This window comes from Bradyrhizobium sp. SZCCHNS1050 (assembly GCF_032484785.1).
Lineage (GTDB): Bacteria > Pseudomonadota > Alphaproteobacteria > Rhizobiales > Xanthobacteraceae > Bradyrhizobium.
Window position 1 is genome coordinate 4867903 of sequence record NZ_JAUETR010000001.1, and the last position, 111176, is coordinate 4979078.

At 65.6% G+C, this 111176-nt stretch carries 112 protein-coding genes and 2 pseudogenes (2 of these 114 only partly in view); 62 read left to right on the top strand and 52 right to left on the bottom strand.

Annotated elements, in window-relative coordinates:
* The 11 genes from QX094_RS22000 to QX094_RS22050 form a co-directional block, all read left to right on the top strand.
* On the top strand, positions 1-494 hold the 3' portion of the coding sequence (locus QX094_RS22000) for a 4Fe-4S dicluster domain-containing protein (protein ID WP_315828036.1). It extends 250 nt beyond the left edge of the window; 494 of the gene's 744 nt are visible here — the last part of the coding sequence; the start codon falls outside the window, past its left edge; it ends in the stop codon at positions 492-494.
* A gap of 62 nt (positions 495-556) precedes the next feature.
* Complete coding sequence (locus QX094_RS22005) at positions 557-1930, top strand: heterodisulfide reductase-related iron-sulfur binding cluster (RefSeq protein WP_315828037.1); 1374 nt, start codon at positions 557-559, stop codon at positions 1928-1930.
* Positions 1927-2979 (top strand): FAD-dependent oxidoreductase, encoded by a 1053-nt coding sequence (locus tag QX094_RS22010; protein WP_316185965.1) that lies wholly within the window; start codon positions 1927-1929, stop codon positions 2977-2979. Before QX094_RS22005 ends, QX094_RS22010 begins: the two co-directional genes overlap by 4 nt.
* Positions 2976-3851 carry a hypothetical protein gene (locus QX094_RS22015; protein WP_316185966.1) on the top strand — a complete coding sequence of 292 codons (876 nt, stop codon included), beginning with the start codon at positions 2976-2978 and terminating at the stop codon, positions 3849-3851. The genes QX094_RS22010 and QX094_RS22015 overlap by 4 nt, the downstream gene beginning before the upstream one ends.
* A gap of 10 nt (positions 3852-3861) precedes the next feature.
* Positions 3862-4608 (top strand): 4Fe-4S dicluster domain-containing protein, encoded by a 747-nt coding sequence (locus QX094_RS22020; RefSeq protein ID WP_315828040.1) that lies wholly within the window; start codon positions 3862-3864, stop codon positions 4606-4608.
* On the top strand, positions 4608-5531 hold the full coding sequence (locus QX094_RS22025) for a CoB--CoM heterodisulfide reductase iron-sulfur subunit B family protein (RefSeq protein ID WP_315828041.1): 924 nt from the start codon (positions 4608-4610) through the stop codon (positions 5529-5531). Before QX094_RS22020 ends, QX094_RS22025 begins: the two co-directional genes overlap by 1 nt.
* 38 nt (positions 5532-5569) lie before the next feature.
* On the top strand, positions 5570-6004 hold the full coding sequence (locus tag QX094_RS22030) for a hypothetical protein (RefSeq protein WP_316159604.1): 435 nt from the start codon (positions 5570-5572) through the stop codon (positions 6002-6004).
* Positions 6005-6019: 15 nt separating this feature from the next.
* Positions 6020-6460: a glycine cleavage system protein H gene (locus QX094_RS22035; RefSeq protein ID WP_315715458.1), complete on the top strand. Its 441-nt coding sequence runs from the start codon at positions 6020-6022 to the stop codon at positions 6458-6460.
* 45 nt (positions 6461-6505) lie between these two features.
* On the top strand, positions 6506-7513 hold the full coding sequence (locus QX094_RS22040) for a YeiH family protein (RefSeq protein WP_315828124.1): 1008 nt from the start codon (positions 6506-6508) through the stop codon (positions 7511-7513).
* A 9-nt stretch (positions 7514-7522) separates the two neighbouring features.
* Complete coding sequence (gene dsrE2, locus QX094_RS22045) at positions 7523-8050, top strand: sulfur carrier protein DsrE2 (protein ID WP_315828043.1); 528 nt, start codon at positions 7523-7525, stop codon at positions 8048-8050.
* A gap of 41 nt (positions 8051-8091) precedes the next feature.
* Positions 8092-8319, top strand: a complete 228-nt coding sequence (locus QX094_RS22050) for a sulfurtransferase TusA family protein (protein WP_315715462.1) — start codon at positions 8092-8094, stop codon at positions 8317-8319.
* A 150-nt stretch (positions 8320-8469) separates the two neighbouring features.
* Here the strand turns inward: QX094_RS22050 and QX094_RS22055 are convergent, their stop codons facing one another.
* The 7 genes and pseudogenes from QX094_RS22055 to QX094_RS22080 all read right to left on the bottom strand — a co-directional run bounded on the left by QX094_RS22055 (position 8470) and on the right by QX094_RS22080 (position 14086).
* The gene (locus tag QX094_RS22055; RefSeq protein WP_316164214.1) at positions 8470-9423 is read right to left on the bottom strand and encodes a (Fe-S)-binding protein; all 954 of its coding nucleotides are present in this window, start codon (positions 9421-9423) and stop codon (positions 8470-8472) included.
* Positions 9424-9735 (bottom strand): annotated as a pseudogene (locus QX094_RS34605) (4Fe-4S dicluster domain-containing protein); the annotation flags it as partial.
* A gap of 4 nt (positions 9736-9739) precedes the next feature.
* Positions 9740-11467 carry a nickel-dependent hydrogenase large subunit gene (locus QX094_RS22060; protein WP_316185967.1) on the bottom strand — a complete coding sequence of 576 codons (1728 nt, stop codon included), beginning with the start codon at positions 11465-11467 and terminating at the stop codon, positions 9740-9742.
* Positions 11464-12123: a hypothetical protein gene (locus tag QX094_RS22065; RefSeq protein WP_315828046.1), complete on the bottom strand. Its 660-nt coding sequence runs from the start codon at positions 12121-12123 to the stop codon at positions 11464-11466. The genes QX094_RS22060 and QX094_RS22065 overlap by 4 nt, the downstream gene beginning before the upstream one ends.
* Complete coding sequence (locus tag QX094_RS22070) at positions 12120-13184, bottom strand: hydrogenase small subunit (protein ID WP_316185968.1); 1065 nt, start codon at positions 13182-13184, stop codon at positions 12120-12122. Before QX094_RS22070 ends, QX094_RS22065 begins: the two co-directional genes overlap by 4 nt.
* On the bottom strand, positions 13177-13596 hold the full coding sequence (locus QX094_RS22075) for a hydrogenase expression/formation C-terminal domain-containing protein (RefSeq protein WP_316174786.1): 420 nt from the start codon (positions 13594-13596) through the stop codon (positions 13177-13179). The genes QX094_RS22070 and QX094_RS22075 overlap by 8 nt, the downstream gene beginning before the upstream one ends.
* Positions 13586-14086 (bottom strand): HyaD/HybD family hydrogenase maturation endopeptidase, encoded by a 501-nt coding sequence (locus tag QX094_RS22080; protein ID WP_316171955.1) that lies wholly within the window; start codon positions 14084-14086, stop codon positions 13586-13588. The genes QX094_RS22075 and QX094_RS22080 overlap by 11 nt, the downstream gene beginning before the upstream one ends.
* Positions 14087-14217: 131 nt before the next feature.
* Here QX094_RS22080 and QX094_RS22085 point away from each other — a divergent pair, with 131 nt between their 5' ends.
* The 7 genes and pseudogenes from QX094_RS22085 (at position 14218) to QX094_RS22115 (ending at position 18995) form a co-directional block, all read left to right on the top strand.
* The gene (locus QX094_RS22085; RefSeq protein ID WP_316185969.1) at positions 14218-14463 is read left to right on the top strand and encodes a HypC/HybG/HupF family hydrogenase formation chaperone; all 246 of its coding nucleotides are present in this window, start codon (positions 14218-14220) and stop codon (positions 14461-14463) included.
* Between the two features lie 180 nt (positions 14464-14643).
* Positions 14644-14709 (top strand): annotated as a pseudogene (locus QX094_RS22090) (adenosine-specific kinase); the annotation flags it as partial.
* A 235-nt stretch (positions 14710-14944) separates the two neighbouring features.
* A complete protein-coding gene (locus tag QX094_RS22095) occupies positions 14945-15439 on the top strand; it encodes a MarR family winged helix-turn-helix transcriptional regulator (RefSeq protein WP_316185970.1) in 495 nt (164 codons plus the stop codon).
* A gap of 61 nt (positions 15440-15500) precedes the next feature.
* Complete coding sequence (locus tag QX094_RS22100) at positions 15501-17174, top strand: FAD-dependent oxidoreductase (RefSeq protein ID WP_316185971.1); 1674 nt, start codon at positions 15501-15503, stop codon at positions 17172-17174.
* A gap of 198 nt (positions 17175-17372) precedes the next feature.
* On the top strand, positions 17373-17903 hold the full coding sequence (locus QX094_RS22105; protein WP_410052232.1) for a DUF4142 domain-containing protein: 531 nt from the start codon (positions 17373-17375) through the stop codon (positions 17901-17903).
* A 287-nt stretch (positions 17904-18190) separates the two neighbouring features.
* Positions 18191-18463: a hypothetical protein gene (locus QX094_RS22110; protein WP_316186026.1), complete on the top strand. Its 273-nt coding sequence runs from the start codon at positions 18191-18193 to the stop codon at positions 18461-18463.
* Positions 18464-18518: 55 nt separating this feature from the next.
* Entirely contained in the window at positions 18519-18995 is a 477-nt protein-coding gene (locus QX094_RS22115) for a GNAT family N-acetyltransferase (RefSeq protein WP_316186027.1), read from the top strand.
* 84 nt (positions 18996-19079) lie between these two features.
* Here the strand turns inward: QX094_RS22115 and QX094_RS22120 are convergent, their stop codons facing one another.
* Both QX094_RS22120 and QX094_RS22125 read right to left on the bottom strand, forming a co-directional pair.
* Positions 19080-19970, bottom strand: coding sequence for a hypothetical protein (locus tag QX094_RS22120; protein WP_316185972.1), 891 nt, complete (start codon positions 19968-19970; stop codon positions 19080-19082).
* Positions 19971-20386: 416 nt separating this feature from the next.
* Positions 20387-20632, bottom strand: a complete 246-nt coding sequence (locus QX094_RS22125) for a DUF3551 domain-containing protein (RefSeq protein ID WP_315715474.1) — start codon at positions 20630-20632, stop codon at positions 20387-20389.
* Between the two features lie 360 nt (positions 20633-20992).
* Here QX094_RS22125 and QX094_RS22130 point away from each other — a divergent pair, with 360 nt between their 5' ends.
* The 3 genes from QX094_RS22130 (at position 20993) to QX094_RS22140 (ending at position 25468) form a co-directional block, all read left to right on the top strand.
* Positions 20993-22027 carry a YihY/virulence factor BrkB family protein gene (locus QX094_RS22130; RefSeq protein ID WP_316185973.1) on the top strand — a complete coding sequence of 345 codons (1035 nt, stop codon included), beginning with the start codon at positions 20993-20995 and terminating at the stop codon, positions 22025-22027.
* A gap of 227 nt (positions 22028-22254) precedes the next feature.
* Complete coding sequence (locus QX094_RS22135; protein WP_315752100.1) at positions 22255-23781, top strand: ATPase domain-containing protein; 1527 nt, start codon at positions 22255-22257, stop codon at positions 23779-23781.
* Complete coding sequence (locus QX094_RS22140) at positions 23771-25468, top strand: response regulator (RefSeq protein WP_315828054.1); 1698 nt, start codon at positions 23771-23773, stop codon at positions 25466-25468. The genes QX094_RS22135 and QX094_RS22140 overlap by 11 nt, the downstream gene beginning before the upstream one ends.
* Positions 25469-25531: 63 nt before the next feature.
* Here the strand turns inward: QX094_RS22140 and QX094_RS22145 are convergent, their stop codons facing one another.
* Positions 25532-25744 carry a hypothetical protein gene (locus tag QX094_RS22145; protein ID WP_316164226.1) on the bottom strand — a complete coding sequence of 71 codons (213 nt, stop codon included), beginning with the start codon at positions 25742-25744 and terminating at the stop codon, positions 25532-25534.
* A gap of 945 nt (positions 25745-26689) precedes the next feature.
* Here QX094_RS22145 and QX094_RS22150 point away from each other — a divergent pair.
* The 5 genes from QX094_RS22150 to QX094_RS22170 all read left to right on the top strand — a co-directional run bounded on the left by QX094_RS22150 (position 26690) and on the right by QX094_RS22170 (position 31051).
* Entirely contained in the window at positions 26690-27424 is a 735-nt protein-coding gene (locus QX094_RS22150; protein WP_316188124.1) for a thioredoxin family protein, read from the top strand.
* 149 nt (positions 27425-27573) lie between these two features.
* Positions 27574-27966 (top strand): EF-hand domain-containing protein, encoded by a 393-nt coding sequence (locus QX094_RS22155; protein WP_315715481.1) that lies wholly within the window; start codon positions 27574-27576, stop codon positions 27964-27966.
* A 183-nt stretch (positions 27967-28149) separates the two neighbouring features.
* Positions 28150-28533 carry a DUF302 domain-containing protein gene (locus QX094_RS22160; protein ID WP_315715482.1) on the top strand — a complete coding sequence of 128 codons (384 nt, stop codon included), beginning with the start codon at positions 28150-28152 and terminating at the stop codon, positions 28531-28533.
* 505 nt (positions 28534-29038) lie between these two features.
* Positions 29039-30661: a PAS domain-containing methyl-accepting chemotaxis protein gene (locus QX094_RS22165; protein WP_316188125.1), complete on the top strand. Its 1623-nt coding sequence runs from the start codon at positions 29039-29041 to the stop codon at positions 30659-30661.
* Positions 30662-30796: 135 nt separating this feature from the next.
* The gene (locus QX094_RS22170; protein WP_316188126.1) at positions 30797-31051 is read left to right on the top strand and encodes a hypothetical protein; all 255 of its coding nucleotides are present in this window, start codon (positions 30797-30799) and stop codon (positions 31049-31051) included.
* A 34-nt stretch (positions 31052-31085) separates the two neighbouring features.
* Here QX094_RS22170 and QX094_RS22175 read toward each other — a convergent pair whose 3' ends face one another.
* Together QX094_RS22175 and QX094_RS22180 are read right to left on the bottom strand one after the other, a co-directional pair.
* Positions 31086-31850: a serine O-acetyltransferase gene (locus QX094_RS22175; protein ID WP_316188127.1), complete on the bottom strand. Its 765-nt coding sequence runs from the start codon at positions 31848-31850 to the stop codon at positions 31086-31088.
* A gap of 134 nt (positions 31851-31984) precedes the next feature.
* A complete protein-coding gene (locus tag QX094_RS22180) occupies positions 31985-32611 on the bottom strand; it encodes a LysE family translocator (RefSeq protein WP_316188128.1) in 627 nt (208 codons plus the stop codon).
* An 827-nt stretch (positions 32612-33438) separates the two neighbouring features.
* Between QX094_RS22180 and QX094_RS22185 the strand changes: the two genes are divergently transcribed.
* Both QX094_RS22185 and QX094_RS22190 read left to right on the top strand, forming a co-directional pair.
* A complete protein-coding gene (locus QX094_RS22185) occupies positions 33439-34989 on the top strand; it encodes an aldehyde dehydrogenase family protein (RefSeq protein ID WP_315752091.1) in 1551 nt (516 codons plus the stop codon).
* Between the two features lie 76 nt (positions 34990-35065).
* Entirely contained in the window at positions 35066-35266 is a 201-nt protein-coding gene (locus tag QX094_RS22190) for a DUF3606 domain-containing protein (protein ID WP_315715488.1), read from the top strand.
* A gap of 2 nt (positions 35267-35268) precedes the next feature.
* On the opposite strand, the gene QX094_RS22195 is transcribed toward QX094_RS22190, so the two are convergent.
* Together QX094_RS22195 and QX094_RS22200 are read right to left on the bottom strand one after the other, a co-directional pair.
* On the bottom strand, positions 35269-35469 hold the full coding sequence (locus tag QX094_RS22195) for a hypothetical protein (protein ID WP_315715489.1): 201 nt from the start codon (positions 35467-35469) through the stop codon (positions 35269-35271).
* A gap of 68 nt (positions 35470-35537) precedes the next feature.
* Positions 35538-35822, bottom strand: a complete 285-nt coding sequence (locus QX094_RS22200; RefSeq protein WP_315715490.1) for a hypothetical protein — start codon at positions 35820-35822, stop codon at positions 35538-35540.
* A 182-nt stretch (positions 35823-36004) separates the two neighbouring features.
* On the opposite strand from QX094_RS22200, the gene pncA reads away from it, so the two are divergent.
* Entirely contained in the window at positions 36005-36628 is a 624-nt protein-coding gene (gene pncA / locus QX094_RS22205) for a bifunctional nicotinamidase/pyrazinamidase (protein WP_316188129.1), read from the top strand.
* Between the two features lie 10 nt (positions 36629-36638).
* Here the strand turns inward: pncA and QX094_RS22210 are convergent, their stop codons facing one another.
* From QX094_RS22210 to QX094_RS22250, 9 genes are all read right to left on the bottom strand, one after another.
* The gene (locus tag QX094_RS22210; RefSeq protein WP_316188130.1) at positions 36639-38192 is read right to left on the bottom strand and encodes a hydantoinase/oxoprolinase family protein; all 1554 of its coding nucleotides are present in this window, start codon (positions 38190-38192) and stop codon (positions 36639-36641) included.
* Between the two features lie 2 nt (positions 38193-38194).
* Positions 38195-39298 carry a DUF917 domain-containing protein gene (locus QX094_RS22215; RefSeq protein WP_316188131.1) on the bottom strand — a complete coding sequence of 368 codons (1104 nt, stop codon included), beginning with the start codon at positions 39296-39298 and terminating at the stop codon, positions 38195-38197.
* A gap of 78 nt (positions 39299-39376) precedes the next feature.
* Complete coding sequence (locus tag QX094_RS22220; protein ID WP_315715493.1) at positions 39377-40465, bottom strand: ABC transporter ATP-binding protein; 1089 nt, start codon at positions 40463-40465, stop codon at positions 39377-39379.
* Positions 40462-41526: an extracellular solute-binding protein gene (locus QX094_RS22225; protein WP_315828062.1), complete on the bottom strand. Its 1065-nt coding sequence runs from the start codon at positions 41524-41526 to the stop codon at positions 40462-40464. Before QX094_RS22225 ends, QX094_RS22220 begins: the two co-directional genes overlap by 4 nt.
* A 14-nt stretch (positions 41527-41540) precedes the next feature.
* Positions 41541-42419, bottom strand: coding sequence for an ABC transporter permease (locus QX094_RS22230; RefSeq protein WP_315715496.1), 879 nt, complete (start codon positions 42417-42419; stop codon positions 41541-41543).
* A gap of 8 nt (positions 42420-42427) precedes the next feature.
* Positions 42428-43303, bottom strand: a complete 876-nt coding sequence (locus QX094_RS22235; protein ID WP_315715497.1) for an ABC transporter permease — start codon at positions 43301-43303, stop codon at positions 42428-42430.
* A complete protein-coding gene (locus tag QX094_RS22240; protein WP_315715498.1) occupies positions 43303-44085 on the bottom strand; it encodes an IclR family transcriptional regulator in 783 nt (260 codons plus the stop codon). Before QX094_RS22240 ends, QX094_RS22235 begins: the two co-directional genes overlap by 1 nt.
* Before the next feature lie 153 nt (positions 44086-44238).
* Positions 44239-47784, bottom strand: coding sequence for a molybdopterin cofactor-binding domain-containing protein (locus QX094_RS22245; protein WP_315715499.1), 3546 nt, complete (start codon positions 47782-47784; stop codon positions 44239-44241).
* Entirely contained in the window at positions 47784-48266 is a 483-nt protein-coding gene (locus tag QX094_RS22250) for a (2Fe-2S)-binding protein (RefSeq protein ID WP_315715500.1), read from the bottom strand. Before QX094_RS22250 ends, QX094_RS22245 begins: the two co-directional genes overlap by 1 nt.
* A 285-nt stretch (positions 48267-48551) precedes the next feature.
* Here QX094_RS22250 and QX094_RS22255 point away from each other — a divergent pair, with 285 nt between their 5' ends.
* From QX094_RS22255 to QX094_RS22290, 8 genes are all read left to right on the top strand, one after another.
* Complete coding sequence (locus tag QX094_RS22255; RefSeq protein WP_315715501.1) at positions 48552-50003, top strand: 6-hydroxynicotinate reductase; 1452 nt, start codon at positions 48552-48554, stop codon at positions 50001-50003.
* Positions 50000-50887 (top strand): UPF0280 family protein, encoded by an 888-nt coding sequence (locus QX094_RS22260; RefSeq protein WP_315715502.1) that lies wholly within the window; start codon positions 50000-50002, stop codon positions 50885-50887. Before QX094_RS22255 ends, QX094_RS22260 begins: the two co-directional genes overlap by 4 nt.
* Before the next feature lie 39 nt (positions 50888-50926).
* Positions 50927-51511 (top strand): amino acid synthesis family protein, encoded by a 585-nt coding sequence (locus QX094_RS22265; protein ID WP_315715503.1) that lies wholly within the window; start codon positions 50927-50929, stop codon positions 51509-51511.
* Positions 51512-51537: 26 nt separating this feature from the next.
* Positions 51538-52740 carry an ABC transporter substrate-binding protein gene (locus tag QX094_RS22270; protein WP_315715504.1) on the top strand — a complete coding sequence of 401 codons (1203 nt, stop codon included), beginning with the start codon at positions 51538-51540 and terminating at the stop codon, positions 52738-52740.
* Positions 52741-52922: 182 nt separating this feature from the next.
* Positions 52923-54806: an ABC transporter permease gene (locus QX094_RS22275; protein WP_315715505.1), complete on the top strand. Its 1884-nt coding sequence runs from the start codon at positions 52923-52925 to the stop codon at positions 54804-54806.
* Positions 54806-55597 carry an ABC transporter ATP-binding protein gene (locus QX094_RS22280; RefSeq protein WP_316185978.1) on the top strand — a complete coding sequence of 264 codons (792 nt, stop codon included), beginning with the start codon at positions 54806-54808 and terminating at the stop codon, positions 55595-55597. The genes QX094_RS22275 and QX094_RS22280 overlap by 1 nt, the downstream gene beginning before the upstream one ends.
* Positions 55594-56298 (top strand): ABC transporter ATP-binding protein, encoded by a 705-nt coding sequence (locus QX094_RS22285; protein WP_315715507.1) that lies wholly within the window; start codon positions 55594-55596, stop codon positions 56296-56298. Before QX094_RS22280 ends, QX094_RS22285 begins: the two co-directional genes overlap by 4 nt.
* Positions 56299-56311: 13 nt before the next feature.
* Positions 56312-56827, top strand: a complete 516-nt coding sequence (locus tag QX094_RS22290) for a MarR family winged helix-turn-helix transcriptional regulator (RefSeq protein WP_315715508.1) — start codon at positions 56312-56314, stop codon at positions 56825-56827.
* Between the two features lie 147 nt (positions 56828-56974).
* Here the strand turns inward: QX094_RS22290 and QX094_RS22295 are convergent, their stop codons facing one another.
* A complete protein-coding gene (locus QX094_RS22295) occupies positions 56975-58171 on the bottom strand; it encodes an amidohydrolase family protein (protein WP_315715509.1) in 1197 nt (398 codons plus the stop codon).
* Positions 58172-58502: 331 nt separating this feature from the next.
* Between QX094_RS22295 and QX094_RS22300 the strand changes: the two genes are divergently transcribed.
* The 3 genes from QX094_RS22300 to QX094_RS22310 all read left to right on the top strand — a co-directional run bounded on the left by QX094_RS22300 (position 58503) and on the right by QX094_RS22310 (position 61136).
* Complete coding sequence (locus QX094_RS22300; protein ID WP_316171890.1) at positions 58503-59384, top strand: aldose 1-epimerase family protein; 882 nt, start codon at positions 58503-58505, stop codon at positions 59382-59384.
* A gap of 317 nt (positions 59385-59701) precedes the next feature.
* Complete coding sequence (locus tag QX094_RS22305; RefSeq protein WP_315715798.1) at positions 59702-60121, top strand: hypothetical protein; 420 nt, start codon at positions 59702-59704, stop codon at positions 60119-60121.
* Positions 60122-60314: 193 nt separating this feature from the next.
* Positions 60315-61136: an aldo/keto reductase gene (locus tag QX094_RS22310; RefSeq protein WP_315715511.1), complete on the top strand. Its 822-nt coding sequence runs from the start codon at positions 60315-60317 to the stop codon at positions 61134-61136.
* A 91-nt stretch (positions 61137-61227) separates the two neighbouring features.
* Here the strand turns inward: QX094_RS22310 and QX094_RS22315 are convergent, their stop codons facing one another.
* Both QX094_RS22315 and QX094_RS22320 read right to left on the bottom strand, forming a co-directional pair.
* A complete protein-coding gene (locus QX094_RS22315; protein ID WP_315715512.1) occupies positions 61228-61455 on the bottom strand; it encodes a hypothetical protein in 228 nt (75 codons plus the stop codon).
* Between the two features lie 144 nt (positions 61456-61599).
* On the bottom strand, positions 61600-62046 hold the full coding sequence (locus QX094_RS22320) for a hypothetical protein (protein WP_315715513.1): 447 nt from the start codon (positions 62044-62046) through the stop codon (positions 61600-61602).
* Between the two features lie 175 nt (positions 62047-62221).
* Here QX094_RS22320 and QX094_RS22325 point away from each other — a divergent pair, with 175 nt between their 5' ends.
* Positions 62222-63502 carry an amidohydrolase/deacetylase family metallohydrolase gene (locus QX094_RS22325; RefSeq protein ID WP_315715514.1) on the top strand — a complete coding sequence of 427 codons (1281 nt, stop codon included), beginning with the start codon at positions 62222-62224 and terminating at the stop codon, positions 63500-63502.
* 11 nt (positions 63503-63513) lie between these two features.
* Here the strand turns inward: QX094_RS22325 and QX094_RS22330 are convergent, their stop codons facing one another.
* Positions 63514-64752, bottom strand: coding sequence for a PLP-dependent aminotransferase family protein (locus QX094_RS22330; protein WP_315715515.1), 1239 nt, complete (start codon positions 64750-64752; stop codon positions 63514-63516).
* Between the two features lie 175 nt (positions 64753-64927).
* Here QX094_RS22330 and ribB point away from each other — a divergent pair, with 175 nt between their 5' ends.
* The 3 genes from ribB to QX094_RS22345 all read left to right on the top strand — a co-directional run bounded on the left by ribB (position 64928) and on the right by QX094_RS22345 (position 68412).
* The gene (ribB, locus tag QX094_RS22335) at positions 64928-66004 is read left to right on the top strand and encodes a 3,4-dihydroxy-2-butanone-4-phosphate synthase (protein WP_315715516.1); all 1077 of its coding nucleotides are present in this window, start codon (positions 64928-64930) and stop codon (positions 66002-66004) included.
* Positions 66005-66068: 64 nt separating this feature from the next.
* Complete coding sequence (locus QX094_RS22340) at positions 66069-67283, top strand: acyl-CoA dehydrogenase (protein ID WP_315715517.1); 1215 nt, start codon at positions 66069-66071, stop codon at positions 67281-67283.
* 211 nt (positions 67284-67494) lie between these two features.
* Complete coding sequence (locus QX094_RS22345) at positions 67495-68412, top strand: MBL fold metallo-hydrolase (protein WP_316171894.1); 918 nt, start codon at positions 67495-67497, stop codon at positions 68410-68412.
* A gap of 80 nt (positions 68413-68492) precedes the next feature.
* On the opposite strand, the gene QX094_RS22350 is transcribed toward QX094_RS22345, so the two are convergent.
* The 4 genes from QX094_RS22350 to QX094_RS22365 all read right to left on the bottom strand — a co-directional run bounded on the left by QX094_RS22350 (position 68493) and on the right by QX094_RS22365 (position 73830).
* Positions 68493-69353: a DUF1499 domain-containing protein gene (locus QX094_RS22350; RefSeq protein ID WP_316185979.1), complete on the bottom strand. Its 861-nt coding sequence runs from the start codon at positions 69351-69353 to the stop codon at positions 68493-68495.
* 132 nt (positions 69354-69485) lie between these two features.
* The gene (locus tag QX094_RS22355) at positions 69486-70703 is read right to left on the bottom strand and encodes an MFS transporter (RefSeq protein ID WP_316185980.1); all 1218 of its coding nucleotides are present in this window, start codon (positions 70701-70703) and stop codon (positions 69486-69488) included.
* Between the two features lie 127 nt (positions 70704-70830).
* Positions 70831-72036: an ABC transporter substrate-binding protein gene (locus tag QX094_RS22360; RefSeq protein ID WP_316185981.1), complete on the bottom strand. Its 1206-nt coding sequence runs from the start codon at positions 72034-72036 to the stop codon at positions 70831-70833.
* A 165-nt stretch (positions 72037-72201) separates the two neighbouring features.
* Positions 72202-73830 carry a fatty-acid--CoA ligase gene (locus tag QX094_RS22365; protein WP_315715522.1) on the bottom strand — a complete coding sequence of 543 codons (1629 nt, stop codon included), beginning with the start codon at positions 73828-73830 and terminating at the stop codon, positions 72202-72204.
* Positions 73831-73950: 120 nt separating this feature from the next.
* Here QX094_RS22365 and QX094_RS22370 point away from each other — a divergent pair, with 120 nt between their 5' ends.
* Complete coding sequence (locus tag QX094_RS22370; RefSeq protein ID WP_316185982.1) at positions 73951-75048, top strand: extensin family protein; 1098 nt, start codon at positions 73951-73953, stop codon at positions 75046-75048.
* A gap of 117 nt (positions 75049-75165) precedes the next feature.
* Positions 75166-76155, top strand: coding sequence for a DUF4424 family protein (locus QX094_RS22375; protein ID WP_316174749.1), 990 nt, complete (start codon positions 75166-75168; stop codon positions 76153-76155).
* A gap of 183 nt (positions 76156-76338) precedes the next feature.
* On the opposite strand, the gene QX094_RS22380 is transcribed toward QX094_RS22375, so the two are convergent.
* The gene (locus QX094_RS22380; RefSeq protein WP_011925214.1) at positions 76339-77019 is read right to left on the bottom strand and encodes a L,D-transpeptidase; all 681 of its coding nucleotides are present in this window, start codon (positions 77017-77019) and stop codon (positions 76339-76341) included.
* Positions 77020-77362: 343 nt separating this feature from the next.
* On the opposite strand from QX094_RS22380, the gene QX094_RS22385 reads away from it, so the two are divergent.
* Both QX094_RS22385 and QX094_RS22390 read left to right on the top strand, forming a co-directional pair.
* Positions 77363-78340 (top strand): magnesium transporter CorA family protein, encoded by a 978-nt coding sequence (locus QX094_RS22385; RefSeq protein WP_316174747.1) that lies wholly within the window; start codon positions 77363-77365, stop codon positions 78338-78340.
* 391 nt (positions 78341-78731) lie between these two features.
* The gene (locus QX094_RS22390) at positions 78732-78950 is read left to right on the top strand and encodes a hypothetical protein (protein WP_409998659.1); all 219 of its coding nucleotides are present in this window, start codon (positions 78732-78734) and stop codon (positions 78948-78950) included.
* 256 nt (positions 78951-79206) lie between these two features.
* Here the strand turns inward: QX094_RS22390 and QX094_RS22395 are convergent, their stop codons facing one another.
* Positions 79207-79959: an SDR family oxidoreductase gene (locus QX094_RS22395; RefSeq protein ID WP_316164250.1), complete on the bottom strand. Its 753-nt coding sequence runs from the start codon at positions 79957-79959 to the stop codon at positions 79207-79209.
* A 139-nt stretch (positions 79960-80098) separates the two neighbouring features.
* Positions 80099-80749 carry a pyridoxamine 5'-phosphate oxidase gene (gene pdxH, locus QX094_RS22400; protein WP_316185983.1) on the bottom strand — a complete coding sequence of 217 codons (651 nt, stop codon included), beginning with the start codon at positions 80747-80749 and terminating at the stop codon, positions 80099-80101.
* Between the two features lie 125 nt (positions 80750-80874).
* Here pdxH and QX094_RS22405 point away from each other — a divergent pair, with 125 nt between their 5' ends.
* Both QX094_RS22405 and QX094_RS22410 read left to right on the top strand, forming a co-directional pair.
* Positions 80875-81279, top strand: coding sequence for an RT0821/Lpp0805 family surface protein (locus tag QX094_RS22405; protein WP_316185984.1), 405 nt, complete (start codon positions 80875-80877; stop codon positions 81277-81279).
* Between the two features lie 112 nt (positions 81280-81391).
* A complete protein-coding gene (locus QX094_RS22410) occupies positions 81392-82354 on the top strand; it encodes a DnaJ C-terminal domain-containing protein (protein ID WP_315715529.1) in 963 nt (320 codons plus the stop codon).
* Between the two features lie 369 nt (positions 82355-82723).
* On the opposite strand, the gene QX094_RS22415 is transcribed toward QX094_RS22410, so the two are convergent.
* Positions 82724-83497, bottom strand: coding sequence for an anti-sigma factor (locus QX094_RS22415; RefSeq protein WP_316171900.1), 774 nt, complete (start codon positions 83495-83497; stop codon positions 82724-82726).
* 91 nt (positions 83498-83588) lie between these two features.
* A complete protein-coding gene (locus tag QX094_RS22420) occupies positions 83589-84077 on the bottom strand; it encodes a sigma-70 family RNA polymerase sigma factor (RefSeq protein ID WP_315802311.1) in 489 nt (162 codons plus the stop codon).
* 206 nt (positions 84078-84283) lie between these two features.
* Between QX094_RS22420 and fabI the strand changes: the two genes are divergently transcribed.
* From fabI to QX094_RS22440, 4 genes are all read left to right on the top strand, one after another.
* Positions 84284-85117 carry an enoyl-ACP reductase FabI gene (gene fabI / locus QX094_RS22425; protein WP_315752061.1) on the top strand — a complete coding sequence of 278 codons (834 nt, stop codon included), beginning with the start codon at positions 84284-84286 and terminating at the stop codon, positions 85115-85117.
* A gap of 12 nt (positions 85118-85129) precedes the next feature.
* Complete coding sequence (locus tag QX094_RS22430) at positions 85130-85729, top strand: histidine phosphatase family protein (protein WP_315715533.1); 600 nt, start codon at positions 85130-85132, stop codon at positions 85727-85729.
* 114 nt (positions 85730-85843) lie between these two features.
* Positions 85844-86929 carry a chorismate synthase gene (gene aroC / locus QX094_RS22435; RefSeq protein ID WP_315715534.1) on the top strand — a complete coding sequence of 362 codons (1086 nt, stop codon included), beginning with the start codon at positions 85844-85846 and terminating at the stop codon, positions 86927-86929.
* Positions 86930-86987: 58 nt separating this feature from the next.
* Positions 86988-88163, top strand: coding sequence for an adenylate/guanylate cyclase domain-containing protein (locus QX094_RS22440; RefSeq protein WP_316164254.1), 1176 nt, complete (start codon positions 86988-86990; stop codon positions 88161-88163).
* Between the two features lie 59 nt (positions 88164-88222).
* Here QX094_RS22440 and clpS read toward each other — a convergent pair whose 3' ends face one another.
* Positions 88223-88528 (bottom strand): ATP-dependent Clp protease adapter ClpS, encoded by a 306-nt coding sequence (gene clpS / locus QX094_RS22445; protein ID WP_315740885.1) that lies wholly within the window; start codon positions 88526-88528, stop codon positions 88223-88225.
* Positions 88529-88754: 226 nt separating this feature from the next.
* On the opposite strand from clpS, the gene QX094_RS22450 reads away from it, so the two are divergent.
* The gene (locus QX094_RS22450) at positions 88755-89609 is read left to right on the top strand and encodes a DUF1194 domain-containing protein (RefSeq protein ID WP_316187448.1); all 855 of its coding nucleotides are present in this window, start codon (positions 88755-88757) and stop codon (positions 89607-89609) included.
* A 64-nt stretch (positions 89610-89673) separates the two neighbouring features.
* Here QX094_RS22450 and QX094_RS22455 read toward each other — a convergent pair whose 3' ends face one another.
* Entirely contained in the window at positions 89674-90516 is an 843-nt protein-coding gene (locus QX094_RS22455; RefSeq protein WP_316187446.1) for a nucleotidyltransferase domain-containing protein, read from the bottom strand.
* Positions 90517-90714: 198 nt separating this feature from the next.
* On the opposite strand from QX094_RS22455, the gene QX094_RS22460 reads away from it, so the two are divergent.
* Positions 90715-91287 (top strand): septal ring lytic transglycosylase RlpA family protein, encoded by a 573-nt coding sequence (locus tag QX094_RS22460; protein WP_316187444.1) that lies wholly within the window; start codon positions 90715-90717, stop codon positions 91285-91287.
* Positions 91288-91486: 199 nt separating this feature from the next.
* Here QX094_RS22460 and QX094_RS22465 read toward each other — a convergent pair whose 3' ends face one another.
* The 7 genes from QX094_RS22465 to QX094_RS22495 form a co-directional block, all read right to left on the bottom strand.
* The gene (locus QX094_RS22465) at positions 91487-92722 is read right to left on the bottom strand and encodes a class I SAM-dependent RNA methyltransferase (RefSeq protein WP_316188132.1); all 1236 of its coding nucleotides are present in this window, start codon (positions 92720-92722) and stop codon (positions 91487-91489) included.
* Positions 92715-93452, bottom strand: a complete 738-nt coding sequence (locus QX094_RS22470; RefSeq protein WP_316188133.1) for a TlyA family RNA methyltransferase — start codon at positions 93450-93452, stop codon at positions 92715-92717. Before QX094_RS22470 ends, QX094_RS22465 begins: the two co-directional genes overlap by 8 nt.
* A gap of 183 nt (positions 93453-93635) precedes the next feature.
* Positions 93636-94196 (bottom strand): nucleoside 2-deoxyribosyltransferase, encoded by a 561-nt coding sequence (locus tag QX094_RS22475; protein ID WP_315715542.1) that lies wholly within the window; start codon positions 94194-94196, stop codon positions 93636-93638.
* A 29-nt stretch (positions 94197-94225) separates the two neighbouring features.
* On the bottom strand, positions 94226-96151 hold the full coding sequence (dxs, locus tag QX094_RS22480) for a 1-deoxy-D-xylulose-5-phosphate synthase (RefSeq protein WP_315715543.1): 1926 nt from the start codon (positions 96149-96151) through the stop codon (positions 94226-94228).
* Between the two features lie 963 nt (positions 96152-97114).
* Positions 97115-97366 (bottom strand): exodeoxyribonuclease VII small subunit, encoded by a 252-nt coding sequence (locus tag QX094_RS22485; RefSeq protein ID WP_315715544.1) that lies wholly within the window; start codon positions 97364-97366, stop codon positions 97115-97117.
* Between the two features lie 100 nt (positions 97367-97466).
* Entirely contained in the window at positions 97467-98396 is a 930-nt protein-coding gene (locus QX094_RS22490; protein ID WP_315715545.1) for a histone deacetylase family protein, read from the bottom strand.
* Positions 98397-98507: 111 nt separating this feature from the next.
* On the bottom strand, positions 98508-100184 hold the full coding sequence (locus tag QX094_RS22495; RefSeq protein ID WP_316185989.1) for a bifunctional metallophosphatase/5'-nucleotidase: 1677 nt from the start codon (positions 100182-100184) through the stop codon (positions 98508-98510).
* Between the two features lie 107 nt (positions 100185-100291).
* Here QX094_RS22495 and bla point away from each other — a divergent pair, with 107 nt between their 5' ends.
* Entirely contained in the window at positions 100292-101179 is an 888-nt protein-coding gene (gene bla / locus QX094_RS22500) for a subclass B3 metallo-beta-lactamase (RefSeq protein WP_315715547.1), read from the top strand.
* A 12-nt stretch (positions 101180-101191) separates the two neighbouring features.
* On the opposite strand, the gene solA is transcribed toward bla, so the two are convergent.
* Both solA and QX094_RS22510 read right to left on the bottom strand, forming a co-directional pair.
* Complete coding sequence (solA, locus tag QX094_RS22505) at positions 101192-102385, bottom strand: N-methyl-L-tryptophan oxidase (RefSeq protein WP_315715548.1); 1194 nt, start codon at positions 102383-102385, stop codon at positions 101192-101194.
* Between the two features lie 21 nt (positions 102386-102406).
* On the bottom strand, positions 102407-103171 hold the full coding sequence (locus QX094_RS22510) for an enoyl-CoA hydratase-related protein (RefSeq protein WP_315715549.1): 765 nt from the start codon (positions 103169-103171) through the stop codon (positions 102407-102409).
* A 246-nt stretch (positions 103172-103417) separates the two neighbouring features.
* Between QX094_RS22510 and QX094_RS22515 the strand changes: the two genes are divergently transcribed.
* Positions 103418-104230 carry a hypothetical protein gene (locus QX094_RS22515; protein ID WP_315752050.1) on the top strand — a complete coding sequence of 271 codons (813 nt, stop codon included), beginning with the start codon at positions 103418-103420 and terminating at the stop codon, positions 104228-104230.
* A 26-nt stretch (positions 104231-104256) separates the two neighbouring features.
* On the opposite strand, the gene QX094_RS22520 is transcribed toward QX094_RS22515, so the two are convergent.
* Positions 104257-104631 (bottom strand): hypothetical protein, encoded by a 375-nt coding sequence (locus QX094_RS22520; RefSeq protein ID WP_315828092.1) that lies wholly within the window; start codon positions 104629-104631, stop codon positions 104257-104259.
* A 1-nt stretch (position 104632) separates the two neighbouring features.
* The gene (locus QX094_RS22525) at positions 104633-105133 is read right to left on the bottom strand and encodes a hypothetical protein (RefSeq protein WP_316185990.1); all 501 of its coding nucleotides are present in this window, start codon (positions 105131-105133) and stop codon (positions 104633-104635) included.
* Positions 105134-105529: 396 nt separating this feature from the next.
* Here QX094_RS22525 and QX094_RS22530 point away from each other — a divergent pair, with 396 nt between their 5' ends.
* Positions 105530-106798 (top strand): DUF892 family protein, encoded by a 1269-nt coding sequence (locus tag QX094_RS22530; protein ID WP_316185991.1) that lies wholly within the window; start codon positions 105530-105532, stop codon positions 106796-106798.
* 336 nt (positions 106799-107134) lie between these two features.
* Here the strand turns inward: QX094_RS22530 and QX094_RS22535 are convergent, their stop codons facing one another.
* Together QX094_RS22535 and QX094_RS22540 are read right to left on the bottom strand one after the other, a co-directional pair.
* Positions 107135-107392: a hypothetical protein gene (locus tag QX094_RS22535; protein ID WP_315715554.1), complete on the bottom strand. Its 258-nt coding sequence runs from the start codon at positions 107390-107392 to the stop codon at positions 107135-107137.
* Positions 107393-107664: 272 nt separating this feature from the next.
* Complete coding sequence (locus QX094_RS22540) at positions 107665-107787, bottom strand: hypothetical protein (protein WP_316185992.1); 123 nt, start codon at positions 107785-107787, stop codon at positions 107665-107667.
* Between QX094_RS22540 and QX094_RS22545 the strand changes: the two genes are divergently transcribed.
* Both QX094_RS22545 and QX094_RS22550 read left to right on the top strand, forming a co-directional pair.
* Entirely contained in the window at positions 107780-107950 is a 171-nt protein-coding gene (locus QX094_RS22545) for a hypothetical protein (protein WP_316185993.1), read from the top strand. The two genes, QX094_RS22540 and QX094_RS22545, sit on opposite strands and share 8 nt — an antisense overlap.
* Before the next feature lie 353 nt (positions 107951-108303).
* Positions 108304-108996, top strand: coding sequence for a phytanoyl-CoA dioxygenase family protein (locus QX094_RS22550; RefSeq protein ID WP_315715556.1), 693 nt, complete (start codon positions 108304-108306; stop codon positions 108994-108996).
* Positions 108997-109111: 115 nt separating this feature from the next.
* Here the strand turns inward: QX094_RS22550 and QX094_RS22555 are convergent, their stop codons facing one another.
* Positions 109112-109405, bottom strand: a complete 294-nt coding sequence (locus QX094_RS22555; protein ID WP_316185995.1) for an HdeA/HdeB family chaperone — start codon at positions 109403-109405, stop codon at positions 109112-109114.
* A 628-nt stretch (positions 109406-110033) separates the two neighbouring features.
* Here QX094_RS22555 and QX094_RS22560 point away from each other — a divergent pair.
* On the top strand, positions 110034-111176 hold the 5' portion of the coding sequence (locus QX094_RS22560; protein WP_315715219.1) for an IS30 family transposase. 234 nt of this gene lie beyond the right edge of the window; 1143 of the gene's 1377 nt are visible here — the first part of the coding sequence; it begins with the start codon at positions 110034-110036; its stop codon lies beyond the right edge, outside the window.

The following is a 111176-nucleotide window of genomic DNA, read 5'->3' on the forward strand; positions in this document are numbered from 1 at the left end:
ACGCGATGCAGGAGAAGATCTGGTCCTGCGCGCAGTGCTACACCTGTGCGGCCCGCTGTCCGTTCGAAAATTCGCCGGGCGGGCTCGTCATGATCATGCGTGAGGTCGCGATCAAGCACGGCATGCAGTCGGCGAAGGATGTACTGCGACCGTTCTCGCGGGTGCTTCTGAAGGTCATTTCCACGGGAAACCAGCTCGCGCCGAACATGATCACGCGCGATGCGTTTCCCGACTGGGGCCCGAACGTCGCCAAGGTCGACGCCCCGCTCAATATCCTGCGTAAGGCCATTCCGGTCCCGACCATGCACACCATGGACACGGCCTGGGAGGTCAACCTGAAGACGTCCGTCGAACTCTACACCATTTGGGAGGCGACCGGCGTGCTCGATCAGCTCGAGACGATCGACGAGAATTTGTTCGATGTCGTCAGTGACGTGATGGATGAGAAGCGCGAGGAGTACAACGAGTGGCTAGAAGAGCATCAGGAAGAATAGGCCGCTGAGATGACCACAACAGACGGCGAGATCAATCGCTGCGGTGGACGACGGAGGAAACGATGGACGAAAAGCGCAGTGACAGTCAGTCGGCTTACGCCGGCTTTGGCGCGGAGTGGCGCCCTTCCAATCTGACGCCGGGCGAGGCGCAGACAGCGACGGCCTGGGTGGAAACCCGGATCGACCGTCGCTCGATGCTGACCAACAAGGAGCGTGTCCACGACATCCGCGACGCGATGTGGGAGTTGGAGAAGGACGGCGAAATCGTCGTCCATCGGATCGACGAGCGCCACGAGCCGGTGGTGGCGCGCACGCTGTACGGCTGGGACAAGCGCATTCCCACCACCAACCTCTGGCAGCACAAGTCCTGCGGACAGTGCGGCAATATCCCCGGCTATCCGTCGAGCGTGATGTGGCTGATGAACCAGCTCGGCGTGCGCTATCTCGACGAGACCGATCAAACCTCTTGCACCGCCTGGAATTATCACGGCTCCGGGGTCGGCAATGTCGTCAGTCTGGCCGCCGTCTTCCTGCGCAACTTCCACCAGGCATACATGTCGGCCAAGGCGCAGGGGCTGCCGGTCGGAACCTACTTCCCGCTGGTCCACTGTGGCACGTCGTTCGGCAATTACAAGGAGATGCGCATCTTCTTGATGCATTCGGCTGAACTGCGCGAGCAGGTGAAGAAGATTCTCGGCAAGCTGGGCCGCTTGGTCGACGGCAAGCTGCTGATCCCCGAGGAGATCGTGCACTATTCCGAATGGCTGCACGTCATGCGTCATCGCATCCGGGAGCGGCAGGTCATAGACGTGAGCAGCCTTCGCGCCACCGTTCATCCGGCTTGTCACGTCTACAAGATGGTTCCGGAAGACGTGATCTATGACGACACCGTCATGGACGGCAATCGCGTCGCGGTATCGACCGGCCTGATGCAGGCGCTGGGTGCACAGGTGATCGACTACTCCACCTGGTACGACTGCTGCGGCTTCGGTTTTCGTCATATCATTGGCGAGCGTGAGTTCACCCGCTCCTTCGCCATCGACCGCAAGATCAGGGTCGCGGTCGAGGAGGCGCGGGCGGACGTCATGATCGGCCACGACACGGGTTGCATCACCACGCTCGACAAGAACCAGTGGATCGGCAAAGCCGTCGACAAGGTCTACGCGCTGCCAGTCATGGCCGATTGCCAGTTCGCGGCGCTCGCCCTCGGTGCGCATCCATACAAGCTCGCGCAGCTTCATTGGCACGCCTCGCCGTTCGAGGGGCTGCTCGAGAAGCTCGGCATCGACTGGCAGAAAGCCAAAGCCGAATTCGAGGCCTACCTCGATGAAGTGAAGGCCGGCCGCATCGAGACGCTCTACGACCCCAAACGCGCGATTACGTCGGGCCCAGGCTATGTCAAGCCGACGGCGACCTTGTCAGGAGCCGCATCATGACCCGTCCCGTTCTCATCGTTGGCGGTGGGCCGTCGGGGCTTTCCGCCGCACATGCGCTGGCCGCGGCCGGCCAGCGCGTCGTTCTCGTCGAGAAGGCGGAGCAGCTCGGCGGCGCGCCGATCCAGTCGGGCTATGCCAAGCTGGTGCCGTCCGGCGAATGGGCCAAGGACGCCATCGGTGGCATGGTGCGCTGGGTCGAAACCGACAGCCGTATCGAGATCCGAAGGCGCGTCACGGTGAAGGCCTTCTCGGGCAGCCCAGGCGACTTTCGCGTGACGCTGTCGGATGGCACGGTGCTGGAGGCGGGGGCGGCGATCCTGTGCACCGGCTTCACGCATTTCGATTCCGTCAACAAGCCGGAATGGGGTTTCGGTACCTACCCTGATGTGGTCACGACGACCCAGGTCGAGCAGATGCTCTCCTCCGGCAGGGGCGTGCGCTGTCCGTCCGATGGACGCGAGCCGGAGCGGGTCGCGATCCTGCTATGTGTCGGCTCGCGCGACCGCCAGATCGGTCGCGAGTGGTGCTCTAAGATCTGCTGCACGGTCTCCGCCAACATTGCCATGGAGATCCGCGAGGCGATGCCACGGTGCAACGTGTATATCTACTACATGGATATCCGCACCTTCGGCCTCTACGAGGATCTCTACTACTGGGAAAGCCAGGAGAAGCACCGGGTCAAATACATCAAGGCGCGGATCGCCGAAGTGACATCGGACGGCAGGCGGTTGATCGTCAAGGGCGAGGACACGCTGGTGAAGCGGCCGATCTCGATTCCGTTCGACATGGTGGTGCACGCCATTGGCATGGATCCCAATGTCGACAACATGACGTTGTCGGCGGTGTTCGACGTCAAACTGCAGAAGCACGGCCATATCCAGAAGGCGTCGGTCTATTCCAACACATCGGCGACCTCGCGGCCCGGCGTCTTCGTCGCCGGCGCGGCGACCGGGCCCGAGACCATCGACGATTCCATCGCGCAGGGCCAATCGGCGGCGATGGCCGCGCTGACCCTGGTCCGCGGCGCCATGATGGAAGCGGCCGAGTGATGTGGCCGATCGCCAGCCATAGAGGCAAGGCGGTGGCCGAGCCGACGCGGCCGGTGCTTGATCTGTCCGGCCCCAGGCTGCGGCGGGCGTTCGAGAACCTCGTGGAATCCGCCGACGACACCGGTGGCGTCGAGCGTTATGTCGGAGCGCTCGCGCTCAAGGCCTCGCTGTTCGAGGAGGTGCTGGGCAAGGGGCGGGTCAGCGAGCTGACGGAGGCCGAATTCTGCGACCTCGCCACGTTCATCACGCCGGTGCGCCGGCGTGTGGGTGCGTGGCTCGGCCGCAACGGATTCGCGGTGATGCGCAGCAGGCTCGAGGCCCTGCTGCGCGGATGGTCCGACCTCGGCACCACCGACCAGCGCGTCGCCGCGTTCGTCACGAGCTTTCCAGCCGATCGCGAGCACCGCTGGTCGCGCGATCTTGCCGCCGAGCTCCTTCATTTCACCGCGCCCGACCGCTATCCGCTGATGACGCGCTGGATGTGGGACGCCAGGGTCAATACCGGCGTGTTGCGCGAGATATGGTACGACGAGGATGCCGAGGCCGGTACGATCGCCGTCGGCGACGGCCTCGCCACTTTCACGGTGCTACGCGAGGAGCTCGAAGGTTTCCTGCAGGCGAACGGTGTCTTCCGCGATCTGGCCTTCTACGTCGATCTGCTCTGCGCCCACACCTATGCAAATTATATCAACGACAAGGGCGGCCAGTTCCTGCACGCGGACTTCTGCGGCGGCTTCAAGGCAGACGCGATGGCACATACTCGGCGTCTCCTGGGACTCGATGCGGTCGATACCGAGTCGGGGCGCACCCGCCTGAAGCTGATCGATGGCAGGGCCTATGTGCTCGGGCAGCCCCGCCTGCTGAGCGAATGAGGGAACATCCATGCCGATTCACGAAAAATCGCTGATCCGGCCCGAGAATCTCGTCACGCATGAGCACCTGGAAATCGATGGCGTCGATGTCTCCGGGCACTGGAGCACGTTCATCACCTCGCGCGCCATCACCGACTACAACGAGCAGATGCAGGAGGAGATCGCGGCGCTCCCGGGGGGCGAGTTCATCCACCGCTGCTGGCAATGCGGCTCATGCACCAACGCCTGCACGATCAACGCCGTGAATCCCGACTTCAACCCGCGCTATTGGATCTACCTGATCCGCATGGGCTTCGAAAGCGAGCTGCTGCGTGACAAGGACATCATCTGGCAGTGCGTCTCCTGCAACAAGTGCACCTATGCCTGTCCGCGCGACGTCAGTCCCGAAGGCGTGATGAAGGCCACGGCACATTGGCTGGAGCTGAAGGGCTATACGGAGAAGAAGCCGTCCACCGCGTTCGATGAGGTCTTCTCCGAGCAGGTCTTCGCCACCGGCAAGATCGAGGAAGGCCGCGTGTTGCGCCAGTTCTTCGCGCGGACCGGGCAGTCCCTGTCGCAGGGCTGGCTTGTCGAACTGATACGCAGTCTCGCCAGCCGATTGCCGGTCGGCCTCCTGGTGAAGTTGGGACTTGCCAGCGTGATCCGTCCCCGCACGCGCGGATGGCGGGGCGCCAGCCTCGCGATCGACGAGTATGTCCGTGAGTGCGAAGCAGCTGCCCGCAAGGCGCTTCGACTGGACGTTCAGGGAGCTGAGTGATGAGCGACAAACACAAGCAGGTCGCCTACTATCCGGGCTGCGCGCTCGAAGGAACCGGGCACGCCTACAACCGCTCGACCAAGGAGGTCGGCAAGGCACTCGGCCTCGATCTGGTCGAGCTCAAGAACTGGAACTGCTGCGGCGCCATGGAGGTCAAGAACATCGATCCCAAGCTGCAGACCTATCTGTCGGCCCGCAACCTCTCGATCGCCGATGCGATGGGGTTCGATACCGTGATGGCGCCGTGCAATGGCTGCTATCACAATCTCAAGAAGGCCGAATACGACCTCGCCAAGGATCCCCCGTCGCGCGAGGTGACGGACCGACTGTCGCGCAAGGCCGGCCACGCGACCTACGAAGCCGGCAAGGTCACGACCATTCACGCGCTCGACTGGATCAAGGAATCGGTCGGCGAACAAGGCCTCAAGGCACGCGTGAAGAACTCGCTCAAGGGCCTGAAGGTCGCCAACTACTATGGCTGCATGTACACGCGGCCGCGTCACATCTTTCCGGAAAAGGACAAGGGGCCCGGCTCGGAATCGACCTCCAAGCCCCATTTCATGGACGACCTGCTGGCCGCGGCGGGGGCCGAAAATGTCGAGTACCCCCTCAAGACGGCATGCTGTGGCGGCGCTCACACGCTGTCCGACAGTGACACCTCGACCAAGCTCGTTCTCAACCTGCTCACGACGGCCGAGGCCTGCGGCGCGGACGTGATCGCCACCGAATGCCCGACCTGCCACACCGGGCTCGAAATGCATCAGGTGCGCGCCGAAAAGGTCTTCGGCCGCAAGACGAGCGTCAAGATCCTGTACTTCACCCAGCTCCTCGGCATGGCGCTCGGGCTGTCGGCGCGCAGGGTCGGCGTGCAGGAGAACTTCTCGGATTCGACCGGTCTGTTGCGTGCACGGGGGCTCGGCTGATGGCGGATATCGGTATCACGAGCCTCGACAACGTCGCGATGCGGCTCGACGGCATGTTGGCCGCGTCCGATGCCGCACTCTCGGCGGCCGCCGCGCCGCTTGCCGAGGAGTTGCTGCAGCTCGGCGAAACGATTCTCGAAACATGGCTCGCTGCGCACGGCGAGATCGCGACCGATCGCAAGGTCGAAACCTTCCGCTTGCTGGCGCTGCATCGGCAGGGTGCGCGCGGCGATGCAAGCTTCAATGCTTGCCGCGAGACATGCCGCGAGCTCGTCTATCACTATAATCTGGTGCGCCTCGAGCCAGGCCACGCGGAGGTCGCCCGGCGGCTGCGGCTGGGCGCCATGGTCGCGCGGCACCTTATGCTGTTCATCGGAGGCAAGCTGGAGGTGGCCGGGCTCGGCGACTTCTGCTGCGCGTCCCGGCCGCTACGTCAACTCGATGCATCGATGCAGACCAACGAAACTGTTTGAGACAAGGAGAAGACGATGCCCATCGTCCGCGGCTGCAACCTTCCCGACGACCTCCTCTACGACGTCGAAAACAACATCTGGTATCGCGAGAACGCCGACGGCACCGTGACGCTCGGGATGACCGCCGTGGCAGCGGCCATGGCCGGTCAGCTTGTCGCCTTCACACCAAAGAAGGCCGGCCGGTCGGTCGATGCGGGCAAGTCCTGCGCCACGATCGAATCCGGCAAGTGGGTCGGCCCGGCAAAGGTCGCCTTCAATGCGGAAATCGTCGAGGTCAACGATGCAATGAGCGCAGCGCCCAAGCTCGCCAACACCGACCCATATGGCGAGGGATGGATGGTCAAGGTGCGCCCGAAGGACTGGGCTGCTGCCAAGGCCGGCCTCGTGCCGGGCACGGCGGCCGCCGCCCCTTACGAAGCGAAGATGGCTGCCGAGAATTTCGCTGGCTGCGCGTAAGGAAGTGGATAGGCCGTGACTGAGACCGTCGCAATCAGGACATCGATGATAAGTCGCGGCCTCGCGGCCTTCATGTCGCTGCCGACCTATTTCCCGGGTGTCCTGGCCAGTCTGATCATCGCGATCGCTGCAACCTTCCTGTCCGAGCACTATGGCGGGCCGGTCATGCTGTTCGCCTTGCTGCTTGGGATGGCCTTCTATTTCCTGTCGCAGGAGGGGCGCTGTGTTGCCGGCATCGAACTCGCCTCGAAGCACATCCTGCGCGTCGCCGTCGGCCTGCTCGGGGCGCAGATCACGATTGCCGAGATCATGAAGCTCGGTCCGACGCCCGTGATCACGGTCGTCGGCGCGGTGATCCTGACCATCCTGTTCGGCGCGCTGGCCTCCCGTGCCATGGGTTTGAGCCGGCGGTTCGGAATCCTCACCTCCGGGGCTGTGGCGATTTGCGGAGCGTCGGCGGCGCTCGCGATCTCGTCGGTGTTGCCCAAGGGGGAGCAGCACGAACGCGACACGGTCTTTACCGTGATCGGCGTGACCGCGCTCAGCACGATCGCGATGATCGTCTATCCGCTGGTGATCGCAGGATTCCATCTCGATCACGCTGCAGTCGGCATGTTTCTTGGCGGCACCATTCACGACGTTGCGCAAGTGGTTGGCGCCGGCTTCAGCGTGTCGGAGGAGACCGGAAACGTCGCGACCTTCACCAAGCTGCTCCGGGTTGCCATGCTGCTGCCTGTCGTGGTGATGCTGTCCTACGTGTTCCGCGCCCATCACGTCGGTAAGGCCGGGCGACAATTGCCGGGGTTCCTGGTGGTGTTCGCCGTTCTGGTGATGCTCAACAGCGCCGGCGTCATTCCCGCATTCCTGCTTGCCCTCATCAAGGACGTTTCAAGGTGGTGCCTGGTGACGGCGATCGCAGCGCTCGGGATGAAGACGTCGCTCAAGGCGATGGCCGATGTCGGCGGCCGGGCGATCGCGCTGATCGTCGCCGAGACGTTGTTCCTCGCAGTCCTCGTGCTGATGGTCGTGCGTTGGAAAGCAGGAATCCAGTAATGCGCGCGGTTGCGCCTGCGAGAGACCGAACGGAGAGATGCAATGGCCGATGATAACAATACCAAGCGCATGTCGATGATTGTCACCAAGGGCACGCTGGATTGGGCCTATCCGCCCTTTATCCTGGCCACGACAGCGGCGGCCATGGGCCTCGAAGTGACCATGTTCTTCACCTTCTACGGCTTGACGCTGCTCAAGAAGAATCTCGACCTGAAGATTTCGACGCTCGGCAATCCGGCCATGGAGATGCCGATGTTTGGAATGCACATCGGCATGCCGAATCTCGTATCGGCCATCCCCGGCGTCGACGCGGCGGCGACGACAATGATGAAGAACCTGATCAAGAAAAAGGGGGTCGCATCGATAGAGGAGTTGCGCACGATGGCCATCGAAGCCGAAGTCAAGATGATCGCCTGCCAGATGACCATGGATCTATTCGAGTACACCAAGGACGACATGATCGAGGGGCCGGTGCTCGGCGGCGCTGCGACCTACATCGAGACGGCGACCAAGAGCGACATCAACCTGTTCATTTGAATGTATCACGAAGCCAGCACCAGAAATTACGGAGAGACAGGATGGCTGACCAGGTTCTCGATGCCAAGGGACTGAACTGCCCGCTGCCGATCTTGCGCGCGAAGAAGGCACTCAAGGACGTGCCGATCGGTGGCACGCTTCAAGTGCTCGCCACCGATCCCGGCGCTGTGAAGGACTTCGAGGCGTTTTGTCGCACGACCGGAAATGATCTCTTGGAATCCAAGTCGGAAGGCAAGCAGTTCGAGTTCCTGATCAGGCGAACGTCCTGACGCTACGCAATCTCTGCTACGCCGGAGTGCCTTTCGGTTTGACCGAGAGCGGAACCGCAACCAACGGAGGGGACCGGTGCAGTCTGCACGCTCCGCCGCCGGCGTTTCGCCGCCGTTTGCCCACGCTGCAAGGCGTACGACTGTGAAACGTCACCCTTGCGTCTTCGCTGGGGCGTCCTCGATCAGGTGGTCCGCAATGATCTCCACCAGGCTCGCGAGCCCGCCTTCCCATTTCCAGTGGGCCTTGCTCTCGTCCATGGTCAGCCGGCAGTTCGAGCATGCCGAGACCATCGTCTTTGCACCGGTCTTCTCGACCTGATCCATTTTGATCTTGAATACCTTGTGGCGAAGATCGGCAGCGCGCGCGATCGCCTGCACGCCGCCCCCGCCACCGCAGCACCAGTTGAGATTTCCGGTCGGGGTCATCTCGCGGAAGTCCTTCGCGAAATCCTGCAGGAGGAATCGCGCATCTTCGGTCGCGCCGCCACGACGGGAGATCTGACAGGGATCGTGATAGGTGATCGACTCCTCGATCGGCTTCAGCCTCAGCCTGCCGTCCCGCTTGAGTTGCGCCATGAATTCCGAAATGTGCACGACTGCGAAGGGCAGGGGGCGGCCGAGAATGTTGGCGCCCGACCAGCGCAGCGCACCGAACGCGTGGCCGCACTCCGGAATCACCACCGTCTTGGCTCCCACCGCCTCGGCGGCCTCGGTGATCCGCTGAACCATGATCCTGGCGACGTCCGCCTTGCCGGCCAGATAGCCAAAATTCGTGGCTTCATAGCCCTTCGTGCTCAGCGTCCAGTCAACGCCCGCGTGGTTGAGCAGCTTGGCCATGGCCACCACGGAATCGGGGTATTTCATCGTCTCGACGGACGAGAGCGTCAGCAGAATGTCGGCCTTGTCCTTGTCGAGCGCGATGGGCACGTCGTGCTCATCTTCGAGCCATTCGATACGATCGCGCAGCTTTTCGGCCGTCACGCCCAGCGGGCTTCCATGATCGCGCGAATTGTCGGCGGCCTGCAGAAGGTCTTTCGGTCCAAGTCCCGCCTTGACGAAGGCCTGCCGTGCGCCGCCCACGATGGAAGCGATGTCGATCCCCATCGGACAGATCGTGGTGCAGCGACCGCACATGGTGCAGGTATCGAACAGCAGTTCCTCCCATTCCCTGAGGTCCTCTTCCGTGACGCGGGGGGCGAAGAGCGAGAGCGGGAATTTCTGCCGGCGATAGGCCTTGGCAATCGGAAACAGCTTGTAGGCGGGCGTGTGCCGCGGATCTCCGGAGGCCTGATAGAAGTGGCAGGCTTCGGCACAGTTCCCGCAATGGACGCAGGCCTCGAGATAGCTGACCAGATGTCCCTCGGTTCGCGCCAGGAACGCTCTGCTGGCTGCTTCGACGTCGATTTCGCCGCCCATCGCCTTACCTCACCCGCAATTGTATCAGCTCTTCGCCTTCCGGATCGATCACATGCACCGCGCACGCAATGCACGGATCGAAGCTGTGTATCGTGCGCTGGATCTCGAGCGGCTGCCGAGGATCGTGGAGGGTGTGGCGATCCATCAATGCCGCTTCGTAAGGTCCGGGCTGGCCCTTGGAATCGCGCGGTCCCGCGTTCCAGGTCGAGGGCACCACGGCCTGATAATTATCGATACGCTTGTTCTTGATCACCACCCAATGCGCCAGCGCCCCACGCGGCGCTTCCATGAAGCCGACACCCTTGGCTTCGGCGGGCCAGGTTGAGGGATCCCACTTGTTCGAATTGTGGACGTTCAGATCACCCGCGCGGATGTTGGAAAGAAGACGGTCGTACCAGGTCGACATCTGGTCGACGACGATCTTGCTTTCCAGGGCGCGCGCCGCAGTGCGTCCCATGGTCGAGAACATCGCCGTCAGCGGCAGTTCGAGCTTGCCCAGCGCGTAGCCGGCCAGTTCGCGCGTCGGCTCGTGACCTTTGGCATGGAGCATCAGCACGCGCGCGAGCGGGCCGACCTCCATGACATGGCCCTTCCAGCGAGGCGCCTTCAGCCAGGAATAGCTCGCACCGACATCGAGCTGCTCGAAGGGAGGCTTGGGACCGGTGTAATGCAGATTGGTCTCGCCCTCGTAGGGATGCAGGCCTTTGTCCTTGCCGGTTGCATAGTCGTACCAGGAATGGGAGACGAACTCCTGGATTTCCTCCGAATTGTTCATGTCGACGGGATGGATCGTGGTCAGGTCGCGATTGAGGATGGCGCCCGCCGGGATCAGCCAACTGGCCGGGTCGTCCATGCCCTTTTCGGGAAAGTCGCCGTAGGTCAGGAAGTTGCCCACGCCTTCGCCGCGCGCGAACCAGTCCTTGTAGAAGGATGCGATGGCCAGCGTGTCCGGCAGATAGACCTGCTCGACAAAATCCTTCATTCGGCCGATCACAGTCTTCACCGTCTGCAGGCCGTCGATGCCGATGGCGGTGCCGCCGGTGTTCAGGCTGATCGCCGACGGGGCGCCGCCGACCAGGAAATTCGGATGCGGATTCTTGCCGCCGAAGACGGTATGGAGCTGCACCACCTCGCGCTGCCAGGCGAGCGCTTCCAAATAGTGCGCGACCGCCATCAGGTTTGCTTCGGCCGGCAGCTTGAATCCGGGATGTCCCCAGAATCCGCCTGCAAAGATGCCGAGCTGGCCGCCGTCGACGAAGGCTTTCAGTCTCTTCTGCGTATCTGCGAAATAGCCCGGGCTCGACTTCGGAAAGCTCGAGATCGATTGCGCCAGTTGCGACGTCGCCGCCGGATCGGCCTTCAACGCCGACACCACGTCGACCCAGTCGAGCGCGTGCAGATGATAGAAGTGCATGACATGGTCGTGCACATATTGTGCGGCAATCATCAGGTTGCGCATGAGTTGCGCGTTCGGCGGAATGGCGTATCCCAGTGCATTCTCCACGGCACGGACGCTGGCGATGCCGTGGACCAGCGTGCACACGCCGCATATGCGCTGCGCGAAAGCCCAGGCCTCGCGCGGATCGCGTCCTTTGAGGATCAGTTCGATGCCGCGCACCATCGTGCCGGAACTGTACGCACCGGTGATGGCGCCCTGGGGATCTGTTTCCGCCTCGATCCGCAGGTGCCCTTCGATGCGCGTGATGGGATCGACCACGATGCGCTGGTTCATATCTCGACTCCCCGGCGGCTGTAGAAGATCCCGGTCTCGCTTCTGGTCAGGAAGACGAGGAAGGCATGCATGAGCTTTCCGAACGGGAACCAGATCAGGAACAGGCACACGGTCAGGATGTGCACGGACAGGAGCGTTTCATACGGCGCCCACAGGTGGCTCACCGCGATCAGCCCTGTCACGACCGGAAGGAACGTCACCAGCCAGCTGAAGTAGTCGTCAAGCGTCGAAAGCAGTCTCAAGACGGGATTCGTCATCCGTCGCGCCAGCGCAGCCAGGAGCGACGCCAGCGTGAGCACCGACGCGGCCGAGATCACGCCGGTGGGCAAATTCGGCCATGAAAAGCCGAACAATCCGCGCAGGAATAGAATGTGCTGCGCCAGTCCGAACACGACGATGGCAAGGCCGACGTGAAAGACATAGCCGTTCACCGTGCTGAACAGCGACGCGCGCAGATGGGTGTTCGCGGGCCATAGGTGACGCACGAAGCCCCGGAACGCGCCAACCACCGCATGCGGTGCACCGGCTCGCTTCGCCGATCTGTCGTTGGTCCAGGGCAGGAGCAACAGTGACGCGAGCCGCCACACCACGCCGCCCACGAATATCGCGATTGCGATCTCGATCGCGGGCCCGCGCACGAAATCCAGCAGGCTCATGGCTGGGTCTCCCTCTCCGCTCGTTGTTTGCGCCGGCGCGCCAACCATGCGCTGGCAATCCCGACCGCCGCGCCCGCAGCTGCGGCGCCGCCGATGATCTCCGGATCATTCAACGTGTTTGAGGAAAGCGGCTGGTAGAAGCTGCCGCGATCCCAGAAATTCGGTTCGGAACACCCCAGACAGCCGTGTCCGGACTGGATCGGGAAGGAGACGCCACCATTCCATTTCACGGTCGCGCACGCATTGTAAGTCACGGGCCCCTTGCAACCGACTTCATAGAGGCACCAGCCCTTGCGTGCTCCCTCATCGTCGAACTGCTTGGCGAACTGCCCCTTGTCGTAGAACGGTCGGCGATAGCAGCGGTCATGAATCGTATCGCCGAAAAACGCTTTCGGCCTGCCCTTGTCGTCGAGCTCGGGAAGCTTGTTGAACGTCACGAAATACGCAACCGTGCCCGCGATGGCTTCCGGAATGGGCGGGCAACCGGAGACATTGATCACCGGTTTGTCGGTGATGATGTCGCTGACGGCAACTGCGCCGGTGGGGTTGGGATTTGCGTGCGGGATGCCGCCAAAGGCCGCGCAGGTCCCGACTGAGATCACGGCGGCTGCATCTGCGGCCGTCTCCTTCAGCACCTCGAGGTTGGTCTTGCCGGCGTTGGTGGAGTAGACCCCGCCATCTCTCGTCGAGACTGAGCCGTCGACTACGACGACATATTTGCCCTTGTTCTCCTGCATGGCAGCGAGGCGGGCCGCTTCCGCGGCAGCACCCGACACCGCCATGAGCGTTTCGTGATAGTCGAGCGAGATGAGATTGAAGATCATGTCCTCGATGGTCGGACCGAAAGAACGCGTCAGCGATTCCGTACAGCCCGTGCATTCCTGAAATGAGAGCCAGATCACGGATTGGCGCCGCGTATTTGCCAACGCCTCCGCCATGCCCTTCGCGGCCATCGGGGGCAACGCCAGAAGGCTGGCAAGATAGGTCGTATATTTCAGCAGGGCGCGGCGGGAGACGCCCCGGCGCGTCAAGAGCTCGCCGATTGTCTCGGTTTCATGCATCTTCGGCATCCTCTGAAGAGACGCGGTCGATCAGATCTTCAGACAGTTTGTTGCTGGCCGCAGCGATGTCGGCCGCATGGCTTGTCAGGATCTCCGGGGACGCCGTGATTTCGATGCGTTCGGCGGCGAGCTTGTCCCCGGCGCCCAGGTGGCGAACCCACCACACGCCGGCATAGCGCGTCTCCCAGATTTCGCTGATGCCGGCTGCGGTCAAAACGGCCTCCAGGTCACCGTGGCCCAACCGCTCCTCCAATTCGCTGCGGTCCGCAACCGTGAGAGGCAGGCTGCACAGATCGATCGCCGCGCAAGCGCCGGTATTGGCAAGCACATCGAGGTGATGGGCGATCTCGCGGAGCAGGCTGTCGATCATCCCGGTGCGGAACCCCGCTGCGGCATCCGCTTCAACTGTCATGGTGCCACCTGCTGAGGAGCGCTTTGATCTGCTGACATGCGGTGGGAATGGCCGCGCCAACCGCGGGCGTCAGCGACAGGCCCCATTGCGTGGATTCGGGTTGAACCGCGACGAGCGCCCGACGCGCCGGCTCGCAGCCGGTCAGCCGCGCCGCCGACATCAGGTCGGCAAGCGCGACCTCATGAGCCGTCCGCTTCTTTCCCGTCAGCTGCCGGTCCATCTCCGGACCTTGAAAGATCCTTACGGTGCCGGGCTTCGCGCCCAGTTCCACAGCGTCGACGGCGATGAGCGAGCCGAAATCTTCGATCTCCGAAAACAGGGACAGCCCGAGCGTCCCGCCATCCCGCAGAGCAACACGATGAGGTATCTCGCCCGCACATTCCAGTGCATCGAGGGCCCGAATGACGTGCACGCCAATGCCGTCATCGCTCAGCAGGATATTGCCGATTCCGAGCACCAGCGTGTGGGTCGCCGCGACATGCGTCCGCATAGGAGAACTCCTGCGAGATCAGGCGCCTCATATTCTATGCAGCGAATATGATGCTCTTATCTTGATCCACGTCAAATCGCGTTCATCGATCGGGCTATGATCTAGCACCCAAGTAATTGCGTGGAACCGACATGTGCCTTGGCATCCCGATGCGGGTCGTGGAGTGTGACGGAGTCATGGCGCGATGCGAGGCCAAAGGCATCGAGCGCATGGTGAGTCTGTTTTTGCTTCAGCATGAAACGATCGATCCCGGCGATCACGTCGTGGTTCATGTCGGTTACGCCATCCGGAAGATGTCAGAAGCCGAAGCGTCGAGTGCATGGGATCTCTTCGACGAAATGCTTGCGGCGGAAGACGCGATGCGCGGCAATGCATGAATGCGCCGTGCGGGCCGCCTGCGTCAGCCGGCCCGACGCAAGGGTACGCCGTCAGCGATCGAAGCCGCGCTGCTCGATCGGGCGTTCCATGCCGCGCGCATGGTCGCTCCGAAGCACGACGACGTGCATTTGCATGCCACGATGGCATGGACTCTGCGGACCGTTGGCCTCGATCGTCGCGGCGCGGTTCAGGGCATCCGCTTCGGGCTGGCTTTCTGCGAGGCCTCAGGCAAGCGGCTGGTGCGCTGATGAGGTAATGACGAAGCATCGATCGATTTCAGAAGCAGACAGCCAGGCCGGCCATCTCGAACGACTTTGTTCTCAGGGTGGCTTCGCGAGCGTATGCCCTCAAGCCGAGATCATCGGAAAGTTAGAGCTGCTCTTACCGAAACGCCGCAACGAATCGCCACGAATCGGGTGAAACGAGCGTGCGCTTGCTACCCTGGCCCAGCGTAGCCGGATTCGACGAGGTGTTTTCCATATGACAGCGCGATCTCCACGCGAGGCGCCGCTTGCGCGACCAACCGGAACAGCATGGCGGCACGCCAATGTCGGCCGGCTGCTCAACAATGCGGTGCGCCGGTTCGAATCCCGGGTTCTCCAATTGATGGCCGAGGGCGGCCACGGCGGGACGCGGATCGCCCATGTCAGCCTCACCCGCAATCTCGATGTCGAGGGCACCCGGCTTACCGAGCTCGCGCGGCGGGCCTCGATGAGCAAGCAGGCGATGGGCGAGCTGGTCGATCAATGCGTCGAGCTGGGTCTGGTGTCGCGCGAGGCCGATCCGAGCGACCGGCGCGCCCGACTGGTCCGCTTCACGCCGGCCGGACTGAAATGGCTGGAGGCGTTTGGCGATGCCGTCGATGTGGCCGAAGCCGAGATGCGCAAGGAGCTCGGCAAGGCCGTGATGGACGCGATCCTGCAAGGACTGTCGGCCTATGGCGCCCGCTTCGATACGCTCGACGACACTACATAGTCAGGTTGCTTGACTATTTTGCCGGGCGCGGTAGCATTCCTCCGTTGCGAGGAGAAGCGCCGTGATCGAACGTCTGAGCGCCTCGGTGCTGATCGTGGGCGGCGGTCCGTGCGGGCTGATGCTGGCCAACGAGCTTGGCCGCCGCGGCGTGTCCGCAATCCTGGTCGACGAGAGGCCGGGAACGGCCTTCAACCCGCAGGCCAACGCGACGCAGGCGCGGACGATGGAGCATTTCCGCCGGCTCGGCTTCGCCGACGAGGTCCGGCGCGCGGGCCTGCCCGCGGACTACCCGACCGACGTCGCCTATTTCACGCGCTACACGGCGCATGAGCTGGCACGTTTTCAATTGCCGTCCGCAGCACGCGCGACGGAACTGGTGAAGGGTCTGTCCGGCTCGTGGAGCGCAGCAGAGCTGCCGCACCGGGTGTCGCAGAAATTCGTCGAGGCGATCCTGCGTAGGCACGCGGCGCAGCTTGCGGGCATTCAGTTGCGCTACGGACATCGGTTGATCGGCTACGTCGCGGATGACGGCGGCATTGCCGCCGACGTCGAGCGTGTCAGCGACGGCGCGCGCTGCGAGGTCGCGGCCGATTTCCTGATCGGCGCCGACGGTCCGCGCTCCCCGGTGCGACAATCGCTCGGGATCTCCTACGGCGGAACGACGGGAATACGGCGCGATTTCATGGGCGGCCGCATGCTCGCGGTCTATCTCCGCTCGCCGGAGTTCTACGCCAGTGTCCCGCATGCGCGGGCCTGGATGTATGTCTGCTTCAATCGAGACCGCCGCGCCTTCATGGCCGCAGTGAACGGACGCGACGAGTTTGCCTTCCACACCCAGCTGCGGCCCGGCGAGGACGAAAGCGCGATCACTGCCGATGATGCAAGGGCAGCGTTCCAGCGCGCCTGCGGTGCGCCCATTCCCTGCGAGGTGCTTTCGCACCTCACCTGGACTGCGGGTCATGCGCTGGTCGCCGAGCGCCTGCAGCGCGGCCGGGTCTTCCTTGGCGGCGATGCGGCGCATCTGTTCACGCCGACCGGCGGACTCGGCTACAACACTGCGATCGAGGACGCGGTCAATCTGGGCTGGAAGCTCGCGAGCGTCGTCAAGGGAACGAGCCCCGTCTCGCTGCTCGACAGCTATGAGGCCGAGCGCCGTCCGGTGGCGCTGCGCAACACCGACTACGCGCGCGGCTTTGCGGATTCGCTCGGCCTGTTTGCCGCGGCGCCCGAGATCGAGGACGCGACCGCGGCCGGCGACGAGGCACGGCGCATCGCCAGCGCCTATCTCGATCAGCATGCGCGCGCCGAGTTCAACATCCCCGGCGTCACCTTCGGCGGCCGCTATGATGGCTCACCGATCATCGTCCCCGATGGCACCCGGCCGCCGCCGGATGCGGCCAACGCCTACGTGCCGAGCGCCTGTCCCGGCGGCCGCGCGCCGCACGCCTGGCTGGAGCAAGGTATCTCGCTGTACGACCGCTTCGGCTTCGAATGGACGCTGCTGCGGTGTGAGGGCAGCGGCCTCGATGAGGATCAACTACGTGAGGCCATGGGGCCGCTGCGTGCCGACGTCGAGATCGTCACCTTGCCGCGGGCCCTGCGCGATCTCTACGAGGCCGACCTCGCGTTGATCCGTCCCGATCAGATCGTGGCCTGGCGCGGGAGCGCGGCGCAGGCCGGCCTGCTTCGACGCGTGCTGGCTCGGGCGCTCGGAGGGGATGCAGGTCCTCACTGAGCGCTGCCTGGCGCGGGTCCGATACCGAGAAGTCATCGACGTCGTGCTGCAGGGGCGGTTGTGCCGCAGCATTTGGAACCCGCCGCGTAGTTGCGCGCGGAAGCATTCTGCAGGGCCGCCACGCGGGGCTTAGGAACGATCGTCGGGCGAGGCTCTTGCCGTCGGGACGATCAAGAGCCAACCCCTCGGAGATCAACGATGAGCAGGATGATCCACAACCATCAGACGAAAGCGATCCGAATTGCCATGGCCGCCTCTGCCGTGACCGTGTTGGTGGCCGGCGGCGCGGTCGCCGCTCCGAAAGGTCAGTCGCCCGCCAAGGATCAGCATTTCATGACCGAGGCGATCGAGGGCGACATGTCCGAGGTGAACATGGGCAAGCTGGCGCAGCAGAAGGGGCAGAGCGATCAGGTCAAGCAGTTCGGGCAGGCCTTGCAGCAGGACCATAGCGAGCATCTGCAGAAGGCGCAGCAGCTTGCGAGCCAGAACGGGATGAAGGTGCCGTCCGAGCCGAGCAAGAAGCAGAAGGCCATCTACAGCCGGTTGGAAGGCATGTCCGGCGGTCGGTTCGACCAGGCGTTCGCGCAGGCGATGGTTCGCGATCACCAGGAGGATATCAAGAAGTATCAGAAGCAGGCCGCGGCAAACTCACCGCTGTCGGACTTCGCCCAGCAGACCGTGCCGGTGCTGCAGAAGCACCTCGACATGGCGAAATCATTGGCGAAATGACATGGGCCAGAGCGACCACGATGCCTCAGCCTTGTCCGGGCGTCGTGATCGCCAATGATAGCGCCATCTGAAGAACAAGTTTGCCGACCACGAGGCCAATGCAACGCTGGCTGAGACGCTGGCGAAGCAGCCTCGCAAGATGGCCGAGCCGGGACCGGCGGAAATCGCACGTCGGCACTGCGTGTTCGGCATCGGAGTGTCGTCCGCCCCAGCATTGCCCGACCTTCGTCCGGCTGCTAGCGTTCTCCCATGAGGCACGGGCAAGCGATAAGACGATGACCGACGTGATGACCGAATCGGAAAAGGCGCAGCAGATCGTGGCTGCGCTGAGGGCGGCGGAGGCGAGCCCGCCGGAAGCGGCACTGCAGACGTTGAACGGCCTGATGGGCCTCGTCCGCAGCCCGAGCGCGGAGCAGTCGCTCGAGGTGGAGGAGGCGCGCTCCGCGGCCTTCATGTCGATCTGCGAGGTCGGCAAGGCACTGCATCGCGGGCAGCCGACGGAGGCGCTGTGGCCGACGGCGCTGTCGGCCAGCGAACGCTGGCTGGCGCTTGCCAAGTGAGCAAGGGCGAGTGAGGACGAGCCAGACCGGTGCGGACCGCATGAGTTGGCGTGCCATGGCGCCAAGCGATCTTGCTGACGTCGATGGAATCGCAGCCCGCGTGCACCCGGACTATCCCGAGGACAAGAGTGTTTTCGCGGAGCGTCTGCGTCTCCACCCTGATGGATGCCGCGTGCTGCGTGGGACCGGCGCCGGCATCGCCGGCTATGTGCTCAGCCATCCCTGGCATCTCGGCCGGCCGCCGGCCTTGAACCGGCTGATCGGAAGCATTCCGTCGGCTGCATCGACCTACTACATCCACGATCTCGCTTTGCTGCCCGCGGTTCGCGGCAGCGGCTCGGCGACCGTGATCGTCGAGGAACTGATCCGACACGCGCGTGCGCTCGGCCTGGAGTCGCTGTCGCTGATCGCCGTCAACGGCTCGACGCCATTCTGGGAGAGGCAAGGATTTGCGGTCGACAAGGCGGCCGCCGCGGATCCGACCGGCAGCTATGGCAGCGACGCGAACCTGATGATCCTGCGGCTCGCCTGAATTGCGCGAGCGTCTTTCGCGGCGGGGGTACAAATGCGTAGCGGCCCGGCGATGGGCCGGGCCGCTCGCTGTTCTTGACGTGCTCTATTCCGGCATCGACATCGGCCGCCGCCACATGTCGCGCCGCCGGCTGAAGCGGTTGGCGTGCAGCATCCATCCGGTGACAGGCTTGCCGTCGCGGTGACGGCCACCGCTCTCCGCAGCCGCCCAGGCGGCGACGGCGCCGAGCAGCAGCGCGGTGGCCACCGAGAACGCCAGGATGACGGTGCCGGCGCGCGTGCGCGAGATGGCGGTCTTGGCTTCCGCGATCACGCTGTCCACCCGCCGCTCGGCATCGGGAGCAGCGAGACCGGTCGTGCCGCCGACGAGCTGCACGAGATAGCTGCGATCCTCCGGGCTGACGCCATTGTGGCTCGACGCCGTGAGCAGGATGCGGCCGGCCTCGCTGCGTGCGGGGGCGAGATCCGGGCTGGGTGCTCGCCGGGGCGCGCGGAACAGATGGTCGAGCTCATAGCTCAGGATCGACGGTTCATTGGCCGTCGCGGGCGCAGTCAGCGGATTGGTCCGCGTCGCCGCGGACGCGCCGAGCACGGCCAGGGTAGCGCCGAGCACGACGGCCAGCGCCCAGGCTGAGATGCCATGCAGGCCGTCGCGCTTTTCGATCTCTTCGCTTTCGGCAAGCCCGTGCGTTGCGCGCAAGCGGCCCGCCATGTAGCCGCCGCAGCCGAAGCTGATCAGCGCCTGCAGCACCAGATAGAGGCCGGACAGGAGCCAGAGCGCCACCGAGGCGTCGCGCCATGTCGGCGCGCTGGAGCTGACACCGAGGCCGACCGACATGGCAAAGCTGATCAGGATCGAAGAGACCGCGGCGGCGGTCAGGGCTCCTGCAACGACCGGCGTCCATTGCAGGGTCCAGCTATCGGCCGTCGCGCTTGAAAGGGGTGATGTGACGACCGGCGCAGTTTCCATGGCCATGATGTCGTCTCAGCGCAGACCGAAGAACGACAGAACGGCCATGATGACCACGATCAACCCCACGAGATAAATCAGTCCGTCCATGATGGTCCTCCTCCGGTTCGACATTGGTCGCCGTATAAGCAACAGCGAGGCGCAATGTTCCGTGCACGTATCAGCGGAGGAGGAGGAGGAGGAGGAGGAGGAGGAGGAGGAGGAGGAGAGAACGCGTGGCCGCCGGCCTCAGATGGGACTTGCCGCAACAGCTAACGGATCATGAGCCAGAGGATCATGGTGCCGTTGCGCGATGCAATAGAGCAGGGCCAGGGGGGCGTGGCGGCCAGAGATGTCGCCGCCAGCCATGTTTCAATTGTTGCCAGGTTTGGATGGATCGCGCGGCTCATTCCTCGCGCGAGGGCTGACGCAATGACCCGCGGTCAATAGCGTGGGTCGTAGCCGCGCTGCCGGGCATAGGCGTAAGCGGGGTTGATGCCGCAGCCCGCATCGGTACCCGAGGCCGCCGCCTGGCACTGACGATAGGTGGAGAACTGACAGTTGCCCGGATAGCCCCACATCCTGCCCTGCAGGCAGAAGCGGTCTTGCGCGGCGGAAGCCGGTGAGATCGCGGCGAAGCTCGCGAGGACGGCGGTGGCAGACAGCGAGGCAAATAACAGGCGGCGCATGCGTTTATCCTTGCGTTGAAAAGTACCGTTGCAACGCAAGGGGGCGCAGGCCCGTTCCTCGCGCGCAACATCAACTGTTTTGTGTCGGCGGCGCTGCGACGCGTTCACAGGCCGACGAAATTGTCGGCATGTTGGCGCTTGCCCGAGTTGGCCTTTTGAAGATCGGAGGAGCCCACCATTGCGGAGCTCGGCAACGCGCGTCATGGCGTGATGCCGGAACATTCGTCCACCGCTCCGGTTGCTTTTGGCCGCTGGTGATGGACCGATCCCATGTTTCGCCGATCCAAGACGTCAGACGCCGCACATCGCGACTCTTCGAGCGTTTTCGCGAGCCGCCCGCGCACACCTGGCACCGGCGGGATGCTGGCTCTGCTCGGGTTCGCGTTCCTGATCCACTATTTCGATCAGCGGCCCGAACAGACGGAAGGCTCGGGAGGCGCGAGCCGGTCCGGCGCTGGACACGGCCGGCTGGCGCGTTCGCCCGCGGAGCTTCCCGCGCGCGGCTGGAAGGACGTCCTGTTCCGGGTCTATGAAAACGTCACCGAGCACAGGATCGTTGCGCTCGCCGCAGGCATGACGTTCTACACTCTGCTGGCGATCTTTCCGGCGCTGGCCGCGTTGGTGGCGATCTACGGCCTGTTCTCCGATCCGGCCAAAATCACCGGACATCTGGAACAGTTGCAGGGCGTGATGCCCGGCGGCGCCATCGACATCGCGCGCGACCAGTTGACGCGCGTCTCTGCCAACGGCCGTCAGGCGCTCGGCATCACCTTCCTCGTCAGCCTGGCGATCTCGCTGTGGAGCGCCAATGCGGCGATGAAGTCGCTGTTCGACACACTCAACATCGTCTATCGCGAGCCCGAGAGGCGCGGCTTCATCAAGCTGAACGCGATTTCGCTGCTGTTCACCGGCGGCGCGATCCTGTTCGCGCTGCTTGCGATCGGCGCCGTCGTCGTGCTCCCGGTGCTGCTGAACTATCTCGGCATGTCCGGGGCCGGCGACCTGGTGCTGCGGATCGGCCGCTGGCCGGCGATCTTCATCTGCGTCGCGCTCGGACTGGCCCTGATCTATCGCTACGGGCCGGACCGCGAGGAGCCTAGATGGCGCTGGATCAGTTGGGGCAGCGCGCTGGCGGCGGCGCTGTGGCTCGCGGGCTCGGCGCTGTTTTCCTGGTATGCGGCGAATTTCGGCAGCTTCAACGCGACCTACGGCTCGCTCGGCGCCGCCATCGGCTTCATGACCTGGATCTGGATCTCCGCCATCGTGATCCTGATCGGTGCTGAGCTCGATGCCGAATTGGAGCATCAGACCCTGCGCGATACCACCACCGGCGCCGCACAGCCACTTGGCACCCGCGGCGCCACGATGGCTGACACGGTGGGCCGTGGGAGCTGATCTGCCGTCGGCTGAGAATGCAGGTGCGATCGGCTCGGCCATGCGAGATGCCGCACGGGGATCGCAACGCACGGGGCCCGCGCCACGGCGATCTCGTGGAACCGCCCGCCTGAGACGGAACCCGGGAACCCGAGGCGGATCCGCTGTGTTCCTATCGGGTCGTCGCGAAGCCCCGAATTGTCGGGTTCGCTGCGGCGTCGTCTCGATTGTCACGACGGAGCTTATGCATGACGGAGCAGCCTGTTCGCGGAAGCGACGAGGGTGGGCCCAGGGATCTGCCGCGCATTTCCACCGGAAGTGAAGGCCTCGACGACATTCTCGGCGGCGGCTTCGATCCCAATCGCCTGTATCTGTATGAAGGCCGTCCCGGCACCGGGAAGACCACCATAGCGCTGCAGTTCCTGCTCAAGGGCGCAAGTTGTGGCGAGCGCGTGCTGTACATCACGCTGTCGGAAACCCGGCGCGAGCTGGAGGTCGTGGCGCGGCGCCATGGCTGGTCGCTCGCCGGCGTCGACATGTTCGAGCTGGTGCCGCCGGAAACGACGCTCGACCCGGAGCGCGAGCTCACCGTGTTCCATCCGGCGGAGGTGGAGCTCAGCGAGACCACCGGTCTGATGTTCAACGAGGTCGAGCGCATCAATCCCAGCCGTGTTGTGATCGACAGCCTGTCGGAGCTCCGGCTGCTGGCCCAGAGCCCGCTGCGCTATCGCCGCCAGGTGCTCGCGCTGAAGCACTTCTTCACCAAGCGCAACTGCACCGTCGTCCTGCTCGACGACCTGTCATCCTCGCAGGACGACCTGCAGCTCCACTCGGTCGCGCATGGTGTCGTGATGCTGGAGCAGCTCGCGATCGAATATGGCGCGGAGCGCCGCCGGCTGCGCGTGATCAAGATGCGCGGCATCTCGTTCCGGGGCGGCTTCCATGATTTCACGATCGCCTCGGGCGGGCTCAGGATCTTTCCGCGCCTGGTCGCCGCGGAGCATCACCGATCCTTCGCCGGCGATTTCACCTCGAGCGGCAACGCCGAGCTCGATCAGCTCCTGGGCGGCGGGCTGGAGCGCGGCACCAATGCGCTTCTCATCGGTGGGGCCGGTGTCGGCAAATCCTCGGTGGCGCTGATCTACGCCATCGCGGCGGCCCAGCGCGGCGAGCACGCGGTCTTCTTCGCATTCGACGAGGGCCGCGGCACCGTGGAAGCCCGTGCCCGGACGCTCGGCCTGCCGCTCGAACGCCATATCGAATCCGGGCGCATCCATTTCCAGCAGGTCGACCCGGCCGAGCTGTCGCCGGGCGAATTCGGCGCCATCGTTCGGCAGAGCGTCGAGCAGGACGGCGCCCGCCTGATCGTCATCGACAGTCTCAACGGCTATCTCAACGCGATGCCCGACGAGCGCTTTCTCATCCTGCAGATGCATGAGCTGCTGACCTATCTCGGCCAGCAGGGTGTGCTGACCATCCTCGTGCTCGCGCAGCACGGTCTGGTCGGGCCGATGGATACGCCGCTGGACATCAGCTATCTCAGCGATGCCGTGCTGATGCTGCGCTATTTCGAGGTGGGAGGGGCGGTGCGACGCGCATTGTCGGTGGTCAAGAAGCGCAGCGGTCACCACGAGCACAGCATCCGCGAGTTTCGCCTGAGCAGCTCCGGCATCACCCTCGGCCCGCCGCTCAGGGAATTCAGCGGAATATTTTCCGGCAATCCGCGCTTCACCGGAACGGATATCCCCGACATGGACGTGCGGGATGGGCATTGAGCGAGATCACCGCGTCCTCGTCTTCGCGCCGATCGGGCGGGACGGGCCGGCATCGGCAGAGCTGCTCCGCAGTGCAAGAATCGAGACGACCGTCTGCTCTGACCTCACGCAGCTGCTCGGTGAGTTGAGCGCGGGCGTGGGCACGGTCTTCGTTGCCGAGGAAGGGTTGTTCGCAAAGGACACCGCCGCCCTCACGCAATGGGTCGAGCGGCAGCCGGCCTGGTCCGATTTGCCCTTCATCGTGCTCACGAGTCACCGCGAGCAGAGTGCCGTCGTCACGTGGCGGCGCAATCTGGTAAGCGCGCTGCGCAATGTCTCGCTGCTCGAACGGCCGATCCAGCCGATCACGCTCACCAGCGCCGTTCAGTCCGCGCTGCGGGCGCGACGTCGTCAATACCAGATTCGCGCTCTCATCCAGGCGCGCGAGCAGGCGGCGCAGCAGCTCGAGCAACTCGTCGTCGAGCGGACGCGGGCGCTCGCGGAATCGAACGAGCATCTTCGCATCGAGATGGCCGAGCGCGCGCGGGTCGAGGAGACCCTGCGCCAGACGCAGAAGATCGAGGCCATCGGCCGGCTGACCGGCGGCGTCGCGCACGACTTCAACAATCTGCTGATGGTGATCTCCGGCGGGCTCGACATGCTCGACCGCCAGAGCGATCCGGCGCGGCGTCGCCGCCTGATGGACGGCATGATCCAGGCGGCGCAGCGCGGCGCCAGCCTGACCCGTCAGTTGCTCGCGTTCTCGCGCCGGCAGGAGCTGCGGCCCGAGCCGGTCGACATCGCCCGCCAGATCGGCGGCATGCGCGAGCTGCTTGACCGCAGCCTGCGCGGCGACGTGCACGTCGAGTTCGATTTCCCCGAGGCGCTCTGGCCAGTCGAGGTCGACCCCGGCGAGCTCGAGCTCGTCGTGCTGAATCTCGCCGTCAACGCTCGCGACGCGATGCCGACCGGCGGCACGATCGTGGTTCGGGCCGAGAACCTCCGCAATGTGCAAGACGATCAGATCGCCGGCGACTACGTCCGCCTGTCGGTGATCGACACCGGCACCGGCATGACGGAGGAGGTTCGCGTCCGGGTGTTCGAGCCGTTCTTCACGACCAAGGACGTCGGCAAAGGGTCCGGCCTCGGGCTGGCCCAGGTCTATGGATTCGTCACCCAGTCACGCGGCACCGTCCGCATCGACTCGGAGCCGGGCAAGGGGACGACGATTGCGCTCTACCTTCCGAGGTCCGAGCACGCGGCGTCCAGGGAGCCGCACCATCTGATCGATCTGCAGCGGCCCCAGGCCCGCCAGCGCAACGAAGGCCGCGTGCTGCTGGTCGAGGATGACGATGAGGTCGCTGCGCTCGTCGGCGAGATGCTCCGCCAGCTCGGCTATGAGGTGACCCGCGCCTCCAGCGCGGCCGCGGCGCTCGGTGCGCTGGCCGACGGACGAGCCGTCGATCTCGTGTTCTCCGACGTCATGATGCCGGGGGGCATGAACGGTGTCGAGCTGGCGCGCGAGATTCAGAAACGGCGCGGCGACATGCCGATCCTGTTGACCAGCGGCTATTCGGGCGCTGCCGTTCACGCCGCCAAGGAGGCGGGCGTCCGCATCCTGTCGAAGCCATATCGCATCGACGAACTGGCGACCGCACTCGATGCGGTGAAGATGGACCACGTCTGGTCGCAGGCGCGCATCTCGTGATGCGGGGGGCTGATGGTGAGCTGCTGATAGCGAGCTGCGGTCTCGGACCTCTCCGGTTCGCGATCAACCGCGCTCGATCAGCACCGAAACCGTGACATGCCCGACCTCGCCGTCATCGGAGCTGACCTTGAGGCTGACGTTCGTGGAGGAGGGATCGAGCCGGTCGCGTGCGATTGCAAGCGCGGTGTCCGCCGTCTGCATCAGCACCGTCTCGACATCATCGAAATCGACGCCATCGCCGCGCATTTCGCCAGGACTTGTCACATAGAAGCGCATCTCGTTCGTCCTGATCTGCCGTCACCCGAAGGCGGGAGCCGTCGATCTGGTGGAGATATGCGGGATCGAACCCTCCAGCAGCCACGACCATCTCAAAATCGAACATTGTGACAAGGTTCCTGCGGATGTCCGGAACACCCTGAACGCGGAACTCCTGAAGCACCCGCTTCACATGCACCGTGCTGAGACGGAGGGCTTCGGCGAGCGCAGGCTCGTAATCGGGAACTGATACTCGTTGTCGGCGACAAGACCGACCTCCGCCAGGCGTTGTCGCAGCTCAGCGACGAGATGCGCCACGCGTGCCGCTGCCGAGCCAAAGCCGAGGTGCCGCGGTGTCGATGGTGTTCAGCTCGTGCCGTCGCAACCGGCGGGTCAGGATCGTCATGGGATGCCTGACCCGCTCGCGATGGCGAAGCTCAAGACCATCGGCTTGAGGCAGGGTCTGCAGGACCGGAGGCGATCATCGAAAACGGCCGAATGCGAGGTCTGTTCCTCGCGGATCAGTTTTTTGCCGGCAGCCAGCCGCGACCGAACCGGTGCTCACCGCCGGTCGTCCATCCAATTGACAGATCCGCAGGCGGTACAATTGAACAGACGCGCCGCTTCGCCGGTTCGTGGGTTCAGGATGCTCTGAACCGCGCGCGCCGGTTGTCCGCAGCCGCGGCAGCGCGCCGGCTCGGTCCGACCGCTGTGGGAGTCACTGCTCTGATCCGACACGTCTGCCATGGCTGCCCCGAAACGGACGAGAGCGGGCGGTGGATCAGGTCGACCGCGCACGCCGGTCTGAGATGGGAGTGGGGGCGCCCGACGCTGGCCTTTTCTGGTCGATCCGCGGTTCCCCGCACCCGGCCGCGCTGCGATGACCCGCCGAGAAAATAGATGGCGTCGGTGTCGGGCCGCCGAGCCTTGCATCGTCCTCTGCGAAGGACACGGAGGACTCCAGACATGACCCCCAGAATAGTCACCGCGGACGAATGGACCGAAGCGCATCGCGCCCACCTCGCCCAGGAGAAGGCCTTCATCAGGCAGCGCGATGCGCTGGCTGCCGCCCGCCGGGCGCTGCCGTGGGTCCGGGTCGAGAAGGACTATGTCTTCCAGGCGGCGGACGGACCCGTCAGCCTGGGCGATCTGTTTCAGGGACGGAGCCAGCTGATCGTCTATCATTTCATGATGGCGCCGGGCGATCCGCACCGCTGTCCCGGCTGCTCGTTTCTGTGCGACCACATCGACGGCTCCAACCAGCACCTCCGCCACCACGACGTCAGCCTGGTCGTCGTGTCGCGTGCGCCGCTCGCCGAGATCGCGCCGTTCAAGGCGCGCATGGGCTGGGCGTTCGACTGGGTGTCATCCGAGGGCAGTGATTTCAACTTCGACTTTCAGGTCTCGTTCTCGGACGAGCAGATCGCGACGGGCAAGGCCGCCTACAATTTCGCACCCTTGACGAGCAGGTCGCCCGAGCTCCCGGGCCTGACCGTGTTCACCAAGGACGACGCCGGTAACATCTTCTGCACGTTCCAGGTCCGCTCCCGCGGCGGCGATCCCCTGATCGGCGCCTATCACTATCTCGATCTCACGCCCAAGGGCCGCAACGAGACCGGCCGCGGCAACCTCTCCGATTGGGTGCGCCTGCACGATGAATATGAGGAAAGCGGCGCGCGAGACTGTCATTGCGGCCGGTAGATCGAAACGAGTAGGGCGGATCAGCGCAGCGTGATCCGCGGCGCCGTCAGTGCCGCCATGCGGACACAGGAAATCGTGAAGGGTCCTCATAGGATCGATGCCCGGTCGGCGGACTTGTCGCGCGTGATGACGCATTCGAGGAGGCTTCCATGCGCCGAGCCATGTTGCGACTGACGATATCAGCCCTGGTTTTTGCCTGCGGCACCGCCGCCGCTCTGGCGCAAAGCCAGACCACGCCGGATCAGCAGAAGATGCCGCCTGCGATGGCCCCGGGAACCGGCTCGCCGATTGGCGGCATGATGGGCGGCGGCATGATGGGGCATATGCCCGGCCCGATGGGACGCGGCGGGATGGGCGGCGGCGTCATGGGCCCGGCATTGATGCGCATGGTGTTCGCACTTGTCGACACCGACGGCGACGGCACGATCTCGCTGCAGGAATTCCAGGCGGCGCATGAGCGCATCTTCAAGGCCATGGACAGCAACAAGGACGGCAAGTTGACCCCGGAAGAGATGCAGGCGTTCATGCACGGGCCGCAATGACCGGCGTCAAACCGGCGTGATGGTCGGGCCTGCGCTGGCGCGAGTCCGGCAAGTGCGGCCATTTCGCTGATCTCGATCAAGTGCCCGCCGCACGGACGCGCAACAGTGCCGCCGTCAGATCCGATCGCCGCGTGCGACGAACTGCGTCGACGCGGCGGCAGACCAGCCGGAAAAGAGGCGAGCATGACCTACTATTTTGCCAAAGCGGTCAATCTATCGTTCGACGCGGCGATCGAGCGGGTGACGGCCGAGCTGAAGGCACGCGGCTTTGGCGTTCTGACCCGCATCGATGTGCAGGCGACGCTGCGCGAGAAGATCGGCGCCGACTTTCGGCCCTACACCATCCTGGGCGCCTGCAATCCGAAGCTGGCGCATGAGGCATTGCAGGCGGAGAGCCGGATCGGCACCATGCTTCCCTGCAACGTCATCGTCCAGGAGATCGGCGGGAAGGTCGAGGTCGCCGCCGTGAATCCCGTCGCCTCGATGCAGGCCATCGAGAATGCGGCGCTCGCGACGCTCGCCACAAAGGTCTCTGACGCTTTGAAGGCGGTGGTCGAGGCGGTGTAGCTCTGCCGTCCAACGGGACCACCGCTGATCGGAGGATCGCCGGCCCAGGTCCATGACGACACCAGGGATGATGGACCGCGGTGATCGCCCGCGCGCATCAGGCGTTCTTGCAGTGGCGGTTGCTCCCGGCGCCGAGGTCCTGCGAGCTGGTGCGGCTGTTCGGAGAGGAGCTGCACGCCAACAAGGCGACGCCCCACGATCTCCGCGCCACGCGCCCGATTGTCGACGATCCTGGGGCCGCAGCGCAGCTTCCGCGCGACGTCATTGTATGTCGGACGTCATGTCACAGCGGTAGAACTACGGAAAAGCCGGAATTCTCAACGCGCTTTAACGAGAGTGGAACAAGTTGCATCAATTTTTGCGCAGACATGTCGCCGGGCGCGCGGGACGATCGTCACCGCCGCCGACCATCTGCAAACGAACTATTCATCTGGAGGTTACCTTGTTGTTTCGATCGAACAGCCGCTCGGACGCGGAAGCACAGCTTGCAGCAATCAGTCGCGCGATGGCCGTGATCGAATTCCAGCTCGACGGCACGATCATCACCGCGAACAAGAACTTCCTGAACGCACTCGGCTATCAGCTAGAGGAAATCCAGGGCAGGCATCACAGCATGTTCGTGGAGCCTTCCGAACGCGACGGTGCCGCCTACCGCGAGTTCTGGGCGGCGCTGAGCCGCGGCGAGCTCAAGGCCGCCGAGTTCAAGCGCATCGGCAAGGGCGGTCGCGAAATCTGGATCGAAGCGTCCTATAATCCCGTCCTCGACAGCGCCGGCAAGCCGGTGAAGGTCGTCAAGTTCGCGACCGACATCACCGAGAAGAAGCTGCGCAGCATGGCCGACGGCTCCAAGCTTGCCGCCATCGATCGCGCGCAGGCCATGATCGAATTCAAGCTCGACGGCACCATCGTCAGTGCCAACAAGAATTTCCTGGATGCGCTGGGCTATCGCCTCGACGAGATCCAGGGCAAGCATCACAGCATGTTCGTCGAACCCGCGCTGCGCGACAGCGCGGCCTACCGCGAGTTCTGGGCAGCTCTCAATCGCGGCGAATATCAGGGCGGCGAATACAAGCGCATCGGCAAGGGCGGCAAGGAAGTGTGGATCCTCGCCACCTACAATCCGGTGCTCGATGCGACGGGCAGGCCGATCGGAGTCGTCAAGTTCGCAACCGATGTCACCGCGCAGAAGCTGAAGAACGCCGACCTCGCCGGCCAGATCGAGGCCATCGGCAAGTCCCAGGCCGTGATCGAGTTCAACATGGACGGCACGGTCATCACCGCGAACGACAATTTCCTGCACGCGCTCGGCTACACGCTGGCCGAGATCCGGGGCAAGCATCACAGCATGTTCGTCGAACCGTCCGAGCGGGAGAGCGCCGCCTACCGCGACTTCTGGGCCAGCCTGAACCGTGGTCAGTACCAGTCGGCCGAATACAAGCGCATCGGCAAGGGCGGCCGGGAGGTCTATATCCAGGCCTCCTACAATCCGATCCTCGACCTCAACGGCAAGCCGTTCAAGGTGGTCAAATACGCGACCGACGTCACCCGGCAGGTCTTCGTTCGCATGGGCAACGAGCGCGTGCGCGCCATGATGGAATCGGTGGCGGCGGGCGCGGAGGAGCTCAACGCGTCCGTGCGCGAGATTTCCGAAGCCATGACGAAGTCGCGCGAGACCGCCATGGGCGCGGTGGACCGTGTCACCTCAGCCGATGCGCAGGCGCAGCGGCTCTCGGATGCCGCTCAGTCGATGAGCGGCATCGTCGAGATGATCCACAACATCACCGGCCAGATCAATCTGCTGGCGCTGAATGCCACCATCGAGTCCGCCAGGGCCGGCGAAGCTGGCAGAGGCTTTGCCGTGGTTGCCTCCGAGGTCAAGAACCTTGCCACCCAGGCAAAGACCGCCACCGACAAGATCGCGACCGAGATCGACAGTCTCAACAATATTTCCGGGGGCGTCGTCACGTCTCTCGGCTCGATCAAGCAGGCGATCCAGAACGTCAGCGAGTATGTGACGTCGACGGCCGCCGCCGTCGAGGAGCAGAGCACCGTCACGAGCGAGATGTCGTCCAGCATGGCGCGCGCCGCGGCCGAGGCTCAGGCTCTGGCCGAGCGCGCCGCGGCTTGAGGTCGGATCGGAAAGCACCGATCGCGCGGCGGCCTGTCAATCCAGGCCGCCGCGCCGTTGCAGGCAATGCCGCCGCCCCGCACGTCATGCGCCTGTCGTCTTCGCCGAATTCCACCTTTCCCATCGGGGCGATCCGTGGCAGATATCCTCGCATTTCCCGCCCGGGCCCCGTTGCGTATCATCGACGCGAGAGCAGAACGGCGGCGCGATGCGGTGGTCACCAGCGAGATCGGACGGCTGCGGCGCGAATTGGAGGCTTGGCGAAGCGCGGTCGACAATCTGGAGCGATGCATCAGGTCGGATCCGGCCCTCGCATCGCTTGCTGCCGAGTGCGACAAGATCCGCGACCTGATCTCCGTCACCGCGGGCAAGCTTGAAACATTGCTGTAAAACCGGCCGCCCCAGGGGGCGCGAGGAGTCGTGGTCAGGCTGGGACCGGCTGCTCCGGGCAGTTCGTCAGGCGCGCCGGCGTGCCCACGGCGGTGCAGCCCGACGGCATATCGGTGGTGACGACGGCACCGGCGCCGATCTTGGCAAAATCACCGATCGCGACGTCGCCCAGCACGGTCGCGCCCGAGGCGAGCAGCACGCCGCGGCCGATCCGCGGGGCGCGGCCGGGCAGCGCGTCGGGTCGTCCGATCGTAACGTTCTGCAGAATGGTGACGTCGTGGCCAATGCTGCTGTGGGCGCCAATGACGATGCCGGTAGCATGATCGAGAAACACCGCGGTCCCGAGCCGCGCCGAGGGATGGATGCTCACCTGCAGGGATGTTGACGAGTCCGCCTGCATCAGGAGCGCCAGGTCGGGTTGCCCGTTGCTCCAGAGCCAGTGCGCGACGCGATGCGCCTGCAGCGCGACGTAGCCTTTGTAGTTCAGCAGCGGCGGCAGCAGCGCCGTCGTCGCTGGATCCTGCGCCGCGATCGCCCCGAGGTCGCGACCCGCCGCCTCGACGAGCTCAGGCGCGGCGGCATACGCCTCGCGCGCGACCGCGGCAAATCGGGCGCGCGCGGCATCGCCACTGCCGAGGCGGATGCCAATCTGCTGCGCGACGGCGCTGCCGAGATCAGAATGATCGAGGATTGCAGCCGACAGGGCGCGGCCGAACACGGGATCGGCCGCGGCGATGCGCCGGGCCTCGTGCTGGATCGACGGCCAGAGCTCGGGACTGGATGTGTGTGTGTCGGCCATGGCATAGCCTGCTCGATAACAGGTGACGGCGACAATATAGCCTGACCTGCGCGTTGCAGAAACCTGGACGACGCCTCGCGGGCGTCGTCATCCGATGTGGTCGGCGACAATCCCGGCCGAAGGTCGCAGCCCGTTCAGTTCTGCGCCGTCCGCGCCGCCGCGGCGGCGACGCCCGCACCGATCAGAAGGGTGCCGCCCGCCTTGTTGAAGATGCTGATCACCTTCGCGCTCCGTACGAGCGCGCGGGCGCGCGAGGCGATCAGCGCATAGCCGACGGCGTTGGCGAAGGCGAGCACGACGAAGGTCGATTCGAACACCACCATCTGCGTGAGGAAGCTGCCGTTCGGACTGAGGAACTGCGGCAAGAACGCGACGAAGAAGGTGATGCTCTTCGGGTTCAGCGCCGTGACGATCCAGGCGTGACCGAGCATCTTCAGCGCCGAGGTCCTGTCGGTCCGCGGCACGGCGTTCAGCGCGCCGCCGGCCTGCCACAGCTTGATCCCAAGCCAGACGAGATAGGCCGCGCCGATCCATTTCAGCACGGTGAACAGCAGCGCCGAGGTCGCCAGCAACGCACCGACGCCCAGTATGGACAAGGTCATGGCGGTGAAGTCGCCCAGCGCGACGCCGACGGCCGTCGGCAGCGCGGTTCGCCACCCCTGGCCCAGCGCATAGGAGACCACCAGCAGAACCGTCGGCCCCGGGATCACCAGGAGGATGATGGACGTTCCCGCAAACGCGAACCAAGTCTCGATCGTCATGCCGATCGTCTCTCGCGAGGACATATGCGACGTTGGTATATCGAGGCGGATAGGGCCGCAATGATCTTTGTTGCGAGGGCCGCTTTGCTGTTTTCCTCGACGATCACAATCCGTCTGCCAACGCAAGACGTGTCATGAACGACCTTCGGTCGCTGCGGCGCTCCAAAAAAAAAGCGCTTTCGCTTTTCCAGAAAATGTGCTCTACTGCATCCATCCTGCTTCGCCACGAGGGGCGTATCGCGATCGTCACGACACGTGAGGCGGGGAGGCGATGGCCGCTTATCTGCCGCAGCGTGCTTGCACGCGGACGAACGGCAGCTGGCGGACGTGAAGTCGTGTGGTCCTGGCGCCGCGACGCTGGCGCTAAGCTTTCGGGCGATGAGTCCGAGGGCGACGGTGGCTAAGAGCCGTACACCGGGGAGATCACGGTATAAGCGTGAAGACCATCGCGCGGGGAATGCCGGGATGTCTCGGCTGAACCTGTGGTTCCTGCCGCCTGCATTTTTTTCGCAGGCGGGCCATGGGGGCGGCCAGCTCCCGGCATTCCCTGCGCCCTCGTGTTTCACGAGGGATCGTCGATCCCATCAGCCCGGGCGCGTTGCGTCGCGGGATCTCGCCGATGCGCGCCAGAAGGCTGAGCCGGCGCGCGCGAAACAGAACGAGCGGGAGGACGCCTCCGTGCGCCGACGAGCGACCTGCCCAGTGGCCGTTTGCCCAGCGCGCGGGTGCTCGCGCCGCAGCCGGATTTGATCTACACGGGGGCGTTTACGATGGACCATTCATGACGTCTCGCGTGCACCGGTGCGTGGGACAATCCGGAGTTGCATATGTCGCCCAGCCAAGCATCGCCCCTGACACTCGTTGTCGAAACGGCCGAGATCCTGACCTCGCTCGGCGTCGCGCCGGAGCGGCTGCGCGGTGGGACGCGCGCCGCCCGTTCGCCGGTGACCGGCGAGGTGTTGGCCCATGTGCATGACGACAGCAGAGCGGATGCGACCGCGGTGATCGCGCGCGCGCATGCCGCGTTCTTGCAGTGGCGGCTCAAGCCGGCACCGAAGCGCGGCGAACTGGTGCGGCTGTTCGGCGAGGAGCTGCGCGCCCACAAGGCCGCGCTCGGCCGCCTGGTCTCGATCGAGGCCGGCAAGATCGTCTCCGAGGGGCTCGGCGAGGTCCAGGAGATGATCGACATCTGCGACTTCGCCGTCGGCCTGTCACGCCAGCTCTATGGCCTGACCATCGCCACCGAGCGCGCCGAGCACCGGATGATGGAGACCTGGCATCCCCTGGGGGTCACCGGCGTGATCTCCGCCTTCAACTTCCCCGTGGCGGTGTGGGCCTGGAATGCAGCGCTGGCGCTGGTGTGCGGCAACAGCGTCGTCTGGAAGCCGTCGGAGAAGACGCCGCTCACCGCGCTCGCGACCGACGCGCTGCTGGCGCGTGCGCTGCAGCGTTATCGCCGCGAGGGCGGCGAGGCGCCGGAGGGGCTCGCCGGCCTGCTGCTCGGCGGCCGCGCGGTCGGCGAGATGCTGGTCGACGATGCCAGGGTGCCGCTGGTGTCGGCGACCGGATCGACCGCCATGGGGCGCGTCGTCGGCGCCTGTCTTGCCGGCCGCTTTGCCCGCGCGATCCTCGAGCTCGGCGGCAACAATGCCGCGATCGTCACGCCCACCGCCGATCTCGATCTCACCCTGCGCGCCGTGGCGTTCGCGGCGATGGGCACCGCGGGCCAGCGCTGCACCAGCCTGCGCCGCCTGTTCGTGCATGCCGACGTCTACACCCAGCTCGTGCCGCGGCTGAAGCAGGCCTACGCCTCGGTGGCGATCGGCAATCCGCTGGAGCAGGGCACCTTGATCGGCCCGCTGATCGATCGCGGCGCCTACGACGCCATGCAGGACGCGCTGAGCGCCGCGCGGGATCACGGCGGCCGCGTGTTCGGCGGCGAGCGCGTCGCGGTCGGCGGCTTTGCGGAGGCGTACTACGTGCGGCCGGCCCTGGTCGAGATCGAATCGCAATCCGGTCCGGTCGAGCGCGAGACGTTCGCGCCGATTCTCTACGTGATGCCGTATCGCGATCTCGATGCCGCGATCGAGCTGCACAATGCGGTGCCGCAGGGGCTGTCGTCGTCGATCTTCACCAATGATCTGCGCGAGGCCGAACTGTTCGTGTCGTCGCGCGGCTCCGATTGCGGCATCGCCAACGTCAATATCGGCCCCTCGGGCGCCGAGATCGGCGGCGCGTTCGGCGGCGAGAAGGAGACCGGCGGCGGCCGTGAGTCCGGCTCGGATTCATGGAAGGCCTATATGCGCCGGGCCACCAACACCGTGAACTACGGCCGCAGCCTGCCGCTGGCGCAGGGCGTCAAGTTCGACCTCGGCTGATCGATGCGATGGGGCTCTCTCATCGGCGGAACCGCTTCGCTGCGTCGTGCGTTGCGCGCTGATAAGGAGATGCACCATGGCAACGAAGAAGAAAGCCTCGACCGCAAAGTCAGCGCGCGGACGCAACCAGGATCGCGCCCGCGTCGCGGGTGGACAGGACCACGAAGTCCGCTACGAAGCCAAGAAGAGCGGCCGCTCGGCGTCCGCGGTGAAGAAGGCGGTCAAGAAGGTCGGCAACAGCCGCAAGAAAGTCGAGCGCAAGCTGACGCGCCAGTGACGTCAATGCTGCTTCGGCCGCTCCGGCGGCCGAAGCGATCCCCTCGCCCAGCGGAGCGCCTTGGGCGAGTGCAGCGGATCGGGCCCATCGCAGGTCGGACAAGCAAGCTCGCGGCGCCCGCCCTTGCCCTCGCGAACCGCGAGCGCACGGCCGCAGGTCGGGCATGGCTTGCGCAGCAGCCACGGGACCGGATGATTCGGCATGATTGCGTCTCCCGGTGGAGGCCTCAGGCTAGGGCATCTCGGGGTAGCTACGGAATCACTTATTTGAATCACGGCGGATATTCCGGCTCTCCGTGCCGTGAACAATCAGGGCAGGTGTCGCCGGTCGCGGCCAGGACGGCCTCGATCGCCGCGAGCGCGTCCGAACTACACAAGCCGCGTGGCGGATCGTCGCGTGCGATGCGAAGCGCCCGCGCCAGCGCATGCGGGTCGCCGCGCTCGCGCATCCAGCCGTGCTGTTCGCATTCGACGATCGCGCCGGCCTCGCGCAGGGTGGCGACCGCCCAGCGCTCGAGACGCTGGCTCGCGGAATGGTGTGTGACGGCAGTCTGCATCGGCCACGCTCTCCCGCCGGGAGAATCCATGAATCGGCGGGCGTATCCAGGCCCGTCCTGCAGGGCAGGGATTCCAAAATGGAGGGGCTGGCTTGCCGCGGATTATTCGGCGGCCCGGCTTGAGATCGCCGCGGCCTGGGGCCATCCTTGATGGAGTTTGAGTGAAACGGATGCAGACAGGAATGCAGATCAGGGCCAACGAGGATTTGCTGCTCATCATCGATGTGCAGAACGATTTTTGTCCCGGCGGCGCGCTCGCCGTGGCCGACGGCGATGCCGTGGTGCCGGCGATCAACCGGCTGAGCGGGATGTTCGATCACGTCGTCCTGACCCAGGACTGGCACCCGGCGGGACACAGCTCGTTCGCCTCGAGCCACCCCGGCAAGGCGCCGTTCGAGAGCGTCACGATGCCCTACGGGCCGCAGACCTTGTGGCCGGACCACTGCATCCAGGGCACGCCGGGCGCCGCCTTCCATGCCGAGCTTGCGACCGACAAGGCGCAGCTCATCATCCGCAAGGGCTTTCGTGCCGCGATCGATTCCTACTCGGCGTTCTTCGAGAACGACAAGACCACGCCCACGGGCCTCGCCGGCTATCTGCGCGAGCGCGGCCTGAAGCGGGTTTTCCTGGTCGGTCTCGCCACCGATTTCTGCGTGCACTATTCGGCGGTCGATGCGCGGCGGCTCGGCTTCGCGGCCATCGTCATCGACAACGCCTGCCGCGGCATCGACCTCGGCGGCTCGATGGCGGCGGCCAAGGCGCAGGGCGCGGAGGCCGGGGTCGAGCGGATCGCCGAGCTGGCGTAGCGACGATGGACTACGCCGCCGCGCCGATGGTCGGCTCGGCGATGGCGCCGGCGACGCGGACGCGGACGCGCAGCGCGTTGCCGGGGAGGTAGGCGATCGGCATGTCCTCGACATCGACCGTCTTGAGCGTGTCGCGGTCGGCGCCGGCCTGCATCGCGCGCTCCTCGGCGATGGCCCGCGCCGCCGCGATGGCCTCGTCGCGGGTCAGGTCGCGGAAGACCTGGTCGGCCTCGCCGGAGACCTGGGCGATGGCGGCGCCGACCGCATTGGCGCAGTCGCCATGGTCGACGCGCACGATGGTGGAGATGCCGGCAAGGCGCTCCGGCACCAGGAAGGCGCCGCCGCCGACCGCGAGCAGCGGCACGTCGCCGGCCTCGGTCTTCATGCGGTCGATGTCGCCCTCGAGCTTGCGGTGGGCGTCGGCGAGCGCGGCGTCGATCAGGCTTTTCGGCAGATGCGCGACGCGCGATCTGTCGCCGATGTCGATCAGCCCCACCGCGACCGCGATGTCGGTCGCGGTCAGGCGGTCGCCGCCAAACACCAGCGCGTCGGATGTCAGCCGGTATCCGACGCTGAGCGGGCCGACGCGGACCGGATCCTGCTCGACATGGCTGCCGCCGCCGAGCCCGATCGAGAGCAAATCGGGCATGCGGAACAGGGTGCGGACGCCACCGACCTCGACGACGGTGTTGGCCTCGCGCGGAAAGCCGTGGCGCAACTGGCCGATGTCGCTGGTGGTGCCGCCGACGTCGACGACCATGGCGTCGTCGAGGCCGGAGAGATACGCGGCGCCGCGCATCGAGTTGGTGGCGCCGGAGGCGAAGCTCATGACCGGGAAGGCGGTCGCGATCTCCGCCTGCATCACGGTGCCGTCGTTCTGCGTCAGGAACAGCGGCGCATCGATGCCGGACTCCGCGATCGCCTTGCGGAAGGCGGCGACCGTCGTGACCGCGAGGTCGTGGAGCGCGGCATTGAGCAGGGCGGCGTTCTCGCGCTCCAGCAGTCCGATGCGGCCGAGGTCGTGCGAGAGCGTGACGGCCACATCAGGGCAGATCTCGGCGAGGATTTCCCGCGCCGCGATCTCACAGCTCGGGTCGAGCGGCGAGAACGACGAGGCGACCGCGACCGCGCGCAGGCCCTTGGCCTTGATCGCGCGCGCGGCGGCTTTCAGGCCGCCGATGTCGAGCGGCATGAATGGGCGGCCATCATAATCGTGGCCGCCCTCGAGCATGAACGTCTCGCCGCTGACCAGCGCGGCGAGATCGCCCGGCCAGTCGCAGAACGGCGGCAGCGAGGCGGAGGCGGGCATGCCGATGCGGATGGCGCCGATCTTCTGCAGGTGCCGCCGCTGCACCACCGCATTGATGAAATGCGTGGTGCCGATCACGACCGCGTCGACCGGCGCGGCCGCCGCGGGATTTTCTCGCAGCGCCTTCAGCGCCGCGAGGATGCCGGAGGTGACGTCGGCGGTGGTCGCAGCCTTGACGGAGTGGACGACATGGTCGTCGGCAATCAGGACGGCGTCGGTGTTGGTGCCACCGACGTCAATGCCAATCCGCTTCATTCTCAGGGAGCTCCAGGGGTCGCAAACAGCGACCGGAAATCGAGGTCGTAACCGAAGGCGCGGGGGCCGACGAATTCGAGCCCGCGCGGGCTGGTCAATACGGCGGGCGCGGGCAGCGCGATCACGGTGACGCGCTGGCCGTAGCGCGCCGTCTCGGTGCCGATGCCGTGGCCGTTGACGCTGTCGAGCACGCAGATCAGGTCTGGCGACATCGCGATGGCTTCGCCATCGCGCCAAGCCACGATCCATTCGTTCTGGAACGACAGCTTGAGCCGGGTGCCGCGATCGTCGTCGCTGCCCTCCACGACGGCGCTGCCGCGCAGAAAGCCCTCGGTGGTGCGGCGCTCGACGTCGACGATCTTGCCGCTGAACAGCCGCTGGCCGCCCTCGCAATCGAGGATCGCCGCGATCGGATCCTGGTGGCTCCGGTTCGCTGCCTCGACCGCACGGCCGATCGCGATCGCCTTGGTGGTCGTGAAATGGATGCCCCAGTCCTTGACCTCGCGGCCCGTGCGCGGCGCCTTGCTGGTCGAGGCGATCGAGCCCATCTCGACGCAGATCTTGCGGCTGGCGCGCTCCATCCACTTCCAGCTCGGCACCTTGGTCACGACGGCCTCGATGCCGCGCGGATCGTAGAGCGTGCAGGGATAGGGCTTGAGGTCGCCGATCGCGACCGACGTCATCTGTGCCTCGGGAAAGGCACGGCCCATGCAGTCGGCGTCGACCACGGGGATGTTCAGATGCGCCGCCGCCATCAGCGCCTGCATGCCGTTGCCGCCGCCGATCTCGACCGACATCACGGCGCGAAATGTGATGCCGTTGATCTCCTCCTGCATGCGCACCGCACGCGCGATGCTGCGGCTGTCGGCCAGCCGTTCCTGCCCGACCAAGGGGGCGCCCATGTTGGAGACCACCGCGACCCAGTCGTCGTCGGCGAGGTCGAGCGGCGATATCATCTGCGCGCGATGCCCCTCCGCATAGAGCCGGCGCAGGTTGAGCAGGCCGAGATAGGGACTGCCGCCGCCGCCGGTGCCGAGGATCCAGGCGCCGACCGCGAGCGCCTCGATGTCGTCGAGGCTGATCGTCTTCATGCCGGCTGCGCTCACGGCACAAGCTCTTCGACGTCGCTCTGTGACTGCGGCGCACGGTACTGCTGCGGGAATAGGAATATAACGCTCACAATATCAATCCTCGAGGATGACGAGATCGGCCGGACGCCAGTCGAGCGTGACCGTTTGACCCGGCGCATGGAGAGGACCAGCTCCGGAATTCGGCTGTTGCGCCAGCACGTGCTGTCCGCTCTCCAGGGCGATGCGGTACAGCACCGCGCCGCCGAGGAAATTGGTGCTCTCGACGGTGCCGCGCGCGGACATGCCTGTCCGCTTGGCATCGGCCACCTCGGCTGGCGATACCGAGATCTTCTCCGGCCGCAGCGCGACCGACAGAACCTCGGCCTCGGCTGCTGCAACTGTGTCCGCCAGGGACAGTACCAGACCGTTGCCGACGGCTATCCCGACGCCCTTGTCCAAGGTCACGCGCTGACCACGAAAAATGTTGGTGTCGCCGATGAAATCGGCAACGAAACGCGTCCGCGGCTGATCGTAGATCTCGAGCGGGGTGCCGATCTGCTCGACGCGGCCGGCGTTCATGACCGCGATGCGGTCCGACATGGCCAGCGCCTCCTCCTGGTCGTGGGTGACGAACACGAGGGTGAGGCCAAGCGTCTTCTGCAGCCGCTTGAGTTCGAACTGCATCTGCTGGCGCAATTTCTTGTCGAGCGCGCCGAGCGGCTCGTCGCAGAGCAGCACGCGGGGCGAGATGACGATGGCGCGGGCGAGCGCGACGCGCTGCTGCTGGCCGCCGGACAGTTGCGCCGGCCTGCGGTTCTCCAGGCCTCCGAGTTCAACCATCGCCAGCGCTGCCTTCACCTTCGCGGCAATCGTCGCCTTGTCGATCTTGCGCATGCGCAGGCCGAAGGCGACGTTCTCGGCCACGGTCCGGTGCGGGAACAGGGCGTAGTTCTGGAACACCATCGCCATGTCGCGCTTGTGCGCCGGCACGTGGGTGATGTCGGCGCCGTCGAGGCGGATCTCGCCGGCGCTTGGGCTGTCGAAGCCGGCGATCATGCGCAGGGTGGTGGTCTTGCCGCAGCCGGACGGGCCGAGCAGCGAAAAGAACTCGCCAGGCCTGATGTTCACGGCAACCGCGTCGACTGCGCGTACGCCGCCGTCATAGATCTTGCTGACCGCGGCGATCTCGATGGCAGCGCTCATGCGCGGAATATCCGGTTGACCCGGCTGTCGATCTCGTCCTTCCGTGCGTTGTACCACTTCCAGTCGACCTGGATCAGCTTGCCGACCTTCTCCGGCGTCGTCAGCAGCTTGGCGTCATACTTGGAGTCGAGCTTGACCTTCTTGTTGGCCGGCGAATACCAGACGGTCTCAGCGAGGCGCTTTTGAACCTCGGGGCGCAGCATGTAGTTGATATAGGCGTTGGCGAGATCCTTCACCTTGCTGCCAGGCGTGATGCTCAGCACTTGCTCGAGCGACAGCACGCCCTCGTTTGGCGTGACGAAGTCGACCGGCTGGTTCTGGCCGTCGTAACGATAGATGCCGGAATCATGCAGGATGCCGAGGCCGACCTCACCGGACAGGATCAGCTTCTCCATCGCGCCGGTGAAGTCGACCAGCTTGATCGGCTTCAGCTTCTCCAGCGCTGCATAGGCGGCGTCGAGGTCGGTCTGGCCCTTGCCATACAGGGCGCCGCACATCATCACGAACGCCTGTCCAAGGCTATTGGCAGGGATCACATAGCCGCCGCGCGCGCCGTTGAATTTCGCATCCCAGTAGTCTTTCCACGACGTGACGCTCCCATAGCCCTTGTCGGTGCGCATGCCGAGCCCGATGGCGCTGGTGAAGATGCAGACGCCGACGATCTTGTCGCTGACGGCGTAAGGGTAGACGTCGGCAATGTTCGGAACCAGCTTGGGGTCGACCTTGGGCTCGACGAGACCCATCTCCACGGCCGCCCACTGCTCGTTGGAGTTGGTGTGCAGCACGTCGTAGATGGGAGCCGAGCGCGAACTCGCCTGCAGCTTCGGCAGGAATGGCAGCGCGGTGTCGGTCTTGAGCTTGCACTTGAACTCGCTTTCGAAGGCCGGGCCGATCTCGGCCTTCATCACGTCACCCCATTTGCCGCCCCAGCCGGTGACGTTGAGAACGGGCTCGTCCGCACGCGCGACAAAGGGAGCAGCGACAACGCCGGCGCCGAGCGACGCAGCCGCGGTCAGCAGGCGGCGGCGGCTCAGGGGAAAACGACGCGATGAGGCGGTCATGTCCGGGATCTCCCTTAGAGTTTGACGTAGGAGCGAAGACCTACGGTGCGGTCGAGCGCGATGACGACGATGAAGGCGAGCAGGATCGAGACCACCGAGGCCGCGCCGATGGTGCCGTCGAGATCGAACTTCAGATAGTTGAACAGCGTGATCGGCAAGGTCTCGCTGCCCGGCGCGACCAGGAACAGCGACACCGGAAACTGGTCGAACGAGACGATGAAAGCAAAGATCGCGCCTGCCAGAACGCCGGGCTTCACCAGCGGCAGCGTGATCTCGAAGAAGGTCCGGGTGGGGCTGGCGCCGAGATTCTGCGCGGCTTCCTCCAACCTGACATCGAAATTGTGCAGCACGGCGAGCGTGGTCCGCACCACGTAGGGAATCGTCACCAGCGTGTGACCAGCCACCAGCCCCCACACCGGGCGTCCGACGTCGAGCAGTACGTAGGACTGGAACAGCGCAAGACCGGTCAGGATCGCCGGCAGCATGAGCGGCGACAGCATGGTCGCCACGATCAGCCGGGAGCCTGGCAGGTTGCCGCGGGCGATCGCCAGCGCGGCCGAGGCGCCCAGCACGGTGGCCGCGACCGTGGTCATGGCCGCGACTTCGATGCTGAACAGCAGCGCGTGCATGAAGTCGCCCGAGGCGAAGAATTTCTCGAACCAGCGAAAGGAGATGCCGACTGGTGGAAACTGGATGAAAGGCGTCGGGTTGAGCGCGAACACGATCACGATCGCAATCGGCGCCAGCAGGAAGACGAGGATGGCGGTGTTGGCGGCGAGATAGAGCCTGCGGCCCCACCGGAGCGGCCGCGCCTTGCTGCGAAGGGCAGGTGTGGCCGCCAGACCGATTGGCGCAGCGAGCGGCGGCCGCGATCCCGGAGCAAGGCTCGTCATCTGCGCCCTCATTGCAGCTCGCGCTGGCCCGAAACGAGGCCGAGCACGTGATTATACGCGATGACGAGCGAGAGCGAAATGATGAGCAGCACCATGCCGAGCGCAGCCGCGAAGCCGACGTTGAAGTTGGCGGAGATCTGCTGGTAGATCAGGATCGGCAAGGTCATGACCTGGAAGCCGCCGAGCAGGATCGGGGTGACATAGGCGCTGATCGCGAGCGCGAAGACGAGCAGCGAGCCGGCGAGGATGCCGGGCAGGCTGAGCGGCAGGGTGACCTCGAGAAATGCGCGCCATGGGCTGGCGCCGAGATTCTCCGCCGCCTGCTCCAGCCGCTCGTCGATGCGGCCGATCACGCCGGTGAGCGTCAGCACCATGAAAGGCACATAGATGTGGACCAGGCCGATGATGATGCCGGTCTCATTGTACATCAGCTGCAACGGCCTTGTGACCAGCCCGAGCGACGCCAGGATCTGGTTGATGACACCCTTGTCGGACAGCAGCGTCATCCAGGCGAAGGTACGCACCACGATGCCGGTCAGCATCGGCGCCAGCACGGCCATCAGCAGCAGCGCATGGCCGGTGCGGCTCTTGATACGCGCCATCCAATGCGCGAGCGGGTAGCCGATCACGAGCGCGGCGAGCGTCGTCCAGAGGCCGATCCGGATCGTGGTCCAGATCACCTCGAGATAGTAGCCGTCATCGCCCATGCGGGCATAGTGCCTGGCTGTGAGGGCGACGTTCGGCATGACCACGGGGTTGCCGGTCAGGACGCTCATCACCGCCATCAATCCGATCGGCAGAAAGAAGAACAACGCAAACAGCAGCGCGCTCGGCAGGATCAACAGCGCCAGGCTGTTGACGCGCGGCGCGCTGCTGCTCGTCATCAGGAGGCCAGTCCGGCCAATTGCTCGATGGTCTGGCCGAGCGGATCGCCGGTCATGCGCCGCAGCTTTGCGGCCATGCTGCCGAGCTCGCGGCGGACATTGGCACGCTCGATCTCGGTGGTGGCCTGGACCGAGTAGGAGACGGCGATGCCGATCAGCTCACCGCTCTCGCCGCTCGTCAGCGCAAAGCCCTGCGAGCCGACGCCCTCGATGGCCTCGTCGGCGGCGTCCGAGATGCCGGTCCGGCGGATCTCGTTCAGCCGCGCCATCAGCTCGGTGAAGTTCTGCGGCGAGTTGGCCGGGACCTTCGGGTAGTCGAGCGGCACGCGCGTCCGGATCTCCTGGTCTGTCAGACGCGCCAGCATGGCGCGGCCGTTCGAGGTGATGATGGCCGGCGTGCGCTGGCCCGGCGGGTTGACGACGCGCAGCGGGTTGGAGCCGGGCACGATGCGCAGCACCACCTGCTGATAGCCGTCGAGCACGGCGATGTAGCCGGTGTGGCCGGTGCGCGCGCAGACATCGCGCAGCTCGCGCTCGGCGGTGGCGATCAGGTCGTCATGGGCCCGGTGCAGCCGCCCGAGCTCGAAGGTGAGCAGGCCCGGCCGGTAGCGGCGGCTGTGCGGATCCTGCTCGAGCAGGCCGCAATCGCGCAGCGAGCGGAGCAGGCGGGAGGTCGAGCTTTTCGGTTTGCCGGTCAGGACCTGGACGTCGGCAAAGGAGAGGTCGGGCCGCGCGGTCGAGAAGCAGCGCAGGATGTCGATGGCGTTGGTCAGAGCGCTCATGATGATACCGTTTGTTCCATTTTTTGGAACGTAGTCCCAAATTCTAGAAGCGGCAGACCGTCTGCCGCAAGGCGAAATTACTGGCAACGAGGTGCCCGAATGCGCGTCAGGGTGGTGGTCGGGGCGCCGGGCGCAGACGGAGCATGCTCAGCCTCACTGCGCCACGGTGGACCTGATGCGACCGACGGCGGCGTCTACGCCCGTCCAGGCCGGCTTGTCCGGAGCAAACTGCTGACGAAGATAGGCGACGAGTTCGGCGATCTGGACGTCACTGAGATGGTCCTTGAACGCCGGCATGTAGCCGAGATCGGACGAGACCGGCTTCATGATCCCGTGCAGGATCACCTGGATCAGATTGTCGGGTGTGGCGCTGTGCAGGTTGCTGTTCAGCGCCAGCGAGGGCCGACTGCCGAACAGCGGCAGGCCGCCCACCTCGTGACAGACCGCGCAGGCGCCGAGATAGAGCCGTGCCGCCGGAGACGCCGTCGAGGTCGCCTTGGTGCGCGCTTCCAACTCCGCGGCCATCGCCTCCAGCTTCGCTGCCTCGGGCGAGGGCGTCTGGAACGAGGCGAGATAGATCGCCATGGCCCGAACGTCCGCGTCGGGCAGCGTCGCGAGATCCTTCACGATCGGCGCCATCGGACCGGCCGCGACACCATGGAAGCGCGATTGCCCCGAGCGCAGATAAGTGTAGAGCTCGTCCTCGGTCCACGGGATCGGGGCAGTCGAGAGCGCGGTCAGCGCAGGGGCTTCCCAGCCATCGGCGAAGCCGCCAGCCAGATGTGCGTTGCGCTGCTCGGCGCCGAGCGCGTTGCGCGGCGAGTGACAGGCGCTGCAATGGCCGAGGCTTTCGACGAGATAGAAGCCGCGATTCCACTGCTCCGATTGTGTCGGATCGGGCCGGAACGGCTGCGTGTCGTGAAACAGAGCGTTCCATCCGGCGACCAGCGGCCGCAGGTTGAATGGGAAGCGCAGCGCGTTGTCAGGCGCCTGCTGTCTCACTGGCGCCTGTGCCATCAGGTAGGCGTAGAGCGCCTGCAGGTCGGCATCATCGGTTCGCGCGAAATGCGTGTAGGGAAACGCCGGATAGAGCTGCCGGCCGTCGCGATGCACGCCCTCGCGCATCGCGCGCTCGAAGGCGGGATAGGACCAGGCGCCGATGCCGGTCTCGACGTCGGGCGTGATGTTGGTGCTGAACAGCGTGCCGAACGGCGTCTCCAGTGCGCGGCCGCCGGCATTGATCAGGCCGCCATCCGCGGTATGGCAGACAGCGCAATTGCCGAGCGCCGCGAGCGCCTCGCCGCGCGCGATCGTCGCTGCGGAATAGACCGAGGGATCGGGGCGCGTGATCGGCGCGATGGCGCGCCAGGGCAACACGGCGGTGGCGACGCCGATCGCCGCGGCGCAGGCCGCGACGGCGGTGGCGATCACGCCGCCCCGCTTGGCAAAGGGCTTGGGCCACGTGGTCGCCGGTCTTTCGGGGGCGGGCAGCGACTGCGGCGCCGGCGTCTCCGCCCGTTCGCCGCGCAGGCCTTTCAGGATGCGCTCCGGCGTGAATGGCGGCTCGCGGAAGCGGACGCCGGTGGCGTCGTAGATCGCATTGGCGATCGCGGCGGCGCTGGGCACGGACGCGGACTCGCCGACGCCGAGCGGCGGCTGATCCGGCCGCGGCAGCATCAGCACGTCGATCTCAGGCACGTCGGGGAAGGTGATGATCGGATAGGCGCCCCATTCCCGTGCCGCGACCTTGCCGCGCGTGAAGGGAATCTCCTCCATCAGCGCACGGCTGGTGGATTGGATGACGTTGCCTTCGATCTGGTGGCGTACCCCGTCGGGATTGATCATCAGGCCGGAGTCCTGGCCTGCAATGACCCGCGTGACGCTGACATCGCCGGTGGTCGTATTCACGGCGACATCGGCGATCCACGCCGACCATGCCGCGCCGTAGCCGGGAAACTTGCTGTGGACGTAGAGCGCGTAGGCGAAGCCGCGGCCATGGACGACGCCGTTCTCGGGCGTCTTCTCCTCCCGCACGGGGCGCGGCGTCCAGCCGGCGCGCTCGGCCACGGCGTTCACGAGATCACGTGCGCGCTCGTCCTTCAGATAGCGCAGCCGGTATTCGATCGGGTCGACGCCGGCCTCGGCGGCGAGCTCGTCGATGTAGGACTCGTGCGCGAAGGTGTTGGGCAGCGCCGAGACACCGCGGATCCAGGACGCACGCACGATCGGCGGCATGTCATGCGCCGTGACGCGCATGTGCTCATAGTCGTAAGGCGGGATCGCGGTGCGGTCGCCCATCTCGAACACCGCAGGCTCCGGCCCGATGCGCCCGGTCAGCAGCAGCGCCAGCGTCGGTGCGCCGTTCGAGGGATAGCGCGTGGCGAACTCATAGGCCGCGACCGAGCCGTCGGCATTGAGGCCGCCATTGACGTCCATCAGCTGCGCGGTGCCCTTGGGCTCCCACAGATGCTCTTGCTCGCGCGACAATTGCACCCGCACCGGGCGGCCGACCGCACGCGACAGCAGCAGCGCATCGGCCGTGACGTCGTCGGCGCAGTTGCGGCCGTAGCAGCCGGCGGCCTCGAGGCGGATCAGCTCGATCTGGTGCTCGGGACGGTCGATCAGCTTGGCGAGATCGCCGCGCAGGAGATGAGGATTCTGCGTGCCGGAATAAATGCGGATCTGCCCGTCGCGATAGTCGGCCACCGCGCAGGACGGTCCGATCGAGCCGTGCATCTGGTAGGGCCAGAGATAGGTCCTCCGCATCGGCTTGGCGGCGCCGGCGATGGCGGCATCGACATCGCCCTTGTCGAGCAGCCGTCGCGGAGCGGACGGATTGGCGCGCAGCGCGTTCTCGACATCATCGAGGTCGCGCAGGGTCGGCACCGGCTTCCAATTCACCTCGAGGCGCTCGGCGGCACGGATCGCATTCTCCTCGCGCTCGGCGACGACGCCGATGAAGTCGCCGATGACGACGACGTCGACTAGGCCAGGGACATCGCGCACTGACTCCCTGTCGACGCCAAGAAGGCTGGTTCCGATGAAGGGGCCGGCATCGACGCCGGCATAGGGCGGACGCACGACGCGGCCGTGCAGCATGCCGGGGACGCGAACGTCATGCACGTAAGTGAGCTCACCGGTCGCCTTCGCCGGCAGGTCGACGCGCGGCACCGAGCGGCCGACGACCTGATAGTCGTTCACCGACTTGACGAGGATATCGTCGGCGAGCTCGAGGCGGATCGTCTCATCGCCGATCAGCTCGCCATAGCTGAGGACGCGGTTGTTGGGCCCGCGGACCAGTCCATCCTCGACCATCAAGTCCTGAACGTCGAGGTCGAGCTGCGTCGCCGCCCGCGCCAAGAGGAAGGCGCGCGCCTGCGCCGCCGCCTTGCGCAGGGGCACGGCGGTGATCTGGATTGTCTCGCTGGCGATGGTCGCGCCCTGGTTCGGCACGACCGCGGTGTCCCCGAGCACGACCACGACCCGAGCGAAGGAGACGTCGAGCTCTTCTGCGACGATCTGTCCCAGCGCGGTGCGGATGCCGGTGCCGAGATCGACATGGCCGTTGAAGGCGGAGACCTCGCCTGCCGCCGTGATCCGGATGAAGGTTTCGAACTGGCCATCGTTGCCGGCGATGGGACGTTCGACGACCAGCCGGCCGCGAGGCATGTCGGCGTCCTTGGTGAGGCGATCGTTCATCAGTCCAGCGCCTCGAGCGTGTGGCCGGCCGCGCGCATCGCCGCGCGGAGGATTTCGACATGCGCGCCGCAGCGGCAGAGATTGTAGCGCAGCGCTTGCTTGATCTCGTCGGGTGACGGATCGGGCTTGATCGCCAGCAGCGCCTTGGTCGTCATGATCATGCCGTTGAGGCAGTAGCCGCATTGCGCGGCCTGCTCGGCGATGAAGGCCTGCTGCACCGGATCGGGCGCCTCGCGCGAGCCCAGTCCTTCCAGCGTGGTGACGTCGCGGCCGATGCAGCCTTCCACCGGAATGACGCAGGAGCGGGCGGCGCGGCCGTCGATCAGTACGGTGCAGGCGCCGCATTCCCCCAGGCCGCAGCCGTACTTCGGACCGTTCAGAGCGAGGTCGTTGCGCAGCACATGGAGCAGGGGCGTGTCCGGCGCGGCGGCGACGTCATGTGTCCGTCCGTTCACGGTCAGCCGAATCGTTGCTGGCGTCATGCCCTTCTGTCGTCCGCTATGCTATCGTTAACGAGGATGCGATGGTGATCGCTCCGAGCGTATCGTTTGTGTACTAACATGCAAGTGGCACGTATTGCGTTGCAGCGTATGCACGATTTGTCGTCATTGTGCAGGGCAAACTGATCGTTTATCCGGCAATCGTGCTTTTCGTTCGCGGTGGCGCTTGACAGTCGGCGGAGGGGCGCGACATCATTCGTATACGAACGAATTGCCGCGGCGCGTGGATGGCTGCCGCCAACTCCGCTTCAAGATGGGCTTCTCTGCATGGTGACTGAGACGGCGAGCGACGGTGCAGGGGACAAGATCCGCTGCGATGCCTGCCCGGTGATGTGCTACATCAAGCCGGGCGCGGCAGGCGCCTGCGACCGCTATGCCAATCAGGACGGTGTGCTGGTGCGCGTCGATCCGCATATCCTGCTGGAGCGCACGGTGTCGCATGGCGGCAAGCTGGTGCCGTTCCAGGCGAGCGGCGACTGGGACGGCAAGATCGTGCATCAGCCGGAGCTGTTCGTCACCGCGATCGGCGCCGGCACCACTTATCCCGACTACAAGCCGGCGCCGTTCATCGTGTCATCGGTCGTCGATGGCGTCGACATGGTCACGGTCGTGACCGAGGGCATCTTCAGCTATTGCGGCGTCAAGGTGAAGATCGACACCGACCGCTATCTCGGCCCGGAAGCGGCGACGGTGCGCGTCGACGGCGAAGCGGTCGGTCACGTCACGACCAGCGAATACGGCTCGCAGATGCTGTCGCTCGGCGGCGTGCATCATCTCACGGGCGGCTCCAAGAAGGAGGGGCGTGTCACCTGTGACGCGCTGATGGACCTCAGCAACCGCAAGGCCGTGGAACTGGTGGTTGACGGCGGCTCCAGCGTGATCGTGCAGGCGGGGCAGCCCCCGATCGTCAACGGCGTCAAGGAAGAGCGCATGCGCGTCGGCTGCGGCTCGGCCACGATCGGGATGTTCGCCAAGCAATGGCAGGGCAAGGTCGACGAGGTCGTCGTGGTCGATGATCACATCACCGGCGTGCTGTCAGAGCACCAGGCCGGCAAGCTGCTCGACATTCCCGCGACAGGCATCAAGATGAAGGGACGACGCTCGACGCCGGGCCGCTACTTCCAGGTGGCGCAGCCCGGAACCGGCTGGGGCGGCACCGACATCTCCGATCCGCTGTCGATCCTCGGGCCATTCGATCCCAAGACGGCGAAGCCGGGAACGACGCTGCTGATGGTGTCCACGACGGGCGAGCATGCCGGATACTACGTGCTCGACGAGACGCTCAGGCCGGTGCAGCGCGAGATGCCGCCGGAGCTGCAGTTCTCGGTCGAGCGCATCCAGGAGAACTGCGAGCCGGCGCTGTGCACCGTGCTGTTCATGGCCGGTGCCGGCGGCTCGCTGCGCGCCGGCGTCACCGACAATCCGGTGCGGCTGACGCGTTCGGTCAAGGATACGCTGACGCGGGTGACGAGCGGCGGTGCGCCGGTCTATGTCTGGCCGGGCGGCGGCATCACCTATATGGTCGACGTGACCCAGATGCCGGCCGGCGCCTTCGGCTATGTGCCGACGCCGGCGATCGTCGCGCCGATCGAGTTCACGCTGAGGCTATCGGATTATGCGGCGCTCGGCGGGCACATGGATTACGTCCAGCCGCTCGCTTCGCTCAAGGATGTCAGCAAGGACATTCGCCAACTGCCGTGGCCGAGGCCGGGTGCATGACCCGGCAGCCACAGATCGCCTTGTTGCCCGACCGGCGGCTGCATCTGCAGGACGGCCCGATCGATCTGATCATCGGCGTCGACGCGGTCGATGGTGATATCCGCGCGGCCTATCGTGCGGCGGCCGAGCGTTTCACGGGTCTCTTGGACGAGCTGTGTGCCGAACTGTCCGATCTGCGCAGGGGCGCCGATCACGATCGATGCCCATTGAAAGGTGTCGTCGCGCGGCGGATGCATGCGGCAGTGTCGCCGTTCGCCCGCGAAATGTTCATCACGCCGATGGCCGCGGTTGCCGGGAGCGTGGCCGAGGAGATCCTCGGCGCCATGTGCGGCGTGGCGAAGCTGACGCGGGCCTATGTCAACAATGGCGGTGACATCGCACTCCATCTGCGGGATGCCGCCACCTTCAGCGTCGGGCTGATGGACCGTCCCGACGGCGCCGGTGTGATGCGCAGGATGACGCTTCGTGCTGCCGATGCGATCGGCGGCGTCGCCACGTCGGGCCGCCACGGCCGCAGTTTCTCGCTGGGCATTGCCGACGCGGTGACGGTACTCGCGCGCAGCGCGGCGCAGGCGGATGCGGCGGCGACGGTGATCGGCAACGCGGTCGATCTTCCGGGTCATCCGGCCGTGCTTCGCCGACCTGCCTGCGAGTTGCAACCGGAGACCGATCTCGGTGATCGCCTCGTCACATGCGAGGTCGGAGAGCTCCGTGATGTCGAGGTTGCCGAAGCGCTGGCCGCGGGCGAGCATCGTGGGCAGTCGCTGCTGTCGGCCGGTCTGATCGAAGGCGCCGTTCTGCAGCTCCGCGGCAACATTCGCGTTGTCGGTCCGCGCGCGATCGAGATCGTTCGTCGGCCGCAGTTGCGAGCGGCGGCGGCGTGAGGTTTGATGCATGATGTGCAGGAACACGAAGGATCATCGATGAGCGCCGTCATCAGAAAGATCGTGACCGTGGTCGAGGAAGTCCATCAGGAGATGGGCCGGTCCGTCTCGCCGCCGACGCGGCGGGCTGCGGCAGTGGCGGTGATCGAGAATCCGTTTGCCGGCCGCTATGTCGAGGACCTGTCGCCTCTGATTGCGATCGGCGAGGAGCTGGGCGAGATGCTGGCCAAGCGCGCCGTGGCCGCGCTCGGCATCGAAGGGCCGGCCGCGCACAGCTACGGCAAGGCGGCCGCCGTCGGCAGCGACGGCGAGCTGGAGCATGCGGCCGCGATCCTGCATCCGAAAATGGGCGCGCCGGTGCGCAAGGTACTCGGCAAGGGCGCGGCGCTGATCCCGTCGTCGAAGAAGCGCGGCGGCGTCGGCTGCACGCTCGACATTCCGCTCGGCCATAAAGATGCGGCCTTCGTGCGCAGTCATTTCGATGGCATGGAGGTGCAGATCAACGACGCGCCGCGCGCCAATGAGATCATGGTCGCGCTCGCGGTCACCGACAGCGGCCGTCCGCTGCCGCGCGTCGGCGGGCTCACGGTCGCCGAGATCAAGGGCGAGGACGGTCTACGGTAATTCGACTCAACATGGAGGCTGAAGGGATGCGACGGAGAACGATGCTTGCGGCAGGCCTGGGCCTTGCCGTCGCGGGATTGACGGGCGCGGCGCGCGCCGAGGACGTCATCAAGATCGGCGAGATCAACAGCTATTCGCTGCTGCCGGCCTTCACCGAGCCCTATCGCAAGGGCTGGCAGCTCGCGGTCGAGGAGGTCAATGCGGCCGGCGGCATCAACGGCAAGAAGCTCGTCGTCGTCTCCAAGGACGACAGCGGCAAGCCGGCTGACGCGCAGACCGCGGCCAACGAGCTGGTGTCGAGCGAGAACGTCGCGATGCTCGCCGGTACGTTCCTGTCGAACATCGGCCTCGCCGTCAGCGACTTCGCCAACCAGAAGAAGGTGTTCTTCCTGGCGGCCGAGCCGCTGACCGACGCCATCACCTGGGCGAAGGGCAACAAATACACCTTCCGCCTGCGTCCGTCGAACTACATGCAGGCGGCGATGCTGGTCGAGGAGGCCGCCAAGCTTCCCGCCAAGCGCTGGGCCACCATTGCGCCGAACTATGAATATGGCCAGTCGGCCGTCGCCGTGTTCAAGAAGCTCTTGTCTGAGAAACGGCCCGACATCCAGTGGGTGGACGAGCAGTGGCCGCCGCAGGGCAAGATCGACGCCGGTCCGGTGGTGCAGGCCGTCGCCGCCGCCAATCCGGAGGCGATCCTCAACGTCACCTTCGGCGCCGATCTCGTGAAGCTGGTCCGCGAAGGCAACACCCGCGGCCTGTTCAAGGACCGCAAGGTCGTCAGCTTCCTGACCGGCGAGCCGGAATATCTCGATCCGCTCAAGGAGGAGACGCCCGAGGGCTGGATCGTCACCGGCTATCCCTGGTATTCGATCAAGACGCCCGAGCACGACGCGTTCCTGAAGGCGTATCAGGCCAAATATAACGACTATCCGCGGCTTGGTTCGATCGTCGGCTACCAGACCATCAAGTCGGCAGCCGCCATCCTCGCCAAGGCCGGCTCGACCGATACCGACAAGCTGATCGCCGCGGCCGAGGGACTGTCGGTGCCGTCGCCCTTCGGTGAAATCACGTTCCGCAAGATCGATCACCAGTCGACGCTCGGCGCTTACGTCGGCAAGACTGCGCTGAAGGACGGCAAGGGCATCATGGTCGACGCCGTCTATCGCAAGGGCTCGGACTACCTGCCTGGTGACGCGGAGGTCGGCAAGCTCCGGCCGAAGGACTGATCCACACGATCCTGCTTCTCCCTCTCCCGCAGGGGGAGAGCGGGCGGGGTGAGGGAATACGACGCCTGATCTGCAGGTTCGGGCCGAGATCCCTCACCCCACGCTTGCTCGCCAGCTCTCTGAGGGAGCGCCGAGCGCAAACGCGGCTCATCGATTCGACGATCTCCTCACGCGGACCGCCCATGGCCTTCTATTTCGTCCAGTTCCTGACCGGCCTTGCCAGTGCAGCCTCGCTGTTCCTGGTGGCGTCGGGACTGTCGATCATCTTCGGCGTCACCCGCATCGTGAATTTCGCCCATGGCGCGTTCTACATGCTCGGCGCCTATGTGGCCTTTTCGCTCACTGAGAGGCTGTCCGGTCCGCTCGGCTTCTGGGGCGGCATCGTCGTGGCAGCGCTCGCGGTCGCGGCCGTCGGCGTGCTCGTCGAGATCGTGCTGCTGCGCCGGATCTATCACGCGCCGGAATTGTTCCAGCTGCTCGCGACCTTCGGCCTGACCTTGATGGTCGAGGATCTCGTCGTGCTGATCTGGGGACCGGACGACCTGGTCGGCCGCCGCGCGCCGGGATTGAAAGGTGCGGTCGATTTCTTCGGCCAGAACATCCCGAGCTACGACCTGTTCCTGATCGTGCTCGGCCCCGTCGTGCTCGGCGCATTGTGGCTGCTGTTCCAGCGCACGCGCTGGGGCATCCTGGTGCGCGCGGCGACGCAGGACCGCGACATGGTCGCGGCGCTCGGGGTCAACCAGAAGTGGCTGTTCACCTCGGTGTTTGCCGTCGGCGTCTTCCTGGCGGCGCTCGGCGGCGCCCTGCAGATCCCGCGCGACGCGGTCCATCACGCGATGGATCTGCGCATCATCGTCGAGGTGTTCGTGGTCGTCGTGATCGGCGGCCTCGGCAGCATCCTCGGCGCCTTCATTGCCGCCGTGCTGGTGTCGGAGCTCAACGCTTTCGGCATTTTGATCTTCCCCACGATCTCGCTGATCCTGGTGTTCCTGGTGATGGCGGTCGTGCTGGTCGTCCGGCCCTGGGGCCTGTTCGGTAAGAAGGAAGCGCCCGCGCGCCGCACGCCGGGCCTCACCGTTATTCCGTGGCGTCCGCTGAGCTCGGTCGAGCGGCTGGCGTCCCTCGTCGCTCTGGCGCTGGCGGCGATGCTGCCCTTCATCGCCGGCAACTACGCGCTGACCGTGGGCGCCGAGATCGCGATCTTCGTGATCTTCGCGGCGTCGCTGCATTTCCTGATGGCGGTCGGCGGGCTCGCCTCGTTTGGTCACGCCGCCTATTTCGGCCTCGGCGCCTATGGCGTCGCCTTCCTCGCCAAGATGGCGGGACTGCCGATGATCGTCTGCCTTTTGCTGGGCCCGCTGCTCGGCGCGCTCGGCGCAGCCGTGTTTGGTGCTTTCGCGGTCCAGCTCTCCGGCGTCTACTTCGCGATGCTGACGCTGGCGTTCGCCCAGATCGTTTGGTCGATCGCGTTCCAATGGGTGGCCGTGACCGGCGGCGACAATGGCATTCTCGGTCTCTGGCCGGAAAAGTGGGCGGCCTCGCCGTCGCACTTCTATTGGCTCGCACTGGGCGTGTCGGCGCTCGTGGTCAGCGTGCTCCGGCTGATTACTTTCTCACCCTTTGGCTACGCGCTGCGCGGCATGCGCGACTCGCCGCTGCGCAGCGAGTCGATCGGCATCAACGGCAAGCGTATCCAGTGGACCGCTTTCATCATCGCCGGCACGACGGCCGGCATCGGCGGCGCGCTGTTCGCCTATCTCAAGGGCAGCGTCTTCCCTGACAACATGGGCATCTCGCTCTCGGTCGATGCGCTGGTCATGGTGTTGCTCGGCGGCGTCGAGACGGTGCCCGGCGCGATCTTCGGCGCCATCGTCTACAAGGCGCTCAACATCTGGCTGGTCAGCCAGACCGACTGGTCGAAGCTCGTGCTCGGCATCTTCATCGTGCTGATCGTGGTGGTGTTCCCGAAAGGCATCGTGGGCGTGGTCGAAACCGTCATGCATCGGCGCCGCGCAGTGTCCCCCAAGGGGGCTTCGCTGTCGGCCAAGATGGAGGGCGCATAATGAGTCTCGGCGTGTCGATGCTCTCGGTCGAAGGCCTGTCTAAATCCTATGGCGGCATTCACGCCGTCCGCAACGTGTCGTTCACGCTGCGGGCCGGCGAGATCCTGGCGCTGATCGGCCCGAACGGCGCGGGGAAAAGCACCTGCTTCGACATGCTCAACGGCCAGAACGTGCCGGACAGCGGCCGCATCACGGTGATGGGGCAGGAGACCACCGGGCGCAAGCCGCGCGAGGTCTGGCGGCTCGGGGTCGGCCGCACCTTCCAGATTACCGCGACCTATCCGACCATGACCGTGCGTGAGAACATCCAGGTCGCGCTGGTCTCGCATCATCGCCGCCTGTTCGATTTCTGGAGCCCGATGGTTGGCATCGAGCGCGACGAAGCCGATCGCCTGCTCGATCTCGTCGGCATGGCCGGCTATGCCGAGCGTCCCTGCGGCGAGCTCGCGTATGGCGACCTCAAGCGGCTGGAGCTCGCGATCGCGCTCGCCAACCAGCCGAAGCTGCTGCTCATGGACGAGCCGACCGCCGGAATGGCGCCGCGCGAGCGCGTCGAGCTGATGCGGCTGACGGCTGGAATCGCGCGTGAGCAGTCGATCGGCGTCCTCTTTACGGAGCACGACATGGACGTGGTATTCGAGCATGCGGACCGCATTCTCGTCCTCAATCGCGGCAGCCTCATTGCCGAGGGATCGCCAGCCGAGGTGCGCGCCAACCGGGAGGTGCAGGCGATCTATCTCGGCGAAGGCCTGCTGTATGATGCCGATCATCGCGAGGGAGCTCCGGCATGAAGCTGTCCGTCGCCAGTCTCAACAGCCACTATGGTCCGGCGCATATCCTGTTCGACATCGGCCTCGAGGTCGGCGAGGGCGAGGTGGTGGCACTGCTCGGGCGCAACGGCGCTGGCAAATCGACGACGTTCCGCTCGATCGTCGGCCTGGTCGAGCTGCGCGAGGGCCAGATCATGTTCGAGGGCAAGGACATCTCGTCCGCGCCGACCCATGAGATCGTCCGCGCCGGCCTCGGCTATGTTCCGGAAGAGCGCCGCATCTTCACCGAGCTGACGGTGGAGGAAAACCTCGAGGTCGGTCGGCAGAAGCCGCGGCCCAATGCGCCGCAATGGACGCGCGAGAAACTCTATCAGTTGTTTCCCAATCTCGGCGAGATGAAGAACCGCCCGGGTGGCCGCATGAGCGGCGGCGAGCAGCAGATGCTCACCATCGCCCGTACCCTGATGGGCAATCCGTCGCTGGTGCTGCTCGACGAGCCATCGGAGGGTTTGTCGCCGAAGATCGTCGAGCAGATGGTCGATGCGATCCTGACCATGAAGAAGGAAGGCGTCTCGCTGGTCGTCTCCGAGCAGAACCTGCATTTCGCCAAGCTGATCTCGGACCGCGCCTATATCATCGAGCGCGGCCGCATCTGCTTCTCCGGCACCATGGCCGAGCTCGACGCGCGGCCCGACATCCGCGACGCGCATCTGTCGATCTGAGGCGAGGGAAGATATGGCCAAGAGCGCCACGCTGAAGCGATCGGCAAGGACCGCAACGAAGACCGCGCCGAAGCCGCAGCCAAAGGCCGCTGCGAAGGCCACGGCCAAAGCGGCGAAATCAAATTACGTGCTCGACGATCAGATCGGCTTCATCCTGCGTCAAGTCTGGCAGCGCCACACGATGATCTTCGCGCGCGACATCGGCAGCAACCTGACGCCAACGCAATGGGCGGCACTGTCGAAGCTGGTCGAGACCGGGCCGTGCTCGCAAAACCAGCTCGGACGGTTCACGGCGATGGACGTCGCGACGATCAAAGGTGTGATCGACCGGCTGACCGCGCGCGGTCTCACCGAAACCAGCCCGGACCCGCAGGATGGTCGCAGGCTGCTCGTCAGCCTGACCCGCGCCGGCCAGCAGCTCGCGGAGAAGACCGCACCGCTCGCGCTCGCCATCTCCAAGGAAACACTGGCGCCGCTCGATGCGAAGGAACGCGAGACGCTGCTGGGGTTGTTGAACCGGCTGCGGTAGCCCTTCCTCCACGTCATTCCGGGGCGTCGCGAAGCGACGAACCCGGAATCCCGAGCTGAGGGAAAGAACAGCGCTGGCCAATCTCGGGATTCCGGGTTCGCCCTTTGGGCGCCCCGGAATGACTGTGTATGCCGCTCTACGACGATATTACTTCGCCACGATCTCCGGGATCTTCGTGGCCGGCGGCGTGTTGCGGCTGCGCTGGGTGCGGACGATGCCGTCGATGATGGTCATGCCGATACCCGGGAGATCGCCGAGCTGGACGCTGTCGAGCAAGGTCGTGGCCGGCGAGTGCTGCGCCTTGTCCATGATGACGAAGTCGGCGGAGCGGCCGACCTCAATCAGGCCGCAGTCGAGCTCGCGCATCCGCGCTGTGTTGCCGGTAGCGAAGCAGAACGCGATCTCGGCGGGGACGTCGCCGAGCGAGGACAGTAGCGACACCATGCGCAGGATGCCGAGCGGCTGCACGCCGGAGCCGGCCGGCGCGTCGGTGCCGAGGATCACGCGGTTGAGTTCGTTCATCTCGCGCGCGGTGCGCAAGGTGAACAGCGCCGAGCGCTCATTGCCGTTGTGCACCAGCTCGAGCCCAGCCTTGCAGCCCTCGCAGATGCAGCGGATCTGGTCGTCGGGCAGGGCGGTGTGGCCGCCATTGATGTGTCCGATGACGTCGGTGCCGGCCTCCAGCACGACGTCCTTGTCGATCAGGCCGGAGCCGGGAATCGACGGACCGCCGGTGTGAATGGTGCTCTGGATGCCGTATTTGCGCGCCCAGCCGACCATCTTGCGCGCGGTCGGGCCGTCCTTGACGCCGCCGAGGCCGACCTCGCCGAGCAGCTTGACGCCGGCCGCCGCGAGCTCCTTGAAATCGTCCTCGACCATCTCGCATTCGATCACCGGCGCGCCGGCATGCACCTTCACACCGCCGGGGCGGAGCGTCCAGAATGCGCGCTGCGCGAAGATCGCCATCGCCTTCAGGCCGACCACGTCGCGCGGGCGACCGGGCATGTGCACCTCGCCGGCGGAGATCATCGTGGTGACGCCACCATGCAGATAGGAGTCGATCCAGTTGGTCTGGTTCTGCCGCGGCGTCCAGTCGCCGGCGACCGGATGAACATGGCTGTCGATCAGGCCTGGCGCCACCGTCGTGCCATGGGCATCGACGATGGTCGTCGCGCCTTCGGTGTCGACGTCCTTGAAGCGGCCGATGCCCGTGATCTTGCCGTTCTCGGCGACGATCGTGTCGGCGTCCAGGATGGGCCGTTCCAGTGCGCCGGACAGCATCAGGCCGATGTTGCGGATGACCAGCTTGCTGGGACCGGTTGCTTGCGGCGCGTCATGGGCCATCGGGATATCCTTCTTTCCTGGCAAGGCATTTGCGGCAGTTTGCGCCTGCACGCGGCGCAGCATCAAGCCGGTTTCGGTCATTCGTACACGAATGATCAGGTCCGGCAAGCTGCGGCCTGCACGAAGATTTGGCGCGGGCTGCCTACCCTTCAGACACAGCGCGGGCCCTATGAGCGCGGCGACATCCTCGGCTTCGGTCGCGTGTTCGACATTCCCGTCCCCTGTGCTTGTGGCGGTGGTCTACGCGCAGGTGACGAACCGCACCCCTGGACGTTGCCGCCGCAATCCGGCATCACCTCGTGCGATCTTTTTGCGACGTGGGTGACGGCAGATGAGCGACGACCTCCACATGATCGGAGCGGGCGGCATCACCGCCTCGGTCAAGGCTGATGGCGCCGAGCTGTGCTCGTTGAAGACGGCCGGGGGCCTGGAGTTGCTCTGGCAGGCCGGAGCCGTCTGGCCGCGCCATGCGCCATGGTTGTTTCCGATCGTCGGCCGACTCAAGAATGACCAGCTCCACCACCGCGGCCGGACCTATCCGATGACCCAGCACGGCTTCGCCCGCGACCTGCGATTCACCTGGCTGGAGCGCGGGGCCGAGTCGTGCGTGTTGCAGCTGACCGACGACGAGACGACGCAGGCGCACTATCCGTTCGCCTTCCGTCTCACGGTGAGCTACCGGATCACCGCTGATGCGCTGGACGTGGCGGTCGAGATTGCCAACCCCGGCGCGGAGGTTCTGCCAGCCTCGTTCGGATGCCATCCCGCCTTCAACTGGCCGCTGCTCCCCGGCCAGCCGAAGGAGAGCTATCGGCTGATCTTTGCAGAGCCGGAGCCGGCGCCGATCCGCCGTCTGACAGGAGGTTTGCTGCGCGAGCGGCCGGAGCCCTCACCGATCGAGGGGCGCGTTCTCCCGTTGAGCGAACGTCTGTTCGACGACGATGCCGTGATCCTCGATCAGCCGGCCAGCCGTTCGGTTCGCCTCGTCGGAACCACAGGACCGGCGCTTGAGTTAACTTGGGATCATTTTCGTCAGCTTGGAATCTGGTCGAAGCCCGGCGGCGTGCCGTTCCTGTGCATCGAGCCGTGGCGCGGTTTCGCCAGTCCGCTCGATTTCGACGGCGAGTTTGCCGCCAAGCCCGGCGTCATGCACATCGCCCCGGACTCTGCAGAGACGCTGCGATGCCGCATCCGGGTCGACGGATTGGTATGACTAATGCTCGCAGCGCCCATTTGCGTGCACAGCGGTAACTGTGACTCGCAGTTTTGGGCCTGGAAATGACGGCGCCGTGACCTACATCAGAGACGAGCGCGGAACTTTGGCTATGATACGTCGAACGACCGGCGGTTGGTGGGCGCTTTCTCCGAACTGATAACGGTCGATCATCGAACATGACGTGCGGCGTGATGTCAGGCGCTCTTAGCTGGCTCTTGCAGCCGGGCAGCGCTGCGAGTTCGCCATCAGCCGGCGTGCAGAGATCTCGCGGCGGGGGCGCGTAAGTGGCGTTACGCGGGGAACGGGAGGATGGGATGGTGTTGAGAGCTGTTATCGGCACGATTACATGCGCCGTGTTGCTCACGGCGAGCGATGCTGTGGCGGGGGCCTATCAGCCGGGTGACTTCCTCAAGCTTGATCTGTCGAAGGCCGTGTTGTCGCCGGAGCCGCTCGGCCCCGAGGCGCATTTCGAACCTGTGCCTATCGAAGCCAAATCAGATCGACCTGCGGTCGCCGTCCGTTCCGCGATCGACCCGGACGAGCGCTTCGCCATCCCGCGCGCCATCGCCAGCCGGCGCGCTCATGGCACCAGGACGGCCGAGCGGCCCCGCGGCGCCGCCCGCACCAAGCTCGTCCATCGGCGCGGCAATCCGCTCGACGCGCAGGCGATGGATACGCGCATTCAGACCTGGCCGTGCCGGCCTGGCAGCGGCGGCATCTGTAACTGGCGCTGATCGGCGGGGCTACCCCGCGCGCCTGTTGCGTTCAGGAACCTCGCTCCCGACATCTTGATTGAGGCGGATGCCGGCTCGCTTGAACTCGCAAGCGGAGCAAAGGCAAGTTGAACGCTTCCCGCCAAGGTCTTGATGTTTCGAGGCTGCCGCCGGCGTTTGCTGGCGAATGGCTCGCGCGATTCCAGGAGATTTCATGAACGCCATCGACACCCAGGGTATCCGTCTGCCCAAGCTCGGGCTCGGCACCTTTCGCATGCAGGGCACTGTCTGCCGCGAGGCCGTCGAGAGCGCGCTTGCGCTCGGCTACCGCCACATCGACACCGCCGAGATGTATGCCAACGAGGATGCGATCGGTGCTGCACTTGCGGCAACAAATCTGCCGCGCGCCGAATTGCACGTCACCACCAAGGTCTGGCCGGAGAACCTCGCGCCGGACGCGATCCGTCGCGCATTCGACACGAGTCTGAGGAAGCTCAGACTGGAGTTCGTCGATCTCTATCTCATCCACTGGCCGGCCAAGGGGATGAACCTGCCGGCCGCGCTGGAGACGCTGTTGAAGCTGAAGGAGGAGGGGCGTACGCGCGCGATCGGCGTCGCCAACTTCACCGTCGCGCTGCTGAAACAGGCGGTGGAGGACGTCGAGGCACCTGTTGCCTGCAATCAGGTCGAGTATCATGTGATGCTCGACCAGTCGAAGCTGATGGCCTACATGGCGAGCCGGTCGATTCCCCTGGTGGCGTATTGCCCGCTGGCGCAGGGACGCGCCGCCGCCGACGAGACGCTGGGGGCCATCGGCAGGAGGCATGGCGCGAGCGCCGCCCAGGTCGCACTGAAATGGCTGTTGGACCAGGATGGGGTGGCGGCGATCCCCAAGGCCGCGCGTCCGGAAAGTCAGCGTGCGAACTGGGATGCGATGAAGCTTCAACTCGATGATGAGGATCGTGCCACCATCGCGTCCCTCCCGAAGGACAAGCGCTTCGTCAATCCGGCCTTTGCGCCGGAATGGGACCGCTGACCACCACGCGGAGCCCTGCGAGAACGGACGTCAGAACGAACGCCACAGAAAATGGCCCCTCTCGGGGCCATTGCTGTGTCGAAGTTGCAGATCAGTCGCGCCGGATGATCACGGTGCGATCGTGATGGCGGTGGAACGGCCGGACATAGCGGTGAGGCCGGTACTCACGATGCATGCGGTATTCGGCGTGGGACCGATCCCAGCCGTGGTGGTAGTGATGGCCGCCACGCTTGATGACCACCGTCTCGGCGTTGGCGATCGACGGTGCCGCGAGCGCGACGACCGCAAGGGAAGCGAGCGCGAGAGCGATTTTCTTCATGTTGTCCTCCAGAATGAAAGTGCGGGATCAACTTGAAGTGTGAAAGAACGTTCCGCAGGAACTTCCACGAAGTTGCTGAATACACGTTCAGATTTGGTCTTCACGCTCGCGGGCGAACCGTGCCGTCCCCTCGAGCCTGCCGCGTCAGTCGCACTTCCTGAGCGCTGGCGTCGGCTTGCCGTTGGCGACGAAGCGGCCGTCACGAATGGTGTAGCTGTCGTCCTCGCCGCGATTGAACGCGGAGCGGATGTTGCCGTCGGCGGTCCGGGTGATCCCATTCTCTCGCGTCTGGCGCGCTTTGGGCAGCACGATCGAGAGCACCAGCGTCTGGTCCGCCTCGACGCGTGCGCTCGCCACCTGGTTGACGTCGGACGGATCGTGGTCACGACGATAGATCAGGTGACCATCGTCAGTGACTTCGTAGGAGATGATGGCGCCGCGGCCCTTGACCGCGGGTGCGCTGCAGTCGGCGGCCCAGGTTCCGATCAGGCCCCAGGTCCGAGCAACCTCGACGGTGTCGCCGGCCCGAGCGGCAGACGCTGATGATGCGCAGAGGACGATTGCGATGAGAGGGCGGGAGATCGAAATCATGCGGTCTCGCGGGGATGACTGCCGTGACATCTTAATGCACTGCGTCAATGGCGCAACGACAGACCTGCGCCGAGATCGTTGGCACAAAGTCTCATTCTTTTCGGGCCGGCCTTGCTGGCGAGGGGGACAAGGCGCATGCTCCCCGCAACTACAAACAAGCGTGGGGAGGCTGACCATGTCTGCGCTGTCGCGCCGCAAATTCCTGCTGTCGTCCGGAGCGGCCGCCATGGCCGCGCTATCGGGTCCTGCCGGCGCCGCGGTGGGGCCGGCCGACAAGTTCGATCTGGTGATCAAGGGCGGCGACGTGATCGATCCCAGCCAGTCGCTCCGAGGCAAGCGCGACATCGGGATCCGCTGGGGCGTCGTCGAAGCGGTCGAGCCCGAGATACCGGCCGAGCGGGCGCTGCGGTCGATCGACGCCAACGGCCGGTTGGTGACGCCGGGCCTCATCGACCTCCACAGTCATGTCTATCCCTATGGCTCGGCGATTGGGATCCCGCCCGACGAACTGGTGCAATTCCAGGGCACGACGACGGTCGTCTCGGCCGGCGACGCCGGCGTCAACAATCTTGCTGCGTTGCGCCGCTTCATCGTCGCCCAGTCGCGGGCACGCATCTACGCCTTCGTCCACATCGCCAACAACGGCCTGTCGGCGTTTCCGGTGGCCGAGCTCTACAACATCGACAATGCGCAGGTAGACGCCTGCGCCATGGCGCTGGCGGAGAACCCGGACTTCCTGCTCGGGGTCAAGGTGCGGATGTCGGAGAACGTGATCTTCAAGCATGGGCTCGAGCCGCTGAAGCGCGGCATCAAGGCCTGCGAGCTGTGCGGCTGGCCGGCGCGGATGATGGTGCATATCGGTGGGGTCGAGACCGGCGAGTTGATGTCGCAGATCCTGGACCTGCTGCGCCCCGGCGACATCCTGACCCATGCCTATTCCGGCGCGCCGAATATGGGCGGCGCCTTCACCAACATCGTCCAGGATGGCAAGCTGCTGCCCGCGGCGCTCGCCGCCAAGCAGCGCGGCGTGCTGTTCGATGTCGGCCATGGCGGCGGCAGCTTCGATTTCACCGTGGCCGAGGTCGCGATCCCCGGCGGCTGCGGCCCGGACACCATCTCGTCCGACATCCATGTCTTCTCCGGCAACAGTCCGGGCATGCCGTTCCTGCCCAACGTGATGGCGAAATTCATCGCTATGGGATTTTCGTTGGAGCAGGTGGTGAGCATGGCCACCTCTGCGCCGGCCAAGATCATCAACCGTGCGCCGAAGATCGGCAGCTTGCAGGTCGGTGCGCCGGCCGACGTCGCAATCATGGACCTGGTCGAGGGGCCCGTCAGCTTCGTCGATACCCGCGGCAACAAGCGCGAGGGCAAGCTGCAGCTCAAACCGGTGCAGACGGTGATCAACGGCGTGCCGTTCGGGCGGCCCTACCAGTCGCCCTTTTCGGTGCGGTGAGCAGCGCGCGATCACTCGATCGCGCGCGTCCGCTCCACATTGGATGAGCGCAGTGGGACCCCGAACTCCTCCCGGCAGACGTCGGCGAGGACTGCGATGCCCTCGCGGATCTCCTGATGCGAGGGGCTGGCGAAGCACAGCCGCAGGCGGCTCCGCGCATGCGCGGCGTCGGTGGACCATTCCGGTCCCGGATTGATCGAGACGCCGCGTTTGAGCGCTGCCTGTGACAGCTTCATCGCGTCAACCTGGTCCGGTAGCTTGACCCAGAGGAAGATCCCGCCCTTGGGCGGCGCGAACTCGGCGGCGGTGCCGAACTCGGCGTTGAGCGCCTCGATCAGGGTGTCCAGCTTGGCGCGCAGTCCCCGCACCAACTGCGGCACGTGGGTCGCGAAATGCGGCCTGCAATATTCCGCGAGCACCATCTGCTCCAGCGCACCCGAGCCGGCATCGGTCTTGAGGGACAGCAGCACCGACATGATCTCCCAGGGGGCGACCAGGAAGCCGACCCGCAACGCCGGCGCGACCGACTTCGAGAACGATCCGAGGTGGATCACACCGCCATGGTCGGACATGCCGTGGATCGCGCGGGGCCGTTTGCCGTCCCAGATCAGGTCGGCGTAGCAGTCGTCCTCGAACACCGGTACGCCATAAGCGCGCGACAGCCACAGCAGCTCGGCCCGCCGGCTTTCCGGCATGATGGTGCCGGTCGGGTTCTGCACCGTCGGAATGGTATAGATGTATTTCGGCCGGATGCCGCGATCCTTGAGATCGGCCAGCATCGTCGCCAGCGCGTCCGTTCGCATGCCGTCCTGGTCGAGCGGGATGCCGATGACCTTGACGCCCAGTCGTGCCAGCCGCGTCAGCGTGCCCTGGTAATTGTCCTGCTCGACCAGCACGGTGTCGCCGCGCGTGAGCAGCGCCTGATTGACGAGGTCGAGGCCCTGCAGCGAGCCGGACAGGATCATGATGTCGTCGGCGCGCGCCGACATGCCCGCGTCCCGCGTCAGCTTGGCGGCAAGAAAGTCCCGCAGCGGCCGGTAGCCTTGAGGCCCGTGCGCGAGGCCGTAGGTGGCGAGCGCGCGTCCCTCGCGGGCGAGCACGGCGTCGGCGGCCGCGCGCAAGCCCTTCACGGGCACGGCATCGGCGTCGTTGTTGCCGCCGACGAAGCTGTATTTTGCGAGTCCCGTCCAGCGCGCGGCGGGTGCGGGCAGGCCGGGGCTGAGGAGGGGTGCAAAATCGAATGCGGCCATGAGGCGCGGCTCCCTTGTTCTCGATTTGAGGCGACTTTAAACAGATACCAGGGCGCTTGTCCTGGCAGGGCAGGTCCTTTTCCCGGGGAAGGCGACCTTCGAGCGGCGGTTCCGCCGCTCTGGCGCGCGCCTGCGATCCCGGCTAAAGCAGCCCGGAAAAGCAGCGAGACTTGCAATGGCCGACTCGATCCAGGAAGTTCTGTACGCCTTCGCCAAGGGCGAGATGGTCGTCGTGACCGATGACGACGACCGCGAGGGCGAGGGCGATCTCATCGTCGCCGCCTCGCTCTGCACGCCCGACAAGATGGCGTTCATCATTCGCCATACCTCCGGCATCGTCTGTGCGCCGATCACCGCCGACGACGCGCGGCGGCTGCGGCTCGACCCGATGGTCGCGCACAATGATTCCAACCACACCACGGCCTTCACCGTTTCGATCGACTACAAGCCGGACGGTGGCACCGGAATCTCGGCCGAAGAGCGCGCCTCCTGCTGTCGTGCGCTCGCCAACCCGAATGCCGGTGCCGCTGATTTCGCGCGTCCCGGCCATATCTTTCCATTGATAGCGCGTGACGGCGGCGTGCTGCTGCGCTCCGGCCACACCGAGGCGGCGGTCGATCTCTGCAAGCTCGCGGGGCTCCCGCCGGTCGGCGTCATCTCCGAGTTGATGAACGACGACGGCACGGTCATGAAAGGCGAGCAGGTCGTTCGTTTCGCTGCGGCCCACAATCTCAAGCATGTCACCATCGCCGATCTGATCTCGTACCGGCAGGCGCGCGAGAAGCTGATCGAACGGGTGTCGACCTTCACGACCGACAGCCCGATCGGGCCGCTGCAGGGCTTCGCCTACCGCTCGCCGTTCGATCCGATCACCCACGCCGCGTTCGTCTATAACGGCATCGGCGACGGCAAGAACGTGCTGACGCGGCTGCACAAGCCCAACATCGTGAAGGATCTGATCGCAGGTCCGCAGCGTATCCAGGCGGTGCTGCAGCACTTCAAGCGGGCCGGCCGCGGCGTGCTGATCTATCTGCGCGACGGCGCGGCCGGCGTTCCCGTCGAGCCGGTCGAAGAGCCGCATACCGCGGAGGCCGATCGCCATCGGCAGTGGCGCGAGGTCGGCGTCGGTGCGCAGATCCTGCGTGATCTCGGCGTGACCTCGATCCGGAACCTGACGTCGTCGGTCCATGACTACAAGGGCCTGTCGGGTTTCGGTATCGAGATCGTCGCCAACGAGCGGCTTGAAGGCTGAACTTCCAGGATTTAACCTCTCAACTGCTGCGACCCGTGCGCAGCGAGACGCGAAAGGACCATTCATGAGCGCGCGCCCTCAGGCAAAGGACAAGCCGGCCCAGTCGAGCTTCCAGTGGGACGATCCCTTCCTGCTGGACGATCAGCTGACCGAGGACGAGCGCATGGTGCGTGACACCGCGCGCGCCTACGCCCAGGACAAGCTGCTGCCGCGCGTGACCAAGGCCTATCTCGAGGAGAAGACCGACCGCGAGATCTTCAACGAGATGGGCGAGCTCGGCCTGATCGGCATCACCTTGCCGGAGGAATATGGCTGCGCCAATGCGAGCTACGTCGCCTATGGCCTCGTGGCACGCGAGATCGAGCGCGTCGATTCCGGCTACCGCTCGATGAACTCGGTGCAGTCCTCGCTGGTGATGTATCCGATCTATGCCTATGGCGACGAGAGCCAGCGCAAGAAATATCTGCCGAAGCTCGCCAGCGGCGAGTGGGTCGGCTGCTTCGGCCTGACCGAGCCGGATGCCGGTTCCGATCCGGCCGGCATGAAGACCCGCGCCGAGAAGGTGGCCGACGGCTATCGCCTGACCGGCAGCAAGATGTGGATCTCGAACGCGCCGATCGCCGACGTGTTCGTGGTGTGGGCCAAGTCGGCCGCGCATGACAACCAGATCCGTGGCTTCATTCTCGAGAAGGGCATGAAGGGCCTGTCGGCGCCGAAGATCGGCGGCAAGCTCTCCTTGCGCGCCTCGATCACCGGCGAGGTGGTAATGGATGGCGTGGTGGTGCCGGAGAGCGCGCTGCTGCCCAACGTGTCCGGTCTGAAGGGGCCGTTCGGCTGCCTCAACCGCGCCCGCTACGGCATCTCCTGGGGCGTGCTCGGCGCCGCCGAGGATTGCATGCATCGCGCCCGCCAGTACACGCTCGACCGCAAGCAGTTCGGCAAGCCGCTGGCTGCCACGCAGCTGGTCCAGAAGAAGCTCGCCGACATGGAGACCGAGATCGCGCTCGGCCTGCAGGCCTCGCTTCGCGTCGGCCGCCTGATGGACGAGGGCAAGATGGCCCCGGAGATGATCTCGATCGTCAAGCGCAACAATTGCGGCAAGGCGCTCGACATCGCCCGCGTCGCGCGCGACATGCACGGCGGCAACGGCATTTCGATCGAGTACCAGGTGATGCGCCACGCCGCCAACCTCGAGACGGTCAATACCTACGAGGGAACGCACGACGTCCACGCGCTGATCCTCGGCCGCGCGATCACCGGCATTCAGGCGTTCTTCTAACTGCTGTGCGCGACGCCCATTCGCTGCATCGGGCGGTATACGCGGTCGCCGTTGCGCCCTCGCTGTCATCGTCCGCGAAAGCGGACGATCCAGCAATCACCGGCCCATCGAGGCTCATCGCCGTCTCGGAGTACTGGATCCCCCGCTTTCGCGGGGGATGACGGCAGCGAGTGAGGCAGGCGATCTGCCCCATGCACAGGGAAGGCACGCCATGGCCGAGAATGACGACGTCCCGTTCAACCGCAACTTCCCGCTTCGGGCGGGCGTCGTCGAGCAGGTCCGCCCGGGTATTCGCCGCGTCCTCTGCAACAATCCGAGTCCGTTCACCTTCACCGGCACGGTCAGCTACATCGTGGGGACCGGCAACGTCGCGATCATCGATCCGGGTCCGGACAACGAGGCCCATGCGCAGGCGCTGCTCGATGCCATCAGAGGCGAGACCGTCACGCACATCCTGGTGACGCACACGCATCGCGATCACTCGCCGAACACCGGACGGCTGAAGGCCGCGACCGGCGCCACCGTCTATGCCGAGGGCCCGCATCGCGCCTCGCGGCCGCGCTACGAGAGTGAGAAGCACAGTCCGGAATCCGGCGTCGACCGCGACTTTGCGCCGGATGTCACCGTTGCTGACGGCGATGTGATCGAAGGGCGGGGCTGGCGGGTCGAGGCCGTGGCGACGCCGGGCCATACGGCCAACCATCTCGCCTTCGCCTGGGCCGAGCGCAGCACCACCTTCGTCGGCGATCACGTCATGGGCTGGGCGACGTCGATCGTGGCGCCGCCCGATGGTTCGATGGTCGACTACATGGCTTCGCTGGAGCGGCTCGCCGCGCGGCCCGAGGAGCTGTATTTCTCAGGTCACGGTCCGGAAATTCCGGAGGGACCGCGCTACACGCGCTTCCTGATGCGCCACCGCCAGGCCCGAGAGGCCTCGATCCTGCATCGCCTCGCCAAGGGCGAGGCCGACATCCCGACCATGGTGCGCGCGATCTATATCGGCATCGATCCACGGCTCACCACCGCGGCCGGCTATTCCGTGCTGGCCCATCTGGAAGACCTCGTCGCCCGCGGCGTGGTCGCGACGGAAGGTGATCCGGTGATCGGCGGGACGTATCGGCTGGTGTAGCGAATAGCGAGTAGGGGAAGAGTGCGAGCCGGGAAGACTTCATTCCCTATTCGCCACTCCCTATACGCCATTCGCCCCGCTCACTTCTTCACCGTCTTCGCATTTCCCTTCGCCGCCACCGGCGGCGGCGTGACCTTCTTCACCGGCTTCTGCGCCTCGGCCTCGCCGGCGTTGGACAGGTCCTCGATCAGCTTGGCCACGCGCGCGGCATTGCTGCCGATATCTGACTCGAAATAGCGCGAGGCGGAGCGGACGTCGACGCGGGAATCCTCGCCGTCGGGCTGGATGCGGATCGAGATGTCCTCGCGGAAGCCCATGATCGGCGTGCGCGCGACCGCCTCGATGCGGCCGACGCGGCGCGGCGGCTGCGGCGCGCGTTCGTCGACCACGAACCATTTGCGCCGGTTGACCAGCTTCAGGGCGATCGCGTAGGCGCGATCGGGCGGCAGCTCGATCTGCACCGGCTCGATGTCCGGATAGAATTTCTGCTGCTGCTCGGCTGAATACAGCCCGGCATAGACGGCCGTGTTGGTGCCGTCGCCGTTGCGGAGCGGCGCCAAAGCCTCGAAGCGCGGCGGATCGATCGGGTCGGTGGTGATGTCGTAGATCTTCGGCAGCTTGCGGTACTGGAGCGCGAGGTAGGCCGGATAGGCCAGCACCACCGCATCGATCATGAAGGCGAGCAGGATCCGGCTCATGCCGCGGCTGCCGTTGCGCCAGATCGCGACGAAGGCGGCAAGCCCGAGCAGGATCGACAGCACGGCGAGCCCCAGCGCGCCGAAGAACGTCGCCAGCGCCGGCTTCATCTCCAGAAAATCGAAGCGCAGGATCAGGATCGAGACCAGCACGGCGACGACCGAGAACACCGCCAGATTGCGTGTCCAGGTCGCGAGGCTGGAGATCGGCTCCGACAGATAGGGGGCGTGAAACCTGCGTGCCATCGTGTCAGGAACTGCCGGGGTTGGGCCGCTGCCTGCGTTGCCGGGCGGCCGGATCACCCGTGTGAGACCACGCGGATGGCGTAAATTCAAGAGGCGTTTGGCCCGGAGAAGGCGGTTGATGCGGAGACCGCGTCAGACGGCTCGGTCTGGGCGGCTGCGCAACGCCGTCAGCATCAACAGGACGGTTGCGATCGAGAAGGCTGCGCCGGTCGTGAACGTCGCCTGCGACCCATAGGCGTGCCACAGCCATCCCGCCAGCAGGCTCGCGACCAGCAGCGCAGCGCCGGTCACAAGGTTGAACAGGCCGAACGCGGTGCCGCGCAGATCCGGCGGGGCGGTATCGGCGACCATTGCCGACAGCAGCCCCTGCGACAGCCCGAGGTAGAGGCCCCACAGCGCGACGCCGATCGCGGTGCCGATCAGGCCGGGCACGAAGGCCAGCGTCAGGTCGGCGGCTGTCAGCACCACGAGGCCGCAGGTCAGCACGTTGTTGCGGCCGATGCGGTCGGAGAGGATGCCGGCGGGCATGGCGACGCCGGCATAGATCAGGTTCATCAGCACGTAGACCAACGGGATCAGGGCGAGAGCGAGGCCGTCGGCCTGCGCCTTCAGCACCAGGAACGCCTCGCTGAAGCGGGCCAACGCGAACACCGCGCCGGTGGCGACCACGATCCAATAGGCCGATGGCAGCTGGCGCAGCTCGCGCGCATGGACCGGCCAGTCCCGGCGCACCGCAGGCGCGGTCTGCGCCGGCTCGCGCAGGCCGAACAGGATCAGCAGCACGGCAAGCGTGGCCGGCAGCGCCGACCACCAGAACACCGCCCGGAAGTCGTCGGCGTAGAGCGCCATCAGCGCCACGGCGAGGAGGGGACCGGCAACGGCGCCGATCGTGTCGAGCGCCTGGCGCAGGCCGTAGCTCGCGCCGCGGATGCCTTCCGGCGTGACGTCGGCGATCAGCGCGTCGCGCGGCGCCTCGCGGATGCCCTTGCCGATGCGGTCGACGAAGCGCGCCGCGAGGATCTGCCATGATGTGCTGGCGAGCGGAAACACCGGCTTGGTCAAAGCCGCCAGTCCATAGCCGATTGCGACCAGCAGCTTGCGCTTGCCAATGCGGTCGGACAGTGCGCCGGAGAACACCTTGGTGATTGCGGCGGTCGCCTCGGACACGCCTTCGATCAGGCCGATGGTCACCGTGGAGGCGCCGACCACGGTCGCGAGGAAGACCGGCAGCAGCGCATGGATCAGCTCCGAGGAGATATCCATCAGGAGCGATACCAGCCCGAGCGTCAGCACCGTCGACGGTATGTCGCGCCATGTCGTAGACGCTGGGAGGCGCGCTCTTGAACTCATGCCCACCTTCTAGATGCGGTCCGGCATGCCCGCCTTGCGCCACGTCAACGCCATGGCGGCACGCAACGCCACGGCCCCGCCAAAGGGGAGGGGCCGTGGCTGCCTTGGTCAGGCTTGCGTCAGATGCTCAATGCGAATGCACCAGCGGGCAGGCGGACTCCGAAAGCTTGCCGAATGCCTCCTCGCCGGACATCGTCTGGATCAGCTTGTAGTAGTCCCAGGGGTACTTCGACTCCTCCGGCTTCTTGACCTGCATGATGTACATCTCATGCTCCATCAGGCCGTCGGCGCGGATCTTGCCGTTGGACGTGAACATGTCGTCGATCTTCATATTGCGCAGCTGGTCCATGACCTTGTCGGACTCGGTGGTGCCGGCCGCCTTCACGGCGTTGAGATAGGTGGTCGTCGCCGAGTAGTAGGCGGCCTGGTTCATGGTCGGCTCGCGCTTGGTCTTTTCGTAGTAGCGCTTGGCGAAAGCACGGGTCTTGTCGTTGAGGTCCCAATACCAGCCGGTGGTGAGATAGAGACCCTGCGCGGTCTTCAGGCCGAGACTGTGGATGTCGCTGATGAAGGCGAGCAGTGCCGCCGGCTTCATCGTCTTGGCGATGCCGAATTCATCCGCGGCCTTGATCGAGTTCGTGAAGTCGTTGCCGGCATTGGCGAGGCCCAGAACCTGCGCGCCCGAGCCCTGCGCCTGCAGCAGATAGCTGGAGAAATCCGACGTGGAGAGCGGCACGCGGACCGCTCCGACCACCTTGCCGCCATTGGCCTCGACCACCTTGGACGCGGCTTCCTGCAACTGGGTGCCGAAGGCGTAGTCGGCGGTCAGGAAGAACCAGCTCTTGCCGCCCTGGCTGACCATGGTCTTGGCGGTGCCGTTGGCGAGCGAGGTCGTATCGTAGGCGTAGTGGACGGTGTAGGGCGTGCAGTCCTTGCCGGTCAGCGAGGCGCCGGCGGCACCGATCGCGATGAACGGTATTTTCTTCTCCTTGGCGGCGTTGGCCATCGCGAGGCTGACCCCGGTGTTGGAGCCGCCGAGGATCATGGTGACCCCGTCGCGATCGGCCCACTCGCGCAACTTCTGGGCGCCGACGTCCGGCTTGTTCTGATGATCGCTCTCCATGAACTCGATCTTGTTGCCGAGCACGCTGCCGCCGAAATCCTCGATCGCCATCCTTGCAGCCTCGACCCCGCCCGGCCCGATCACGTCGGCATAGAGCCCGGACATGTCGTCGATGTCGCCGATCACGACCTTGTTGCCAGCGGCGTGCGCGGCCGTGGCGGCCAGTGATGCTCCCAGCAGCCAAGGCAGCAGGCGGGTTGATTTTCGCATGGTGGCGTTCCCTCGTTTTTTATGGTGCCGGACCTTAGGAACGCGCCCATGGGCTTCCTATTCGCCTTTGGTCGAGGCGAGGGCGATGGAACTTTTTGCGCGGAACGCAAACGGCCCCCGCGGGGGCGCAGGGGCCGTGAGTCTCGCGCGGAGCGGGAGTGGTTGCTAGGCGGCGGCGTTGGGGAAGCGATAGCTCTTGAACTGGTCGCGCAGCGCAGTCTTCAGGATCTTGCCCGTTGCCGTGTGCGGGATGCCGTCGACGAAGGCGACGTCATCGGGCATCCACCATTTGGCGATCTTGCCTTCCATGTATTTCAGGATGTCCTCGCGCGTCGCGGTCTGGCCGGGCTTCAACTGCACGATCAGCAGCGGGCGCTCGTCCCATTTCGGATGATAGACGCCGATCACGGCAGCCTCGGCGACGGCCGGATGGCCGACGGCGAGATTCTCGAGGTCGATCGAGGAGATCCATTCGCCGCCGGACTTGATGACGTCCTTGGAGCGGTCGGTGATGCGCATATAGCCATGCTCATCGACGGTGGCGACGTCGCCGGTGTCGAAGAAGCCTTCATCGTCGAGGATGTTGCTGTCGACCTTGTAGTAGGCCTTCGACACCGCGGGACCGGACACCTTGAGCCGGCCGAAGGTCTTGCCGTCCCACGGCAACTCGGTGCCGGCATCGTCGGTGATCTTCATCTCGACCCCGAACGGCGGGAAGCCCTGGGTCTGCAGCACATCGAGCTTGGCGTCGCCGTCGGCGGCGAGGAACGGCGGCTTCAGGGTGGCGAGCGTGCCGATCGGGCTCATCTCGGTCATGCCCCAGGCATGGCGCACGCCGATGCCCATGTCGAGGAAGGCCTGGATCATCGAGCGCGGCATCGCCGAGCCGCCGCACACGACCATCTTCAGATGCGGCAGTTTGAGGTTATGCGCCTGCATGTGCTGCAGCAGCATCAGCCACACCGTCGGCACGCCGGCGGTGTAGGTCACCTTCTCGGTGTCGAGCAGCTCGTAGACGGACGCGCCGTCGAGCTTGGGGCCGGGCATCACCAGCTTGGTGCCCATCGAGGGAGCGGAGAAGGCAATGCCCCAGCTGTTGGCATGGAACAGCGGAACCACCGGAAGCATTGTGTCTGCTGCGGACGTACCGAGTGAATCCCGGCTATTGGCCATCAACGCATGCAGCACGTTGGACCGATGCGAATACAGCACACCTTTCGGATCACCAGTGGTGCCGGACGTGTAGCACATCGCGGCTGCGGTGTTCTCGTCGAAGGTCCCCCAGGCGAAATCGCCGTCGGCCTCGCCGATCCACGATTCGTAGGCGACGGCATTCTTGAGCGTCGTCTGCGGCATGTGCGCGGCGTCGGTCAGCACGATGTAGCGCTCGACGCTCGGCAGCTTGTCGGCGAGCTTCTCGAGGATCGGCACGAACGTCAGATCGGTGATGACGATGCGGTCCTGGGCATGGTTGATGATCCAGCCGATCTGCTCGGGAAACAGGCGCGGATTGACCGTGTGACAGATCGCGCCGATTCCCATGATGCCATACCAGACCTCGAGGTGACGGCCGGTATTCCAGGCGATGGTGGCGACGCGGTCGCCGAGCTTGATGCCGTCGCGCGTCAGCTTCTGCGAGACCTTGAGAGCGCGGTCGTGGATTTGCCGATAGGTGGTGCGAACGATGGGGCCTTCGACCGAGCGGGTCACGACCTCCTGGGAGCCGTGGATTGTCGCCGCATGCTCGATGATCCGGTGACAAAGCAGGGGCCAGTCTTGCATCAAACCAAGCATCAGGTCGTTCCTCCGGTATTCGCTTGCAGCGAGGGTCTTTTGGTCTCTTTGGTCAATTTTAGCGCGCGCCGCACCCGACGCAAATGGGCTTGTGATGGCCACGACGTCGCGCCGGGCGTGATGGTTAGCGCTGTGGCCGCGGCGATCGCATTGAGCTGGCTCATGGCGGCGCCGGCGGCGGCCGCGAAATCGGCGCACCGCAGCCCGCCCGCGGCCTCTGAGCCCGCAGCGAAGCCGGCCGACGGCGTTGCCAAGGTGCCGCTTCCGCAGCCGCGGCCAGCCGACGCGCCGGCGCGGGAGGCGGCCAAGGGCGAGGATGCCGCTCCGCGCGACGCGGCCAGCGCCGGTCCAAAGGCGGATGCCCAAGCCCCGCCGCCGCCTTCGGCCTGCCGGCTGGCCCTGACCGAAGAGGTCGCGATCGCGCCATCGATTCCGCCGATCAAGGGGCCTGGCGGCTGCGGCGGCGAGGACCTGGTGCGGCTGGAGGCGGTGGTGCTGCCTGACAAGCGCAGGGTGGCGCTGACGCCTGCGGCAACCATGCGTTGTCCGATGGCGACCGCGGTCGTCAACTGGGTGCGCAACGATGTGGCGCCGCTGGCCGAACGGCTCGGCAGCGCGGTCACCGCGCTCGACAATTTCGATTCATATCAGTGCCGCGGCCGCAACAATGTCAACGGCGCGCAGCTGTCGGAGCACGGCCGTGCCAATGCGCTGGACGTCCACGGCTTCAAGCTGGCCGACGGCCGCCTGGTCGATCTCACCGACCGCACCCAGCCGCGCGATGTGCGCGAGGCGGTGCTGCACGCGGTCTGCACCCATTTCTCCACGGTGCTTGGCCCCGATTCCGACTGGTACCACGAGGACCACATCCATCTCGACCTGATCGAACGCCGCAACAACTACCGCATCTGCCAATGGGACGTGTTGGATCCGCTGCCGAAGGTCGCGCCCCTGATGCCGGCGATGCGTCCCGACGATGCGCCGCCGCGCGAGACGGCTGAGGACAGGGACGTCAAGGGCGGCAAGGCCGCGGCCAAAGCGGGGCCGGCTGCCACACCCGGTGTCAGTGCGGAGAAGGCGGCTGCCCCGTCCGAGTCAGCTGCTGATGACGGCGCTGCAGCGGAAGCTGAAGAGACGGAGCCGGCAGCGTCTCCGCCCGCGGCTCAACCTGTGCCAGCCAAGAGTGGTGGCAAGAGGAAGCACAAGAACAAGTCATGAGTGGCGTTGCGCCGATCGCAATGACCAGCTAGGCGCTTTGGTATCAAAGTAGAGGGGGGCGCCGACGTGATGAAGTTGTCTTGTCAAAGGAAGTCTGGCTGTCGGTTCCTCGGAGGCGTGGTCCTGCTGCTCATCGGGACCTGTCCGCTAAGGGCCAACGATTCCTCCGCGGCAATGGCTGCGGGCGGGCTGACCCTGGTCAAGAATCAGCAAGTGCGGATGGTGTCGGAGGTGCTGCGCATTGCGCCCCGGCTGGTCGAGGTCACCTACGTGTTTCAGAACACAGAGTCAGACGACGTTACCACCCTGGTCGCCTTTCCACTGCCGGACCTCGACCAGCAGACCTTGAACGTGCATCCCGTAAATCTCGCCTTCGAAGGCAAGGCCAATTTCGTCGGTTTCGAGGTCTGGAGTGATGGGCGGGAGATCGCGCCGGATGTGGATGTGAGAGCCTTTGATGACCGCGGCCGCGATGTCACTGCGGAGCTCAGGCGTCTAGGCGTCGATCCGGTCAATCCGAGCCTCGACGAGGTCCGCCACGGGGCTGCATTGCGGAGCCAGCATCTGGCCGAGTTCGAAGACAAGGATATTCTTCCGATCTGGAAAACGCGTGTCAGCTTTCACTGGCAGCAGACATTCCCGGCCGGCAAGCAGATCACGATCAGGCACCGCTATCGGCCTGTCTATGGCTCATGGTACACGCCGACCGATTCCCGGGTGTCTCGAGTCAAAACTTCGAGCGAACTCGGTGGGCCCTGGTGCTTCGATCGCGGGTTTGTTGCTGCCGAGCAGCGCCTGCTCGATCGAGAAAGCGCGGCTAACAAGAATGGCTCAGGCGGCTCTGACATTCTGTATGACAATGTCCAATATGTGCTGAAAACCGGCGCCAATTGGCATGGCCCAATTGGCCGTTTCGAACTGCAGATCGATAAGGGCGGAGCGGACTTGGTCTCGACCTGCCCGGTTCAGGGACTGACGCTGCAGCGGGTCCCTTACGGCTTCAGCGGCGTCGCAATCGACTACACCCCGACTAGCGATCTCGACATCCTGTTCGTGTCCAGCCGGTTTCTCGGCAAGGCCGATGGATCCGACGCCAGGACCAAGTAAAGGCACTAGCTAGCCTGCGGATATGCTGGGGTCAGGCAGGAGCCGCGCGAAGATGATCTCGCTCATGCCAGTATCCGAGGCAGCACCAGCCCAAAACAAAAGAGCGCCGGTTGCCCGGCGCTCTCAAAGAAGGATGCTAAACGCGTTTCTCGGCTTTTTAATTTCGTCCGCCGCAGGCGATGCTCACTGCATCGCAGCGTAGGTGCCCCCGCCCTGCAGCGCCATCTGCGGCTTGTAGGGCGAATCACCCTTCTTCGGATCGAGGACCACGACGATGGTGCCGACCTTCACCCGGTTATAGAGGTCGATCGCGTCCTCGTTCGTCAGGCGGATGCATCCCGAGGAGATCGAGGCGCCGATATATTCCGGCTGGTTGGTGCCGTGGATGCGGAACAGCGTGTCCTTGCCGTTGGCATAGAGGTACATCGCGCGCGAGCCCATCGGATTGTCGGGGCCCGGGGCGACGAAGGTCGGAACGCCCAGACGCTCGATCTCGCCCTTGGTCGGATGCCAAGCCGGCCACTCGGTCATGGCGCCGACCTTGGCGATGCCCGACCAGGCCATGGCCTCTTCGCCGACGGTGATGCCGTAGCGGATCGCCTTGCCGCCATCCAGCACGTAATAGAGGTAGTGGCTGTCGGAATCGACGACGATCGAGCCAGGAGCTTCCTTGCGGTGATAGTCGACGATCGCGCGCCGATAGGGCTCGGCCACCGGCGTGTTGGTGTAGCGGATCTTCGCGAGAAGTTCCTTGTCCTTCGGCTTGAAGGCCTGGGTGTTGGTCGCCTCGTACGTCGTGGCCTGCATGCAGCCCGACAGCATCAGGCCGGCGGCCAGGAGTCCGAGTTTCACCTTCAGCGACATGTCACCAATTCCAATCGACAGCTGACGTTGCAATGACACGGCCGCGCCACTGCAGCGCGATTCCACATGTCCCATTATCGTCAAAATCGTTCTCAATTCCAGCCGATACACGCACAGGTCACGCTGCAGCGCCGCGATTGTTGCTTTTTTGCCGCAAAGTTGCGGGCAGTCATCCACAGCTGTGCTTCGAATGGCACGGTCAGCTCCCCCTCGGCGCCGCGCGACAGGCCGCGGAGCATTGGCGCGAAAAGCCGATGGACCGGACTCGCAAGCTGCGTCACAAGGCGGCAGCATCCCGCCGCTAAGTCCCCGAAATTCAGGTTTCGCGATTCGGAGTTTGTCCATGTTCTCGGTGTTCGTTCCGTCCGAAGCCGCGCTGAAGAAGATGGCGATCACCGATCCTGCCGCTCTGCCGGACAATGCGGTCTGGGTCGACCTGGTGAACCCGAGCAATGCCGAGGATCGGGCCGTCGAAAAGCTGGCCGGGATCGCGGTGCCGACGCGCGAGGACATGCAGGAGATCGAGATCTCCAGCCGCCTCTACATCGAGAACGGCGCCCGCTACATGACGGCTACGCTGATGTGTCACTCGGACTCCGATATGCCCAGGACCACCGCCGTCACCTTCATCCTGGCGGGCCACCGTCTGGTGACGGTCCGCTACGACCAGCCGCGACCGTTCGCCGTGGTGGAGGCCAAGCTCGCTCGCAACTGTGCGCCCGGGATCACCGGCGAGATGGTGCTGATGGAGTTGCTCGATGCGGTAATCGACCGCTGCGCCGACATTCTCGAGAAGGTCGGGGCCGATATCGACCAGGTCAGCCACGAGATCTTCGAGCCGAACAATGAGCGTCACGGACACGCCAAGCAGTATTCGCAGATCCTGATCGCGATCGGGCGCAAGGGCGACCTGACCTCGAAGGTGCGTGAGAGCCTGGTGTCGATCGGCCGTCTCGTCACGTTTCTCTCTGCTGTCGTCGAAGGCGTGAAGTGGTCGAAGGATATGCGCGAGCAGCTCAAGACCATGCAGCGCGACGTCGCCTCGCTGACCGACCACGCGTCCTATCTCGCGGGCAAGATCACCTTCGTGCTGGATGCGATGCTCGGTGTCGTCAACCTCGAGCAGAACAACATCATCAAGCTGTTCTCGGTGATGGCGGTGGTGCTGATGCCGCCGACCTTGATCGCATCGATCTACGGCATGAACTTCAAGATGATGCCGGAGCTCGAATGGGTGCACGGCTATCCGATGGCGCTGGTGCTGATGCTGATCTGCGCGATCGTGCCGTACTACATCTTCAAATTGAAGAAGTGGCTGTAGTGCCGCTGGCCTGAAAATCCAGGCTCTGGCGACAGATCTGGGCGAGGCCTGCGGCATTGTGCCGTCATTCCAGGTGATGCCTCATTCGCGCCCCGTTGTTAGCTGCGGGGCAGAGTCCGTCGCTATGCACCTCAGGTGACACAAGCGGTGGGATGCAACACATAATAGGAAATACTTGTTAGGCCGGCTGCAATGCCGCTGCAAAGCCGCCCCAATTCCTCAGGTAAAATTTGATGGGAACGCTGAACGTTTGATCGAAACTTCTCTGCGATAAATCTGCACCAGCATGACAAACAACGAGCGCCTCGGCGCGTGGCATGCAAGGCAGAGCTCGAGGGCGCGTTCATCGCGCCTTATCCAAGAGGCGGCGGCAATGGTTGAGAAACGCATAATGGCATCGAACAACGTGATCGATCTTGCCAGCTATCAGCGCAGCCGCGCCGACATCGTCGTGGCCCATGCGCTGTCGCCGCGCACCTGCCGCTACTGCGGCGCCGATCTCGAGGAGGACGAGCGCGACGATGATTGCTCCAGCGCCCTCAACGTCGAGTCCGACCGCCTGCGCTGGCGCGCCGCGCAGATTCTGCGCGGTTTGGTGTGCGAAGGCTGAACGACCGTTCTCGACGTGACGGTATTCAGGCAATGCCGTCTGCGCGGCCAGTGATTGGAAATTCAGTACGCCGATCCCATCCCATGAACAGCGTTCCCTCCGGGAGCGCTGTCTTGTTTGTGGTGGTCGGTAGGTCCGTATCGATCTTCGGAGATGGCGTTAATCACGCCTTCGCGCGGTCATCCGGAACTTGCCGAACGTGGCAAGCCGCCATGAACCAAATCGAACACGGGCAAGCGTCTCCGCGTCGATTGCCTCAGACGTGCTGGCCGCCGTTGATGTGGATCTCGGCGCCGTTCACGTAGGAGCTGGTCTCCGTGCACAGCACGTAGATGATCTTGGCGACCTCGTCGGGCGTGCCGAGGCGCTGCATCGGGATCTGCTCCTGCACGATCTTCTCGGTGCCCGGCGACAGGATCGAGGTGTCGATCTCGCCCGGCGCGATCGAGTTGACGCGAACGCCGACCCGGCCGAAATCCGACGCCATCTCGCGGGTCAGGGCGGCCAGCGCCGCCTTGGAGGTCGCGTAGGCCGCGCCGGCAAAGGGATGCACGCGCGAGCCGGCGATCGAGGTGACGTTGACGACGGAGCCCCTGGCCGCCTTCAGCTCCTTGATCAGGCCGCGCGCCATCATGATCGGCGCGAAGAAGTTGACGCGGAAGACGTGATTCCAGGTGTCGAGGTCGGTGTCGACGGTGCCGAGCCGGGCACCGCCCGCGCCCTTCGGCGAGATCGCGGCGTTGTTCACCAGCGCGTGCAGCTCGCCGCCGTCGATCCGCTGTTTGATCTCGGCGATCGCGCGCACGGTGTCCTGGGGATCGGACAGGTCGACCTGGACGTGGTCCTCGGGGCCGGCGCCCCACGGGCATTCTTCGGGAAAGGGGTGCCGCGAGCAGGTGAGGACGCGCCAGCCGGCTGATGAGAAGCGGATCACGGTGGCATGACCGATGCCGCGGCTGGCACCGGTCAGCAGCATCGTGCGCCGTGGCTGATTGGAAGAGGTCGGCATGAACTGCGTCTTTCACGATCCCGGACGGGATCAACTTACCACAATGGTTGTGAGTTCGGCGCCTGATTCACGCGCGCGATGGCGATTCGTTGGCGTATCGGACGCCTGGAGGCCGGGCGCAAGCCCGCGCGGCGATCCCCTACGGATACATCCGCACCTTGGTCCACGGCCGGCCCGAAGCCTCGCGCCGGAATTCGATGCGGTCGTGCAGGCGGAATGGCCGGTCGTGCCAGAACTCCATGCTGACGGGCGTGATGCGCCAGCCGCTCCATCCCGGCGGGCGCGGCACCTCGCCGATGATGTATTGCGCGGCGACCTTGGCGATCGCCTGCTCGAACGCGAAGCGGCTCTCCAGCGGCTGCGACTGCTTGCTGGCCCAGGCGCCGAGCTGCGCCTGCTTCGGCCGGGTCGCGAAATAGGCGTCGGCCTCTTCGTCGGTCACCGGCGCCACGAGGCCGCGGATGCGGACCTGGCGGCGCAGCGACTTCCAGTGAAACAGCAGCGCGGCCTTCGGATTGGCGGCGAGCTCGCGGCCCTTCTGGCTGGCCTTGTGGCTGTAGAAGACGAAGCCGTCCTCGTCATAGCCCTTCATCAGCACCATGCGCACGTCAGGCAGCCCGCTCTCGTCGACCGTTGCCAGCGCCATCGCATTCGGATCGTTGGGCTCGCTCTTGCCGGCTTCGGCAAACCACGCCGCAAACAGCGCAAACGGCTCGCCGGCCTGGGTAAAATCGGCGGATGTACCGGATGTTAAGGTTGTCTGGTGTTTGATGCTCGTGGGGTCGGTCATGTGTATGGGGAGTCCGAGTTTTGCGTTCACCCGCGGCCAGGCGCGTGCAAGTCCATTCTGGTCCGGCCCTATATAGGGCATCGGTCCGGCTTGGCCTATCCGCGATCGGTCATGCCGGCACGGCTTTGACACTCATTCTAATCGGCCTGTCCGGCGGCGGCTGCAGCCTGTCGCGCCCTGAAACGGCCTTTGCCAAGATGGACGATGCGGAGATCACCGGCGCGGTCAGCCCGCCGCCCGAGCGCGAGCCGACCGAAGCCGATCTCGCTTTTGCCCGCAACGCCGCGTCGGACGTGCTGACCAAGGGGAGCAAGGATTCCAGCCAGCCGTGGCAGAATCCGCAGACCGGCGCCCGCGGCTCGGTGACGCCGATCGCCAAGTCCTACACGGCCGACGACGGCCGTACGTGCCGCGATTTCCTGGCGAGCTACGTCAACGGCAAGACGGAACGCTGGCTGCAGGGCTCGGCGTGTCGTATCGAGCGTGGGCGCTGGGACATCCAGACGCTCAAACCCTGGCAGCAAAGCTAGCCGGGGTCGTCTGGAACCCGTTGCAAAAATACAACGGACTCCCCAGATGAAATGCGAAGCGGGCGGGGAGCCCATAGGTTAGTATCTGACTTTCTGTAAGGAGACGTGACGGATGCGCGACCCCTATGAGGTCTTGGGGGTGCCGCGAAGCGCCAGCGCTGCGGCCATCAAGAGCGCCTATCGCAAGCTCGCCAAGAAGCATCATCCCGACAGCAACAAGGATGACCCGAAGGCATCGGCGCGGTTTGCCGAGATCAATTCGGCCAACGAGATCCTGGGCGACGAGGAGAAGCGCAAGCAGTTCGATCGCGGGGAGATCGACGCTGACGGCAAGCCGCGCTTCCAGGGCTTTCCGGGTGGCGGCGCCGGCCGCGGCGGGCCGGGGGGCGGCTTCGAGAGCTATACCTTCCGCAGCGGCGGCGGGCCGGGCGGCGGCTTCGGCGGTGGCGGATTCGAGGACATTCTGAACAGCATGTTCGGCGGCGCCGGCGCGCGCGGTGCACGCGGCGGCGGCGGCTCGTTCGAGTTCGATACCGGCGGTGTCGGCCTCGACCTCGATCTGAAGGTTGCGATGTCGGTCTCGCTCGAGGAGTCCGTCAAGGGCGGCGAGAAGCGGGTGCGGCTGCCGTCGGGCAAGGAGCTCAACGTCAAGGTCCCCGCCGGCGTCACCGCCGGCCAGCAGATTAGGCTGAAGGGGCAGGGCGAGAGCGCGCCCGGACACCGGCCGGGTGATCTCCTGATCACGATCCAGATCGCGCCGCATCCGTTCTTCAAGGTCGAGGGCAGCGACCTCAGGCTCGATCTGCCGATCACGCTTTACGAGGCGGTCCTGGGCGCCAAGGTGAGGGCGCCGACGCTCGGCAGCGCGGTCGAGCTGTCGATCCCGAAGAACACCTCCAGCGGCCGGACCTTCCGGCTCAAGGGCAAGGGCCTGCCCAAGAGCGACGGCTCGGCCGGCGATCTATTCGTCACCACCCGGATCGTGCTGCCCGACGGCAACGACGCAGAGCTCGAAGCCCTGATGACCAAATGGCGCGACCGTCATCCCTACAATCCGCGCAGCAACCTCTCCTGAGGTTGCGCGTTGCGGACCACTCGGCTGAAAGTTGAAGGACGAGCTGGAAAGCTGATAAAAAAGTGCGGCCTCGAAAGGGGGACCAGCGCGGTACAAAACCCCGATCGAGGCCGCTTCCGTGTCGATCGGCGGATCGAACACTCCTCATTTTTTCGTGAACATTTGGCGCTATATTGAGACGTGCCGGTGACCTGATTCCAGATTTCCGGTGACCGAATTGCGGCGCCGGCCCTGGCGTGTCTCCCGCCTGAGCCATGCGGGGATCAGTATCCTCTCGGGCAGCGTTTGCGGCCATCCTGCAAACGCTTCTGATCACGGCCGTAATCGCGCCGAGGCCGGCACCTCGCGAAATCGGGCAATGGTCCGCCGCTAGCCGCCCGCCCGTTCGGTCTGGTCATAAACAAGGCGCGCGACCTGGGTGAGACGCGTCCGGTCACTGCTGCCGCTGACGACGTAGCTGACGCCGCGCTCCGCCCACGAGAGTGCAGCGGTGTTGCCCTGCGCCGTATAGCGCATCTCGGCCGCCTCGATCCCGACCTTGGTCGCATACACCGTAAAGCGCTCGCCGGAGGTGCTCTCGTACATCAGGAAGGACGCCGGGCCGGTCGGCCCCGGCAGCAGCCGGCCGCCGACGAGCTTCAGCCCGGTGGTTTCCAGCTCCGGCGCCTGCACGGTGCGACCGCAGCGTCGCGTCAGCCATTGCTGCAGATGGGCCTTCTCGTCGCCAGGAACCTCCACCGGATGGCGCACCTCCACGACATAGAGCCGGTGCGCATCGAGCGCCTCGCCGGCAAGGGCCTGCAGCGGCGACGGCGAGGACGCGGCGCCACGCGCGACCCAGCCGACCGCGCCGCCGACCGCGAAGGCCGCCACGCTTGCCGCCATGGCCGCGACGACCCAGCGCCGCGGCCGGCGCTCCAGGCCGTCGAGGTCGAGCCGCGGCGGCACCGGCTCGTTGACGATCGAATCGTAGCGGGCATGGAGCGCCTCAGCCATGCTGCGCCAGGATTGCACCCGCTCGGCGTCCGCCGGATGCGCGGCCAGCCAGCGCTCGACGTCGCTGCGGCGCTCGGCCGGCAGCTCGTTGTCGACATAGGCGTGCAGCTCGTCTTCGGTGACGGGAATGGTCGGCTCGGTCATCATCGGGATCTCGTTGCAATCGGGCGGCTGCGGCGATGCGCGGTCGCTGCAGGCTTGGGCAGCCGAACATGGCAGGGCGGCTTTTGTGCAGTGGTCATTTCACCCTCCGCAGCGCCGGCCGCTCGCCCTCGAGCACGGCACGGACATGGGCGCGGGCGCGGGCGAGGCGGGACATCACGGTGCCGATTGGGACACCCTGGATATCGGCGACCTCGCGGTAGCTCATGCCTTCGAGCACGACGAGGAGAAGCGCCGCGCGCTGCTCCTCCACCAGGGTCGCCAGCGCGCGCTCGATGTCCCGGCCCTCGGCCTCGGTGCCGCTGGCGTCGGCATTGTCGTCCTGGAGCGGCATGAAGTGCGGCCGCCGCGCCAAGGAGCGCCGGCGGTTCTTGTTCAGATTGGTCAGGATCGTGTACAACCAGCTCCTGATGTCGCCGCCCAGGAACAGCCGCTCCGAGCGCAGCGCCCGCACCAGCGTGTCCTGGACCAGTTCGTCGGCCGCGTCCATGTCGCGCGCCAGCGCCCGGGCATAACGGCGCAGTGCCGGAATCATGGTCTCGACGCTCTGGCGGAACGCGTTCATGGAATGCCCTGCGGCTGTTCGCTGCGATGACAAGGGCGCAGGCCGCAGCCGGCGTCTTGCAAAGATCATAACCCCGCGATGATCAGCGTATTCCGGACCGCAAGCCCTGCGGGGGAGTTTGCCACAGAGCGGGCGGAATGGGGCTGTACCGGGCCAGACCGGTGGTGTACGTCCAGTCCTTAATAATCAGTTCGATGGGAAGCCGCATGGCGCAGATTTCAGGTTTGATGCAGGGCAAGCGCGGGGTCGTCCTTGGCGTGGCCAACAACCGCTCGATCGCCTGGGGCATCGCCAAGGCCGCGCGCGCGGCCGGCGCGGAGATCGCGTTGACCTACCAGGGCGACGCGCTGAAGAAGCGGGTCGAGCCGCTGGCGGCCGAGCTCGGCGGGCTCGTGCTCGGCCATTGCGATGTCACCGATCCCACGACCATCGACGCGGTGTTCGACGTGCTCAAGGAGAAGTGGGGCCAGATCGATTTCGTGGTCCACGCCATCGCCTTCTCCGACAAGGACCAGCTCGACGGCCGCTACATCGAAACCACGCAGGACAATTTCTCCAAGAGCATGCTGATCAGCTGCTACTCGCTGACGGCGATCGCGCAGCGCGCCGAGAAGCTGATGACCGACGGCGGCTCGATCATCACCTTGACCTATTACGGCGCCGAGAAGTGGATGCCGCACTACAACGTGATGGGCGTCGCCAAGGCCGCGCTGGAAGCCAGCGTGCGCTATCTCGCCGCCGATCTCGGCGAGAAGAACATCCGCGTCAATGCGATCTCGGCAGGACCTATCAAGACGCTGGCCGCCTCGGGCATCGGCGACTTCCGCTACATCCTGAAGTGGAACGAATACAACGCGCCGCTGCGCCGGACCGTGACCATCGACGAGGTCGGCGACAGCGCGCTGTATCTCTTGTCCGACCTGTCGCGCGGCGTCACCGGCGAGGTGCATCACGTCGATTCCGGCTATCATGTCGTCGGCATGAAGCGGCCCGAGGCGCCCGACATCTCGCTGAACAATTCCGTCGGCGCCAAGGAATAACGTCAACGCGCAATGCCACGGCCCACGATCTACTACATCCGCCACGGCGAGACGGAATGGAATGCGCTCGGCCGGCTGCAAGGCACGCAGGACATTCCGCTGAACGCGCTCGGGCGGGTGCAGGCGGTGCAGGCCGGCAACATCCTGGCCGAGCTCGCTGCGCGCAACGGCCATGATGCGGCGCGCCTGCCCTACGTCGCTAGCCCCCTCAGCCGCGCCCGCGCGACCATGGAGTTGGTGCGTGAGACCCTGAGCCTGCCAGCCGAGGGCTATGCGCTCGATGCCCGGCTGCGCGAGATCGGCTACGGCAAATGGGAAGGGGCGACGCTGCCGGAAATGCAGGCGGCCGATCCCGCCTTCTATGCCAGGCGGCTGACCGACAAATGGTCGCTGGCGCCCGAGGGCGGCGAGACCTATGCCGACGTCGAGCGCCGCGTGCGCGACTGGTACGATGGGCTGTCTGGCGATATCGTGGCGGTCGCCCATGGCGGCACGGCGCGGGCGCTGATGGTCGCGCTGGGCTTCGAGACGCCGCACGGCGCCGTCGACCTGCCGATCCAGCAGGGCGCGGTCTATGTGTTCGGCGAGAACGGGTTCGAGAAGTACAGTTAGTTTGTCTCCGTCGTTCCGGTGCGCCTTGCAGAGGCGAACCCGGAATCTCGAGAGTCCGGTCTGGTCCTTCGGACCATCCCGGAATGATGGTTTTTCCGGTTGGGTGATCAGCTCATGTCCTTCAACACCTTCGGCCACATGTTCCGCGTCACCACCTTCGGTGAGAGCCATGGCGTGGCCATCGGCTGCGTGGTCGACGGCTGTCCGCCGCGGATCCCGCTCGCCGCCGACGAGATCCAGCGTGATCTCGACCGCCGCCGTCCCGGCCAGTCGCGCTTCACCACCCAGCGCCAGGAGCCGGACCAGGTGAAGATCCTGTCAGGCGTGATGGCTGATCCCGACACGGGCGTGCAGGTCACCACGGGCACGCCGATCGCGCTCCTGATCGAGAACACCGACCAGCGCTCCAAGGACTATTCCGAGATCAAGGACAAGTTTCGTCCCGGTCACGCCGACTTCACCTACGAGGCCAAATACGGCCTGCGCGACTATCGCGGCGGCGGTCGTTCCTCGGCGCGCGAGACCGCGACGCGCGTCGCCGCCGGCGCGATCGCGCGCAAGGTCCTGCCCGACGTGAAGGTGCGCGGTGCGCTGGTGCAGATGGGTCCGCACAAGATCGATCGCGGCAACTGGGACTGGGACGAGGTCGCGCGCAATCCCTTCTTCTGCCCCGACAAGGACAAGGCGGCGTTCTTCGAGGACTATCTCGACGGCATCAGGAAGTCCGGCTCGTCGATCGGCGCCGTGCTCGAGATCGTCGCCGAGGGCGTGCCGGCGGGACTTGGCGCGCCGCTCTACGGCAAGCTCGATGCCGATCTCGCCGCGGCGATGATGAGCATCAACGCCGTGAAGGGCGTCGAGATCGGCGCCGGCTTCGGCGCGGCCGAGCTGACCGGCGAGGAGAACGCCGACGAGATGCGCTCGGCCAATGACGGCACGCGCTTCCTCTCCAACAATGCCGGCGGCATTCTCGGCGGCATCGCCACGGGACAGCCGATCGTGCTGCGCTTCGCGGTCAAGCCGACCTCGTCGATCCTCACCCCGCGCCAGACCGTCGACCGCTCAGGCCAGGAGACCGAGATCCTGACCAAGGGCCGTCACGACCCCTGCGTCGGCATCCGCGCGGTTCCCGTCGGCGAGGCGATGATGGCCTGTGTGTTGGCCGATCACCTGCTGCGCCATCGCGGCCAGGTGGGGTAGCCGCACGCTGCCGCCGCGGCTGTTTGCTGTTGCCACGCTGCTCGCCTAGTGTCGTCCCATGGACACTTCCAAGCTGCGGGACATCAAGGACTGGCTGGTCGACGGCGCGCGCTCAGCGGCGACGCCGAGCCAGATGATGTCCGAATGCTGCGATCGTCTGGTCGGGCTCGGCGTGCCGCTGTGGCGCGTGGGCGTGTTCGTCCGCACCCTTCATCCTGATATCGCCGGCCGCAGCTTCATCTGGCGCCAGGGGGCGGAGGTCGAGATGGGCTCGGTCGATTTCGGCTTCGAGAGCACGCCGGCCTACAGGGACAGCCCGCTTGCGCGCGTGTTCGAGCAGGGGACCGAGTTCAGGGCCGATCCTCGCGATCGGGAAGCCGAGCTCTTTCCGATCCTGATGGATCTGCGGGCCGAAGGCGTGACCGACTATTTCACTCTTCCTTTGACCTTCATCGACCGTGCGGTCCACGCGTCGAGTTGGACCACCAAATCTCCAACAGGCTTCACCGACGCGCATCTGAATGCAATCCGCTCGCTGATGCCGGCTTTGGCGCGCTACACCGAGATCGTCACGCTTCGACGTACGGCCTCGATGCTGCTCGACACCTATGTCGGCAATCGCGCCGGCGAGCGCATCCTGGGCGGCCAGATCCGCCGCGGCCATACCGATACGCTGGATGCGGCGATCTGGCTGTCGGATCTGCGCGGCTTCACGCCCTTGTCCGATCGCCTGCCGGCTGAGGACGTGGTGGCGATCCTCAACCACTATTTCGACTGCCAGGTCGATCCGATCCGCGAGCAGGGCGGCGAGGTGCTGAAGTTCATGGGCGACGGCCTGCTCGCGGTGTTTCCGTTTCGCGAGCAGGGCGGCGATCCGACCGAGGTCTGCGCCCGCGTCCTTGCGGCGGCGCGCGCCTCGCGGGCCCGCGTCGATGCGCTCGAATACGCGGCCAGCGGCACCGGGGAACGCTTCCGCTTCGGCGTCGCGCTGCATGTCGGACGGCTGCTCTATGGCAATATCGGCGGCGGCAACCGGCTCGATTTCACCTGCATCGGTCCGGCCGTCAATCTTGCGGCCCGGCTGGAGAAGATCGCCGCGCGGCTGAGGCGCACCGTGGTCGCCTCGGAGACTTTCGCCGGAGCCTGTGCCGAACCATGGACCGATCTCGGCGCGTTCCCGATCGCGGGCCTTGCGACGGAGCAGCGCGTGTTCGGGCTTCGCGAAGAGGATTAGTTCTCCGGCCTGAAGCACGATCCGGAAAGGTGGAAACCGGTTTTCCGAAAGATCATGCTCTAGGTCTCCGGCTCGGTGGTGAACAGCAGCGGGTATCCCTTGGCGCGGCCGGCATCGGTCGCGCGCGTCGCCTTGGTCTCGGCGACGTCCTTGGTGAACACGGCCACCACGCAGACGCCGAGCTTATGCGCCGTGATCATGACCTTGTAGGCCTGGTCCTCGGTCATGCCGAATTCCGCCTTCAGGATCATCACCACGAAATCGCGCGGCGTGAAGTCGTCGTTGACGAGGATCACCTTGTAGAGCCGCGGACGCTCGGTCTTGGTGCGTACCTTCGTCTTGGGCTTGGTGACGGCATCGTTCATTCTAAGGGCGCGCCTGTGTTCCGGATGCGGCAGTCACGCCACGATACAGGCTTCGGCCGCTCCGGGAAACCACGGGCTGCATGCCTTGCGCGATGGGCGCATGCGGCTGCCTGACATCCGGGCAAACCCCAGGGGACTAACCGGAATGTGAATGGATGTGTGCGTTCCCGCTTTGCGCTCTGCGGATTGCATGTCACCATCATCAGACGCGATTGGAGGGCAGCTCATGCGCTGGTGGATCTCGATCGGGGTGGCGTGTCTGGCGGGCGCCTTGGCCGGCGGCGACGTCGCCAGCGTCGTGGCCGCGCCGAGGGCCCAGCCGGCGCAGCAGCTGAGCGAGAAGGAAGCGTCCGTCGACGTCGAACTGATCCTCGCCGTCGACGTGTCCTACTCGATGGACCTGGACGAGCTGGCGATCCAGCGCGAAGGCTACGCCCAGGCGCTCAGCTCGCGCGAGTTCCTGCAGGCGCTGAAGAGCGGCGTGCACGGCAGGATCGCCGTGACCTATTTCGAATGGGCGGCCTCGAGCGACCAGAAGATCATCATTCCATGGCGCCTGATCGACGGACCGGAAAGTGCCGACGCCGTCGCCGCCGAGATCATGAAGACGCCGATCCGCCGCGCGTCGCGCACCTCGATCTCCGGCGCGATCTACTTCGCCATGCCGCTGTTCGATGAGAATCCCTACCGCGGACTGCGCCGCGTCATCGACATCTCCGGCGACGGGCCCAACAACAATGGTCCCTCACCGGTGACGATCGCGCGCGACGAGGCCGTCGACAAGGGCATCACGATCAACGGCCTGCCGATCATGGTCAAGGAGCCGTCCTACTCGACCATGGATATCGAGAACCTCGATCTCTATTACAAGGATTGCGTCACCGGCGGTCACGGCTCGTTCGTCGTCACCATCAAGAGCCGCGACGAGTTCAAGGAAGCCATCCGCACCAAGCTGCTGATGGAGGTTGCCGGACGCTCACCTCCGCCGCGGATCGTGCCGGTCGCCGACGATGCCGACAAGGAGCCGCGCGTGTCCTGCACGATCGGCGAGAAGATCTGGCAGGACCGCTGGGGGCGGTGACCCGCAGGCCCGGGCTGCCGAGCAGACGCGCGCGCGGGGAGACTTGATTGGTAAGGCGCCGATCTCAGCCGGCCGTCGCAGCATGGACCAACGCCTGTTTCAATTCGGCCTCGACCTCCCGCAGGCTGCGGAGCGCCGCACCGAATTCGCCATTGCCGATCGATTGCCAGATGAGCTCCACGCGCGCCGTCAGATCGGCGAGTGCCAGTCCAAACGTCGCGGCCTCCTTGAGCGCACCCTTCTCGTTGATCAGGTAGCGCCCGTTGACCGCAAACAGCACCTGCGCAAGGCAGGCGAGGGCGCGATAGGCGCAGCCCGCGACGTGGGTATGGTCGCCACGCCCGACAGCCAACTCGGCATTGTCGATGCTGAATGCGATCTCCCACTGGAAGCGTGCAATAATCGCGTCGCGCAGGCGGCGCGGATAGGGCGTGCAGCGCGACTTCAGCCCCGCCAGCAGTTGCGCGGGATCGTGCAGCGGGCGGCAGAGCGCGACCTCGCCCATCCAGATCGCCGAGACGAAGCCATGCGGATGGCCTGGCTGGTAGTGCATCTCGATCCGCCCTTTCCGGCAGTCGTCGATCACGCCGCCGACCGCATCGATCTCGCGATAGAGCAGGTCGACCTTGTGCCCGTCGATTCTGAGCCAGCCGCCGCCGACGATCCACTGTCCCCAGCCGCCGACCGCCGTCAGTTCGAGCGTTTGCGGGTCGTCGACGAGCCGCCGCACTGCTTCGCGCAGCACGTCGGTGTCGAGGTCGTGCCTGGATGCGATGTAGAGCCCGACGTCGTAGTCTGAGCCCGCCTGCGCGGTGCCGCGCGCACGTGATCCACCGAGCGCGATGGCGCGCAGTCCCGGGACATCGGCAAGTTCGCCGACGATGCGGGTCAGCAGCGGGTCAGGCATTCACGTGTTCTCCAGGATGACAGTATGAAGTTCTTTCGTGGAAAAACTCCACAGGGCCGCTGTTCAGGCTGATCTGTTGCCATTAAGCCACAATCTCCCAAAAACCAGGGGTTGCATCTCCCGCAAGTTTCCCTTTGCCACCGTGCCGCCGCGATTGGGCCGCGACCATGAGCGGGTTGAGGCGGAGGCGCACAGAACATGCGTATCATCGACCGGACAGCACGTCCCGCGCAGCGCGTCAGGCGCTCGTCAGTCATCCAAGGTCCGCGTGCAGGGCTCGCTTGCCAACTTCTCAGGGCAGCGCTGGTGTGTGCGGCGGCGGCTTCGCTCGCAGCCTGCGCGCAATCATCGGCGGTCCGGCAGGCGCGCTGGGCGGCGCCGACGAAGCAAGCCGGAGCCGAATTTCGGCCGCAGGTGCAGCGTGCGGAGACGGCACCGGAGTCAGTGGTGCGCGTCCGGCGGGCCGAGCTCAGCCCGCCGCCGGCGCACTCCGGAGCGTCCGGTCTCGCCAGCTACTATTCGGAAGGCCAGAAGACCGCGAGCGGCGAGCGCTTCAATCCCTCCGAGCTGACGGCCGCGCATCGCAGCCTGCCGTTCGGCACCCGCCTGCAGGTCACCAACGTCAAGACCGGCCGCTCCGTGGTGGTGCGTGTCAACGATCGCGGACCGTTCGTGCAGGGCCGGGTGGTCGACGTGTCCTACTCAGCCGCGCAGGCGCTCGGCATGGTCAACTCCGGCGTCGCGCCGGTGAAGGTCAGCGTGGTGAGGTAGCGCATCGGATAGGCGACATCGCTGGTCGATCGCCTACGAGTTCGTGCTCATAGTCAGCGGCGTTCTCAGTCGACCTCTCCCCGCAAGCGGGGCGAGGGGGCGCACCGAGCGTGATGCGCGAGCTCCGTGCGTCATTGCAGGGGCAACGCTTGGCGCTTCCCGAAAAAGCCGATATCGCTCGTAAATCCGCTGACAGTGCTCACCGCACCAGCCTCGCCACCAGCTCGACATGCGGCGTATGTCGGAACTGGTCGACCGGCACCACGGTCTCGAGCTTGTAGCCGCCGTCGATCAGCATGCGCATGTCCCGCGCGCACGTCGTGACGTTGCAGGACACCGCGACGATCACCGGCACCTTGCTGGCCGCGAGTTGCCTGGCCTGCGCCTGAGCGCCCTGGCGCGGCGGATCGAACACGACGGCGTCGATGTCGCGCAATTCCTGCGGCATCAGCGGGCGGCGGAACAGGTCGCGCGCCTCGGCCTTGATCGGCTTGAGGCCGGGCGTGCCAGACGCCTTTTGCAGCGCCGCGATCGCGCCGGCATCATTGTCCATGGCGGTGACGCGCGCCCGCGTGGCGAGCCGCAGCGCGAACGGGCCGACGCCGCAGAACAGGTCGGCGACGTGCTTGGCTTTGCCGATCCGCTCCATCACCAATTGCGCGAGCGTCTCCTCGCCTTGCACGGTGGCCTGCAGGAACGAGCCGGGCGGCAGCGTCACCTGTGCCGTCCCCATCGTAACCACGGGCGCATTGCGCATCAGCACCAGCTCGCCATGGCGCGTCAGCCGCGCCAGCCGGTGCTGTTCGGCGAGGCGGGACAGGGCCGCGATGCGCGGCGGCGGCAGCGGGCCGGAGCCGCGGATGTCGATGTCGAGGCCGTTGCTGGTCGCGGTCGCCTGGATGTCGAGCGGCTTGCCGGTCGGCTTCAGCGCCTCCGCCAGCGCCCATGCGGCTTCCAGCGCACTGTCCAGAGCGGGGTCGAGGATCGGGCAGCGGTCGATCGGCACGATGTCGTGGCTGTTGGCGGCCGAGAATCCGACCCTGAGGACGTCGTGCGTGCCCATCCGGGCGTGGAAGGTGGCGCGGCGCCGGCCGGCGCCGTGGGCATCGATCAGATCGGCCACGTCGCAGTCGACCTTGGCGGCCCGTAGCGTCTCGACGACGATGTTGCGCTTCCACTGCTGATAGGGCCCGGGCATCCAGTGCTGGATGGCGCAGCCGCCGCACACGCCGAAATGCGCACAGAACGGCGCGATCCGCTCCGAGCTCGCCGCCTCCACCGCGAGCAGCTTGCGGCGATCGGGATGCCCGGGCACGACGGCCGCCTCGACGGTCTCGCCGGCCAGCGTGTAGGGCACGTACAGCGCCTCGCCCGATGACAGCGACACGCCATCGCCGCGATGGCCGACATGGTCGATGACGAGACGCTCAACCATGGCGGCGCGCTCCCAGGAAGAATTCGGCGTTGCCGTCGCCGCCCTTGATCGATGATGGGAAGATCTCGATGTCGCTGCAGCCGAGCGAGGCGGCGAAGGTGGCGATTTCGTCGCAGACGGCGGCGTGCACCGCTGCATCCTTGATGATGCCGCCCTTGCCGTGCTTTCCTTGCGCCTCGAATTGCGGCTTGATCAGCGCCAGCAGGCTCATCGGCGAGGCAGCGAGTGATAGCGCGACCGGCAGGACCGCCTTGAGCGAGATGAAGCTGCAGTCGATCACGACGACGTCGGGGCGCTGCGGCAGGCGCTTGCTGTCGTAGCTGCGGATGTCGGTCTGCTCCATCGAGATGATCTTCGGGTGATTGCGCAATGATGGGTGCAATTGGTCGCGGCCGACATCGACCGCGAACACGAGCGCCGCGCCATTCGCCAGCAGGACCTCGGTGAAGCCGCCGGTGGAGGCACCGACATCGAGGCAGACATGGTCTTCGACCTCGATGCCATAATGCTCCAGCGCCGCCGCCAGCTTGACGCCGCCACGCGACACCCAGGGATGCGCCGGCTCGGCCTGCAGGACGGCGTCGGCGGGAATGCTCTCCGAGGCTTTGCCCACCTGCTTGTCGTTGGCGAACACGAGCCCCGCCTCGATCGCCGCCTGCGCCCGCGCGCGGCTCTCGAACAGGCCGCGTTCGACGAGGAGGATGTCAGCACGTTTGCGGGCAGGGGTCATGGGCCGGATCGCGAGATAGGTGAGATGAGGGCGACGCAATGAATTTTGAACTCCGTCATTGCGAGGAGCGAAGCGACGAAGCAATCCAGACCTCCTTTGTAGCCCTGGATTGCTTCGCTTCGCTCGCAATGACGGGTGTTGCAAGCTGTTCGCGCGTATTCGCGGCTTCGGAGGAGCCCGGGATCAAACCGTCCTCGTCGCCAGCCGCTCCGCCGCCAATCTCACGCAGGTCTCGAAAGCTGCCAGATGATGCCAGACGTCCGCAGGGCGTTCGCGTGGAGCGACGAGCGGGGCGCCGCGTAGCTCGAGCGCGTGGATCATCATGAGATTGTCGGGCAGGCCGAAATCCTCGACAGTCAGGCCTTCGCCATCGACCAGGCGGCCGTCCTGCTCCGTCACCGCCGTGAAGCGCCGGGCACGATCGGCGTAGACGGCCGGGTCGTTGCAGTAGCCGAGACACAGCTTGCCGGAGCCGGCCATGTAGCCGAACTCATAGACCGTGCCGGCATCGGCGCCGGGCCCGCGGAACGGTGTGAGATTGGCGATGATGGCATCGGCGTCGTCCATCATCGCCTCGTTGCCATGGAAGATCTGGCGCGAGGCGTCGGAGGAGGCGAGGTCGATGCTGTTGTCGAGGGGGTAGAGGCCGATCAGGCCGTGGCGGTCGCAGATCGCGACCTTCCGCCGGCCGATCTCAATGGCATCCGGCAGGAACACGTCGGGACCTGCCAGATAGATCTTCATGGCTCACCACTGCGGGACGCAAGCTCGCCTCAGGCGAGCTTGACCGACTCGGTCGTGTAATCCTTGCCGAGCGCCTCGAACACCTTACGGACGATGCCTTTGGCGTCGAGCCCGGCGCGGGCGTACATCGCTGCCGGCGTGTCGTGGTCCTGGAACTCGTCGGGCAGCACCATCGAACGCATCTTCAGGCCGCCGTCCAGCATGCCCTGGTCGGACAGATACTGCATCACGTGCGAGCCGAAGCCGCCGATCGAGCCTTCTTCGATCGTGATCAGGATGTCGTGCTCGCGGGCGAGCTTCATCACCAGCTCCTCGTCGAGCGGTTTCATGAAGCGCGCATCGGCGATCGAGGCGGACAGGCCATGGGCGGCGAGCTCGTCGGCGGCCTTCTCGCACTCGGCAAGCCGGGTGCCGAAGGAGAGCAGGGCGACCTGCTTGCCCTGGCGGATCATGCGGCCCTTGCCGATCGGCAGCGGAACGCCAACCTCGGGCATTTCCACGCCGCGGCCTTCGCCGCGCGGATAGCGCACCGAGCTCGGCCGGTCGTTGATCGCGACCTGGGTCGCCACCATGTGCACCAGCTCGGCCTCGTCGGAGGCCGCCATGATCACCATGTTCGGCAGGCAGCCGAGATAGGCGTTGTCGAAGGAGCCGGCATGGGTCGCGCCGTCGGCGCCGACCAGGCCGGCGCGGTCGATGGCGAAGCGCACCGGCAGGCTCTGGATGCAGACGTCGTGGACGATCTGGTCGTAGCCGCGCTGCAGGAAGGTCGAGTAGATCGCGCAGAACGGCTTGAAGCCTTCTGCTGCGAGGCCGGCGGCGAAGGTCACGGCGTGCTGCTCGGCGATGCCGACGTCGAAGGTGCGCTTCGGGAACGCCTTGGCGAAGATGTCGATGCCGGTGCCCGAGGGCATCGCGGCGGTGATGCCGACGATCTTGTCGTCCTTCTCGGCTTCCTTGACCAGGCTCTGGCCGAACACGTTCTGATAGGCCGGCGCGTTCGGCTTGGCCTTCGCCTGGGTGCCGGTGGCGATGTCGAACTTGGCCACCGCATGATATTTGTCGGCCGCCGCTTCCGCGGGCGAGTAGCCCTTGCCCTTCTGGGTCACGACGTGGACCAGGATCGGGCCGGTCTCCATGTCGCGGACGTTCTTCAGGACGGGGAGCAGATGGTCGAGGTTGTGGCCGTCGATCGGGCCGACGTAGTAGAAGCCGAGCTCCTCGAACAGCGTGCCGCCGTCCATCATGAAGCCGCGGGAATATTCCTCGACGCGGCTGGCGCGGTTGGCGATCACCTTGGGCAGATGCTGGCCGAGCTGCTTGGCGGCATCTCGCAGCGTCCGGTAGGTCTTGCCCGAGTACAGGCGCGACAGATAGGCCGACATGGCGCCGACCGGCGGCGCGATCGACATGTCGTTGTCGTTGAGGATCACGATCAGGCGGGAGTTCATCGCGCCGGCATTGTTCATGGCCTCATAGGCCATGCCGGCGGACATCGCACCGTCGCCGATCACGGCGATCACGTTGTTCTTGCCGCCCGACAGGTCGCGCGCAACGGCCATGCCGAGGCCGGCGGAAATCGAGGTCGACGAGTGCGCAGCGCCAAACGGATCGTAGTCGCTCTCGGCGCGCTTGGTGAACCCGGAGAGGCCGCCGCCGGTGCGCAAGGTGCGGATGCGGTCGCGGCGTCCGGTCAGGATCTTGTGCGGGTAGGCCTGGTGGCCGACGTCCCAGATCAGGCGGTCACGCGGGGTGTCGAACACGTAATGGATGGCCGTGGTCAGCTCGACCACGCCGAGACCAGCGCCGAAATGGCCGCCGGTCACCGAGACCGCGTCGATGGTCTCCTGGCGCAATTCGTCGGCGACCTGCCGGACCTGCTCGACCTTCAGCCGGCGCAGATCTTCCGGGGTCTTGATGGTGTCGAGAAGCGGCGTCTTACTAAATGTGGTCACGGTGACATTCCAATTTTGCAGGTCGGGTTCAAGGGCCGACATCTGAGAGGTTCATCGTAACGGGCGGCGAAACCTGAGGTCTTGAAGGTCACATCCGCGCGGATCGAAGCCGCAGTCCGAAGACTAGCCGGGTTTGGGATCGATCTATGTGATGTAAGTCACTCTTGGTGGCCTTGCCGTCCTCGTTAGTCGCCCAAGATCGCCAAGTCGTTCAGCCAAGTCAGTTTTGCTAGCTCTTGCAAGCGCTTAGATTCCTCGCTCCGGAGAGGATGGACACTTCCAAAAACCCGCAGTTGCGAGAAGCTTTACACCAAAGTGCGTCTTAAAGCCAACCCGGCGGGAGTTGGCAAGCCCGCAAACGGTACCTTTGCGCCACGTCTCAACCGCGGCGGCGTGCCGGAGGTTCCATTGCTCTGCTCAAATCGACGGCAACCGTCGCTCCGGAATAGACCGGGGACGCGAGCTCGGTCCAGGCTTTTTCCCGCGCCGCAGAATCGGCCGATGCGGCGATTGCGCGCGCCGCGGTACGGTGAGCCATGCGTCCGCGTCAGGGGATCGGTCCGCAGACGATCATGAAGAAGTCGCAGGCGTGCGGCCTTTCGTGGATCGTCACGAAGCGGACGCGGAAGACCTGCGAGCCAAGCACATTGTCATGATCGGGCCGGACGATCGCAGACGCGGAACGGCACGATCGTGGGATCGGGGGGCGCCACGGCGAACTGCCCGGATCCAATCGTGTCGCATGGTAAACGAAGGACGTCGCGCTGACTCTCGAGCGGTGAACGCGGTGGCGGAGACTTCGCCGGGGGACACTTGGCGGCCAAGCCCATTGACGATGCAGTTGCACCGATGCGCGGCTGAATTGCACGAATGGGAGGCGCTTTGCCCGCGTGTCGCGTCAGGCCACAACCAGCGAAATAAATCCGGACTGTCGCTCGGAGACGGCCGGTTGGCCGCAAGCTGCTATTGCACGTCGAGCGGCACGGTTCCCACCGCATGGCCGCTGGCGTCGGTCGTGATCTTCTCGACCCGGGCCTCCGCCTGGCGCAGCAGCTCCTCGCAGCGCCGCTTCAGCGCCTCGCCGCGCTCATAGATCGCCACCGACTCCTCAAGCGGCACCTTGCCGTCCTCGAGCCGCTTCACGATCGATTCCAGCTCCTCGATCGCGCGCTCGAACGACAGCTTCTTGACGTCGGTTACGGTGTTGTCCGCCATGCGGGTTCCCTGCAGCTCACTCAACTCCGGGGCCGTGCTTTTACACCCCGCTCGCGGTCCTGTCAGGCCCTGCCGGGGTGGATCGGCTGGAACCTGGGGATTACGCCCCGGTCAGCGCCGCAACGTGGGCCGCGACGGATTCCTTAAGCCCCTGAAGGTCATAGCCGCCCTCCAAGACAGAGACGACGCGGCCGCCGGCGGTCTTGTCGGCGAGCTCCATCAGCTTGCGGGTGACCCAGCCGAAATCCTCCGCCCGCAGGTTGAGCGACGCCAGCGGGTCGCGATAGTGGGCGTCGAAGCCGGCCGAGATGATCACGAGCTCGGGGCTGAACTTGGTGAGCTGCGGCAGGATCAGGTTCTCGAAGGCGGAGCGGAACTCGAGGCTGCCGTCCTCGGAGGCCAGCGGTGCGTTGACGATAGTGTCGTGCTCGCCGCGCTCGCCGCGGGCGCCGGTGCCCGGGAACAGCGGCATCTGATGGGTCGAGCAGTACATCACGCTCTTGTCGGCCCAGAAGATGTCCTGGGTGCCGTTGCCATGGTGGACGTCGAAGTCGACGATGGCGGCACGCTCGATGCCGAAGGTGCGCTGGGCGTAGCGGGCGGCGATCGCGACATTGTCGAAGAAGCAGAAGCCCATCGGCTTGGCGATCTCGGCATGATGCCCGGGCGGGCGCACCGCCACGAAGGCGTTGCGGTGGCGGCCCGACATCACCGACTCCGTCGCCGCGACGGCGCCGCCGACGCCGCGCATCACGGCCTCCCAGGTGCCCGGCGACATCGAGGTATCGCCGTCGAGATAGATGATGCCCGAGGTCGGGGCCATGTGGCGCAGCTCGGTGACGTAGTGCTCGTTGTGGCAGAGCAGGGCCAGCTCGATGTCGGCCTCCGGGGCCTCGTCGCGATCGAGCAGGGCGAAGCGCTCCTCGGTCAGGGCCTCCTCGACGGCGCGCAGGCGGTCGGCGCGCTCGGGGTGGCCGGACGGCGTGGCGTGATCGAGGCAGGCTTCATGAGAGAGATACAGCGTCGACATCAGGGCTCTGCCACTCGCGCGTTGCGGGAGGGCCCAATCTATGCGCTGAACGCAGCCTCGGAAAGAGCCCCGCGGGCGATATGACCGGCTTTCCGCCCGGCGCGGCAGGCGTCACGAAGCCTTGTTGACGATACGACCGCGCGGCGGCGGGGCCAGCGGGCTGTTGGCCTTGAGATAGGCGAACAGCGCCTCGTCGTCATAGGGTCCCGTGATCGGATCGCGGCCGCTCTTGAACGCGGTGAAGCCGTCGCCGCCGAGCGCGAGGTAGTTGTTGATGGTGACCCGGTAGGATGCGGCGGGATCGATGGCCTTGCCCTCGAGCATCATGCTGGCGGCATCGATCCGCGCGCCCGCGGACTGTTTCGCATCGAAGGCATAGGAGAAACCGCTGGAGACCTGCAGGATGCGCGGCCGCGCCGGGTCGAGCCATTGCTGCTCCAGCGCGGCCTTGATCTCGGCACCGGTCAGGGTGACCGTCATCAGCTGGTTGCGAAACGGCTGGCTCGCGAACACGTCGGCATAGGTCACCGCGCCGTCGTCTCGACGAACGAGATCTGTCCGGATACCGCCGGGATTGGTCATCGCGACGACCGCGCTTCCCTTGTCCGCCGCGGCTGTCGCTGCGAGCTGGGCATCGGCGATGACGTCGCCGAGCACGCTCTCGCCGGAGGCGTTCGGCAGCCGCGACAGCGTCGCGGTGAGCACGCCGGCGGGGCGATTGGCGTAGGGCGCCGCGAGCTTCTCATAGGCGTCGATCAGCGCGGTCTGCGCCGGATCCTTCGGCAAGGTGGTATCGACGACGACGTTCGTCGCGGTGGCGCTGATCACGTCGCGCGTGGTGCGGTCGAGCTTGACGTCGATCGCGGTCACCAGCGTGCCGAACTTGTCGCCCGAGGTGACGAGCCGCTTGTCGATGGTGCAGACATAGGCCTGATGGGTATGGCCGGAGATGACGATGTCGACCGCGCTATCGAGCTCCTTGACGATGTCGACGATCGGCCCCGACAGCCCGGGACATTCGTTCATGCCACCGGACGGCCAGCCGCCCTCGTGGATCAGCACGACGATCGCCTGCACGCCCTTGGCCTTCAATTCCGGGATCAGCGCGTTGACGCTCTCGGCCTCGTTGCGGAAGTCGAGGCCGGCCGCGCTCGCCGGCGAGATGATGCCCGGGGTCCCTTTCAGCGTCAGCCCGATGAAGGCGACCGGAACGTCCTCGAAGGTGCGGATCTCATAGGGCGGAAACACCGTCTTGTCGGTGCCGGCGAGGAACGTCGACGCCGCGAGATAGTGGAATTTGGCACCGGTGAACGGCTGCGGCCCGCGGCAGCCGTCGGTCGGATGACAGCCGCCGTTCTGCATCCGCAGCAGCTCGGCCTTGCCCTCATCGAACTCGTGATTGCCGACCGCCGACAGCGCGAGCCCCATCTGCGACATCGATTCGATGGTCGGCTCGTCGTGGAACATCGCCGACAGGAACGGGCTCGCACCGATCAGGTCGCCGGCTGCGACGAAGATCGTGTTGGGCTGGCCGTCGGCGAGCAGCTTGACGAGGCTCGCCATGTGCTCGGCGCCGCCGGCTGGAACAACGGTGGTCTTGGTTGGATCGGCGGGATCGGCGACGCGGATGCCGGAAGAGGGCGGCTCCAGATTGCCGTGGAAGTCGTTGATGGCGAGGATGCGCAACGCTATCGGCTCGTCCTCGGCCGATGCTGGCGGGCCGACGATGCTTGCAACGGCGGCGCCGGTCAGCAGGCAGGCAAGGGCGAAGCGGGAGAGACGGCTCATGGCAGGGTCACGTGTGATGCAGGGGCCGCGGAACGAAGCGCGATTGCCCCGCCGCGGTCGCAATGACATAAAACGATTTCATAACACCAATACATCGGGAGGCCGGAATGAAAAGAATGATGCTGCTCGCGGCGACATTGTCGCTGGCCGCCGGCTCCGCTGCAGCGCAATCGCTGCCGGACCTGATGAAGCAGATGGTCGCGGCGTGGAATAAGCCGACCGAGCCGTTCAAGGTGATCGACAACGTCTACTACGTCGGCACCAATGGGCTCGCTTCCTACCTGATCACCACGCCGCAGGGCCATATCCTGATCGATACCGTGATGCCGGAATCGACCGCGCAGATCGAGGCCAGCATCGGCAAGCTCGGCTTCAAGGTCGCCGACATCAAATACATCCTCAACACCCACGCCCATATCGACCACACCGGGGGGCTGGCGCAGATCAAGCAGGAAACCGGGGCGCAGATGGTGGCGGGCGCCAAGGACGTGCCGCTGCTGGAAGGCGGCTTCTATCCGGGCCGCGAGGAGGAGCGCTATCTCGGCTTCCCGCCGGTCAAGGTCGACCGCGCCGTGCGCGAGGGCGACACCGTCACGCTCGGCGGCGTGACGTTGACGGCGCACGAGACGCCCGGCCATTCGCCGGGCTGCACCAGCTGGACGACCGAGGTGAAGGACGGCGACGCCACCCGCAGCCTGATCTTCTTCTGCAGCGCCACCGTGGCGCTGAACCGGCTGGTCGGCCGTCCCACCTATCCGGGCATCGTCGACGACTACAAGAAGACCTTCGCCTGGGCCAAGACGGCGCATCCCGACATCCTGCTGGCGCCGCATCCGGAGATGTATGACATGGCCGGCAAGCGGGCGAAGATCGCCGACGGCGCGCCCAACCCGTTCGTCAAGCCGGGTGAGTTCAACGCCTATCTCGACAAGCTCGAGACGCAGTTCAACGACGGGCTGGCCAAGCAGACGGCGGCGCTGCAGTCCGGCAAGTAGTTGCGCCGTCCGCTATGCTGGATCGGCGACGGCCAGCCGGTCCAGCGTGAAGCCGGAGAGGTCGACGCGCGGCGTCTCGCCCCGGGCCATTGCCGCGAGCGCCTCGCCGACTGCGGGCGAATGCTTGAAGCCGTGGCCGGAGCAGGGCGAGGCGTAGATGACGTTCTCATCGCCGGGATCGCGATCGATGATGAAGCGGCCGCCGGGCGCATTGGTGTAGAGGCAGACCGCGCTGCGCAGGCAGCGCGGGCCGAGATCCGGCACGAACGGCCGGACATAGGTTTCATAGGCCGCTTCGATCTCGGCCGCCGTCACCTCGCGGGACACGTTGTCGGGATCGGTCTCGCCGCTGAGCACTTCGTTGGCGATCTTGACGCCGTTGTCCGGCGATCCGAGCCAGGGAAAGCCGTAGATGTCGGATGCGGCGCGCTCGCGCCCGCTGACGTCCCAGATGAAGACCGGCGCGTTCGGGCCGAAGCGCTCGGGATTGGCAAGGATTTCGAACCAGTACAGCACCTGCCGCGTGACGTTCACGCGCCGCTGCAGCGGCGTGATCAACTCGGTGATCCATGGCCCTGTCGTGACAATCAGCGTCGTGGCCGATGCGGCTGTACCGTCGTCAGTCATCACCACGAGCGAACCCATGGCGCGGCGAAACCATTTGACTTGGCGGCCGAACAGCAACTTCGCGCCAAGCTGCACGGCGACCGCAAGCTCGGCGCGCACGCAGTCCTCGACCAGGAGATAGCCGCCCTCGCGGTCGAGGAAGGCGCGATCGCCGGGCAAAGTGGCGAAGCCCGGAAAGTCCGCGCGCAGTCGCTCCGACGACAGGATCTCGCCATCGACGCCATGCAGCCGGGCCGCGGTCTCGATATTGGCGAAGAACTGCGCGCTCGAGACGCCGTGGACCTCGCCGCCATCGCGGGCCGGAATGAACAGGCAGCCGCATTGCTCGAACAGATGCGCCCCGGTCTCGCGCTCCAGTTCGCGCCACAGCACATGCGAGCGCTGCGCCAGCGGCGTGTAGTCGACGCCTTCGCCGATCGCCGCGCGGGTGATGCGGGTCTCGCCATGGGTCGAGCCGAATGGATGCGGCGGCTGGAAGCGGTCGATGCCCAGCACGCGCTTGCCGGATTTGGCGAGATGCAGCAGCGCGGCGCTGCCGACCGCGCCGCAGCCGATCACGATGACATCAAAACTCGGCATGCGCCTCCGACGACCCCGGCGTCACTTTTTCTTCTTGCGCGACAGGAACGCCTTGAACGCGCCGACCGCCTCCTCGGAGGTCATGCGCTCGGCGAACAGATAGGCCTCCTGGTCGATCCGGCGCGTGAGCTCGTCAGGCGCGGTGCGGATCAGCCTGCGGCCGATCGCCACCGCCTCGGCCGGCAGCCGGCAGATGTCGCGCGCCACCTTGTGCGCCTCGACCTCGGTATGGCCCGGCGCTACCACCGTGTTGACAAAGCCCGCGATCTGCGCGTCGGCCGCGGTCATGGTGCGCCCCATGACCAGCATCGCGAACGCACGCTGATAGCCCATCGTCTGCGGCATCAGCAGGCTCGAGGCGCCCTCCGGCACCAGGCCGAGATGGATGAAGGGCGTCGAGAACGTCGCCGTGGTCGAGGCCAGCACGTAGTCGCAATGGAACAGCATCGTCGTGCCGATGCCGATCGCGACGCCGTCGACGGCGGCGATGATCGGCTTGACGTTATGCGCCAGCGAATACAGGAACTTGGTCGCCGCCGAGGTGCGCGCGGCCTCGCTGGCGGCATGGCCTGCGTGCAGGAAATCCTCGAGATCGTTGCCGGCCGTGAACACGCCGGAGCCGCCGGTGATGATGATGCATCGCACCAGCGGGTTGTTCTGTGCGGTGTCGATGGCATCGCTCATGCCGAGATACATGGCCTGGGTGATCGCGTTCTTCTTCTCCGGGCGCCTGAGCTTGATCGTCCGCGTCTCGCCCTCGTCGGTGACGATCAGATGGTCGGTCATGGGCCCCTCGCGCGTGTGCGCCGGCCGCTATGCGCCGGTCGTTGTCCTGAGTCGTTTCTCGCGCATCAGCCTACATCATCCGCCGACCGCGCCAAGGGCCGAAGCGGCCGTCGCCGGCCGGGGCGGGCGCGGCCGAGGCGCGCAGGCGCGGCCGCGCGCGTTCATGGTTGACGACTGGTTTTCAACCGCATCGGCGATAAGCTATCGTTGCACGCCAAGCGTGTCGTCATAGCAAGGCAAAATTCCATGACCAGATGTCTTTCCGTGCTGATCTCGTTGCTGCTGTGCTGCGCATTCATGAGCAGCGCCGAGGCCGCCCCCAGCGATCGCGCGCTGCTGTCGCAATTCTGTGCGCCCAAGTCGATTACAGGGGCGACCTGCAAAGAGGTCAAATCCTATCCCGAGGCCGAGGGGCGTCGCTGTAACGTCACTCTCCAGCCGCAGCGGCAGCAGGGGCAATTCGTGGCCGGAGCCAATCCGCTGCTGGTCGTGAGCTATGGCAGCGGCTGCGAGCCGCACGCGACCGATTTCGGCGGCGCGGTCGTGTTCGAGCAGGTCGGCGGCGCTTACAAATTTCGCGGCTTCCAGCCGGGCATGCAGGTGAATGAATGCGTCATCTCCACCACCAGGGACGAAGCGCAGGACGTGCTCGTCTGCCTGACCGGGCATATGGGGCAGGGGGTGGTCGAGACCGGCGTGGCGCGCGTCGGCTTCGCCAGTGCCAGCGGCGGGTCCATCGAGATGTCCTACGATTTTCTGCTGCAGGCCGAGGACACGACGGGAGCCTATCTGACCAACATCGTTACCTGTTCGGAACAGCTCAAATATTTCGGCCTGTCGAAGCTCGCGGCCGGGCCAACCCCCGGCAGCGTGGTCGCCGCCGTCAGCTACGCCGATCACGAGACGATCAGCACGGCCTGCGCCAAAGGCTTTCCGAAGCCGAAGGACGCGGAGGACATGCGCGAACTCGCACCGGGCGAAGCCTTTGTGCCGGACGGTTACGCCAAGAGCGGCAGCGTCATCATCGAGATTGCAAGCCGCTCGGCAAAGTTGCGCTGAGTCTGCCGCGGTCCAGTTGTCGCGCCTCAGCGTGATCCGTCCGGGCGGGACGGGGCAGCCGGCGGGCGCGGGCCGGCGGCCGGCGATGCCTGCTGTCGGACAGCCTCGCGCCGCAGTGCCTGCTCCAGCACCACCAGCCGAGTCGCCATGCGGGTCAGTTCGTCATGCACCGAGCCCTGGACACCCTGCACGGCGTGCTGCACCTCGCGCAGCGCATCGCGCTGCGTCTCCGCCTTGAGCACCCTGAACTCGGCCTCGATCGAGGTCAGGCGGTTGTTGACCGCCCTGATCGCCTCGGCGATCTCCTTCTGGCCATCCTGCAGCGCGCGCACGTGATCGACCAGCCGCAGATGATCGGTCAGCTCCTCGACCGTCTTGCCGATATTGCTGCGGCCCCACATCCTACTTTACCGACCTCAGCAGGTTCCTGATCGTCGCCAGATGATCCTCCGGCGATCCGAGCCGCGCCGAGATCGCGCTCATCAGGTCCTTGCGCAGTTCCGACAGTTCGTCCTCGGGCACGATGCGCTCGGCGGCCTCATCATAGGCCATCCGCCGCGGCTCGACCTCGACGGGGCGCGGCGCGACGTCGAAATGGGGTGGCCGCTCGTACACCGGGATGTGCGGCGCCTGGCGCGACGACGTGACGCGCGCGAGACTCGGAAACCGTGGTGGCGGCGTGTGCGCCGGACGTTCGATCTGATCAATCAGCGCCGCCAGCGCGACGTCCATGTTGCTGTCGTCAGGCTCATCGTCGACAACGTAGGACGGCTTCCGCAGTGTCGCCCCATTCGCGGGCGATGATGAGGTGAATGACGATGCGTGGTCGCGGAGTCGCTCGATGACCCGGCGGACTCGCGCGCCGAGACCTGGCTTCTCCCTGGCCGGTGTTCGCATCAACATGTCACTCTCCAGCGGAACAGCTTAGGCGAGCAGGGAAAACCTTAGCAAGGGGCCATCGTTCAGCTGCCAACAGGATGTCGCGTGGCAGCCCGCGCCGGTGGCGCAGGCGCCGACCGGCAGGTTCCCTCTTGCGCATTCCTGGCACCAACGCGCAAAGCCTCGATGATACCGGCAATCCGGGTGTGGAGTGCGTCTTGGCGTGCATAATGGAGCTCGCCGACAAGGGGAAGGCGCGTTTGACGCGGCATCGCCCTGACCCCTCGTGCCGTGGCCGGCCTGCCTCGATCGCGCGGCCGGCAGGAACGCGCATGGCGTCAGTCGGCGGTAAGGAACAACCGTGGTGGCCGGCCGTTCGGACCTTGCTTGCCGTCCCCCCGCAAACGTCCGAGGCCTTCCATGTATCACCACGTCAAGAAGCTGATGTTCACCGTCCGTGTCGACGAGCCGGATCCGCGCTTCGGCAACATGCTGCTCGAGCAGTTCGGCGGCGCCAATGGCGAGCTCGCCGCGGCCATGCAGTATTCGATCCAGGGGCTCAATTGCGAGGATCCCGACCGCAAGGATCTGTTGATGGATATCGGCACCGAGGAGCTGAGCCATCTCGAGGTGGTCGGTACGCTCGCCCGCATGCACCTGAAGCCCGCCAAGTTCGACCGCGAGGCCGCCGAGGCCGATCCGCTCATTGCGATCGCCGGCGGCGGTGGCGTCAACCTGTTCAACTCGCAGGGAAATCCGTGGACTGCCGATTATCTCAAGATCACCGGCGAGCTCGACGTCGACCTGCGCAGCAACATCGCCGCCGAGGCGCGCGCCAAGATCGTCTATGAGCGGCTGATCAATTTCACCGACGATGCCGGCACCAAGGACGCGCTGCAGTTCCTGATGACGCGCGAGATCACCCACATGAAGGCGTTCGCGCTGGCGCTGGAGAGCATGGGCAAGCCGGCCTTCAGCATCGGCCGCCTCGCGCCGACGCCGGGCCTGGTCGATCAGTTCTTCAACGATTCCACCGGCGCCGGGGACCACGGCGAGATCGACACCCGCGGCCCCTGGAACGAGGGCGGCGACTGGGTGTTCACGGAATCGCCGGCGATCCAGGCCGGCGAACCCGGTACGGCCTCTGCGATTGTCACCGAAAGCTCGCCGCCGGCGGACGAATCCGGCTTGAGCGATCTCCTCATGGACGAGCTGCGCGACATCCTGCATGCTGAGAAACAGCTCACAAAGGCGCTTCCGAAGATGGCGGAGGCCGCGCGCTTCGACCAGTTGAGCGAATTGTTCGAGCAGCATCTGGCCGAGACGGAAGCGCAGATCGAGCGCATCAACGAGTGCTTCGAGCTCCTTGGGAAGACGCCGCGCGCAAAACCCTGCAAGGGCATGATGGGCCTCATCGAGGAAGGCCAGGAGATCATGACCCAGAGCGAGGACAAGGAGGATGCCGCCGCCGACCTCGCACTGATCGGCGCCGCGCAGCGGGTCGAGCATTACGAGATCTCCGGCTACACCACCGCGCGCAACCTCGCCCAGCAGCTCCGCCACAGCGCCGTCGTCGCGCTGCTGTCGAAGTCGCTGGCCGAGGAGGAGAACGCCGACCAGCTCCTCAACCAGGTCGCGCGCTCGCTGATGTCGGTCGCCAAGATGCCGGCGGCGATCGAGCAGGCGTGAGGAGGGCGTAGTCGTAGGCGGATGAGCGCAGCGTCATCCGCCGCCTCCAAATCAAGACGGCGGGTTACGCCTGCGGCTAACCTGCCCTAAGAGTCTCAACTCTCTCCCAGTCGTCATTCCGGGGCATTCGCGCGCAAACGGCGCAGCCGTTTGAAGCAGCGTGAATGAGCCCGGAATCCATAACCACAGGCCTCAGTTTGAGGCGAGCACGCGCCACATGCCGCTCGCACCTCACAACCATCGTGAGTATGGATTCCGGGCTCGCCCTGCGGGCGCCCCGGAATGACGGTGGAGGGAGCGATGACAACAACGAGCAAGCCAATATGGGCTGCCGTCTCACTCCGTATAGCTGTGCGACCGCTCCGCCCGGCGGAAGTGAACCGGCGACAGGCAGCGCCGGGCCCGGCTGATCTGGGCGTCGGTGGCGCCCCGGCTGCGCGCATACATCTCGGCCACCTCGGCGGTATATTTCTCGACGTAGTAGCGAACCTCGGAGCACGACATCCGTGTCTCCGGACCTGCTTCGTTGGCCGCCTGCAACTCGGACCCCATCGCCAGCACCAGCACTCCCGCGCCGATCACGCTCCGCAACATCGTCGTCTCCCCATTGTCGTAGCCGCCTGCCAGCAGGCGTGACTCGGCGCGCCGGGGCAAATTAACAATGGGCCGCGCATGACATCGCGCGCGGACTGTTGCTTCACGGCGTCACCGCGACGCGTGCGTCGCAGCGCGTTTTGCTGTTGCAATGCTCGTCCAGTTCCTCATTCGGAACCGGCGCGTTCGGATGCGACGCTCGCGATCGGCGCCACGCCATCGCTCGGCGCGACCCACAGCTCGTAGGACGGCGCGGGGATTCCGAACGAGCCTCAGGCCGTCACGCCTTGGCTCGACGCAGCCGTGCTGCCGGCTGCGCCATTGGTCGCGCCCTGCGCATTGTAGGTCTGCGCGTTGTTGCCGCTTCCGTTCGAGGCAGCGGCAGTCTTGGTCACCTCGGTCGAGCCGTCGGAATATGTGATCGTCGTCGTGGTGATCCCGTCGAGGGTGATCGAGACCTCGCTGACCACGGTCTTGCCCGACGATGAGCCGCCGCTGCCGGAAGAACTTTCAGACGTGGCGCTGGCGGAGCTGGTGGCCGATGACGACGACGTCTGAGACGTGGACGAGGTGGATTGCGTGGCGGTGCTTGCCTGGGACGCGGTGGCCGCGACGGGCGTTGTGACAGAGCTGATCGACATGGGACTCTCGCGTGAAGAAGGAAGCCGGGCCGCGCGGTGGGCGTTCGGCCCGCTTCTTCAACGCAACTGCCGCCCGAAACTGGCGGCGCCAGTTGCGTCTGATTATGTCCGGACGCCGCCGTCCTGATGCCGGACCAAGACCGAAGTTTGACGCCGGTGGCCCCATCGCGCTCGCATCTCATGTCCATCGTGGGCATGGATTGCGAACTCGGCGGCGGGAAAGAAGAGCGATTGCCAAGCTCCCGCGGCGCACTCTAGTCTCCTGCGCGCATGACCTTCGCGCTCTCTTCCCAGCAGAAATCGCAGTTCACCGACGCCGGCGCGCTGCACGTCACGACGGCACTCGATGCGTCCGCTTTGCACGCTCTCGCCGCCGCGCTGTCCCGCCACGCACCGGCGCAGGCCGGCACCCGGCTGCACGGTGTTGCCGCGCTGACGCCGTTGCTCGCCAATGACGGTCCGGTCGGTCGCGCCGCCGCCGCCGTTCTCGGCGATGCCGCGCGCCCGGTGCGCGCCGTCTATTTCGACAAGACGCCGCAGATGAATTGGGCGGTCCCGTGGCATCAGGACCGGACCATCGTCGTGCGCGAGCGCATCGAGCTCTCGGGTTTCGGTCCCTGGACCACCAAGGGCGGCCTGCAGCACGTCGCGCCGCCTTACGAGGTGCTGGCGCGGATGGTCACCTTGCGTGTCCACCTCGACGCCGTGCCCGACGGCAACGCCCCGCTCCTGATTGCGCCAGGCTCACACTGCCTCGGCCGCATCCCGGAAGCCGATGTGCCGATCGTCGTCGCGCGGTGCGGCACCGTCGCGTGCCACGCCGAGCCGGGCGACATCTGGCTGTATGCGACACCGATCCTGCACGCCTCGGAACTATCCGTGCAGCCCGGCCATCGCCGCGTGCTGCAAGTCGATTTTGCCGCGGATGAGCTGCCGGGCGGACTGGAATGGCTCGGCATTTGAGACGACGGAGGAGGGCGGATGAGCGGAGCGTCATCCGCCCTTGGCGGCGCGGTGGAAAGGCGGGTCACACTAACACCAGCCCGCCCTACGCGACACGGATGGTGCGCGTCGCCGGTTACTTGCCGAGGATCTTCTCGGCCGCCGTCACGATGCTGACCGTCGGATGCTCGGCGCAGTACGCGCCGAACTTCTTGGCGTTCGCGATGAACTCCTCGGTGTCGAACAGCGCTTCGTCCTGATCGCCCTTGTACCAGCCGTCCAGCCAGATCAGCACCATCTTGATGGTGTCGTCGCCGCTTTCGACGAACTGCTTGCAGCTCATGGTCGACAGATCGAGGACGACCGCCGACGCCGGCGCAGATGACAGCAGGAGGGCGACGACAAATAGTGGGGCAACGAGCGATTTCATATGTCTTCTCCGAATGGGCATGATCAAAAACGATGAACTATGCAGAGGCTCACCAATCCCTTCGCGAAGCGGCGCGAATTCCGTGATCACGATCGCGACGGGAGCGGTGGCCGGAACTGTCCGTACCGCGCGGAGAAAGTCAAGCATGAGCGGGAGAGCCGCAGGGTGCATCGAGCCTTTCCGGCTCCGAGGTCTGAATTGGGAGCCTCGGCGGGCGCGCGTGCCCGTCGGGCAAATCACGTTGACCAGAAATGATCGTGTCAAGGTTTGCTGAAAAACATAAATCGCTTTGTCGTTTCCCCAAATCAGCATTATGGTACGCCCATCCCGTTGCACGGTAGGGGACGCTTCGCGGTCGTCACGGACGTTGGCAGCGGGATGCGGTGGACGCGGGCGGGCGCAGTGCTGTTGGCACGGACGAACGGCTGCTCGCGGACGGTGAAGGCGTGTGGTTCTGATACTCCGACGCTAGTATCCAGCGCGATGCGCGAAAGCGCATTGCGCGACATGGTGGCCAGAAAGCCCGGTGCACCAGGAAGAGCGCGCTATAGACCGTTAAAACCGTCGCGCAGGGAAGGCCGGGTGGTGGATTCAATTGGTCGTCGCAACACTCGATGAGGAGGTTGCGATGGGCATTCGAAAGAAACGGTCAACGCGGGGCAAGCTGGGATCATTGGGGCGCCCACCAGTTGCGGGGCGTGCGGAACAGCAGAAATTTTGGCGTGGGATTGCCGCTGGGTTGAACAGCGAGAATGCTGCGCTGGCTGCTGGATTATCGGATGCTGTCGGCCCCCGATTATTTCGAAAAGCGGGCGGCGTGGCACCGGCAATGTTCCGACCTTCAGCGAAGCCGCTCTCCGGACGGCACCTCTCTTTTTCTGAGCGCGAAGAGATTGCGCTGCTGAATGCGCAGCGCCATTCTGTACGAGAGATAGCGCGGCGTCTCAATCGATCTCCCTCGACCATCTCCCGTGAACTCGATCGCAATGCGGCCACGCACGGCGGCAAGATGGCCTATCGGGCGACGGCCGCCCAGTGGCATGCAGATCGATCGGCCCGGCGTCCTAAGCCGAGCAAGCTTGCAAGCAACGCCGCCTTGCGCGCTTATGTTGAAGAGCGGCTTGCAGGGTTTGTCGCACCTCCAGGCGGCGTTCGGCGGAAGGCCGGTCGTGCGGGCTCTAGCCAGGATCAGGGGTGGACGAAAGCGTGGAGTCCCGAGCAGATTGCCCGGCGCTTACCGATCGACTTCCCGGATGACGAGGCGATGCGCATCAGCCACGAAGCCATTTACCAGGCGCTTTTTGTTCAGGGCCGAGGAGCGCTGAAACGCGAGTTGTCGTCCTGTTTGCGAACGGGACGTGCGCTGCGCGTGCCCCGAGCGCGTACGCGGAAGCGCAGCAAAGGCTTCATATCGCCAGAGATCATGATCAGTGAGCGTCCGGCCGAAGTCGCGGATCGAGCTGTGCCGGGACATTGGGAAGGAGATCTGATCGTCGGCTCCGCCAGCTCGGCAATCGGCACGCTGGTCGAACGCAGCACGCGGTTTACAATGCTCCTGCACCTTCCACGGCTGCCGGGGTTTGACGATGGCCCACGTACGAAGGATGGGCCTGCGCTCTCCGGACACGGAGCTGAAGCGGTACGCGATGCGATCACGCGCACCATCGTCACCTTGCCCAAAGAACTCCGCCGCTCGCTAACCTGGGATCAGGGGACCGAAATGGCTCAACACAGTGACCTCAAGATCGATACAGACCTTCAGATCTACTTC

Excerpts from the sequence above, each read along its gene's own strand:
- QX094_RS22005 (WP_315828037.1), top strand. The coding sequence starts at position 557 with ATGGACGAAAAGCGCAGTGACAGTCAGTCGGCTTACGCCGGCTTTGGC.
- QX094_RS22010 (WP_316185965.1), top strand. The coding sequence starts at position 1,927 with ATGACCCGTCCCGTTCTCATCGTTGGCGGTGGGCCGTCGGGGCTTTCC.
- QX094_RS22020 (WP_315828040.1), top strand. The coding sequence starts at position 3,862 with ATGCCGATTCACGAAAAATCGCTGATCCGGCCCGAGAATCTCGTCACG.
- QX094_RS22025 (WP_315828041.1), top strand. The coding sequence starts at position 4,608 with ATGAGCGACAAACACAAGCAGGTCGCCTACTATCCGGGCTGCGCGCTC.
- QX094_RS22030 (WP_316159604.1), top strand. The coding sequence starts at position 5,570 with ATGCGGCTCGACGGCATGTTGGCCGCGTCCGATGCCGCACTCTCGGCG.
- QX094_RS22035 (WP_315715458.1), top strand. The coding sequence starts at position 6,020 with ATGCCCATCGTCCGCGGCTGCAACCTTCCCGACGACCTCCTCTACGAC.
- QX094_RS22040 (WP_315828124.1), top strand. The coding sequence starts at position 6,506 with ATGATAAGTCGCGGCCTCGCGGCCTTCATGTCGCTGCCGACCTATTTC.
- QX094_RS22050 (WP_315715462.1), top strand. The coding sequence starts at position 8,092 with ATGGCTGACCAGGTTCTCGATGCCAAGGGACTGAACTGCCCGCTGCCG.
- QX094_RS22055 (WP_316164214.1), bottom strand. The coding sequence starts at position 9,423 with ATGGGGATCGACATCGCTTCCATCGTGGGCGGCGCACGGCAGGCCTTC.
- QX094_RS22060 (WP_316185967.1), bottom strand. The coding sequence starts at position 11,467 with ATGAACCAGCGCATCGTGGTCGATCCCATCACGCGCATCGAAGGGCAC.
- QX094_RS22065 (WP_315828046.1), bottom strand. The coding sequence starts at position 12,123 with ATGAGCCTGCTGGATTTCGTGCGCGGGCCCGCGATCGAGATCGCAATC.
- QX094_RS22070 (WP_316185968.1), bottom strand. The coding sequence starts at position 13,184 with ATGCATGAAACCGAGACAATCGGCGAGCTCTTGACGCGCCGGGGCGTC.
- QX094_RS22075 (WP_316174786.1), bottom strand. The coding sequence starts at position 13,596 with ATGACAGTTGAAGCGGATGCCGCAGCGGGGTTCCGCACCGGGATGATC.
- QX094_RS22080 (WP_316171955.1), bottom strand. The coding sequence starts at position 14,086 with ATGCGGACGCATGTCGCGGCGACCCACACGCTGGTGCTCGGAATCGGC.
- QX094_RS22085 (WP_316185969.1), top strand. The coding sequence starts at position 14,218 with ATGTGCCTTGGCATCCCGATGCGGGTCGTGGAGTGTGACGGAGTCATG.
- QX094_RS22095 (WP_316185970.1), top strand. The coding sequence starts at position 14,945 with ATGACAGCGCGATCTCCACGCGAGGCGCCGCTTGCGCGACCAACCGGA.
- QX094_RS22105 (WP_410052232.1), top strand. The coding sequence starts at position 17,373 with ATGAGCAGGATGATCCACAACCATCAGACGAAAGCGATCCGAATTGCC.
- QX094_RS22110 (WP_316186026.1), top strand. The coding sequence starts at position 18,191 with ATGACCGAATCGGAAAAGGCGCAGCAGATCGTGGCTGCGCTGAGGGCG.
- QX094_RS22115 (WP_316186027.1), top strand. The coding sequence starts at position 18,519 with ATGGCGCCAAGCGATCTTGCTGACGTCGATGGAATCGCAGCCCGCGTG.
- QX094_RS22120 (WP_316185972.1), bottom strand. The coding sequence starts at position 19,970 with ATGGCCATGGAAACTGCGCCGGTCGTCACATCACCCCTTTCAAGCGCG.
- QX094_RS22125 (WP_315715474.1), bottom strand. The coding sequence starts at position 20,632 with ATGCGCCGCCTGTTATTTGCCTCGCTGTCTGCCACCGCCGTCCTCGCG.
- QX094_RS22130 (WP_316185973.1), top strand. The coding sequence starts at position 20,993 with ATGCTGGCTCTGCTCGGGTTCGCGTTCCTGATCCACTATTTCGATCAG.
- QX094_RS22135 (WP_315752100.1), top strand. The coding sequence starts at position 22,255 with ATGACGGAGCAGCCTGTTCGCGGAAGCGACGAGGGTGGGCCCAGGGAT.
- QX094_RS22140 (WP_315828054.1), top strand. The coding sequence starts at position 23,771 with ATGGGCATTGAGCGAGATCACCGCGTCCTCGTCTTCGCGCCGATCGGG.
- QX094_RS22145 (WP_316164226.1), bottom strand. The coding sequence starts at position 25,744 with ATGCGCTTCTATGTGACAAGTCCTGGCGAAATGCGCGGCGATGGCGTC.
- QX094_RS22150 (WP_316188124.1), top strand. The coding sequence starts at position 26,690 with ATGACCCCCAGAATAGTCACCGCGGACGAATGGACCGAAGCGCATCGC.
- QX094_RS22155 (WP_315715481.1), top strand. The coding sequence starts at position 27,574 with ATGCGCCGAGCCATGTTGCGACTGACGATATCAGCCCTGGTTTTTGCC.
- QX094_RS22160 (WP_315715482.1), top strand. The coding sequence starts at position 28,150 with ATGACCTACTATTTTGCCAAAGCGGTCAATCTATCGTTCGACGCGGCG.
- QX094_RS22165 (WP_316188125.1), top strand. The coding sequence starts at position 29,039 with ATGGCCGTGATCGAATTCCAGCTCGACGGCACGATCATCACCGCGAAC.
- QX094_RS22175 (WP_316188127.1), bottom strand. The coding sequence starts at position 31,850 with ATGGCCGACACACACACATCCAGTCCCGAGCTCTGGCCGTCGATCCAG.
- QX094_RS22180 (WP_316188128.1), bottom strand. The coding sequence starts at position 32,611 with ATGACGATCGAGACTTGGTTCGCGTTTGCGGGAACGTCCATCATCCTC.
- QX094_RS22185 (WP_315752091.1), top strand. The coding sequence starts at position 33,439 with ATGTCGCCCAGCCAAGCATCGCCCCTGACACTCGTTGTCGAAACGGCC.
- QX094_RS22190 (WP_315715488.1), top strand. The coding sequence starts at position 35,066 with ATGGCAACGAAGAAGAAAGCCTCGACCGCAAAGTCAGCGCGCGGACGC.
- QX094_RS22195 (WP_315715489.1), bottom strand. The coding sequence starts at position 35,469 with ATGCCGAATCATCCGGTCCCGTGGCTGCTGCGCAAGCCATGCCCGACC.
- QX094_RS22200 (WP_315715490.1), bottom strand. The coding sequence starts at position 35,822 with ATGCAGACTGCCGTCACACACCATTCCGCGAGCCAGCGTCTCGAGCGC.
- pncA (WP_316188129.1), top strand. The coding sequence starts at position 36,005 with ATGCAGATCAGGGCCAACGAGGATTTGCTGCTCATCATCGATGTGCAG.
- QX094_RS22210 (WP_316188130.1), bottom strand. The coding sequence starts at position 38,192 with ATGAAGCGGATTGGCATTGACGTCGGTGGCACCAACACCGACGCCGTC.
- QX094_RS22220 (WP_315715493.1), bottom strand. The coding sequence starts at position 40,465 with ATGAGCGCTGCCATCGAGATCGCCGCGGTCAGCAAGATCTATGACGGC.
- QX094_RS22225 (WP_315828062.1), bottom strand. The coding sequence starts at position 41,526 with ATGACCGCCTCATCGCGTCGTTTTCCCCTGAGCCGCCGCCGCCTGCTG.
- QX094_RS22230 (WP_315715496.1), bottom strand. The coding sequence starts at position 42,419 with ATGACGAGCCTTGCTCCGGGATCGCGGCCGCCGCTCGCTGCGCCAATC.
- QX094_RS22235 (WP_315715497.1), bottom strand. The coding sequence starts at position 43,303 with ATGACGAGCAGCAGCGCGCCGCGCGTCAACAGCCTGGCGCTGTTGATC.
- QX094_RS22240 (WP_315715498.1), bottom strand. The coding sequence starts at position 44,085 with ATGAGCGCTCTGACCAACGCCATCGACATCCTGCGCTGCTTCTCGACC.
- QX094_RS22245 (WP_315715499.1), bottom strand. The coding sequence starts at position 47,784 with ATGAACGATCGCCTCACCAAGGACGCCGACATGCCTCGCGGCCGGCTG.
- QX094_RS22250 (WP_315715500.1), bottom strand. The coding sequence starts at position 48,266 with ATGACGCCAGCAACGATTCGGCTGACCGTGAACGGACGGACACATGAC.
- QX094_RS22255 (WP_315715501.1), top strand. The coding sequence starts at position 48,552 with ATGGTGACTGAGACGGCGAGCGACGGTGCAGGGGACAAGATCCGCTGC.
- QX094_RS22260 (WP_315715502.1), top strand. The coding sequence starts at position 50,000 with ATGACCCGGCAGCCACAGATCGCCTTGTTGCCCGACCGGCGGCTGCAT.
- QX094_RS22265 (WP_315715503.1), top strand. The coding sequence starts at position 50,927 with ATGAGCGCCGTCATCAGAAAGATCGTGACCGTGGTCGAGGAAGTCCAT.
- QX094_RS22270 (WP_315715504.1), top strand. The coding sequence starts at position 51,538 with ATGCGACGGAGAACGATGCTTGCGGCAGGCCTGGGCCTTGCCGTCGCG.
- QX094_RS22275 (WP_315715505.1), top strand. The coding sequence starts at position 52,923 with ATGGCCTTCTATTTCGTCCAGTTCCTGACCGGCCTTGCCAGTGCAGCC.
- QX094_RS22280 (WP_316185978.1), top strand. The coding sequence starts at position 54,806 with ATGAGTCTCGGCGTGTCGATGCTCTCGGTCGAAGGCCTGTCTAAATCC.
- QX094_RS22285 (WP_315715507.1), top strand. The coding sequence starts at position 55,594 with ATGAAGCTGTCCGTCGCCAGTCTCAACAGCCACTATGGTCCGGCGCAT.
- QX094_RS22290 (WP_315715508.1), top strand. The coding sequence starts at position 56,312 with ATGGCCAAGAGCGCCACGCTGAAGCGATCGGCAAGGACCGCAACGAAG.
- QX094_RS22295 (WP_315715509.1), bottom strand. The coding sequence starts at position 58,171 with ATGGCCCATGACGCGCCGCAAGCAACCGGTCCCAGCAAGCTGGTCATC.
- QX094_RS22300 (WP_316171890.1), top strand. The coding sequence starts at position 58,503 with ATGAGCGACGACCTCCACATGATCGGAGCGGGCGGCATCACCGCCTCG.
- QX094_RS22305 (WP_315715798.1), top strand. The coding sequence starts at position 59,702 with ATGGTGTTGAGAGCTGTTATCGGCACGATTACATGCGCCGTGTTGCTC.
- QX094_RS22310 (WP_315715511.1), top strand. The coding sequence starts at position 60,315 with ATGAACGCCATCGACACCCAGGGTATCCGTCTGCCCAAGCTCGGGCTC.
- QX094_RS22315 (WP_315715512.1), bottom strand. The coding sequence starts at position 61,455 with ATGAAGAAAATCGCTCTCGCGCTCGCTTCCCTTGCGGTCGTCGCGCTC.
- QX094_RS22320 (WP_315715513.1), bottom strand. The coding sequence starts at position 62,046 with ATGATTTCGATCTCCCGCCCTCTCATCGCAATCGTCCTCTGCGCATCA.
- QX094_RS22325 (WP_315715514.1), top strand. The coding sequence starts at position 62,222 with ATGTCTGCGCTGTCGCGCCGCAAATTCCTGCTGTCGTCCGGAGCGGCC.
- QX094_RS22330 (WP_315715515.1), bottom strand. The coding sequence starts at position 64,752 with ATGGCCGCATTCGATTTTGCACCCCTCCTCAGCCCCGGCCTGCCCGCA.
- ribB (WP_315715516.1), top strand. The coding sequence starts at position 64,928 with ATGGCCGACTCGATCCAGGAAGTTCTGTACGCCTTCGCCAAGGGCGAG.
- QX094_RS22340 (WP_315715517.1), top strand. The coding sequence starts at position 66,069 with ATGAGCGCGCGCCCTCAGGCAAAGGACAAGCCGGCCCAGTCGAGCTTC.
- QX094_RS22345 (WP_316171894.1), top strand. The coding sequence starts at position 67,495 with ATGGCCGAGAATGACGACGTCCCGTTCAACCGCAACTTCCCGCTTCGG.
- QX094_RS22350 (WP_316185979.1), bottom strand. The coding sequence starts at position 69,353 with ATGGCACGCAGGTTTCACGCCCCCTATCTGTCGGAGCCGATCTCCAGC.
- QX094_RS22355 (WP_316185980.1), bottom strand. The coding sequence starts at position 70,703 with ATGAGTTCAAGAGCGCGCCTCCCAGCGTCTACGACATGGCGCGACATA.
- QX094_RS22360 (WP_316185981.1), bottom strand. The coding sequence starts at position 72,036 with ATGCGAAAATCAACCCGCCTGCTGCCTTGGCTGCTGGGAGCATCACTG.
- QX094_RS22365 (WP_315715522.1), bottom strand. The coding sequence starts at position 73,830 with ATGCTTGGTTTGATGCAAGACTGGCCCCTGCTTTGTCACCGGATCATC.
- QX094_RS22370 (WP_316185982.1), top strand. The coding sequence starts at position 73,951 with ATGGTTAGCGCTGTGGCCGCGGCGATCGCATTGAGCTGGCTCATGGCG.
- QX094_RS22380 (WP_011925214.1), bottom strand. The coding sequence starts at position 77,019 with ATGTCGCTGAAGGTGAAACTCGGACTCCTGGCCGCCGGCCTGATGCTG.
- QX094_RS22385 (WP_316174747.1), top strand. The coding sequence starts at position 77,363 with ATGTTCTCGGTGTTCGTTCCGTCCGAAGCCGCGCTGAAGAAGATGGCG.
- QX094_RS22390 (WP_409998659.1), top strand. The coding sequence starts at position 78,732 with ATGGCATCGAACAACGTGATCGATCTTGCCAGCTATCAGCGCAGCCGC.
- QX094_RS22395 (WP_316164250.1), bottom strand. The coding sequence starts at position 79,959 with ATGCCGACCTCTTCCAATCAGCCACGGCGCACGATGCTGCTGACCGGT.
- pdxH (WP_316185983.1), bottom strand. The coding sequence starts at position 80,749 with ATGACCGACCCCACGAGCATCAAACACCAGACAACCTTAACATCCGGT.
- QX094_RS22410 (WP_315715529.1), top strand. The coding sequence starts at position 81,392 with ATGCGCGACCCCTATGAGGTCTTGGGGGTGCCGCGAAGCGCCAGCGCT.
- QX094_RS22415 (WP_316171900.1), bottom strand. The coding sequence starts at position 83,497 with ATGATGACCGAGCCGACCATTCCCGTCACCGAAGACGAGCTGCACGCC.
- QX094_RS22420 (WP_315802311.1), bottom strand. The coding sequence starts at position 84,077 with ATGAACGCGTTCCGCCAGAGCGTCGAGACCATGATTCCGGCACTGCGC.
- fabI (WP_315752061.1), top strand. The coding sequence starts at position 84,284 with ATGGCGCAGATTTCAGGTTTGATGCAGGGCAAGCGCGGGGTCGTCCTT.
- QX094_RS22430 (WP_315715533.1), top strand. The coding sequence starts at position 85,130 with ATGCCACGGCCCACGATCTACTACATCCGCCACGGCGAGACGGAATGG.
- aroC (WP_315715534.1), top strand. The coding sequence starts at position 85,844 with ATGTCCTTCAACACCTTCGGCCACATGTTCCGCGTCACCACCTTCGGT.
- QX094_RS22440 (WP_316164254.1), top strand. The coding sequence starts at position 86,988 with ATGGACACTTCCAAGCTGCGGGACATCAAGGACTGGCTGGTCGACGGC.
- clpS (WP_315740885.1), bottom strand. The coding sequence starts at position 88,528 with ATGAACGATGCCGTCACCAAGCCCAAGACGAAGGTACGCACCAAGACC.
- QX094_RS22450 (WP_316187448.1), top strand. The coding sequence starts at position 88,755 with ATGCGCTGGTGGATCTCGATCGGGGTGGCGTGTCTGGCGGGCGCCTTG.
- QX094_RS22455 (WP_316187446.1), bottom strand. The coding sequence starts at position 90,516 with ATGCCTGACCCGCTGCTGACCCGCATCGTCGGCGAACTTGCCGATGTC.
- QX094_RS22460 (WP_316187444.1), top strand. The coding sequence starts at position 90,715 with ATGCGTATCATCGACCGGACAGCACGTCCCGCGCAGCGCGTCAGGCGC.
- QX094_RS22465 (WP_316188132.1), bottom strand. The coding sequence starts at position 92,722 with ATGGTTGAGCGTCTCGTCATCGACCATGTCGGCCATCGCGGCGATGGC.
- QX094_RS22470 (WP_316188133.1), bottom strand. The coding sequence starts at position 93,452 with ATGACCCCTGCCCGCAAACGTGCTGACATCCTCCTCGTCGAACGCGGC.
- QX094_RS22475 (WP_315715542.1), bottom strand. The coding sequence starts at position 94,196 with ATGAAGATCTATCTGGCAGGTCCCGACGTGTTCCTGCCGGATGCCATT.
- QX094_RS22485 (WP_315715544.1), bottom strand. The coding sequence starts at position 97,366 with ATGGCGGACAACACCGTAACCGACGTCAAGAAGCTGTCGTTCGAGCGC.
- QX094_RS22490 (WP_315715545.1), bottom strand. The coding sequence starts at position 98,396 with ATGTCGACGCTGTATCTCTCTCATGAAGCCTGCCTCGATCACGCCACG.
- QX094_RS22495 (WP_316185989.1), bottom strand. The coding sequence starts at position 100,184 with ATGAGCCGTCTCTCCCGCTTCGCCCTTGCCTGCCTGCTGACCGGCGCC.
- bla (WP_315715547.1), top strand. The coding sequence starts at position 100,292 with ATGAAAAGAATGATGCTGCTCGCGGCGACATTGTCGCTGGCCGCCGGC.
- solA (WP_315715548.1), bottom strand. The coding sequence starts at position 102,385 with ATGCCGAGTTTTGATGTCATCGTGATCGGCTGCGGCGCGGTCGGCAGC.
- QX094_RS22510 (WP_315715549.1), bottom strand. The coding sequence starts at position 103,171 with ATGACCGACCATCTGATCGTCACCGACGAGGGCGAGACGCGGACGATC.
- QX094_RS22515 (WP_315752050.1), top strand. The coding sequence starts at position 103,418 with ATGACCAGATGTCTTTCCGTGCTGATCTCGTTGCTGCTGTGCTGCGCA.
- QX094_RS22520 (WP_315828092.1), bottom strand. The coding sequence starts at position 104,631 with ATGTGGGGCCGCAGCAATATCGGCAAGACGGTCGAGGAGCTGACCGAT.
- QX094_RS22525 (WP_316185990.1), bottom strand. The coding sequence starts at position 105,133 with ATGTTGATGCGAACACCGGCCAGGGAGAAGCCAGGTCTCGGCGCGCGA.
- QX094_RS22530 (WP_316185991.1), top strand. The coding sequence starts at position 105,530 with ATGTATCACCACGTCAAGAAGCTGATGTTCACCGTCCGTGTCGACGAG.
- QX094_RS22535 (WP_315715554.1), bottom strand. The coding sequence starts at position 107,392 with ATGTTGCGGAGCGTGATCGGCGCGGGAGTGCTGGTGCTGGCGATGGGG.
- QX094_RS22550 (WP_315715556.1), top strand. The coding sequence starts at position 108,304 with ATGACCTTCGCGCTCTCTTCCCAGCAGAAATCGCAGTTCACCGACGCC.
- QX094_RS22555 (WP_316185995.1), bottom strand. The coding sequence starts at position 109,405 with ATGAAATCGCTCGTTGCCCCACTATTTGTCGTCGCCCTCCTGCTGTCA.